Source organism: Parapedobacter luteus (assembly GCF_900168055.1).
GTDB classification, from domain to species: Bacteria; Bacteroidota; Bacteroidia; order Sphingobacteriales; family Sphingobacteriaceae; genus Parapedobacter; species Parapedobacter luteus.
The window spans coordinates 1-115,343 of sequence record NZ_FUYS01000005.1 but is presented as its reverse complement, the minus strand read 5'-3'; the positions used below and the strand labels follow the sequence as shown (position 1 = coordinate 115,343).

Genomic DNA, 115,343 nt, shown 5'->3' with positions numbered 1-115,343 from the left:
AGACCAACACCATCAACTATTCCGACAAGCTGCCGCTGGCACAGGGGATCAAGTTTAATCTGTAGGTATCAATCAGTCTTCGGGGCCGGGACCGGCCGGATGTCGAGATCGTGAAAGTCAAAGCTGACGTCCGTGCGGGCAGACACGGCCGTCATCGTTATTCGGGCCACTTTTCCCTGGTGATCCAGCATAAACGTCACAAACGCATCTGCGCGCAGCTCGGGCGTATCCCATATGGCGACAAACGTATCGTACTGCCAATGTTCAAGCCTGCCTGTCAGCAGCGGCGAGTGTTCGAAGCGGATTCGCAGGCCGCTATCTGTATTTGCGATGGAAATATCTCCATACCAATCGTCACGGTATTTCCCAGTATACTGCCCAAGATCCAGCGATGGAGATGTACCGGTGGCCCTTTTTGTTGCCGTTTCGCTGTCCAGTTCATCCAATCGTTGCAGGCGTTGTTTTTCGGCCCGAAGGTATGCCGAAAGCCAGTCAAAGGGCGGACTATCGATGTAGTCATCCACAATGCGGTTGATTACCGCTTGGTAAGCATTTGTGCATTGCTGGTTTGTGAGCACAGCGATGCCGAGGTCCAGTGAAGGGAAAAAAATCACGTGGGACACAAATCCATCCAGTGCGCCGCCGTGTGACACGGCTTTGATGCCCCGGTAGGTAAATGTGCGGAAACCCAGCGCATAACTGGTGAAATCCTGCTGTGCAGGCGCAAGCCATTCCGGCGCCTGCGGTATAGGCATAGGCGTTACGCCCGTCCAAAGCTCCCGCGCGGTTTTTGGGCTGAACAACCGTTCGCCCCTGGGCGTCTTGCCCGAGTCCAGCTGGGTCGTCAGCCACCGGGCCATATCGGTCGCATTTGAGAGCATACCGCCAGCCGGGTTTGTCAGGTTGGCAATGGATTGGCGCGAAAACGTGTATAATGGTTTCACCGTGCCGTCTATTGGGATATGCGAAGTCGCCACATTTTCCAGGCTATCAAAGGCAGCGATATAAGGGATCGACTCCGTCATGCCGACCACGTTAAGGATGCGCGTCTGTACAAACTGCTCCCATGTCATGCCGGAGACCTCCTCGATCAATTGGCCCGCTGCAAGGTACAACACGTTGTCGTAGGCATAAGTACTCCTGAAACTCGTTGTCAACGGGAGATACCGCAGTTTTTCTACGACTTCCTTCCGGCTGTAGGTCGATGGCGGGAATTGCAGGAGGTCGCCTGCGTAAGGCGCTATACCGCTACGATGTACCAGCAAATCGCGCACGGTGAGCGCCTCTGTAACCCATGGATCGGCCATGCGAAACCACGGCATGTAGCGAATGACAGGTTCATCCCACCGGATTGTCCCCTCTTCGACGAGCAGCGCCAGCGCAGTGGCGGTAAACGCTTTTGTATTGGAGGCTATCGGAAACAAGGTATGGGCATCTACAGCATCTGTGGAGCCCAGCGTCTTGACGCCGTAACCCGTTGACAGGACCGTCCGGCCATCCTTCACCACGGCAATGGCCATGCCGGGTACCTGAAATCCATCGAGCACCTTTGCCACATATTCATCAAACCCCAGCCCGGGTTGTCCTTTTAATTCAAGTCGTGGCAGTGCAAGCAAGCAGCACAGCAGCCACACGGTATAACCTAAATGTCTTCCTTTCATGGTTTTCCAATTATTGTTCATCTATTAAGTGCGATTTACCTGAAAGCACGCGGAGCGTATTTGTTCCAGTAAGCTTGGCCAACATTTCGGCGGTATATCCACGGGCCTTCAGCCGTGCCAGTAGGATCGGGTAAGCCGTTACGTCATGAAGGCCTTTGGGGTAGGCTTCCGCGCCATCGAAATCGCTTCCAATGCCGACATGGTCTATGCCCGCTATCGCCACGATGTGGTCGACGTGGTCAATCAGGCGGTCGAGGTCCGGGAGCAGGTTTTGTGTTTCATTGGGCGGTAGTGCTTCCAGAAAAGCGGTCCGGGCGTCTACATTGCCTTGGCGTAACCGTTCGCTCCCCAGCGAATCGGCGAGGTCTTGATGCGCCTGTATGAGTGCGGCGAACCGCGTATGATAGGCAGTATCCACAAAGCCCGCATAAAAATTGATGCCCACCAGGCCGCTGTTTTCACGCAGTGCTGCCAACTGTTCGTCCTTCAGGTTGCGGTAGTGGGGTGCCAGGCTGTAGGCATTGCTGTGGCTGGCCATTACGGGTTTTCGGGTTGTACGGATCACATCATAGAACGTCTGTTCTCCGGCGTGTGAAAGGTCGGCCACCGCGCCAAGTTCGTTCATCCGTGTCACGATGTCTACGCCCAAGGCACTGAGGCCCTTTTTGTCCCTTGGTATATTACCCATTACCTCATCGCGGGCAGAGGTAGCCCAAGCTGTGCTGTTGTTCCAGGTGAGGGTGAGGTACACCATTCCGCGTTGGCAAAACGTTTCAAGGTTTTCTAAGCTATCGGCTATCATATGACCTCCTTCCACGGCCAGCAGTGCTGCGATTTTTCCTGTGGCGACGATGGCTGGGATCTCCGCTGCGCGGTGAGCCTGTTTGACAAGTTGAGGAGCACGGTCCATCAGTTGGTCGAAGCGGTCCATCATTGCCATCGCATAGGCATGAGCCTGAGCGCCGCGGTAGCGGCCATCGCAAAACATGACGAAGGTCTGCGCCTGTACGCCGCCTTCGCGCAGCCGCACCAAATCGGTCGCTCCACGACTATTCCGCACGCTAAGGTCGGCGTGGCCGTCCATGATTAGCCGTGGTATGGCATCGTTGTGCAGGTCAATCAGCATCATTCAAATTTGCTATACATCAAAACAAATCAACCGTAGGCCAGGGCGTACTGGGGTTGTTTATCGCGGGCCATACCAGGCGCCTGTCCAGATGCGTGCTAAAGTCGGCATGCGTACTCCTTGAATTTAGCAATATTGCCCAGCTATACCCATTGGTAGCGCGGACCATCCAGGTTCGTGTACCGGACAGTGAACCGCCATGGAACCAGTTTTGGGCGCCCGCGCTGATGCGGATGCCGCATGCATAACTAGAGTTTGGTGACGGTGTAGCCATCAGCGTTATCGTTGCCGGGCTCAAAAAGTCGGGCACCGTGCTGAAACCGTCTACATGTACCATCAGCCGCATCAGGTCTATTGCAGAGGCAATCCATCCGCCGGCGGCGTCCAGCCTACTAATCACTCCGTTGGCGTAGCCATAGGGGTTTTGGCCGCTTTGCCCATAGTACGTCACCTCATTGGGCTTTTTCTCGGCCAACTTGGTGCCGCCTATCTGCATATTGGTGATTCCCGCGGGCGTGAGTACGTGGTCCTGTATGTAGTCGACGTAATCCTCTCCGCTTACTTTTTCGATAATACGCCCCAGTATCTGGAAGCCGAGGTTAGAGTAGTCATGCTGGGTACCTGGCTGCGTGATGAGCGGTCTGTTGGCAATCGCCCAAGATATCAGCTGGTCCACGTCGAGCGTGGGCTGGGCAAAGGCGGGGTCGGCGCTAGAATTGCCCCAGCCGCCGCATTCGTGGTGCAAGAGATTTTTTATGGTAATATCCGCTACATAGGCCGGATAGGTGCCGGAGAAAAAATCATTTTCAAGTACACCGCTACTGCCGAAGACCGTATCGTCCATATCCAGCAGTCCATCTTCAATCAGCGTCATGATTCCCACAGCTGTGACGAATTTAGACAAGCTTGCAATGCGAAACAGGCTGCTGGTGTCTACTAACGTTGACGTAGCCTGATCGGCATATCCATAGCCCTTTGCATATACGAGCTTACCATTTTTGGTAATGGCTACGCTAGCCCCGGGGATGTCAAACCGGGTCATAAAGTTGGCCACGCTATCATCGATGGCCGAAAGGGAAGCGGTCGTCATCGACGTTTCCTCGCCACCAATCACGGGAAGCGCTGGCTCCATTTCGTTTTTCTGGCACGAGGTTGCCATGAACCAGCAGATCAGGCAGGTAATCGCCCACCAGTTTATTCGGATAACGCCTTGTTTGAGATGTGTTGTTGTCATATCCATAGTATTTGGCCAATCAAGAATGTCAGTTCCACCCCGGATTCTGTTCCACATTGGGATTTGCGTTGATCTCGCTATACGGTATCGGCATGATAAACCGGTTGTTCGGGTACGTATACTCCGTGGCTGCATCGTGTCCGCGGTGCACGAGTGGCTGTTTCTTGCGGTTCAGATCAAACAAGCGGTTGCCTTCGACAGCTAGTTCTCTACGCCGTTCGTCAAGTATTAGCAATACCAATGCATCGCCCACGGCAGAGACTTCAGAAGCATCGGGATTGGCGCGGTGTATGATGGTCATCAGGTCCTCTTGTGCCCCGGGATTTTTCGAAGCATCGGTTTTACCCATTTCGGCGCGGGCTTCGGCCCGGATCAAGTATATTTCAGAAAGCCGCAAGACCTTGGCATTGTCATCGCGAGTCGTGGCACCGCGCGGGTACTTGCGGATAAAATAGGTGTCAGATTCACCGCCTACACGGTCTCCCGGCTCAAAGAGGGTCTTGCGTACATCGCCCTCGGCATAGCTGTCATAGAGGTCTTTCGTGGCCAGCAATTCGCCATACGCTGCCTGTTCGGTAAGGTAGCCGATGCTGTTTGCTCCATTATTGCTGGTTTCAGTAAATCCGATTTCCAAGATAGACTCACTGCTGAACTTCTCGGCCCAGCTGCCCACGTAAACATCGCGTGTCAGTAGCGAATAGGGGGCCTGCTCGATGACCAATGTCGCATACTTTTCGGCATTCTGCCAATCTTCCATGTAGAGGTACACTTTGGCGAGCAGCGCCTGTGCGGCATACCTGCCGAAATAGCCGTCTTTCACTTGGGGCTGCAGGAGCTGCTCGGCTCGAAGCAAGTCGGCCACAATCTGCTGGTACACTTCAGCTGTGGTGGCCCTTGACGGTGAGATGATATCGCTACTGTGCCCTGTTACCAATGGCACGCCCGGGTGGGCGGCATCGGCGGTGAAGTTATACGGCTGAGCGAAAAAGCGTTGCAGGTCAAAGTAGGCCAATGCCCGGCAAGCGAGCAGCTCGCCCACCAGTTGATTAGCCTCTTGCTGTTGGCCCACAGGCCAGTCGATAGCTTCCGCTGCGGAGAGTGCCAAGTTGGCGTTGGCTACCACGCGGTACATCGCGGTCCATGCGCCCGTGACCGCCCCGTCGCCGTTGGTTACAGCAAACCGGTCGTGATTGAGATACCGCCCGCCGTTCCTGAAGCTAATGAAGGTGTTGTCTCCGATGAGCTCAGGTGTGACGATAAACGTACGGCCATAATAGTTGACCGCGTTGAAATTGCTATATACACCTGTGGTAGCCGCCGTAAGTGACTCAACGTCTTTGATGTGGTCAAATCCCACCGATTGGGGGTTCTGTTCGTCCAGGAAGCTGTCGCCGCAACCAAGCAGCAGGCAGCAGCTCAGCACGAGGGAGTTCCAGAATGGTTTAGGCATGGTCATGTTGGGGTTGTGATGCATGATTATTTTAGTTGAATGGCGCTGCATGATTTAAAATCTTACATTGATGCCGAATACAAATTGCCGCGCTATCGGAAGGTTTTGATCCAGCAATCCGGAAATATCCGTCTCTGGATCGAAGGGCAGCAGATCATCTTTGACGTACGTATACAAGTTGTTACCGCGGACATAGACCGTGGTGCTGCGGAAGGGCAGCCGGAGCTGATCCGCAGGAAGCTGATAGCTCAGCGTGACATCGCGTAGGCGAATGTAGCTTCCATCATAGAGGAAACGTGTAGATTCCTGGCCAGTAAGCCCTGACTGGCTACCGCCGTACACGATTTTGGGATAGGCGGCATCGTCTCCCGGCTGTTGCCACCGGTTTTCGTAAGCTTTTCGCGAAATGGCGCCGGTCTCACTGAGTCTTGCCGACCCATCAGACTGCGTATATTGACCCCAGACGTCGTAGACGGACCCGCCCCAGTTGAAATACACGAGGGCTGAGAGGGACACTCCTTTGTAGGAGAACGTATTGGTGATACCACCGAAAAAGTCTGCGAGGGCACTTTTTCCTTCGAGCTTGTAAGGTGCGGCCTCGTTGTAGGCCGTTGTGGTTGCGTCGCGACTACTGTTGGTATACCACAGGGCTTCTCCGGTTTGGGGGTTTACGCCAGCATATTCTCGGAGGTAAAATTGATAAAAATCGCCACCCACCTCACGCAGAAACCGACCTTCGACCCTTCGGCCGTCTTGATAAGCGGTGACCTTATTGTGCTGCGTCGTGATATTGAAATTGGTAGACCATGCAAACCCTTGCCCGTCCTTGCTGACGATGTTGCGCGAATTCAGCGCAATCTCGACGCCATAGTTTTTCATGCCGCCCACATTGTAGTTGAGGCTGGTCACGCCGTTGGTATGCGATATAGGCATGTCTTGGATCAGGTCTGAAGTCTGCCGACTATACCAATCTACCGCACCATCCAGCCGGTTGTTGAACAAGGCAAACTCCAGGCCGACGTCCAGCGGGCGGTTGCGTTCCCAGCGTAGTGAGCCGCTTTCTATTTGACCGATGGCAAACCCCGGAAGGTTGAGGTAATTTTGGTTGGTCGAGTAATAACCCAGCGCGCCGTAGTAGTCGCCCAGCTGGTTGCCGCTTGTGCCGATGCTCGCGCGCAATTTCAGCTGGTTGATCACGTCGATACCTTGCAGGAAACCCTCCTTGTGCAGATTCCACGCAAGGCCGATCGACCAGAAATTACCGTAGCGGACATCTTGGCCAAACCGGGAGGAGCCGTCCCGCCGCACGGAAGCGTTGAGGTAATATTTTTCGGCATAGTCAAAGTTACCGATCAAGAAATAGCTTGCCAGACTGGCATGCGATTCCGAGCTCCAGGCGATGTAGGGTTCTGATGTGTTGGCTAAGGTGTACAGGTCTTCGGCGACATAGTTATTGGCTTGGGTGCTCACACTTTTTAGGTTACGTCTGCTGGCCTCCTGCCCTAGTGTCACGTTGATGCCCCAGTCGCTGAAGTGCTCATTGAACTTAAGCAGGTTGGTCACCGTCCAGTTGTTCCAGGTACGATCATACTGCATGCCGCGTCCGTTTGAGCCCATGCCGTCGCGCGATAGCGGGCTCCAGTAGCGAAAGTCATCGGAGAAGCTGAAATCGATACCCGCCCGGGATTCTATTGCGAGCGACTTTAACAGCTTATATTCTGCACTCACGTTGCCCACAGCCTGGTAAATATTCGTTTCATAGCGGTTTTCAAGGCGGACTAGTTCGGGATTGTGGGTGATGGACATGTTATACCCACCATTTTCATCGTATGGGGCCAGCCAGGGCACGAGCCGGTTCAGCGAGCGCATGGGGTTTTGGCCGGTGCCGGCGCCGGGGATGGTATTCAACTTTTGTGCAGCGGCCGAAATCCGGCCATTGAACGATAAGCGTTCATTTGCCTGATGCTGGATATTCAGGCGACCGGTTTTCCGCTCAAATCCCTGCCCTTTGGTGACGGCATCCTGCGTATAGTAGTTGCCCGACAGGAAAAACCGGGTTTTTTCTGTACCACCTGACGCCGAGAGGTTATATTGCTGGTATTGACCCGTCTGGACAATCACATCATACCAATCTGTATTAATGTTTGGGTTCAATCCCTGATTCAGCAGGTATTCGTATGCGGCTTCGGGCGTGGTGATGGCGCGCAGCGCGTCATTGATTTCGCTGTTGATTACGCCCTCTACGAGCAGTTCGGTCATTTCGCTGGTACTCAACGGCTTATTGCGCTCGCCGGTGGATATCCGGTTGATACCATAGTTGGCCGAGAAGTTGATGTCCGTACGTCCCGCCTTGCCATTTTTGGTTGTGATCATGATCACGCCATTAGCTGCTTGCGAACCGTAGATTGACGTCGCGGAGGCGTCTTTGAGCACTGTCACCGATTCAATGTCATTGGGGTTAATGCCTGCTCCGGAATTGGATGAGAAAGCCAGCCCCGATACGTTTTGCGTAAGCATCGGCACGCCGTCTACCACATATAGCGGCGCGTTGTTGGCATCGAAAGAGGTAATTCCGCGTAGGCGTACCGTAGGAGCGGCACCTGGCTGGCCTGTTGACTCCATGACCTGGAGGCCAGCCACGTTGCCCTGCAACGATGTTTGGAATGACGTGCGAGGCCTGTCGGCTAGATCTTCCCCTCGCACGGTAGTGGCTGATCCGGTAAACGAACGGCGCGTCTGATTACCGTAGGGTACCGTTATCTGTACTTCGTCGATCAGGTGTTCGCTCTGCTGGAGCCTTACTTGCAGTGACTGCCGGTTTTGCACGGGTACTTCCTGACTGTCATAGCCCAGGTAGGCAAAGACAATCACCGCGCTGCCATCCGGCACCGATATCCGGAAGTAGCCATTGTCGTCAGTGATGCTGTTGGCGATACCCTGCTTGAGGGATACCGTTACACCAGGGAGGGGGGCGCCGTCCACGTTGCTGACCACCGTACCAGTCACGGTCTGCTGCGCGTTTACCGGGTCAGGCAGGAATACACTCCAGGTCATGATTAGGCATAGCAATAGCATGCCAAGGGAGCAGGTCTCCCTGATTCGTTTGCTTATCTTCATCTGTTTTACTTGTTATTTCCGTTATGGCGCTAGCGGTTTTCCGCCATTTGATACGCAAATCTAAAGTTTTCGGCCCTCGGTATACTCACGTATAGTACCCGTTGGCCATATTGGTCTTTACTGAATCGAAAGACGGTCTTCAGCCCCGTTAAAAACCCATAAAAGCCCACTTCGCCACCGTCTTCGTAAGCAGGGTATAGAACGGTGCCGTCATACGGCTTGCGGTAAACCTTAAGTTTACCGGCTTCAACCACAAACTCCAGCGCCAAATCGATATCTAAGCAGGTGTAGGTGCCCGAGAAGTCGGTCAGCCTATTGGAGAGATTGGCGGGGAAGGCACATTTTTTATAGACGATGGTTTCGTCTTGGCCGACCTGCTCAAGGGTCGTGTCATCCCTGATCACAAAGCGCGTTTCGCCAATTAGCAGGGTATCCGCCGTTAGGCTGTAGATCGTGTCGGCACCGAGCTTGAGCACTTCGCCCTGTTGTTTAAGTTCTGCTACGTGAAAGCCTTTTGTATTTCTGTAATGACCGGCCAGCTGTCGGATGAGGCTGGCCGATATCGGTTGTTTGGCCGGTGCAGGGTGGCCTGTTTCTCGGGACTGCAAAACTTTTTCTACACACCCACGTACTTCCGAGAGCGCGAACGTCTTATCGTTGGTCAGGTACGCCACCGAAAGGCCGAGTGCCGGATAATGCGCAATCCACGCGCGGAAGCCGCCTAACAATCCCGAATGCGCCACCTCGGTGTATCCGCTAAGTGATCGTACCCATACGCCGCCGCAGCTATAGGCGATGGTGTCGCCATTGTTCAGCACACCCTGTTGGGTCCTCATTGTGCTAAGCGTGCTGCCAAATCCGTCCACCGCCCAGAAGTCTGCCCATTTTATAAGGTCTTTTGCCGTCACCAGCATGCCTGCTGCGCCGTGGGTTTTCTCCACTACCGGGCTCAATACGTATTTGCCTGCAGCCTTATCATAGGGCTGCGCCTTGTTCGGCACGATGGTGTAGGGGTTGCCGCGCCAATGGGCGTATTCAAATTGCACCGGCCGCAATACATTTTCGGTTGCGTAGTCGATAAAGGTATCATCCGCGAGGCGTGACACGAGGATAGCCAGCAGGTCATAATTGCTATTGGAATAAGAATACTGTTCGCCCGGCAGGAAGTTGAGCCCCTGTTGTTCGCTAATGATCTCCAGCGCCTCGTCTTGGGTATACACGTGTTCGTAGGTTGGCCTTCCCATGAGGTAGGTTATATTGCGCCAGTCGCGAAGGCCGCTGGTCATCGTGAGCAGGTGCCTGATGGTCATCGTTTGACCGTAGTCGGGAAGCTCGGGTATATAAGTCCGGATATCGTCTTCCAGCGTCAAACGGCCCGACTCGATTAATTTCAGCACCGCTGTTGCCGTAAATTGTTTGGAAACGGATGCGGCTTCGAAAACGGCATCGGTAGTGAGTGGTGTGCCCAGTTCGCGGCTGGCCAGCCCCACGGCTTTTTCGTAAAACGGCTTGCCTGCCATGCTGGCAATGATGACTGCACCGGGCGCTTTAACGTCGCGGGAGGCCAGCAATTTGTCAAACGCCTGTCCCAGCGATCGCTCCAATCCGGTCTGTGCATTCACCATGTGAAACCAGAAGAAGCAGAGGGCTACCGCCCAATTTTTTTTCTTCATAATCAGTATTTAGTCGATTAGGAGTGCCCGCAATGCGGTTCTCAAAAAACGATAACACAAAATTAACCAATTGATGAAAGTTCATTTTACCACCATTACTGACCAATAAACCAATATTAACTAGGCCCTACATTGGCGATGCAAAACGGTGAAAAAATGGGGTGGCTGAAGTAAAAAAAAGGTGCTTTTGTCAAAAAAGCACCCGTATTACACTACTTGCATATAGAAAAATGGGTCAATAAAAATCGTGCTCGGAAAAAACCTCGATGATTTTCCCTTTGACCGCGTACTTTTGGATGTATTCACTCGGTGTCATGCCCAATGCGCGCCGAAATACGCGATTAAAGGTAATGGTATTAATAAAACCGCAATCATAAGCGACTGATGCAATGGTCGGGTAGTTTCCGCTTAGTAATTTTTCGCACGCTTTACGTATACGAAGGTCGTTCAAAAACGAAAAATACGTTTTGCGCGTGTATTTTTTAAAATATGAGCAGAATGCATTGGGAGTCATGCAGGCAAGTCTGGCGACATCTTCCAGCGCAATTTGATCCATATAATGCTCCAGCGAATAGCGGTACACGGTATTCAGCCGATCCGATACGGTTGGCGACTCCACATTAAGGACGGCCGACAAGGGCTTCCAATCCACCTTTGCTTTGATTTCAATGAATAATCTGACCAGTTGGAGAAAGGCCATGAACCGGTCAAGTCCAAGTTTGGTATGGCTATGGGTCATCGCTTGGGAAGCGAGTTTTACATAGGCTGCGGGCACTTGGAGCCCTGCATCGGCTTCCTTCAAAAAATTAGACACGACGGACAACTCGGGGAGGTAGCTCGAGATGCCCGAAAATGCCCTCCGGTGGTCGATGTACAAGCAAAGCATATTAATGGACTCCTGGTTGCCGTCGGAGGCCTCAAACAGGTGAGGCTGATTGGATCCGACCAAGTAAATCTCCCCAGGTTTGAAAGGCTGCACATGATTGCCGATTACGGCGTTACCTGTACCACGTTTTACCCAAATAATTTGCATTTCGCGGTGGTTGTGGAGATAAGGCACGGGGTACGTGTCCTGAAAGACAATTGAATGCTCCTCAGGCTCATATGGTGTCATTTGATGTAATACACGCATGTTTCTCTTTCATTAGCTCCCACTTAGTCGCTACAGCTATTAATTGGTTAGCCGCATCCACAGGGTCGGACGAGGCTGCTACAGATACAAAGGTACTTTTTTTTCAATATTACACAAGGGTTTCAGCAGACCCATTGCATCAACATCCCACAGATGTATCCGGCATAGTTTCCTACCGCATAGCCCATTACAGAAAGCAATACAGCTACCGGCACCAGTGCTGGACTGAATCCCGCCGCCACCGCCGATGCGGTAGGTACGCCTCCGACGCTGGCTTCGCTGGCCACGGCAAGAAAAAAGTAGCTGATTTTGAACATTCGGGCCACTAGAAAAATGACGACCGCATGGATGGCAATCCAGATAAAGCCGATGACGATAAGCCCCGGCGTGTCAAAGACGTTGAGGATATTCATCTTCATGCCTATCGATGCAATCAGGATATACAGGAAGACGTTGCCTACTGTAGTAGATCCGATGCGTTCCAAATTTCTCGCCCGGGTAAACGACAGCAGAACACCAAATGTCGTGGTCAGGATGATCAGCCAAAGGAACTCGTTGGTGAGGTTGAACCTGGCTAGTTGGGGTGCAACAGCCTTAATCCAGGGCACGATTTTGCCAATCAATAGATGAGCCAAGCCGGTTGCGCCGAGCCCTACCGCCAAAATCAACATCATCTCAGGCATGGTCGCCATACGCCGCTCAACGGTGTTGGTGTTTTTAAATTGTTGCTCCAGTCCGGCTGTATCCCCGTCGTCAGCGCGCAGCCATTGGTTAATTTTTTTCTTTTTGTGTACCCCGTACAAAAGTGTCGCTAGCCAGATGTTCGATATCAGCACATCCAAGGCAATCATGCCGGAATATAAGCGCGCACTGGGCTTGAATACCTCATACATTGCCGCCATATTTGCGCTTCCGCCAGTCCAGCTTGCCGCCACGGTGCCCAGTCCCCGCCAGGAGGCGTCCTCTCCTTCACCCCCTACAATGACGCCGGGAAGCAGCGCCTTGCCGATGATGACGGCCAGCGGTCCGCCGATGACTATCCCAAGTGCGGCGGCAATAAACATGAGTCCTGCTTTTTTGCGTAGTTTCCAGATCTCTTTAAGGTCTACGCCCATGATGAGCAAGATGAGGCTGGCCGGCAGCAGAAATTGGGACGCTACGGTGTATACGGCCGAATTGTCGCCCGAGATAACACCTGCCGTATTTAATATACCCGGCAAAAAATAACAAAGTAGAATAGGCGGCACGACCTGGTAGAATTTCCTGAAGAACGGAAGCGGGCTATTGGCAGTATACAATACGGCGGCAAGAATGATCAGGAGGAAGGCAAGGACGACAGCATCCTGTTCGAAAATCGCGTTATTCATGTTGCAATAATAAGCAACTCACAGCGCCGTGATATGCAATAGTTACGGGGTACTAAACCAATATTATGCGCCACCACGTAGCGGCCCAGCAGTGGCCATTATTTGCATAAAAAATGTTTACAGGTGGGTAGCCAATGCATAGCGAGAACCTCGAACAGTCCGGTAACTTTGTGCATGGATTTGCAAAAAGAAAAAATAGCTTTATTAACCGGTGGATACACGCCAGAGCGCGGAATATCCTTCAAAAGCGCGCTCAACGTAGCCGAGAAGCTTGATCGCAAGCGCTTCGAGGTATACCTGATTTACATCGTTCCGGAGGGGTGGTATTATGAGAGCGAGGGTGGGGTGCGCCATGCCATAAACCGGCATGACTTTTCGTTGGCACTACCCCAAGGGATCGTTCATTTCGATGTGGCCTTTATTTGTATACACGGTGTGCCGGGCGAAAACGGGTGCATACAGGGATACCTCGAACTAACCGGAATTCCCTATACCTCGTGCAGGCAACAGGCTGCCGCACTTACGATGAATAAGTTCTTTACCAAAGCTGCGGTCTCGCACCTTCCTGGGCTCCATATCGCCAGATCAGTGATTATTAATGCCGGATCGAGCGCCTTGGAGGAGCTCCGCGGCGCAGGACTGCGCTATCCGGTATTTATCAAGCCCAACACCGGTGGCAGCAGCATCGGCACGGCCAAGGCAGCCAACGAGGAGGAGGCTTGGGCGGCACTCGATACCGCATTTGATGTAGACTATTCGGGGCAGATTATAGTCGAGGAATATATCGAAGGCACGGAGTACTCAGTAGGCGCCTTTCTGCGCGATGGCGCGGTAGAGGTACTGCCGCCCAGCGAAGTGATTTCCGAGCGGGAGTTTTTCGATTTCGATGCCAAATATGGGTCTAGTAGTCCCGTAGACATTACGCCGGGCCGGATTGCGGGGCCCGCGCTGGATGAGCTCCGTACACTGGTTTCTGCTGTGTTCCGTGCGCTAGACTGCCATGGAGTCGTACGGATTGATTTCATTCAGGAGCGCGTTTCCGGAAGATTTTTCTTTTTGGAAATCAACACGATACCGGGGCAGACGGACAGTAGCTTTATCCCTAAGCAGCTACGTGCTGCCGGATTTGACGTGTCTGCCTTTTTCAGCCAGCTGATCGATGAGGCCTATCGCCTCGTTCCAAAAATCACCGTTTAAATATTTAATAATCTACTATACGATTTACGGCCATGAACATTACCACGATCACGATCTACCGCTTCAGCATCCGCATGGAACCATTCACCATAGCCACCGGCACGATGAATCATGCGCAAAACCTACTTGTGCGTATCGCTACTGATACGGGGATGGAAGGCTTCGGCGAGTGCTCGGCGTTTCCGGCTATTGTTGGCGAGACGCAGGATACCTGTTTCGTCGTGGCGCAGGCCTTTGCCCGCATTTGGAAGGGCAAGGATGCTCTGGATATTACCGAGCGGCTTGCCGAGCTCGATGCCTATACTGCAAAAAACCCTACGGTGAAAAGCGCATTTGATATGGCGCTGTTCGATTTAGTGGCCAAGCATGCAGGGCTTCCACTCTACCGCTACCTTGGCGGTGAAGCAAGGCAAGTAGTCTCTGACATAACCATCGGGATAGGGCCGCTTGCCACAATGGTGGCTACCGCCAGACGGTATGCTACGCAGGGTGCCACGGCGATCAAGGTCAAGGTTGGTAACGATGTCAACACGGACGTTGCAAAGATTGCCGCCATCCGGCAGGCAGTAGGCCCAAAGATAGCGATCCGGATCGATGCAAACCAAGGCTGGACATTTCGGCAGGCGATTTTCGCCCTCCAAGCAATGGAGGCAATAGAGGTTGAGTTTTGTGAGCAGCCGTTGCATACTTCGGATGACGAATTGTTATACGCCTTGCGCCAGGCGGTATCCATCCCAATCATGGCAGACGAAAGCTGTTATTCAGCCCGCGACGCTAGAAAATTAGCCAGAAACCGAAGCTGCGATTACATCAACATCAAGCTAGCGAAATCGGGCGGCATCCACGAAGCGCTAAAGATACATCAGGTTTGCCAGCAAGAACGAATAGCCTGCATGATCGGTGGCATGCTCGAGAGCCGGCTGGCGGTGACAGCCAATCTGCATCTGGCTTACGCTTGCTCCGGCATACACTTTTTTGATCTCGACAGTGCGCTCCTCGGCTTATTGGAAGATCCGGTTATCGGGGGAGCAACCTATGACCGCTATCTGATGACTTTGCCAGACGCAGCAGGTATTGGTGCTTCGGTGGATGAGCAATACCTGAAGGGTCTGGAACAGGTGATTGTGTAAACACGCAGGAGGAGATTGACCACGTATCATTTGGCAGGCCAACCGAAAAACTGGCGGTCGGTTCCTGCCATTTTTTCGGCACTGTTAGCGTTTCTTCATCGAATTGTTAAAAAACGCCAAAACTTTTGCCTTTGCCAAAACACTGCACCCGTTTTGTCGTTAAAAAGGCATATGAAGAAGCTATTGATGATCCTGACATCCCACGCCGATCTGGCGGACGGAACAAACCAGACCGGCGTATGGCTGAGCACATTTGCCGATGCCTATTACGAATTTATTAAGGCTGGGTTTGAGGTGACGGTTGCTAGTCCCAAAGGGGGTAAGCCGCCGGTAGATCCATTAAGCGAAGAAAGCGACTATACAACGGAGGGTATAACCACCTATCACGACGACTTGATGGCCAAGATGGAGTTTGGAAACACCTGGAGCCTGGACGAAGTCGGTTCGTTGGTTTACGATGCGGTCTATATCGCTGACGGGCACGGAGCCCTATGGGATATGGCAGACGATGCCCGGCTGGGTAAGATCCTGTATAGCTGTCTGCTAAACAATACCCCCGTCGCGATGGTGGGCCACGGGGTGGCCGCGACGTTTGCATTGGCCAAACTTCGCCCGGACGCCTTGAGCGGACTGCGCATCACCGCCTTTACCGATACCGAGGAAGCGCTGTTGAAGCGGCACCGCCACATACCGTTTAGCCTCACGGATCGGCTGAAAGCTTCCGGTGCCCAGTTTACCCACGCGATTATCCCCTTTACGCCGCATGTAGAGGCAGACGGCATTTTCATCACCGGTCAGAATCCGGCATCGGCGGCTATGGCCGCGCAGGAACTGATGGGACGTGTTGAAGTGGAGCAGCTCTTTTGCGGTTAGTGCCTTGCCTGCCCACGGCCGGCGAGGACGGGCCGTCGCAGGCGGTCGCCGCCTGACGTGGGCAGTATAAAACTTCACAATAAGCTAATCTTAGGTCAATGCCGGCTTGATGTTGCTGCTGTATCCTTGCCCGGTGTAATGGAGCGACATACAGACGCCGATTTGCTGGCGTTGATTCGGCAAGACGATCATCAGGCATTCAGCCGGCTGATGGGAAAATACCGCGCAGCGCTGGTAGGTTATATACGCAAGCGGGTGGGGAGCGGCCAGGAGGCCGAAGACCACGTGCAGGACATTTTTCTCTCCTTATGGCAAAACAGGCATCAGGTGGGCCCCGACCCTTCGGGCAGCCTGGCGGGTTACCTTTATACCGCTGCCAAATATACCGTCATTGACTGCTATGCCAAGCGCAGATCTGAAATTCCCTATGGCGATATGCTCGGCGAGATCCTCGATATTGCGGCGCATGAGCAGGTCGATACGGATTACCTGGTCGCCGAGTTGCAGGCTATCATCGGCCATGAAATTGCACAGATGCCCAACCGGCTGCGGCAAGCCTACCAGCTGAGCCGTGAAGAAAACCTTTCCATCAAAGAAATCGCCCGCCAGCTCATGCTTTCCGAGCAGACGATAAAGAACAACATTTCGGCCGCGCTGTACCAGCTGCGCAGCGCCATCCGCCGGTATAAGGAGGGCGTTTTGGCCGCCGTGATCCTCCTCCGGTTTGCTATCCAGTTATTTAACGATTGTTTAACCTTGCTTTAAAGTACTTCCCGCCCGCTTGCGAGATATAGAGGGCGATGGAAGACAACAAACCAAACGACCAGCAGATCCGGGATCTGCTGCGGCGCTACGTAGCCGGCGAGGCCAGCGATGCCGAGCGCCGGGCGGTGGATGCCTGGTACCACCTTTTTGTCGATCAGGCCGCGGCGCAGCAGGCAGAAGAGGCGGAGGGGCCGCGCGCCAAGGGAGGCGGGATGACTACGCTACCTGCGCGGCCGGGTGTTTTCCGGCGCTACCGCTGGTGGGCGGTTGCCGCATCGCTGCTGGTTGCCGTATTGTGGGGTGGCGCGCTGCTGTTGCGGAGTGGCCACGAGCCGCAGGGCAAGCATAGCGCCGCCGTGCGCCTTTTCAGCAGTGCCGAACACCGCAAACGGATCGCGCTGCCGGACGGCACCGTGGTGATGCTCAATGTACACAGCCAGCTCGAAGTGCCCCAAGACTTCAACGCCGGCCATCGGCATGTGGCGCTTACCGGCGAGGCATTCTTCGATGTCGCCAGGATGCCGGAAAGCCCCTTTTCTGTGCGGTCAGGCATGCTTACCACGCGGGTGCTGGGCACGTCCTTCAATGTAGAGGGGTATGCCGAAGATCAAACAGTGAAGGTCGCCGTGGTAAGCGGGCTTGTCGAGGTGTCGAAAGCCACGGCCGGCAAACCCGATTCGCTGTTGTCCGGGGGCATCTCCAAAAACCAGACCCTTACCTTCCGGAAAGACGACGGTTCGGTAGCCATCCGGACCGAAGACAGCCGCCTCATCAGCGCCTGGCAAACGGGCGAGCTCGATATCAACAGGCTCACCCTACCTGAGTTGGGCCACAAGCTGGCCCGGCATTTCAACCGCACGCTCGTCATCGACCCGCGGTTGACCGATGATACACGGTATACGATACATTTCGCCAACGAAGATCTACGGGAAATCATGGACGTGCTTGCCGAGATGACCCATGCAAATTTTGAAGAGAAAGGAGGTAAATTGCTGATACAATCCAACTAAAAAAAACCGGGCGAAGTGCCGCTCGCCCGGAATCTTTCGAAGATGTACTTTAATGAAATTGCGAATCCACTAAAGACAATCAAAAATGCAAAAAACTTTAAGTTATACCAATATTTTATTCAGGATGAAACTTACACTTGCCATGGTGTTGGTGTCCTCCGCGGTGCTGCTGGCCAACCCACTTACGGGGCAGACGCTCAACGAGGTGACCTTGTCCATCCATGTAAAGCAAAAGGCTTTAAACGAAGTCATATCGCTTATCGAACAGAAAACGCCCTTCATCATCGGCTACAGCAGCGACGTGCTGGACGGCGACGAAAAAATCTCCGTGCAGGCAAACAACCTCAGCGTGGCCGACGTGCTGGCGATGATTACCGGGCCGCGCAACGTATCGTTCAGGCAGGTGTCTGCGAGGTATGTGCTTATCGAGCCGGCCGCAGCTGCGGCCGCAGGCCCCGGCGGTGAAGCCCAGCAGCCGGGCCCCGTACGGGGGCAGGTCACCGACAAGCACACCGGGCGCACCCTTCCCGGCATTACGGTGAAAGCCAAGGGCAGCTCCGCGACCGCGCAGACCGATGCCAACGGCGTGTTTTCCATTGCCTTGCCCGCGGGTGAGCGGCAGCCGGTGCTGCTGTTTAGCCATGTGGGGTACCGCAGCCAAGAAGTGCCCGTCGAAGGCGATCGCCAGCAGCCGCTGCACGTACAGCTGGAGGCCGACCTGCTTGGGCTGGAAGAGGTCGTCGTCACCGGGCAGGGACTGAGCGTCTCCAAGCGGCGCCTTTCTACCAATGCCGCCGTGGTCAGCGAACGCCAGATCCGGGATGTGCCCGCCACCCGTATCGACCAGCTGCTGCAAAGCCAGCTGCCCAATGCGATGATCAAGCTGTCGGGCGGCCAGAGCGGCGCTACATCCATCATCCAGACCCGTGGGTTCAACTCGGCATTTGCCAACTCCACGCCCATCATCTACGTGGATGGCGTACGTGTAGACAACCTCAACACCGCCCCCACGCTGGGCATGAACCTCTCTGGCGGTATCTCGCAGGGAGCTTCTACCAGCGCGCTGTCCGACCTGCCGGTGGAAAACATCGAGCGTATCGAATTTATCAACGGCGGTGCCGCCACCACACTGTACGGTTCTGACGCTGCAAACGGCGTACTGCAGATTTTCACCAAGAAAAACGGCACCGGCAGGGCCTCCTTCTCCGTTGGGGCGGATATGGGCGTGGAGACCCCCACGGCCGATTTCCATTATTTCGATCGCACCAAAGACGTACTCTACCAAAACAGCTTCTACAACCGCTATACCCTCGGGCTCAACGGTAGCACGGCGGGCTTCGGATACAGCCTGGCCGGTTCATTCAGCGACGCCAACGGGGTGCTCATCCACGATCAGAACCACCAGCGCAAATTCAACTTCCGCCTGGGCATGAATGCCCAGTTGCTGGAGGGGCTTACCTACGAGAGTTCGTTTTCTTACAGCAACCAGGGGCTGTCGCGCGTGCGCAACGGCAACTCGGGCGGGTACTCGGGGCTTTGGTTTGTAGAAGACGGCGCTTCAAAAATCATCGGACCGGGTTTCAATCCCGTGCTGGACGAGCTGTCCGATGCCGATTTTGCAGTGTATAAGTCATTCGTCGACTCGGCCGAGCGGCTGCAAGACAACCGCTCCATGGTCAATCGTTTCCAGACCTCGCAGTCGGTCAGCTACCGCTCCCCATCGGGCATCGTGCTCAAGGGCACGGCCGGCGTAGACTTCCGCCAGCAGCGCGAGCGATCTGCCGTGACCATGGCCTACAACCGGCACATCCGCTCGAACAACACGGGGTCGCTGTCCAACTTCATGCGCAGCTTCCTGGGGCTCACCTTTGACCTCAATGCCCAGTATGACTGGCAGGTAGGCGACTTTTCGTTGCTCACCACGGTGGGCGGCCAGCTCTTCCGCACCGAAGACCGCCAGGTGGCCTACATCGGCCAGGATATCCGTGATGGCGCCCAGACCATCGGCCAGGCGGCCACCCGTACCAGCAACGAGTTTTATGCCGAGGTGGCCAACTACGGGGTGTTCGTGCAGGAAAACATCGGCTACCGCAACCGCTATTTCATTGATTTCGGTGTGCGGGGCGACGGCAACTCCGCGTTCGGTTCGTCCGTGGGCATCCAGTATTACCCCAAGGTGGGGCTGTCTTACATCCTGAGTGCCGAACCGTTTTTCGCCGCCATGGGCCAACAGGTGCTCAACACGGTGAAGATACGGGCCAACTACGGCGTTTCCGGCAATTTCCCCACGCCCTTTGCGCATGAGCGCACCATCGCCTTCTCCGGTTTCGGCGGCGGCCAGTCGGCCACGTTTGGCCATCCCGGCAATCCCGACCTGCGGCCGGAGAAAACCTACGCCCTGGAGATTGGCCTGGATATGGGCTTCTTGCGCGACCGGCTTTCGCTCTCGGCAAACTATTTCAACAACGAAACGCGCGACGCACTCTTCAACGTACCACCCGCCGCCTCGTCAGGCGTAGGCAGCTCGCTGCGCAACATCGGCCGCATCGAAAACAAGGGGTTTGAAATTGCGGCCAACGCGCAGGTGGTCGACAGCGAAAAGTGGGGGCTCAATGTCCGTGCGTCGGCCAATACGGTAGACAACATCGTCGCCAGCACAGGCGGTGCCCCGGCGTTCAACATCAACGGGCTCACCTCGCGTACGGTGCAGATTGTCGTGCGCGAAGGCTATCCGGTGGGGTACATCTCCGGCAACTACGGGGTGTTTGACGAAAGCGGGTTGATGGTCGAGACCATACCGCTGTCTTTCCTCGGGTCTACGATACCCACCCTCACGGGAAGTTTCGGTTTCAACCTCCGCTACCGGCAGCTTTCGTTGTTTGCCAACGCCGACTACCAGCATGGCGGCTACCTCCACAACTGGGATAAGCAGTTCCGCATCAACTACGGCGCTTCCACCGCAGGCGTTCCGGCGGCCGAAATCGAGCAGAACGGGTCCATGAATTGGCTGAATTACTCGCAGCTCTTCGTGGAGCGCAGCGATTTCATCAAGGTGCGGACCATCGGGCTGGTGTATAACCTCAAGGCCGGAGCACTTCTCCGCCGCATAAACAATGCAAGTATTGGTTTTACGGCCGTAAATCCGCTGAATTTCACCGCATCGGCCTCCGATCCCGAAGCCGTAATGCCCGGCGGGGCGCAGGGGCAGGGCTCAGCAACCACCGGCGGCATCAACTATGCCGCACATTCGGCAGCCCGCCAGTTTCTCCTTTCGCTCAAGTTCAGTTTGTAACCACCTCAAAAAAATACGATGAAAACGACCCTCACATGGATAACACTAGCACTTGCCGCGACGGTTTCGTCGTGCTCGCTGGTGGAATTCGAAAACCCCAATATTACCGACGAGACATTCCTCGGCACGCCCGAGTCGGCCGAAGTATGGTTGAACGGCTTGCAGAAGCAGCTTGCCCAGACGCTCAACCAGACCGTGGTGTTTGCCGAGATGGTGTCTGACAATTATTACAACAACAGCTCGTTGTCCAACCAAGTGTTTGACATCCCCACGTTGCTGCCCGAAGACCTGGATATAGACAACGTGCAGCGCGAGCTTGCCCGGCTGCGCGCCATGGCCGTCTACGGCGTGGAAAGGGTGGTACCCGCCGCCGCGGACGGCACCCGCGAACAGCTGGCCGAGATGTACTTCTATGCGGCCTATGCCAGCCTGCTGAGCGGTGAGCTGTTTGCCTCGCTGCCGGCCGTAGAAGCGGGCCCCGTGTTGCCGGCTACGGCCCACCTTGAAAACGCGGTCGGCTACCTACAGCAGGGCCTGTCGCTGACCGCCGATGCAGGCCGGCGTACGGTCTATACGCTCGCGCTGGCGCGGGCCTACCATGGGCTGGGCGACCGGCAGCGCGCGGCACAGCTGGCACAGGAGGTCATTGCGGCCGATCCGCTGGTGCTGCGCAACGCCGTCTTTGACGGGCTCAACGGCGCATCGAACCTGATGCAGACCTATACCTTCAGCAGCTCCACGAATACGCTGGCGCCCCTGCCGAGGCTTGATTTTCTTGATCCCAAGTACTTTCACGTCGGCAACGCCAGCGCCGACCAGAAGCCGATAGCTTTGCTGAAAGGCGAGGAAGCCTTCCTCATCGCCGCGGAGGCCGCCATCGGCAATGGCGACCTGCCCGGAGCGAAGGCGCTGCTGACCCGGTTAGTCGGCGAGGTCGTGTCGGCGCGGCCGGTGGCGTCTGTCGATGGCCGCCATGCCGAGCGCAAGGGTACGCGCAGCGACTACCCCCTGTCGGCCGCCACCAAGGTGCGGTTTGCGCCGGGCGGCCCGTTGCGGGAAGGCCTCGTGCTGGGCCGGGGCGATGGCAACATTACCGTGCACCGCGTATCGGGCACCTCCGTGACGGAAGCGGAGATTGCCGCTGCCGGTGATGCCGATGCGCTGCTGTACCTGCTGTGTCTGCTCCGGCAGGAGATCTTCATGTCCGAGGGGCGGCGCATGACCGATCTGGGCATCCGGTTTCCGATATCAACCATCGAGCAGCAGAACAATCCCAACGTCAGCGCCCAGGACACGCGGGCCACGATACCGTCCTTTATCCCCGGCCAGTTGGGCATGGACGACTTTGAGCACGACGAGGCTGCGGGCGTTGTGACCATCCTGCACGATATAAACCGGGTGTTGGTAGCAAATAAGGCCAGTGCCGGCATACTGCCGCTGGTAAAATAATCCACCTGAAGAAGACGAAGATGAAACATGCATTCCTATTTTTGCTGGTGATGGCTACCACATTGGCAAATGCCGTGGCAGACGATGGCGCCCGGCTCAAAGCGACTTATTTGGAGATATTAAAGCCTTACGGGGCCGATGAGGCGCTGCTGGATCGGTGCTGGGAGGAAGTGGTGGAGGCCTATACCGGCCCCCGGCGGCATTACCACAACCTGGAGCACCTGGCCAACTTTGAGCGGCATCTGCACAGCTGCAAGGACAGCCTCGAAGATTTCGAAACGGCCTACCTGGCGATGATCTACCACGATGTGGTATACTTCACCACCGACGGCACGAACGAAGACCAAAGCGCGGCCTTTGCCGACCGCCACCTGGCGCTGTTGGGCTATCCCGCAGATAAGGTAGCGCGCTGCCACGCCTTGATTATGGCTACCAAGACCCATGCCGGCAGCACCGATAGCGACACGAATTACTTCGTGGATGCTGATATGGCCATTCTTGGCGCGGATCCCGCCGCATACCAGCGGTACGTAGCCAATATCCGGCAAGAATACGGGGCGTCGCCCCAGTTTGACCGGGGCAGGCAGCGTGTGCTGCAGCACTTCCTTGATATGGACCGGCTCTTTAAGACCGATTTGTTTTTTGATCGGTTTGAAAAGCAAGCCCGCGAAAACATTGCGGCAGAGATTCGGTCGCTGCAAGCGAATTAGTGATCAGAAGCAGCTGCCCATAGGCGGCCAGCTGCCGGATTAGCTTGTTACGGGCCACGGTTGTCCGGCGGTTTACCGCAGGTCGGCCGTGGCCTTTATCCTGTTTGTTTATTATGATAAGCAAAATCTTTGGATATTTGTATATTAACATATACAAATGGGGCAATGCCGACATTGGCAACGTCAGGGAAACCTTTTTTGCCAACCAGCTTTCCTATCGCCATCAGTTGGAGTTTCCCGAGAGGGGCGACTTTTTGATCGACGGCCGGTATGTGTTTGAGATAGGCGGAAAGGATAAAACCGGAGGCCAGCTGAAAGGTGTTGGGGAAGGGTATGTTGCCGCTGATGGCATAGAATACGGCACATCTACAAAGATTCCGCTGTGGCTCTTTGGGTTTTTGTATTAAGGTGATACCGGCCGTTACCGTCCGGACACACCGTTTTATTGTCATCCACGTTAAACCGCCCATTTTTGAACGTAAACGTATCATCCATATGGCAGTCCTGCCAAGCGTAATATTGATGGTTCTGGTAATAGTCGGTATCATTGACGTAGCGAAACTCGCCGGGCGGGTTTGTCGCCGGGTTCTCGTCCGTAAGTGTGGCTCGCCTGCATGCGCCGTCCACTGGCACGCGGCATCCGCGCGGCCGGAAACAACCTGTCCATTGCGGCTGAAGACGTTTCAAACCATGTTCGTTATGTCGCTTAAAACTGTATGTTTGCAGAAAAGGTTAATCCAATTCATGCCAAATAAACGAGATTTATCAGACAAGGGTCTTATTTTGGGAATCAAGGCTGGGGAAGAATGGGCATTTAGGGCCGCTTTTGATCGGTATTACAATCGTTTGCTGCGGTTCGCTGTATCCTATCTCCACGACGCCGACGTGGCAGAAGACATCGCACAGGACACCTTTATTTTACTTTGGGAATACCGGTCAAGCTTGCAGGAAGATACCCCGCACCTGTTTGCCTTTTTAGTACAGGTTGTCAAACTCAAAATGCTGAACAGTATGGAAAAAAAGCGCAGACGTTACCAGATCGAACAGCACCTGTTTTCGCGAAGCTTACGGCAAGTTGAGCTGGATATGCACACGCTCCAGACCCTGAGTATCTCAACCATCTATCTTTCAGAAATCGAGCGATTGGTAGGTGATACCCTCGCCCATGTGCCCGAACAGACCCGCATGATATTTAACCTCAGCCGCGAACAAGGTCTTTCCAATAGAGAGATTGCCGATAAAATCGGGAAGACGGAGAAAACCGTGGAATATCATATCGGCAAAGTGCTTAAACTGTTGCGGCCTAAATTGTCAGACTACCTCAAGGTGATCCTGTTTTTCGGCGGTTTCTAAAAAAATTTCATTTTTTCTTTAGGGGTAACGCCTGCTCGCAAAATATCCATTCATTAACGGACAAAAGCGTTAATCAAATTATAAACCGTATTGCGGGAGATTTTTTTTTTAAAGTTGATTTAGAACCATGTCGGATCAGCAGCTATTGGCATATATCAGGGGAGAACTGTCCCAAGAGGAAACGGACAGCTTTTTGGACTGGATTGAGGCATCTCCCGATCATCGGGCCCGTTATCGCCTGATCCGCAACGCATGGGATTTGGTCATCCTTAGCCATAGCGACGACATGGATTCCGTTTCGGCAGACCAAGCATATCGTATGCTGAAAACGAGAATGGGAAGCCTGCGGGAGGAAGTTGCAGAAGACAAACGCCGGACGTGGAATATCAGCGGTATCGCCAAGATAGCTGCCGCGATATTGCTAGCTGTCACGGCAAGTTGGTATTTTCTCAGGCACCGGAGTGATACCATCGGCTACCACCACATCGAGGTCTCCGTAGGACAGCGGGTGAAACTGGTACTTGCCGACAGTACCATCGTTTGGCTGGCGGCAGGAAGTGAGTTTACCTACCCCGAGCGATTTGATCGGCAAAAAAGATACGTCGTGCTGAACGGTGAAGCCCAGTTCCACGTGGCGACCGACAAGCAAAGGCCTTTTGAGGTTGAAACCGCCACGCATACGGTGAGTGTATTGGGAACTGAATTTAATGTCTATGCGTACGATGAGGCTTCCCATTTTGAGACCACTTTATACGCCGGTTCCGTCTCGATACGGAACCACCGGTCGACAAACCAAAACATCCAACTGCAACCCGGCCAAAAGTTGAGCTATGACAAGGGGCGGGCCAGCACCAGGCTTCAGCACGATATCGACTCGACAGAGATGATTGACCGAATCGAAGGCTACCTGATATTTAACAAAACGCCATTTTCTGATATGGCAGAGCGGCTATCGCGGTACTATCAAAAACCCATCCGTATCAAGGATCCAGGGATCGCATCCTATGAATGTACAGGTAAATTCCATTATCAGGAAAAACTGGAAAAAATTCTCGAAGTGGTAAGGGCAGGCAGGCCTTTCGGTTACAAAATCACGGACCACGAGGTGGAGATATTTGCACAGGATTAAACCAACACGATAAAAAAAGGAGGAGTGCGTATGAAAATAGCGTAAACGATGTAATAAAAAGGTAAGGCGTGATTGCAGCACACCTTACCAAACATAGCTTAAAGTAAATAGATTACAAAACTTTAAACATAGACAAAAGTATGAAGAACAATTCATATGTGACCTGTATTGCCTTACAAAATCCAATTATACGCCTGGTAATATATATGAAACTGACCATTACCTTAATTACAATCTGTTCATTGGTATTAAGTGGCAAGGAGGTATACGCGCAGAAGGAGCGTGTAACCCTGAATGTAACAGCCACGAGCATCAGCGATATCTTGAAAGCGATAGAAAAACAGACGCCCTATCTGTTTTTCTATAACCACAAGGAAATCAGCGCCGAGGAGAAGCGAACGTTATCATTGCGAAACGAACCGCTGAATCAGGCCCTTGCCGAATTATTTGCCGGTACGCAGATTTCCTACAAAGTAGTTGACCACCATATTGTCTTGTCGCCTTTATCGCAGCTAAACTCACTTGGAAAAGTGCTTCAGTCGGCGGTTTCGGGTACGGTACAAGCGGACGGGGTGCCTTTGGCCGGCGTAAACGTAGCCGTAAAAGGAACCAACATCAGCACCGTTACCGACCAAAATGGCCGGTACCAAATCGAAAGCGTACAGCAGGGAGCCACCTTGGTGTTTACCTATGTCGGATATATCGCGCAAGAAGTTGCGGTGGGCGCGACGCCGGTGATTGACATCACGTTGCAAGAAGATGTACAGCTGTTGGATGATGTGGTGGTGATCGGGTACGGTACCGCTAAGAAAAGGGATTTAACGGGAGCCGTTTCCAGTATCAAAGCTGCCGAACTGGCTTCACAGGGACCGCGCAACGTGGAAGATTTGCTGCGGGCAAATGCACCGGGACTAAACGTCGGCGTTGGTACGGACGCGAAAGCCGAGGCCTCCTTGTCGATACGTGGCAACGGCACGTTGACCGCAAGCAACAGCCCGCTAATTGTCCTGGACAACGTCATTTACGAAGGGGTGCTGGCCGATATCAATCCCAATGACATCGCCACGATTGACATCCTTAAAGACGCAAGCGCCGCCGCTGTATATGGTTCCAGATCATCCAATGGCGTGATTGTGGTGACGACCAAACGTGGTAAACAGGGTAAGCCCTTGATCAACCTGGTCAGCAACACCGGTTTTGCCACTTCGGCAAATCAACCGGACATACTGGATCCCGCAGGTTTCCTTAAATTTCGCCAAGATTATAACGAAGGCCGGTTCTCAGACGATTACCTTGCCCAATACCCGCAGATGTTTGTCAATCCGGATGAACTGGTGGGGCTCAACCAACTGGACTGGTATAACTACGATCAAAGCACGCCGGTAGCCAATGTAACCCACGAACAGCTGGTGACCAAATGGCTGTCGCGCTTAAACCTGACTTCGCCAGAAATTGACAATTATTTTTCCAACACGATCACCCGATGGGACGACCTCGTATTCCAACGTGCGCTACAGCAGGACTATAGCCTTAATATTTCGAATGCGTCTGAGTATGTCTCCCAGTACTTTTCTCTGGGTTATACAGACCGTGAAGGGGTAATCACGGGAGACCGGTTTAAAAATATTCGTGCTCGGGCCAATGTCGAATCCAAAATCACCTCATTCCTTACCACCGGGGTCAATGCACAGTTCGCCTCACGAAACGAAGGGTTCCTCAAATCAGATTGGGAGCAGATGACGATGATTTCGCCATACGGCTCAAACAACCTCGACGATCCGAACAGCGCGTTCCAGCGCCGTCCGACCGGGCTGGACCCCATCAATCCATTTTACGACAATCTATATACACACCGTATCGATAGGCGCCAGAATGTCATTGCCACGCTGTTTGCGCGGGTATACCTGCCTTTCGGCATCGAGTATAACCTCAACTTCACGCCGCGTTACGAATGGTCGGAATATTATAACCATTACTCGTCAAAAGGAGACCGTTGGGCCTCAATCGGAGGGTCAGCCAGCCGGCAGCACACCAAAACGTTCAGCTGGCAGTTGGACAACATTCTGCGCTGGAGGAGGGAGTTTGCCGATATCCACAACGTCGAGGTGACCCTCTTGGCCAATGCTGAAAAAGGGCAGTACTGGTCTTCGATCGCGAACGCTCAGGGATTTTCGCCAAACGACCTGTTGGGCTTCCACCGTTTGCAGGCCGGATCCATCAACACGGTGTCCAGTAACGACACTTATAAGACCGGCGATGCCTTGATGGGCCGCCTGTTTTATTCGCTGAAGGGACGTTATATGCTGACCGCATCCATACGGCGCGATGGCTATTCGGCATTCGGCAAGCGCAACCCGAGAGCCATGTTTCCGGCGTTGGCGTTAGGATGGACATTTACTGATGAACCATTTTTCCCCGCGGTGAACTGGCTCAACTATGGCAAGCTGCGCTACTCGTGGGGTGAGAATGGCAACCGGGAGATCGGCCAATATGCAGCCTTGGCACAGATGCTATCGGGTTTGGTACCCTATATCGACCAATCGGGCAATGTCTATACCACCTCGCAGATCTATGTGGAGACCATGGCCAATTATGATCTGAAATGGGAGCGGAGCGCCTCGCACAATATCGGGCTGGACTTTGGCCTGCTGAACAACCGGGTCAGCGGTTCGGTGGAAGGCTACCTGGCTACCACACACGACTTGCTGGTAGATCGTTTGCTGCCTGATGTCACGGGCTACGGAAAAGTCACCAGCAACCTGGGCAGACTGCGCAACAAAGGGTTGGAGGTGTCCCTAACGGCAGGGATTATCCAGCGCGAACAACTGGGCTGGAATGCCACGGCCAATTTTTCATTGAACCGGCGCACGATCAAGTCGCTCTATGGCGACATGATAAACGTCGTGGACGCATCGGGGCAGGTCATTGGCCAGCGCGAATCCAACGACGAAGTAAACGGCTGGTTTATCGGCCAAGATCCGGATCGCATTTGGTCATACGAGCGGGCCGGGGTGTGGCAGCTGGGTGAAGAGGCCGAAGCAGCAAAATACGGGCTACAGCCGGGTGATTTCAAATACATAGACCAGAACGGCGATGGGCTGCTGAATAATGAGGATAAAGTGTTTCAGGGCTATAAAACCCCACGGGCCCGGCTTTCTTTTCGGAATGACTTGAGGCACAAAGGGTTTTCGTTGTCTGTGATGATCTACTCGAATCTAAATTACTACGGCGAATTCCAGCGTGCCGCAAATTCGTACTCCTTTCCGGACCGTACTTCGGACTATGCGTTTCCGCGGTGGACCAGTACCAACCCGATCAACGATTATGCCCGGATAGGATCGAAGAATGTCGGCACAAATTGGGTAAACAAGTCGTTCGTGCGTCTGGAGAGTGTTGTTTTGTCGTACCAGTTTCCGGCACAACTGCTGCTGCCCTATAAAATCCAGGGACTGCAGCTTTCGGCGAGCCTGCAGAATGCGGCGGTATTTTCTCCGCATTGGACCTTCTGGGATCCGGAAAACGGCTCAATTACTCCCCGCAATTTTAATTTTGGTGTGAACATTACCTTATAATTTACCGATTTAGTCAAAGCTCATATGATCACATATAATAAGATAAAGCGATACGCTGTCACGTCGATAGCCGGATTGACATTGTTGACCGGATGCAACAAAGATTGGTTGGATCCCAATCCACTATCTTTCTACACGCCAGAAAACACCTTCGTTGATGCGCAGGGGTTTGAATCCGCACTCGCAGCTTGCGAAAAGGTGATGTTCAGCGAATATAATGGCGATGGCATGGCGGCACTTACCGAAATGATACTTTCGGATATCGCCGTAGAAGGCACTACTGACAAAGCCGGGCCACAAATGGATATCGACATTTCGCTCCTGCCCGATGCCAATTTAAACAATACCGATTTCACGCGCGTGGGCTGGTACTGGACCAACGGCTACAAAGCAATCCAGTATGCGAATATCATTATATCCCGTATCGACCAGGGAGTTTTTGGAAGTGATGCAGAACGCGACCGCATCCTTGGGCAAGCTTATTTCCACCGGGCGTATTGGTATTACAAGCTGGTGCATCAGTTTGGTGACGTACCGTTTATCTCCAATGAAGTCACCGAAGCGCGTACCGATTATTATACCACCGACCGGTGGGATATTCTGGCATTCCTCAAGCAACAGCTTGAATGGGCCTACACGGTAGTCCCCGACGCCGTCGATCGCGGGCGCGTCAGCAAAAGTGCTATCGGCACGCTGTTAATCAAAATAAACATTGCCCTGGGCGAATTTGATCAAGCCATTTCGATCGGCCGGGAGATAGTGGCTTCACATCCGTTGATGACCCAGCGGTTTACGTCCAATGCGACCAAGCCCAACACCAATTTGATGCATGACCTGCATTCGGTGGAGGCCAAGCTTGACGCATCGAATACCGAAGGGCTTATGTATATCGTTTCGTATCCCGGTGTTCAAGGTTCGGTGAGGTCCCAGCTCATGCGTCAACTGCTGCCGCGTATCATAGGGGTGACTACCCCCGACGGTGCTACCGGTATTGTCTACACACCCAACGTAGAGCCCCAGTACGACATCAACACCACCTACGGACGCGGCATAGGGAGAGCCCGCTCTACCAACTATTACCAATATACGCTATGGACGGACAAAGAGCGCGGGGATATGCGCGGGGTGTACAACCGAGACAGCTGGATAAGCCCGGCCGATCTTTGGTACAATGATCCGGCATTGAAGAGCCGCGGCAACCCGTACTATGGGCAGCACCTGATTAAGAATCCGGCGATGTCTGTTGAAGATTCCATCCGGGCTTGGTACCAATGGCCCCATTTTAAGACCTTTGTGCCTGATCCATTGTCCGCGGATTGGTATTGGGGCGGGGAAACGCCGATGTATATTTACCGGTCGGCAGAAGTTTACCTGTTGATCGCCGAAGCTCATTATTGGAAGGGCGAAAACGCATTGGCCGCCGAGGCGCTCAACATTGTCCGGCGGCGTGCCGGCGCGGATGCCTTGACCGCGGGAGACGTTCATATCGGAGCCATTGTGGATGAACGGGCAAGGGAGCTCTATTTCGAAGAAAACAGGCACATCGAGCTGACACGCATTGCATATACCTATGCAAAAACCGGTAAGGTGTGCGAATATTTCGGTCGTACCTATTCCTTGGATCGGCTATCCGGCCCTGGTGGTGCAGGGTCCAATGTCAAGCAGGAGGGATATAATTTCTATTATGACTGGGTGATCTCCAAAAACAATTTTTACAACAAAGGCATCAAGCATCGATGGGCGGAGTATAAACTCAGTGTACACCACATCTTATGGCCGGTTCCCGCGGCGGCAATTAATGCCAATACGAAGGGGGTGATCAATCAAAATATCGGTTATCCGGGTGCCGAGAACAACGTGCCTGCAGCACGGCTGGATTTGGCGCCTTAAAATGTGTAATTTACAAGCCGTGACGTTGTTCACGGCTTCACTTTTGATTTAGATGTATTTACGAATGAAAACGAATGTAATCGCAATGCTTATAAGCATGCTAACTTGCGCTACATTGCAAGCCCAGCAAGACCAAATCAACTACGACGAGTCGAAGGTGCCCGATTACGTGCTCCCCGAACTCCTGGTCACTTCAGCAGGCAAGACCATTACCACTGCGCGCCAATGGGAACAACTGCGGCGGCCAGAATTGCTGGAACTTTTCGCTTCGCAGATGTACGGCCGTACGCCCGATGATTCGGGCGTTGGCGTAAGCTATGAACTGCTGACCGAAAATACAGCGGCATTGGGAGGCAAGGCTACGAGCAAGCAGGTAAAACTGATTTTCAGCAATGGCCAGAAGAAGCTCGAGACGCTGTTGCTGCTGGTGATACCGAACAACGCCACGGCAAAAGTCCCCGTGTTTGTCGGTTATAACTTCAAGGGCAACCATAGCACAATGCTCGATACCACCATTCTGTATTCAGACAACTTCGCCCTGGTGAAGGAGCCGGGGCACCCCGATTGGGAACGCGGCTGCCAGGCAAGCAGGTGGCCTTACGAAGACATCATCGACCGCGGGTATGCGGTGGCTACGATGTGCTATCATGATATTTTTCCTGACAAACCCGGCCTGAAGGACCACAGCGTGGTATCCCTGTTCAAGGGCTACGGCGCGGCGCCCGAAGCACCGGATGAATGGCAGGCTATCGGCGCCTGGGCGTGGGGGTCCAGCCGCATCGTCGATTATCTTGCCGCCGAACCGCGCGTTGATACGGGCAAAATTGCGATCATGGGCCACTCCAGGCAAGGCAAAGCCGCCTTATGGGCAGGTGTGCAGGACACTCGGTTTAAGGTGGTGATTTCCAACGACTCCGGTGAAGGCGGTGCCGCCCTGTCGCGGCGCGAATACGGGGAGAGCATCGCCCGGGTGAGCAGCATCCAACCGGCATGGTTTTGCCCTGCTTTTAATCAATACCGGGGTAAGGAGCAGGAGCGGCCGTTCGATCAGCATCAATTAATCGCATTGGTGGCCCCGCGGGCAGTCTATGTAGCGAGTGCCGTGGAAGACAGGTGGGCAGACCCCAAGGGCGAATACCTGGCCGCTTACCATGCCAGTCCGGTGTACCACCTGTATGGGCTTAAAGGATTGGAATCCAGCGAAATGCCGGGCCTTCATGCGCCGATCATGAAAGACATCGGCTATCACATACGCGCAGGCAAACACGATGTGACCCTGTACGACTGGTTGCGCTTCCTGGATTTTGCCGATAAACACTTCGGCAAGTAGCGGGCCGCTGCTTTATTGCCCTGCCAGGGCCATGGCCAAGCTGCGGTTGACGTGGAATGGCTGTGGCCTTATTGTTTTTAGACCATATGGATTGCAAAGCCACCGCCCGGGACCACCGATGCCTGTGTGGCATAGTCGACGAAGCCTACCAGTCCCTGCAAATGAGAATAAATGTATTGCTTATTTAGACTCGTTTCAATTAACAACAATATTTAGTAGCTTTGCGGCACTATAGAAATGGTTGTTTATGGACAACGACAGGCCGGTTAACGAAGAACAACATCATGTTTCCTTGAGTGAGGCAGACTTCCGGCTGCTTTTCGACTTGTATTGGAAGCGCCTGTTGGCTTTTTGCCAGCACCATACGGACGACGACCAGGCTGCTTTGGACATTGTACAGGATATTTACCTTTCTTTATGGCGGCGCCGCAGCGAGCTGCACATCCATGTTAGCATCGAATATTACCTGTTCCGCGCGGCGCGGATGAAAATCAGCGATTATTTCCGCGAAAAGTATAAGCGGCAGCGCCGCGATGACTGCATCAGCTCGGGATTCTGCGAAGCGGTGAACAATACCGAAGAGACCATCCATTACAACGATCTTGATCATTTTGTAGACGGGCTGGTCAACCGATTGCCCTGCCGGTGCAAGCAGGTCTATACGCTCAGCCGCAATAGCGGCCTTACCAACCGCGAAATCGCGTCACAGCTATCAATCTCCGAAAAGACCGTTGAAGCCCACTTGACGAAGGCACTGGGATACATCAAGGACAACCTTGAACTCCCGCCGCCGAAGAAAAAATAACATTTTTTCATGTGCGGCTAAGGGTATCGGTCTTCATTCCCGACTGGTGGTAAAAAAGGCTCCATGCGGGTTGATCGCCATTTGCTTGAAAAATACTGGTCCGGACATTGCACGCCCGAGGAGCGGGCTGCCGTGGAGGCATGGATGGCCGCGGGTACGCCCGATGAAGCATACCCCTTACGGGCGCCCGATGGCGAGCAAGCGCTACACGGTACCCTTTGGCAACGCATTACCGATGAGGTGGCTGGCCAACCTGACGAGGCATCCGCCCCGCGGCCGGACGAAATCCCGGAGCCATCCACACCCCGCAGACGTTCGGCGAAACGCCGGTTGTGGCTCCGGTTTTCCGTGGCGGCTACCGTGCTGTTTACGGTGTCACTTTTGCTGTATTGGGGGCAGCTGCCCACCCAGCCGCGCCGCACCGCGCTGTCGGCATACGTGCGGCATGACGTGCCCCACGGCCGCAAAACGAAGCTCACACTGCCTGATGGCACCACGGTGCATCTCAATGCGGGGAGTACCCTCCGTTATCCAGCCCGTTTTGACGAAGATCAGCGCCACGTCGTGCTCGCAGGCGAAGGCTATTTTGATGTCATGAACGATGCAGACCGGCCTTTCATTGTCTCGTTTGGAAAAACACAGGTGCAGGTGCTGGGCACGCGCTTCAACGTGCGGGAGCAAGCGGGCTTGGGCATCTGCGTGACGGTCGAAGAAGGCCGGGTGCGTTTTTCCGCCGAAGGAGTGGCAGATACCCTCCTGCTGACGGCCAACATGCAGGGCATATTCACCGGGGATGCTATGGATCACGCCACAGTCAACAGCGCCGATTTCACCGGATGGACACAGGGAACACTCTTTTTCAACGCGGTTCGGCTGGCGGAGGCGATCCCCGAGCTGGAGCGCTGGTATGGCGTCCGGTTTACGCTGAAGGACGGCGGGCTGGCCGGCTACCGTATCAAAGCACGCTTTGACAATGCGCCGCTCTCCACCGTGCTGCACGATCTGGCCTTCGCGCTGGACATCCAATACACGATCAAAGACAAGGAGGTAATTTTGTACAAGTAACCGACACCAAAAAATAACCCGATGAACCCGTCGCCAAACAAAGTCCATCGGGAAGAACTGCAATCGAACAACGCTATTCAATCACATTGTCTCAAAAATATGAACTTTTTACGATTCAACCATTCGTACGTATCAATTACGGCCAAAACGCTAGCAATTCTCTCGGCGGCCCTGCTTTGTGCCGCTGCCAGCTATGCACAGTCAACCATCCTTCAAAAACGTATCAGTATCCAGCGGGCGGAGACCACCCTGGCGCAGGCGCTGGCCTCCTTGGAGGCTGAGGCGGGCTGCACGTTTATCTACAGCCCTGACCTGCTGGATACCGATCGGAAGGTGTCCTTGCGTTACCAGAACCAACCGTTGGAAGCTATCCTTGCAGACCTGCTCGGCGATGCGGTGCGCCAGCTGGAGGTAACAGGCAACCGCATCACCCTGCAGCCGTCACGGGGCAAGGGTACTGTCAGCGGCATGGTCATGACCAACGATGGGCAGCCGGCGGCCTTGGTGACGGTAGCCATCCGTGGGGGTCGGTCGGCGCGGACAGACGAGCAGGGCCGCTACCGATTGGAAAACGTCGAATCCGGCGACCATATCATCGTGGCGAGCTACGTGGGGCTGACGCCGGTGAGGAAGCAGGTATACCTCGCTCCCGGCGGTGCGGCGAAAGCCGATTTTGTGCTCGACGAAAATGCCCAGTCCTTGCAGGAGGTGGTCGTCACCGGTCAGAAGCGCTTCACGTCGTCGGTTACCAAATCTGACGTGCCGCTGGAAAACCTGCCCATGATGGTGCAGATTATTGACCAATCACTTCTGGAGCAGCGCCAGATCACCTCCATCCGCGAAGCGGTCAGCAGCGTCAGCGGCGTCACCTACGCCAGCAGCTTCGCAGGCGGGTACGACACGTTCACCGGCCGGGGTTTCGGCCTGAACATCATGCGCAACGGCGTAGCGGTGACCAACTCGGCAGGCCAACTTTACGGCGATAACATCGAACAGATAGACGTATTAAAAGGGCCTGCCTCCATTCAGTACGGCGACATTGCGCCTGGGTCGGTGATGAACCTCGTCACGAAAAAGCCGCTTGACTACAATTACAAACGTTTTGAGCTCAAGCTGGGCCAATATAATCTCTTCCGCCCCACCGTTGACATTTCCGGGCCGTTGAATGACAGCAAGACCGTGCTCTTCCGGCTCAACTCGTCATTGGAAAAATCGGAGAGTTTCCGCGATGAAATCAACAACAGGAGCTTTTTGTTTGCGCCTACCATCACCTGGAAAATCACACCCAAGCTCATCTGGAACGTCGAGGGCGTTTACTACAACGATGCCCGCACGACCGACCCGGGCATCATATCACCAGACGGCACCTATGACGGGCTGTCCAGGCTGCGTTTTGCTACTTTCCTCGGCGAGCCGGCCAACGTTTACCGGAATACAGACGAAAACCTGTTTTCAACGCTGGAGTACCAGCTGAACGACCGATGGAAATTCCGCAACGTCACCTATTACACCAACGCCACGCGCGAATACGGGTGGATGTCATTCACGCTTGCCAGCCTGACGGAGTCTGGCGATATTGACCGCACGTATTCTTCCGAAACCGGCCAATACGGCGGCAGGGGCAGTACGGTTGATGTCCTTGGGCGCATCACCCTGGGCAGTACGGACCACCACCTGCTGGTAGGCGGCGAGTACCTGTATGACGATCGGGATCGGTCGTTATCCGGTTGGGGTACGCTGGATAAGCCGATCAACCTCTATCACCCCGTGTACGGGCAGTCCACACTGATTCTGGACAACCAGGGCACCCCCGGCGACCCCTCCACGCAGCGCAAGCGGCTTGGCGTCTACGTGCAGGATCAGATCGCCCTGCTTGACGAGAAGCTCCAGTTTCTGCTGGGTGTACGGCTAAACCGCGTAGAGCGCGCCTCCACGTGGTCCACGGGCGTAGTGCCGGACCAATACCTGCCCGATAAGCAGACGATTTTCAACCCCCGGTTTGGCATTCTGGTGAAGCCCGTACCTTGGCTGTCTGCCTTTGCATCATACACCAACTCGTTTGAAATGAATGGCCAAAACCGCTTCACGGGCGAACTCTTAGACCCGTCTGACGCCCACCAGTATGAAGCGGGGCTCAAGAGCAGCCTACTCAATGACCACCTGGGTATCACGCTGGCGGCCTTCCATATCGACAAGAAAAATATCAGCGGGTACGTCAGCGGCCTGACGGAGCCGCCCACCTTTGCGCACACCTACTACAGCCCCGAGAGCGGCACAGCGTCCTACATCGGCGCGAACCACCGCAGCAAGGGGCTTGAGCTCGACATCAACGGCCGTATCCTGCCCCAGGTTTACATCAACGGAGCCTTCTCCTATATCGATGCCACCATCGTAGCCGATCCGGCTTTTCCGGCAGGCAACCAGCTTCCCGGATCGCCCAAGTTCATCGCCAATGTATGGGCCGGCTACGAGTTCCTTAGCGGTTCGTTGGCCGGGCTCAACCTGTCGACCGGCTATTCCTTCCGCAGTTCGAACTACGCCACCGGGTACAACCTCCCCACGCAGGAGGCCCCGAGCTATACCACTGTGGATGTATCCATTGGTTACCGGCTCCAGCCGTTCTTTGCGCGGCTGAATGTAACCAACCTGTTTGACGCAAAAAGTTATACATACGGCATGTACGGAGGTTATTATCCGCTGTGGTCGCGCCGTGCGGTACTCAGCATAGGCATCAAATTGTAGTACAGTGTCCATCAAAAAAAGACTACTCCAGCTCAATGCATTTTTACACCGCTGGCTCGGATTGTTATCCGGGCTGGTGGTGTTTATCCTGGGCGTTACGGGTTGTATCCTCACGTTCCAGACGGAGCTGGAAGACCTCGTGGCGCCCTATCGGTTGGTGCAAGACCCCGTGGCGTACCACCGGTGCCCGAGCAGCGTTGTTGGCCCGCTGCTGGATTCGGTTGGCTCCGTGCAGTTGAAGACACTGAAATATCCCGGGCCGGGCCGGAGCATTACCGTAGGCTATGCGGACGGTGCAGGACAGGGCCATACCGCATACCTCCATCCCCGGGATGGGTCCATACTCCGGATCAACCGGGATGCCGTCGGTTTTTTCCCCGTGATGCTGCACCTCCATATCCGGCTGCTGTTGCCCGGCAAGCTTGGCCATGCCATCATCTCGTACGCCACGGTGATTTATATCCTGCTCCTTTTGGGCGGGCTTATCCTCTGGTGGCCCAAGAAGTGGCGCCGGAAGATCCTGCGCGATAGTTTGACCATCAGGTGGGGTGGAAGTGCCAAGCGGGTCAATTACGATCTGCACAACGTATTGGGTTTCTACACCTTTCTGCCCTCCATCATCCTGGCCGTCACGGGCATCTTCATCAGCCTGAGCTGGTTTACCAAGGGCGTCTACTGGCTGTCCAGCGGCGGCACACCGCTGCCCGAGCGGCGGCTTCCGCAGAGCGAAGTGATGGATGTGCCGGAGATACCGGCGCTGGCCGCCGTCGATTCGGTGTGGCACCTTTTGGGCCATGCAAAACACCGGACGGCGCATTCCTTGCAATTTGTGTTTCCGGAGCGGCCCACCGATGTGGTCACGGTGACGGATAACCCCTACCCGCGCACGGCCCACCTCGCCGTCATCCGGCATTTTGACCGCTACACATTCAAGCCCATACCGATGCCTCATTACTGGCAGAAAGACTACGAGCAGGCCAACCTCGGCGACAAGATAGGCCGCTACAACTTCGACGTGCACGTAGGCCGTATCGGCGGGATGCCGGGGAAAATCCTTGCCTTTGCCGTTTCGCTGGTTTGCGCTTCACTGCCCATTACGGGCTTTTTGATTTGGTACAAGCGCAATTTTGCGAAAAGAAAGAAGCGGCGGCTGTAGTATTTTACGATCAGTCGTCAAACCCCATCAGGATACCATCATACGCCGGCTTGCGCGTGTAAGCACTGTCAAAAGGCAAAGGCTGGGCATCCTGCTATCGTATCACTGCCCACCATGGCGGATTAACGTAAGGGCGATCGGCAGTACGTTTACATCAATAGAGCATCCCGAACAGCCAAAGCGGTATTTTATGGCCATTGCCCACCTCAATGTCGTCCGCAGCCACATATGCATTTGGCACGTCGGCGATTTGGCTGAAATTTTTCTTCGCACCACCTACCTCAAACACATACTGGCTGTCTACGATGAAGTCGCCCTTTTTGGCGAGGTCTACCCGTTGGCCAGCGTTGCGGAGCTGGTTTACAAAAAAGCTTTCGCGGATACTGCCTGCGTTTTTGGGCTGGGTAGAAAGCGCATAAAATAGATTGGGGTTGTCCAGCAGTAGCTTGCCGGGCTTTTCCAGCGGGCCAAGGCCCTTGCCTTCGAGATAAACCAGCTGGATCAATTTGGCCTTTTCCAGATAGTGCAGGTATTGGATCAGTGTTGTCCGACTCATTCCGATAGTCTTGGCGAGCTCCGAGATGTTGGGCTTAAAGGGTACTTGGGTAGCCAGGCTAGCCAATAGCTGGTTAATTTTGCGGGTCTGTTGCTTATCGATATCTTCGATGAAGGCCAGGTCATAAGCGATGGTCAGGTTTACCACATTGGCCAGTTGGAGGGGGTAGCCTGCCAAATCCTCTTTATAATAGGGATAGTATCCGTAGGCAAGGTACTGGCCGAATACTTTGACGGGCTTCAGGTCATTCAGTTCAACGGCCAGCGCTACGTGGTTTTCCAGCACGTCTTGCAAGGAGACCGCAGGCTGTTCAACCCCGTGTTCAAAGGAAAGAAACTCGCGGAACGAAAAGCCCGCAAGGTGATGGATGTGGGCACGTCTGCTCAGGTCGACCTCTAAGGAAAGCATCTCGATGATTGAAGATCCCGTGAACACCAGGTGGATATCCCGGTAAAAGTCGTACAGATTTTTAAGTTCACGGGCCCAGCCATCGTATTTATGTACCTCATCAACAAACAGGTACCTGCCGCCGGACTTGCGGAATGCTTCTGCCGTTTCCACGAGCGTATGATTGGTAAAATAGAGATCGTCCAAGCTGATGTACAGCTTTTCATCGTCAGCTACGTCGAGCATTTTCATGCGCTGAAGCATCAACGTCGTTTTGCCGGCACCCCGAGCCCCCAAAATACCGATCAGCCTGTTCTGCCAGTTGATGCGTTGGAGGAGCGACCGCTGGAAGCCCAGTTCGGTTTGTCGCAACAAAATAGCGGATTTTTCCTTGAGGATATCCATTTGTAAATTGTCTTTTAAGAAAGACAAAATTACCAAAAAATGTTTTCATATGAAGACATTTTGTTTAGTGTTGCCCTTTCCGGTAACGCCAGCCGCGGAAACCCCGGCATTTATGTCCGTGCACGGCTCATTCATTCGCTGTATGCGTCCCGGCCGCATACAGCTTTTCTTGAAGCACTCACGGTGGGAGGCCAAAAGATCAGTCGTCAAACCCTGCCAGGATACCGTCATACGCTGGTTTGCGTGCGTAAGCGCCGTCAAAAGGCAATGGCCAGTCCGGTCTGTTGTACGTGCCGGGTATCCAGCTGTCCGCATCGGTTACGTTCCATGTGGTGATACCGAAACGCTGCGCTTCGGGTAGGCCCGTAAACGTTGAGACAATGTGGTGATACGCCTGTTTCTGGCGTTCTGCGAGGTCGGCCGTAAAGGTGAGTTGCGGGTCATTGCCCGGGTTCATGGCGATGTCCAGCTCGGCAATGTGCACCAGCAGCCCTGTCGCTGCCGCGGTAGACTCGATGGCCGCGGTGTGGAAGTGATCTTCGCGGTTATACCGGGTGTGCATCTGCATCCCCACGCCATGGATAGGCACCCCGGCCGCTTTCAGGCCGTTTACCAGGTCAATGATGGCGTTGCGCTTGGTCGGGCCGTACTCGTTGCCATAGTCGTTGTAAAACAAGAGCGCATCGGGGTCAGCCTCATGGGCATACTCAAATGCGCGGCCGATGTATCCCGGCCCGAGTTTTTCAAGCCATATCGATTCGCGAAGGCCATGGCCATCGTTGTCCAGCGCTTCATTGACCACATCCCACGATCCCACGCGCCCCTTATAGCGGCCCACTACGGTCTGGATGTGCGTTTTAAACACCGCTTCCCAAGCTGCCGAGTCGCCTTCGAAATCGGCCAGCCAGTCCGGTATATTTTTGTACCAGATCAGCGTATGGCCATGCACCCGCATGCCATGCTCCTCTGCAAAGTCGACCAGGTAGTCGGCATCCGCCCAGTCAAACGCGCTGCTTTCGCGGCGCAGGAAGTGCAGTTTCATGGCATTTTCGGGCGTAAGGCTGTTGAACTCGCGGATCACCAGATCGCGGTAATTGGGGTTGTTTTTCAGCAAGCCTATGTTTACCGCCGCACCGAAGGGGTAGGGTGATAGCGATCTCAGCGCCGTATCAATGTTCGTTTCTACCGTATCCGTGTCGTTATCGTTGCTGCCCGGCATTACATGGATGTCTTTGGCACAGGCAAAAATCAGGAGTGACAGCCCCAGGAGGCCGTGCAGATAGCGTTCCATCATTGTTAAGTTAAATCGTTAAAAAAAATTGCTAGTTAGTATGCAGCTTCCATTTCATCGTAGAACGATTTGAGAATGAAAAATGCCTTTTTCTTATGCCCGGTGGGCGCGTATAATCCTTTTCGGTTCCAGAAGTCCTGGTAGACGGGGTGCTGGCGGCGCGGCGAGCGGAAGTCTACCAACACCCAGGGCGTCATGCCACGCAGGGTGGGAATGGCCCTGAGCATCTTCAGCTGGTTGATGTACAACGATTCCTGGTACTCCTCCGACCAGCGTGTATGACTATCACCGTGGAATCCAGCCAAAGCGCCGCCACCGAACTCACTGATGACGACCGGTTTGTCAAAGGCGATGTCAAAGGTGTAGTCGGCAATCCCATCGGGGGTACCACCCCAATACCAGCCGGCATACTCATTGAAGCTCACCAGGTCAATCAGCTCGCCCAGGGAGTCGTTGAGGATCACTGTTTTCCCTTCGCGGTGCACCTCCAGTGCGGCGGCCACCAAGCGGCTGTCATCGTGTGCACGCGCTTCGGCCACCAGGCGGCTCATAAAGGTGTAGCGGGCATCGCTCAGGGGTGTCTCATTGCCCACGGACCATACGATTACGCTTGCCCGGTTTTTGTCGCGCCGGATGAGGTCGGCCAGCTGCTGTGCCGCATTGGCGTAGGTATGCGGGTTTTCCCACGAGATGGTCCAGTACACCGGGATTTCGGCCCATACCAAAAGTCCCATTTCATCGGCCAGGCGCACCATTTTCTCGTTGTGCGGGTAGTGTGCCAGCCGCACATAGTTGCAGTTCAGGTCTTTTGCCCACTGCAGGAGCATGCGCATATCGCCTTCCGAGCGCAGCCTTCCGGGCAGCATGGGGTTTTCGTCATGCATGGATATCCCACGGAGGAAGATCGGTTTGCCGTTGAGCAGTATCTCATGGCCGCGGGTTTCGATGGTGCGAAACCCAATGCGGTCGGCCACCGTATCCTCGGCGGTAAGTATGCGCACGTCATACAGTTTGGGCGACTCCGGTTGCCACAGCTCCAGCTTGCGGGGTTTCCATCGAAACGCAGCGCGCCCGTCCGCATCGGTCTCCAGCACTTCCCGGATGCCCGCTTCGGCGATATCTACCGTCACCTGCACACCCGCCGCCGAGTCGCCCAGCTGTACGTAGCCCGCTATGGTTGCAGGGTCATTCCGGTCCAGCTGGATGCGGTAGTCGGCCACATACCGTTGTGCCACTTCGATGAGTGAGACATCCCGCGTGATCCCGCCGTAGTTCCACCAGTCGGTATTGACCGTCGGAATTTCGTCTTGCCTGCGGGAGTTGTCTACTTTGACCACCACCGTATTTTCGCCATCTTTCAGGCGGTCGGTCACGTCAAACTGGAAGGGCGTGAACCCACCTTTGTGCATCCCCACTTTCCGGCCATTGAGGTATACATGCGCTTCGTAGTTGACGGCGCCGAAATACAGGATGTACCGCTTATCGCCTGCCCGGTTGAGCGTAAACTTGCGCCGGTACCAGGTATTGCCTTCGTACAGCGCCAGCTCGGGCGCCTGCGAATTCCAATCGCCGGGCACCTGCAATGTGGGGGCGTGGTCAAACTCGTATTCCACCAGCTCTGTTTTGTCTTTCGGCAGCCGGTCGTCATAAAACCCGCCCCTGCCGGACGGCGAGTTTTCGAACGGCTCGCGGCGGTAATCGTAGTACCCCATTTCGTACGGGTCGATGATGTAATTCCAGTTGCCGTTGAGGCTGACTAGGTGGCGCCCCAGCGGATGCTGGATGATGTCGGACACCGCGGGCTGCCCGAGCGCTTTTAGCAAAGACAACAGTGAACAGAAAAGTAAGCAGCAGCAACGGAGATAACGCATGGGTGATTTTAATTTATTCGGTGTTAGCTATTTCGGTAATCAATATCCGGGGTTTTGATCCATCCGGCGTCCGGTATTGGCGTCTATCACGTAGCGCGGTATCGGCAGCAGCGTGTGGAAGTCCTGGATGTTGCTCGCAATGGGATTATACCGCCGGGTACGTTCCACCAGCGTGCCGGTGCGCACGAGCGTTTCGCGGCGGTGTTCTTCGGTGATCAGCTCGCGCGAGCGCTCATCGAGGATAAAGTCCAACGTCACCTCCCCTGCGCCGATGGGCGAGGCATTGGAGCGCTGGCGTACCCGGTTGATCCAGGTGGCGGCGTCCGCCGTCTTGCCGAGCGCCAGCTGTGCCTCTGCCAGCAGCAGGTAGGTCTCCGCCAGGCGCAGGTAAGGCTGGTCGTTGAATGAGTGCGTCGCATTCCACAGGTCGGGGTCGGTATAGGTCCAGTCCCACTTGCGCGTACTTGCCCACCGGTTGTTGTTGATGGCCATATCTTCCGGCGCCATGGTGGTTTCGATGGTTTCGCCGTCGTAGCCGGTGTACGCTTTGCGCACCGCAAATTCGCTGAAGCGGTCGTCCTGCGGCTCATAGATGGAAAATGCCCAGGCGGTGATGGCGAGGCGGCCGATGCCCCGTCCGCCGTTTTCGGGCGTATAAGGCGCATAGGCGCTGTAGTTTGGCGTCCAGGACCGCCGCATGGAGTTGGCGCGGGCACCGAGGTAGTCGATTACATCCGAGTTGGGAAACACCCAGAGCGCCTCGGTATTCCCTTGGCTGGGCAGCACATTGCCCTGATGGAACTGATCCATAAACGGCACGCCCGGCTCCTGCCGCCGCACGCCATAGCGCTCGGTGATGAGGGCATAGTTGGGGTTTTGGGCCACGCGCAGCGCCGCTTCCTCGGCCAGCGCCGGATTGCCCATCCAGAGGTGCAGCTCGGCCAGGTAATGCTGCGCCACTGCGCGCGGCAGCACCAGCACGTCGGTGGAGTGCTCCGGCAGGTGGGCTTCGGCAAACGTGAGGTCTTCCAGGATCTGCGCCTGGATTTCTTCCACGGAGTTGCGTTGCCAGTCGTTGCGGTAGGTGAGCCCATTGATCTCTTCCGTATTCAGCGGCACGGCGCCGAAGGTGAGGGCCAGGTGGCGGTAAGCCCAGGCGCGGATGAGCCGGGCATGCGCCACGATCACATTTTTGTTGGCCTCGGCTTGCTGCGGCGAAGCCCCCTGCCAGTCCACCGCCGCGTTTTCAGCCCGGGAGATGATCGTATTGGCCGAGCTGATGGCACGGTAGAGGATGAGGAAGAGGCCGTCGCGGCCTTCGGTATCGCGGTTGATGAGCTGCATTTCGGGGTTGAGGTCTACCGAATAGCGGCTCAGCCCGCGCGTCCAGGAGAGCTCGGTATTTGCCCATCCGTTATCCACGCCGATCTTCCATACGGTGCCCAGTTCGGCCGATTGGATCATGTCTGCCCGTTCCTGCCGGGGAAAATCCAGCAAGGCATTCACAGCCATCCGGAAGCCCGTGTAATCTACAAACAGATTTTCCGCATAAATGGCATCTTTGGGGTTTTCCCGCAGGAACTCCGCTTCGTTGCACCCGCCCAGCAGGGCTATGGAAGCCATCGCGGCGATCGAAAATTTTTTCATTTGCTTGAATATCATAAGGTTCAACTAATCAGTCATCATTTAAAATCCAAACCGCAGCCCAAGCAGGTACGTGCGCATCTGCGGCATTCCCCGCTGTCCGCTCAGCTCCGGATCCAACCCCTCCCAGTCGGTGATCGTCAGGAGGTTTTTCCCGTTGACGAACACTTCGAGGTTGTCCATCCCCCAGCGGTCGATTACCGTGGCCGGCAGGCGGTAGCGCAGGGTCACGTCATTCAGCCGGATAAAGCTGGCATCGTTTTGTTTGCCGAAGTAATTCACGCCAAACGGGTTGGCATCATCGCGGTTTGCCGGGAAGGTATTGATGGGGTTTTCGGGTGTCCAGAATTCGCGTTGCATCGTGCGGGTACGGCCATCGAAAAAGGTATTCATCATTTCGTTGAAGCGCGTCACGCCCTGCACCGTGCGGATGAAAAAACTCAGCGTAAAATTTTTATACTGGAAGGTATTGGTCAATCCTGCGATATACGAAGGCACGGTAGACCCGATGATGGTACGGTCATCGGCGTTGATGGTTCCGTCGCCATTGACATCCCGTATGCGCACATCGCCGGGCTTCGCATCCGGCTGCGCCGAATTGGCGAAGTCATCACCTTCCTGCCAGATGCCGTCAAACACATAGCTGAAGTTGACGCTGACGGGCTGGCCGATGAACCAGCGGTTGCCCACGTCATCGATGGCGTTGCCGGCAGCATCGTAGAGGCCTACATCCACGATTTTGTTTTTGTAGTGCGAGAGGTTCAAATCCACCGACCAGTTGAAGTCGCCGCGGGCTATGGGCGTGGCCGATAGCATGAGGTCGATGCCATTGTTGCTCGTGCTGCCGATATTCTGCGTAAGGCCGCGCGTGCCGTTTACCGGCGATATCAAGCGGTTGAGCAAGAGGTCGGAGGTTTTGGCCCGGTAGTAGTCGATGCTACCGGTCAGGCGGTTGTTCAGCACGCCGAAGTCCAGCCCGAAGTTTGCCTGCCGTGTGGTTTCCCAGCCGAGGGTCGGGTCGCCCAGCCGGGAGGGGTAGAAGCCTACGGCCGTCTGCTTATCCGTGGTGAGGTAGTGCTGGGGCTGCAGCTGCGGCAAGGTGGCATAGGGGCTGATCGCCTGGTTGCCATTTACGCCGTACGACACGCGCAGTTTAAGGCTGTTTATCCACGCCAGCGGGTCCAGGAAACGTTCTTGGTCGAGGTTCCAGCCGAGGGCCACCGAGGGGAACACGCCAAACTTGGCTTCCTCGCCGAAGGCCGAGTACCCATCGCGCCGGGCGGTGAGCGTGAGCAAGTAACGGCCCTGGTAGGCATAGTTCAGCCTGGCCATCTGCGATAGGTATTGCTGGGCATTGTATTGGTCGCTGGGCAGCCATACGGTAGCCAGCGCGTTCTGGTAGTAGCTCATGATATCGCTGGGGAATCCGTTGGCATTCAGGTCGTGGTTTTTATTCACCCGTTTCTGTGCCGAGTACAGCCCCGTGAACGACAGGTTATGGTCTCCGAAGGTGCGGTTGTAGTTGACAATATTTTCTACGATCCAATCTTCATTGGCCCAGTTGTCAATTTCGGACACCCCGCCCTGCTGGAGGCCACTGCGGGTATTGCGGCCATAGTAAGTTTCCACGCCGCGGTAGCGATACGTATAGCCCGTGTTGAGGCGGTATGACAGGCCCGGCACAAAGGGCACATCCACTTCCAGGAAATTGTTGGACAGGACCGAGCGCGTGCCATCTTCCTTCAGCACGTTGAATCCTTCCAGCGGATTGCTGAAAAACTCATCCTCCACCCAGGGGAATATCCGCAGGGAGGTGCCATCCTCCTGGTAGGGCAGCGTCAGCGGGTTCATGTCAAAAGCCCCGGAGAAGCTTGCCGGCATGTTGTTGCGGCTTATATGGCCGAGCTGCGTATTGGTGCCGATCTTGAGCCAGGGGGTGATGTCGGCATCGAGGTTTACCCGCACATTTACGCGCCTGAAGTCGTCGTTGATGGCGATGCCCTTCACTTGGTTGAACCCGCCGGACACGTAGTAGCGTACATTTTCCGCACCACCCGAAACGGACACGGCGTGCTGCTGGCGCGTACCCGTACGGGTGGCCAGCTCAATCCAGTCGGTATCCACGCCCTGGGCATAGGCATCTATCTCGGTGCGGGTGAGCGCCCCTTCGCCGTACCGGCCCACTTTGGTGCGGTAGAAGCTTTCGGCATCCATCATGTCCGGCAGGTGCGCAATATCGTCGAGCCCGAAATAGCCATCATAGCTAATCCGCGGCTTGCCGGTAGTCCCTTTCTTGGTGGTCACGAGGATGACCCCGTTGGCCGCGCGGGCGCCGTAGATTGCGGCGGCCGACGCATCCTTCAGCACATCGATGGACGCAATGTCGTTGGGGTTGATCTCCGAAAGCTGGTCGGTATAGGGGATGCCATCCACCACGATCAGGGGGGCGTTGCCCGCCGTGATGGAATTGCGGCCCCGTATCTGGATGTTGTTGCCGTTGCCCTCGGCGTTGGACGAGGTGGTGGAGATGTTCATGCCCGGTATGCGGCCCTGCAAGGACTGCGTGATGGTGGTCTGGGGCATGCTCTGCAGCTGCAGCCGCTCGGCGTTGAACGACACCACGGCCCCTGTGACGTCACTTTTCTTCTGCGTGCCGTAGCCGACGACGACCACTTCGTCCAGGCTGGTATTATCCGGAGCCATAGACACGTTTACGGTGGTCCTTCCGGCCAGGTCCACCTCCTGGCTGAGGTATCCGACATAGGAGAAGATAAGCACGGCATCTGCGGAGGGCACTTCTACGCGGTAGAGGCCCGCATCGTCCGTACTGGTACGTGCGCCGCCGCCCTTTACGGCCACGCTCACGCCGGCCAGCGCCTCACCGGACACGTCGTTTACCCGCCCGGTGACGGCAATTGCCTGCCCGAAGCCGAGGGCCGGCAGGCTCAGCAGCCCCACCAAAAACAAGCCGGCGAGGCGCACCTGCGCGGTCCGCGCAGCGCGATGAAATACATAAGAATACAAGTATGGTATCATACACATCATAATTGGTTAATGGATAACGTGGAGACAAAAGTAAACCGCCACCGCGGCATACCGGGGTGAAAAACCTCCTGAAATGGGGGTAAAAATGTATGGGGGGCCTTATCTCACGGGTTTTCAGCCAGGTCGGCGATAAAGTCAGAAGGCGAGACGCCGAATTGCTTGCGGAATTCCCTGCTGAAGTATTTGCGGTCGCTGAAGCCCACGGCAAAGGCCGTTTCGGCAATGTTGTGGTGTCCGTTGCGGAATCGTTCGGCCGCCTGCTGCAGGCGCACCGTTTTGATGAAGTTGGCGATGGACAGGCTGGTGACGGCGCGCATCTTGTCGTAGAGCACACTTTTGCTCATGCCCACTTCGCTGGCCAATTCGGGCACGCCGAAGGCGGGGTCGTCGAGGTGGGCATTAATGATGTCCAGCAGCCTGCGTATAAACTTTTCTTCGCTGGTAGCGGCGGTTACGCCCAGTGGGTCCAGCGTCAGCTGGGCGCTGTATTTGCGGCGCTGCGCGTCCTTTGCAGCGAGGAGGTTGCGGACCTGCAGCTCCAGCAGATCCGGGTTAAACGGCTTGGTGAGGTAGCCGTCGGCCCCGCTTTGCCAGCCTTCCAGCTGGTGTGCGTCCATCGTCCGCGCGGTCAGTAGGACCACCGGGATGTGGTCGGTTCGCGCATCCGTTTTGACCCGGTCGCAGAAGGCCAGCCCGTCCGTGCGGGGCATCATCACGTCGGTGACGATCAGGTCCGGCATATGGCCCATCACGGCCTCCCATCCCGCCTCGCCGTCCGGCGCGCATACCACACGGTACTGGCCGGACAGGATGCTGTGCAGAAACGCCCGCATGTCGGCATGGTCATCCACCACCAGTACGGTCTTACCGTGGCCGGCGGGAAGCTGCCCGGCAGGTTCGCCGGCATCGGGGCGGTCGTTGAGGTGGCTTTTTGCCGCTTCCACCAGCCCATCCGGCAGGCGGTTGGCATCCGTCACGAGGTGGCCGTTGACGGGCAGGCGCACGATGCATTCGGTGAAGCCGCCCCGCTGCTGTACGTCAATGGCGCCGTGGTGCAGCTCTACGATTTTCTTTGATAGTGCCAGTCCGATGCCCGTTCCCACCGCATGCCGTTCATTTTTCGGCGATTGCCAGAAGGGCTCAAACCACAGCTTGCGCTCGCCGTCGGTCACCGGCCGCCCCTGGTTTGCCACGGTCACTTCCACCCAATCCTTGCCCCGCACCCGCCTGCGGCCTACGCGTACGGCTATCTTACCGCCCGGGTTTACAAACTTGATGGCATTGTCCATCAGGTTGGAAAACACCTTTTCGAGCTGGTCGGCATCCGCCCAGCAGGCCAGCCCCGGGCAAGCATCCACCCATTCCACGGCTACCTGCTTGCTCTCGCAGAGCCCCACAAAAGCGCCGTACACCTCGCGCAGCAGGGCACTTACCGTTACCTCCGAATAGTACAGCTTCAACTTGCCGTTTTCGATCTTCCGGAAGTCCAGCAGTTCATTCACCAGCTTTTTGAGGCGGTGGGCATTGGTGCTCATCAGCTGCAGCTGCCCATCGACCTCCGGATTGCCCGCGCCGCGAGCGACCATGCGCTCCAGCGGAGCGGTGATCAGCGTCAGGGGCGTGCGTATTTCGTGCGATATGTAGGTAAAAAACTCCAGCTTCCGGTGTTCGTGGTGCAGGTCGCGCCTGAGCAGCTCCTTACTGCGGATATACCACAGCGTGGAGGAGGCTATGACAAGGAATCCGGTGCCGTAGAGCAGGTAAGCCCACCAGGTTTTCCAGAGCGGAGGCAGCACGGTGATGCCGATGCTGGCCGGCGCACTCCACACCCCGTCACTGTTTGCCGCCCTTACACGGAAGACATACGCGCCCGGCGCGAGGTTGGTATAGCTGGCCATCCGTTCCTGCCCCACCTCATGCCATACGGACGGTTCGTCCAGCCCCTCCAGCTGATAGGCGTAGGTGTTGTTTTCCGGATTGAGGTAGTTGATTCCCGCGTATTGGATGGCCATGTAATTCTGCTGGTGCGTAAGCGTGATGTGGTCTATCTCGGCGATGCTCTTTGTCAGGGGGCCTCCACCCTGTGGGTCTACCATGACGGGCTTATTTCGCACCAGCAGGTTGGTAAACACCAGCCGCGGGGGGTTGCTGTTGCGGTAAATGCGGTCTGGCGCGAAGTGCGTGAGCCCGTTTATTCCACCGAAATACAATTCGCCGTCGGCCGCCACAAACCCCGCATTGGGCAGGTACATGTCTCCCGCCAGCCCCTGCTGCGACGTATAGTGAGTCACCGAGAGATCTCCGGGAGCGAAGGGCGGGTCGAAGCGGTTGATCCGCACCTGAAAAAGGCCATCATCCGTGCTCACCCATAAGTGGCCGTCTCGGTCTTCAAGTATGGTGTGCACCACATCATCGGTAAGGCCGAGCGAATGGTCCAATGGATAAAAAGTACCCTGCCTGTGGTCAAAAAAGTACATGCCGCCACCCTCGGTGCCCACCCACAGGCGGCCATGCCTATCGCGGGTGATTGCATGGAAGTTGTTATTCTTCAGTGTGTTGCCTGCCTGCTTGTAAAAGCGCCTGCCCACGGTGCCACTGGAGCGATGGATATGATCCAGCCCGTTTTGCGTAGCCACCCACAGTCCGCCCTTGCCGTCTGCCAGCAGGGCATTCACAAAATTGTCCGACAGGCCGGAGCCGTCGGCGTGCCGCTGGAAGTGCCTGATGGCTTTTCCGTCATGGGGGATGAAGTACAAGCCATCGCCGTTGGCCCCCACCCACACGCCCTCGGGCAGGGGCAGGATGCAGTTGATGAGCCGTGCGCTGAGCTTTCCCTGGGAGATCTGCAGGGGAAACCATTCAAAACCGCCGGACTTTGGGTCGAAGGTAAACAAGCCATTCAACGTGCCCAGCCACAGCCGTCCGACATCGTCTTTTGCCAGGCTTTTGATGTGCTGGTTTGCCAGTCCGCGGCCGTCCCACGGCAGCTCATAGTGCCGTATTCTGCCCGTCCGGCGGTCCAGGTGGTGCAGGCCGCCGCCAAACGTAGCTACCCATAGGCCATCAGGCCCGTCGGGCACCATCGCATGCACGGTGCGGTGATGGAAACCCGCGTTGCTCCCTTCGCGCCCGCCGATGTGCTGGAAGTTTGCATTATTGGGCGTGAGGTAGCTGATTCCACCCGAAAACGTGCCCACCCAGAGGTTACCGTCGCGATCGCGCATCAGGCTCCATACGCTATTGTCGTAGAGCGAATGCGCATTTTCGGGGTCGTGGGTATAATTTGAAAACGCGCCCGTTTTGGGGTCAAGCACACTGATGCCGCCACGGGTACCCACCCATAGCCGGCCTGCGCCGTCAAAGAGCATATCGCGGATCATGTTGGATGTCAGGGCGCTGTTGTGTTCGTTGTAATCAACCACCACGTCATTTTGCGGCTGGAAATGCATGAGGCCATCCTCCTCCGTGCCTATCCACACGGTGCCATCGGCAGCTTCCCTGATCAGCAGCACCTTGGCATGCCGGAGCGCAGGGTGGTGCCGGAGTGCGGGCGGCAGCGGCAGCTCGCGCCGGCTTGCCGGGTCAAAGAGGCGCACACCGTGTGTGGTACCCACCCACAGGCGATGTTTCCGATCCACGATCAGGCCGTACGCTGTGCCTTCAAACAGGGGTTTTCCGCGCAGGCGGTAGGCCACGTCGTCCACGGCAAAGACCCCCGCGAAGGTAGACGCCCAGAAGTTTCCCGCGGCGTCTTCGACGATTCCGGAGATAAAGTTTTTGCCACCTTTCAGGTGGGTCTCACCGATGTAGGCAAACGATTCAGTCGTGGGATGATACACATTGAGTCCATTGGCCGTGGCCACCCACAGCCTGCCCTGGCGGTCTTCGTGCAGCGCGGTCACCCGCCCGCGGCTGATGGTGCTGTCGGGTCCTTCGCCATTGCGGAAGTTCTTGAACGTATAGCCATCGTACCGCGTGAGGCCCTTCCAGTTGCCGATCCAGATAAACCCTTTGCGGTCCTGCAGCATGGCGGAGACGGGGCTTTGCACCAATCCGTCGGTGAAAGACAGGTGCCTGAACACCGGCGGGTCGGGCAGTCCGCCAACGGCCGCGGTTGTACCAGCCTGCAGGCCTGCCGCACACAGGAAGCACCAACACAGCAACAATAATCGGGCAGTCATCATAATCAAGGCCTCTCCTTTAGCCAGGGGGTAACATGGCTTTATCGTACAAAGGTAGCTATTGGGTCGCTTCCGGCCAAGCGCGGGCGTTGTAATAGTTTTGTAACACGCACATCACGAGGTCTCGACTCAACAACGCATTTTGCTGTTTTAAGTTACGATTTATTTGTTATTTTGCTGTTTGAAAACAGCATTTCAGCGGATGTCGCGGATACCTTTTGGCAGCTTGGTGGAAAAGTATTGTACATTGATGAGGTGCATAAGTATCCGGAGTGGGCGAGGGAAATAAAAAACATTTACGATTTCAACCGGGATATCCGGTTGATATTCACGGGTTCGTCCGTGACGGATTTGCTCAGGCAGACGGGCGACCTGAGCCGCAGGGCCGCCTTGTACGAACTTCCCGGCTTGTCCTACCGCGAATATCTTTATTTTGCCGGCATTGCGCAGTTAGCACCCGTTACATTAGAAGACATCCTTGCCAAACACCTATCCATAGCGGGAGACATCACGGCCACCTTGCGTCCGTTAAAGGCATTTGCGGATTACCTCAACCATGGCTATTATCCCTTTTTTAAGGAAGGGTTGCGACAATTTCCGTTCAAGCTGGAAAACGTGGTCAAGATGATTATCGAAACCGACCTCCAGCATATCGAAGGGTTTGATCCACACAATGTGCGAAAGATGTACCAATTGCTGTATATCTTGGCCACCAATGTTCCGTTTAAACCCAATATCAGTAAACTTAGCGAAAAAACAGGTATCCATCGGAATACCCTTATCCAGTACCTGCAGCACTTGGAGCGGGCTCGGCTTATTCACGCGTTATATGCCGCCGGCCGGAGTATCAGCACGTTGCAGAAGCCCGAAAAAATCTACCTGGAAAACGCCAACCTCCATTTTGCGTTGGCTCCGCAGCATGTGGATAAAGGGAGCCTTCGCGAAGCCTTTTTCGTAAACCAGCTGCGGCATGCACGCCACCGTGTGTCACTTCCCGCCAAAGGAGATTTTCTTGTGGACGAACGATGGACTTTTGAAGTAGGCGGCAAGAACAAAACCATGGATCAGCTTGCTGGTGTGCAGGATGCTTATATAGCTGCGGATGATATGGAGAGCGGGGTACTGCGCAAGATTCCGCTATGGCTTTTCGGGTTTTTGTACTGACTGCCAGCTGACAGCTGCAGCTTAAGCCAGCCGGTTCAATACAGCAGCGTTGGTAGCCGTATCCGGATAGTCAAGGCATAATGCCGGCATTAACGCCCACCGTCAAACCAGGTTTACGGTTTTCAATTGCTATTTTTGCAGTCTCCCCTTTGCCTATCCCGGCGGTCTCCCTGCATGCGTCTCTCCCGACACGTTGCCGACGGTTTCCCGTTGTGGTGCCGTCTTTCGGTGTTTTTGCCGGGGCAGGGTGGGGTATCGCCGGGATATCACCGGGATGACACACGGGTGTGGGGTAAGGGGAGGTGGGATCGCGCACGGACCGGCGGAGGATGCCGGGTAGCCCTGCCCGCGCCGGTTGCCCACAGCGGCCCGGCAAAAACGTCGTTTCACGCCAAAAGCGGCATCCCGCGACATTTGCGTCATTACGCGCCATCCGCGACAGCGGCCGGTGTGCCCCTCCCGATCTTTGTGCTGTTGTTCAAATGATCGTATCATGGCACAACAGGAAAGTATCATTAAATTAAAAGGAAGGATCGGGGATCTGACCTTTTACGAAACCAAAGACGGGTACCAGGCACGGCAAGTCAAGGGGGTGAGCCCCCAGCGTATTGCCACGGACCCCAACTATCAGCGTACACGGGAAAACAACGCTGAATTTGCCACGGGTGCGGCGGCCGCCAAACGGCTGCGCGACACGTTGCGGCCGATGATCCTGCTCACCTATGATCCCAAGATGCCGGCGCGGCTTTTCAGCCGGGTGATGCGGGTGGTCAAGGCCGATTCGGTGAGCGACCGCGGTGAGCGGCAGGTGCTGCCGGGCAACCTGGGGTTGCTCAGCCAGTTCGGGTTCAACGTGGGCGCATCGCTGACCAGTACGCTCTTCGTGGTGCCCGAGTGCACGGTAGACCGGGAGGCGGGCAGCGTGACGCTCAACATCCCGTCGTTGGTTCCGTCGCTTACCATCGGGGCACCCAAAGGAGCCACGCACTTCCAGTTCAATTTCGGTGCGGCCGTCATTGATTTCGACACGGAAGGCGAAGGCAACGGATCGGCCATCGCCATGGCCGAAAGCGGGACCGGCCTGCTGAACGTCGAGACCTTTGCACCTACGACGCTCACGGCGGCAATCCCGGCGGCGAGCGAGCTGCCGCTGTTTGTCCTGTTCGGCATTTCCTTTTATCAGGAGGTAAACGGCAAGCTGTATCCGCTCAACAATGGGGCGTACAATCCCGTTGACATCATCCGGATCGACGTGGTATGATGGAGCTGCATCTCAAGCGCCGCTACTACCCGGAGGGTACCAACGGCGAGATCAGCTATCAACACCGCGCAGTATGCGCCTGCATCGAGCTGCCCTGGCGCGGCAACCGCCGGTTTATCAGCTGCATCCCGGAGGGCCGCTACCGCCTGGTGAAGCGCATGCACAGCCGTTGGGGCGAGCAGTTGGCCGTGGCCAACGTGCCGGGGCGTGAGGGCATCCTTATCCACCCGGCCAACGATGCGCTTACCCAACTGCAGGGGTGCATTGCGCCGGTTACCAAGTGTACCGCGCCGGGCGCGGGCCAGTACAGCCGGGTGGCACTGGACCGGCTGAAGGACCTCGTCTATCCGGTACTGGATGCCGGCGAGGAAGTGTGGCTGGTGATCGTGGCAGCGTCGGTGGTAGGAGGACAGGTGACCGGTAATCCGTGAATCGTGATGAAAAACAACGAAAAGGCATCCGCCCCTCGGGGAGCGGCGGATGCCACGCCCGTCCGGGCGACAGCCGGACAACCGGCCGTACCGTGGTGGGTATCGCTTCGGCAGGGGCTGCAGCTGGCCAGTCAGCTGGTTGTCGCCTCGCCGGTGCGGCTACCGTCCAAGGTAGTGACCGCGGCCAAGTACGTGAGCCTGGCGTTGGGTCTTTGGGAAAGCTTCGACCTGCAGCCCGATGCGCCACCTGGTGTGGCGGCCAAGGAAGACGGCGAAGCGGAGGCTCCCGATGCGCCATGACCTCAGGCTGGGCACGGCCGCAGGCACGCTGCTGAGCGCCCTGCCCCACATCGGCACCGATGAGCTGCTGAAGACCGCCATCCTTGCCGCCGTGGGCGCCACGGCCAGCTTCGTGATGAGCCTCGTGCTCCATCGGCTGCGCCGATCGCGCCGCCGGTAAACCAAGCCGCTCCCAATTCGCCGGGGGCGGCTTTTATCATTGGCCTGCATCATGTTTATAATTTAAGGAAATGATAGGAAAAGTTATAATTGTGATTATAACTTTTGTATATTTGTTAAGCATTTAAAACATATTTACATATGAATGTTCCGGCCAATATCATTTCCAGAGATCATTACCTTCAGCAAATACTGCCATTTGCGCGAAAAAACCTGATCAAGGTTTTAAGCGGCCAGCGCCGGGTAGGTAAGAGCTACCTGCTCTTTCAATTGATGCAGCATATTCAACAAGAAGAGCCATCCGCATCCATTATTTACATCAATAAGGAAGACCTACGATTTGATGCTATTCGCAATGCGAATGACTTAAATGAATTTGTGACTGCGCGTTTGCGTGAAGGGCAGCGCAATTACATTTTCATAGATGAAATACAGGATATAGAAGATTTTGAAAAAGCATTGCGTTCGCTTTTGCTTAATCCAGCGAACGACCTTTACATCACGGGTAGCAATGCGACCATGCTGTCCGGAGAACTCGCTACCTATTTAAGTGGCCGCTATATTGAGTTTACGATATATAGCTTATCCTATGTGGAGTTTCTGCATTTTCATGGGTTGCCGGATGACGATGTGAATTTCGAACTGTACTTACGCTACGGCGGGTTGCCCTACCTGGTGAACCTTCCACTGGCAGAGCACGCATTCGAATATATTAAAGGAGTTTATTCCACTATTGTGTATCGTGATGTGGTAAGCCGTTTCAATGTCCGCAATACCCAATTTCTGGAGAAGCTAATCCAGTTTCTTGCTGATCAGACCGGCAGCCTGTTTTCTGCCAAACGTATCAGTGATTTTCTCAAATCACAACGGGTTAACCTGGCACCTAATCAAATACAGCAATATGTTTCCTACCTGGTCAGTGCATTTGTCATCCATGAAGTGGGGCGGTATGACCTGATTGGCAAGCGCATTTTTGAGATAGGCCATAAGTACTATTTTGAAAATACGGGCATACGCAATGTAATAAGTGGCTATACTGCCGCGGATCGGGGCAAGCTGCTGGAAAATGTGGTTTACAATCACCTGGCGTTTTGTGGCTATTCAGTAAAGGTAGGAGTCCTACAAGCTTTGGAGATAGATTTTATAGGCGAGCGCCGTGGCGAAAAAGTTTACGTCCAGGTGGCGTTAAACCTCCATGAGCCGGATACGATAACGCGTGAATTTGGCAACTTGCTCAAAATAGAAGACAACTATCCTAAATACGTTGTATCCACCGAGTCTTTTTCGGGAAACACGTACCAAGGAATTATCCATCTTACGGTCAGGGAGTTTTTAACCGGCTTCCATTGAGCTGGCCGCTAATCCACCACCCGCATCACCTCTTCCACATCCAAGCCCATGTAATCCGCAAATTCCTGTATGGATATCGGCTGGTGCGGCAGTTTGCCCAGCACGAAATGAATGTCTTTGAGCAGCCGCTGCGATGCGCGGATGCTCTTGCCCGTGATGATGCTCACATCGTGGGGCAGGATGATGAGCCGTTTTTTCTTCATAATAGATAGGTCATAGTTCGATCGGTTTGGTGCCGCGGGCGATAATTTCGTATCTTAGCGACGAGTTAGGTTAGTTTTTCAGGTATACATTTAAAAACGAACGGTTTGATCAGATAAGTATTGAATTGACATATCATTAACTATAGCGACAGCTATTTTTTCCGCAACCAAATACTACCAAATTGCGAACAACACGGAAGAAAATCTGCTGGACGCCCGGTTATGCGGGCGCCGGACTTTCTGTGTTGGCCGTTGGTAGCGGTCGGTTGCGGGAGTTTGGTTGCCCGCAGCTGTTTTATAACCATGGCCGAATCCCTTTCCCTTACCGACATTCTTCATCTCCCCATTGCCGGCATGCCCGGCTGGAGCAACACATTCCGTGCACGTTGCCGGGCGTGCCGTTTCACCACGCTGCAGGACATCGTTTCACTGGGTGCAGCCGAGGTTTCCCGAATCAAATACCTCGGGCCTGACTGTTTCCGTGAATTGGTGGATTTCCTGGATGAACGGGAGCTGTTGCTACTACTGCCGCGCTGACGGCTTATAACCGCTTGCTCTGTTTTATTCCGACCATCCGCATTTTCAGTTGTGCTTTGTATGTGCGGCCGATGGGGAGCACCTCTTTGACGTGATGCAGTTTCACCTCGCGGGCGGTAAAGGCTGCAATGAGGTGCAAAGGTACGACGTAGCTTTTGTGTATCTGCAGGAAACGCAGCTGCGGCAGTTGCTTTACCACTTCCTGCAGCGGTTTACGGAGCAGCAGGATATCTTCTCCCAGCAGGTGTACGTGCGTGTAGTTTCTTGCCGATTCGAGGTAGCGTATATCGCTGTAGTACACCTTTACGCCCCCGCCATGTTGTTCGAAAACGGCGTAGTCGTCCAGTTGGTCATTGTTCAGGCTGCTGCCATTCAGCCTGCGCCAGGTTTTCCGGACCGCTTCTTTGAACAGCCCGTAGGAGAGCGGCTTGGTGAGGTAGTCTACCACGTCCAGCCGGTAGCCTTTTGTGGCATAGCTTGCCGAGTTGTGGGCCGTGACGAGGATTACAAGCGGTTGCCGTGGCAGGGATTCGATCATATCGAGGCTATCCATGTCGGGCAGCTTAATGTCTGTGATGAGCAGGTGCGCATCATGGTTCAGCAAGAAGTGCTGCGTATCCAGCGCTCTATCAAATGTCGCTACACATTCTGCGTTTTCGGTTTCGTCTACATACTTACCGAGCAGGCCTGCGGCGGTGGGGTCATCCTCCAGGATGACACAACGGATAGAATTAATCATAGGTGGTGTAGTTTATGGTTAAACGGATGGTGTATTGCTGTTCGTTTTCATCACGTTCCAGCGTGTGGTGGCAGCCGTCCAGCAGCAGCAGACTCTGCCGGACCAACTGCAGCCCCCGGCCGGTGGTGGGTTTGTCTGTAGCATGCGGCCGTTTCCAGTTGGTACAGGTAAAGACCAGCCTGCCGGGCGTGAAGGCGATGTCGGCAAGAATGGGGTGGGCGGCGTCTACCCAACCGTGCGTATCGGCATTTTCCAGCAACGTGCTCAGCACCAGCGGGGCGATGATGTGCTCACGGGGTTCGCCTGATTTCCGGAGCTGAATAACGGGGCGATCGTTGTAGCGGCGTTTTATCGATTGGGCCATCTCTTCCAGCTGTTTCAGTGCACGGCTTGCATGGACCAGGGGAATGGGTTTATCCATCGCTTCCGCGATGAAGTCCCACGTCCGGGCAATGTAATTGATCTGTTCAGGTATATACGCATCGTTTAATTTCTCGGCGCGGCCTAATATATCGTGCAGCAGATGCCGGATGAAGTGAGACTGCGCGCTGTGCAGTACCTGATTCGCTTTCACGGTCGCGATTGCCTTTTCATGCAGGGCTGCGGCGCGTTCCATTTCGTGGGTTCTCCGGCTTTTCAGCAGCAGCATGTAGAAAAACGAATAGATGAGCGTACCCATAAAAACCGTGGTGTAGGCCGAGATGGTCTTTCCCAGGAACTCGTCCCAGCGGAAGGGTACATGCGGTTTGTGAAGCCGGAGGCCCACGGCAGGGAGCACGAGGTAGACCGCGGCAAGGCCTAGGAGCGGAAAACCTGCGGTGAGCGCGATGGCCCAAACCACCCCTTTGCGGCGCGATTCGGGGTGTATGCACCACCGGGCGACCTGTGCGAAGAGCAGGCATGCCCCGCAGATGGATGCATTGATGGCCAGCCATGCCCAACCACCCCCCTTGCCAAAGCGTGCCCAGTTGGTGAGGTGTCCGGCCAGGCAGTAGGCCATTGCCGCGGTGATGAGCATCCACACGGGGATATCCATCACCCGTTTGCTGAGCATGGTTTTCCAGTTCATCGTTGACGCTATTTAGGAGGTATGAATATCGGAAAAAAAGTGAATATTGTAGCTCCCCCAATATTGGCGGTACAGTTTCCAGGGCACGGGGTAGGTACAATACGAGGGAAGGTGCAGCAGGCAGGCGCGGTTTCCGGCCCGGTAGGTGGCCCACAGGTGCAGGTCGTCCAGATCAGGTGCCGGGTGCGGTTCGGGATCGAGGATAAGCTGGTTGTGTATGTTGAGCCAGCCTTCCCATTGCTCCGGTTGCCGGGCTACAAACGTGGCCAGCTGTGCGTAGAGGGTACGCGTGGCGCGGTCGGCAAAGTCGTGTTGCGCCTCGTTGGGCAGTGGCAGTAGGGACGGCAGGTGATGATAGGCGATGGAATGGCCGTACCGGAAGTGTTTATCGGGGGTACGCTCGCACAGTACGGGATGGATGGGTAGGCCGAGGCGGTGAGCCAGGGCCGCCATTCCCTTTCGCACGGCCATGCGTTGCAGGCCGAAGTCTACTTGGAGCAGGTTGCGGCAGGCCTCGCCGGCCACGGTGGTGCCGGTATTGCCATCTATGTACACCAATAGGCTGCGGCCCTGTTTTGTCGCGCGGGCCATCCGGATGAGTGCTTGGGGCTGCTCTGCATCAATGAGCTCCATGTCTAAGGTTATGCCCGCCTGTTGGGCCAGCGCGGCGTAGAGCGCCTGCATGGCCCGCTGCTCCTGCCGGTAGGCCCCGTTTGCCACGAGCAGGCTGAACGGTACACCCGCCCTCGCCAGGAGGTAGTTGATGAGGCGGTATGAACCGGTGTGGTAGGTACAGACGATGGCGGGGCAATGCCGCAGCCGGGCAGCCCACAGGTTGTCCCAGCCGCTGATGGTTAGTATATGCTCATACGGCGCATGTTCTACATCGATGAAGCTGAGCCGCCTGTTGGCATGCAGCTTGCGGAAGATTTCCGGATAGGCTTTTTTGGGTAGGAGGGGTACGATGTTGTGCAGGTTTGCGCTGAAGAACGCAAACTGGCGTTCGATGCGCTGCGAAGCCCTGCGGATGTCGAAGGTTTGGTACGATTGGATAATGTGCCGGCGCTGGGCCAGGATGGAATCTAATGTTTTCATCGGTGTTTTTTTGAGTAAGGTGTAAGGTGTTTCCAGCCGGGGGCTGAAAAAGGCGGGGCCCCTTCCACAGCGCCCCGCTTCCATCGGTCTAGAGCGGCTCGAAGTCGCACTTCGGCTCGCGTGGCTTGTCATCCCCGCTCAGCCAGCCGTAGATGGCGTGCAGGGGGATGGGATTTTCCAGGATGGCGCCACCCATGTGGCGCCGCCCATTGGCAAACGGTGTGTCCATGCCTCTTTTTGATTTAAGATAAAACCATCGCCCGCTTTCCGTTTTAACGGGGCATCGGGCACCTTCCCCGTACCGCAATAATGGGGCATAGCGGGCGGCAAAAAAAATGGGTGGGACAAACGGCCGGCAGGGCGTGTATCAACAACCAGAAACAGGGACAAGCTGCACAGGCGGCCGTTCGTCCCTGAAAACGGTCGTTCGTCCCTGCGGGTTTGGTTTGTTGGCGTGCCGGTGGTTAGTTTCGGGGTGTGCGGTTATCCCTACACATCGATTGCCCTGAAGCCCGCGTGCATGGCGGCGATGCCATCCAAACGGCCGTGGCAAGTAGCACGTATCCGCTGCCGGGCGCGGAGGTGCGTTATTGGGTGGGGCGGGGTTGGCGCGTGCTGGAGCAGGGATATGACCTGCCCGACGTGTATGTGTGCAGCATCGAGGTAGCGGCCACGGGCGACGTGACCATTCCCATCCGCTGCCCGCGGCATGACCTGTATGGATTTTATGTGCTGGCGGGGAGGGTGAGGCTCACCGGAGCCGGGGCGCCCACCGCCGTATTGGACACCGCTGCCGGCCATTACCGGCTCAGCTACCTTCCTGCGGCGGCCTATACCTGTCATTTTGGAGCCGGCAAGCATCACATTTTCTATTTCGTACCCAAGGATACCCTGCTTTTCCGGGAGCCCAGCCCCGAGCTGGGAGCGGGCATTGCGCCAGTGGAGGCGCTGCGGGCACGGCTCGGTACCCCTAAGGTGAGCGCCAGCCTATCAATGGCCGGTATGGCGGGGGATGCCATCCGCCGGTTCCTGCGCCATCCGGGAGCTACCTACCTGCGGCGCTACCTCGCCATCCAGGTATTGGCCATGACGTTGCTGCTGGAAGCCTGCGAAGCCCTGCGTGTGCAGGAGGGTGCCGGCAAGGTGGGCGCATTGCTTGCCCAGCGCATGCGCACCTATATTGATGAACGGGTAGCCGACGGCGGGGACGTTGACACGGCATCCGTGGCCCGCCGCTTCGCGGTATCCTACGTCTATGCTAAGATGATTTTCCGTAAACACATAGGCCAGCCCATCGGCGGATATATCCGCGGGTGCAAGCTGGAGCAGGCCCGTCGCATGCTCGAAGCCGGCGACAGCCCCACGCAGGCAGCGCGGTATGTCTGCTGGACACCCGCTTATTTTAGCCGGGCTTTCCGGGCCAAGTATGGGTACCCACCGGGGCAGCATGGAAATGCTATTTCTTCTTAAACAGAAAGACGATATATTTAAAACCACCGGCCGTGGGCACGGTGACGCCGATTTTCAGCCGGGTGTCATTCAGCTCATATACCTGCAAGGCCACACTGTCGTCCCCGGCGCCTATGGTCATTTTCTTGGATGCTTCATCGTAGGCATAAGGCTGGTTTGCCAGCGCGTGCCCGCCAGCACATCGGCAGGATCGTCTTTGCTCCCATTATCGTTTTTTTCACATGAAATAGCAGCGCAGCCGCAAAGCACCAACAACAAAAAACGTATTGATCTCATCATATTTACCAGCCTATCGTATGAAAATTTGATTGTGCTACAGTAATCAATTTACAGCTTTCGCAATACTATCAAATAAATCAATAAATCCTGTATCAGATAAGTCAATACCTGCCTCTAAGGCTGCCCTACATTTGCTGGTATGAAGGAAGCGAAAGACGTAAGTTTTATTATTCTTGGGGGTATTGCCGTAGCAGCCATCTGGTCGGTAACAGCCATTTATTTCGAATACGCAGCGCACTCCTACATCGAAACCATTCTCTCCGAGCCGGACACCGGTTGGTACTATGTTGATACACCGGTGGATTGCCCGCCGTGTAAAGCAAGGCATACGCGCTATTCGGCAAGATTGAATAGGATCACTCCATATGAATACACCTGAACATATACCATGAATACGAAGACATTATATCCCGACATTGCGATCCGCGTACTTTTCGTGGCCCTTTATACGTATACGGCAGCGATGAAGCTACTCGACTTTCCCGTGTACCGCATCAAGATGCGGCGCCAGCATTTTTTCGAGCCGCTGAAGGAATGGCTGGTGTGGGGTGTGCCCCTTGCCGAACTATTGGTAGCCACCGGTTTAATACTTCCGTTTCTGGTGGCGGCACCAAGGCTGGGGCGGGCCGGGTTGGTGGGCAACCTTATGCTTATCAGCGCTTTCACACTGTATACGGGCCTGGCAGCGTCCGGCATTTTTGGTTATGTGCCCTGCTCTTGCGGGGGATTCTTGGAAGGCATGGGCTGGTGGGTACATTTCCTATTCAACCTGGTATTTACGGCACTTGCAGCCGTTGGCGTCTGGCTGCAACGGGATATGATAAGAGGCGCCGATGTTTCACCATCGGTCTGTGGGCGGTTTTCGGGCTGATGTGGCTTGGCCGGCTGCGCGATAGCAAGACAACAAAGGGGCGATATCAGGGCCCAAACTCACAACGGTTATTTGCTTGCTTACTCGCGCCAGCGCAGCCAACATCACACGGAGACGGCACAGATTGATAAAACTTTAAAGCCTATGGTTTTTAAAAAAGTAGTTGGTTTATTTATGGTGGCAGTGATGATGTTTTCGGTATGCTTTGCCGTAGCAAAGCACAAAGCCGAAAAAAACAAGCCCGCCAACGCATTGCAGATGCAATGGGAGTTTAACCCCCAGGGGGAAGATCAGAGTACTACAAACCCTGAAAACTACCAGCCGGGTAGTCTGGGTAGTTGTGAGGGAGATGATGAGGTCTGTGGGATCATAGCGCCGGAAGGCGAACCGGGTCACCCGCTCATTGTCGAAAATAGCGATCTGTACAACCGGATACTCACGCTTGACGGGAGCGCGGGAGATGTTTTCCTGAGAGCTAACTAAACCTGTTGTGGGTCTAACAGGAACAGCGAATGGACAAAAATCCATTCGCTGTAATTATTTAGGGGTTCTGCTCGATGCTTCCCAACCGGATTACATCATATGGAATTTTAAAGGTATATCGGGGAGAATTGGGTTCCAAAGTATACACTTGACTGCCGATCCGGCGATAAAGTGCCTTTGCGAACCGAGGATCCAAATTCAACCGTCTCAGGTCCGCCCAACGTATCCCTGCGCGAAACGCCAGCTCTTTCTCGCGTTCCTGGAGTATGATTGCCAAGAGTTCCTCTCCATCTTGAAAGGTTTGTTTTTCGTAAGTTGCACGTTTATAGCGCATTGACAGTAAGGTGCTCAGGTCATCATTAGCAGCCGACGTATTGCCCATTCGGGCGTAGCACTCGGCCCGGGTTAAATACATTTCATCCGTTGCTAATCCGAAAAAAAGTGAAGACGACGTACTTCCGTCATAGTTGCCATAAAAACCTAATACACCCTGCGTGTTTACCCGATAAAAGAGCGATTTACGTAAATCGTCATCGTAGTAGCGTCCATATAGGGTGGTATCCACCCCTGCCCTGCTGTTGCTGAGTATCGCGGAAAAATTACCGCATGTTGCGTGAAAGATAACTTCTTCGTTTAACGCGGGAAATTGCGGCTGGGCAGACATGGTATCCAGATCGTTGTAATCAATAAGTGCCGGTTGCAGCCTCAGGGAAGAATCGGCATATGCCCCAGCTTCTGCGTAGTGTTGCATTGTTAAGTAAACGCGACTCAACGCTGCATATGCAGCGGCTTTGGAAGGCAAGGTTTTCACGGCAGGCAGGTCGGGCAGCAATGGGACCGCAGCCTTCAAATCGGCGATGATCCTTGCATAGGTTTCGTCGAGGGTGGCACGATAGGAACGCTCATTGATGTCCGGCGACAGCCGGAGCGGGATGCCGAGCAGGCCGTCGTTATTGCCCTGTTGGTAAGGCGGAGCGAATAACTGGGCTAAGTGATAGAAATTGTAGGCGCGCAAGAAATATGCAGATCCTTTGATGCTGTTTCGGTTTTCCTCATGCATGTTCCCCAAGGCTGCTTCATCGATCGAAGCCAATATGACATTGGTGTCATAGACGCGGCCATAAGCCTGATACCAGTTATTCTGATGAGCGGGCTCGCCCCCCCACGTGTAATTGTTCCTGCCCGTTTCATCGCGTGATAAAAAATCTGCCTCACTCAGGTAATAGTAGTCGGAGGCATAGTCCCCCGCAAAAGGGTAACTTCCATTGAGCCTCGTTTCGTTGTTGAGGATAGCTTGGTAATGAGCCAAATTGGTCAGCAATGCCAAGGAACTTTGGGGCTTTACGCCCAAGAAGTCCGAGCATCCAAAGAAAGCCGGAGTGCCGAGCAGCACAGCCAGATATTTTATGATGGGTAGTGTATCGTTTTTCATGTTGTTGACAGCTAAAATTTAAGATTCAGACCGAGTGCAAATGTGTTGGATGGGGGCGTGCTATTGCCATATATGGGGTTTAAGCCCGATTTCCCCGCTTTCCAAAGAAAGATATCCAAGTTGTTGGCATATCCGGTTATGGTGATTTCTTTCAGGGTTCGGATATTTGTCTGCACGGAATAACTGATATTGACATCCTTAATCCGCACGTGGTCTCCTTTTTCAATGTTGGCTTCGGATAGCCGGTAAAACGTATTCCTGTTGCTGTTTATCGGATATTCCATTGCCGGTACAGAGGTATGCTGTTCATCACCGGGTTTTTGCCACCTGCTGTAGTAGTCGCCATGCCAGGCCGATTCAGGTGTAGCGCCATACAACACGGAGTTTCTGCGGAAAACAAAGCCAAACTGCCCGGTAATGTTTGCAGAAAGGGCAAAGCTTTTGTATTGAAACGTATTGAGCAATCCGGAGAAGTAGGTGGGAAGGGAAGTCCCTTCAAAGACCAGGTCATCCACACCGAGGGTAGCCGCATTCGTCAGGGCGACGTAGTTTTCACTTATTTCGCCATCCAGAAGCCCCCGTGGAGCACCGGTTTCAGGATTCAGCCCCATAAAACGGTAGGAGAAAACGCTGTTCAGCGGATATTCAGTACTGTATGGGATGAATGGCTCACCGGCGTTAACCAGTGTGGCATGTCGCATAATTTCCAATGCCCGGCTTTTATTGTGAGAAAGATACCAATCGGTGGTCCAATTGACGGATTTGTTCAGGTTTATGCTCCGGATGCTCAGATCCCAACCCGTATTGCGTATTGTAGCGCTGTTGCGGTCGTAGTTTTGCAGGCCCACCGTGGGATCCATCGACACGGCGGCAATGATGTCATTCCCCTTTTTCCTATAGTATTCCAGGGTGGCAGATAATCGGCTGTTCCGCGTAGTGAGGTCGATTCCCAGATTCAGCTGGCTGACGTTTTCCCAGCGCAGTTCCGCGTTTGGAGCATTCCGGAGGAAGGCATAATTCGTCCGAGCCAGATTACTAAGGAAAGGGGCATATTCAATGGTGACCACGGCAGGCACGGTATTATTTACATTGCCGCTATACCCATACGTGGCCCTCAGGCTGAGGCTGGAGAGCGCGGAGACATCGAAGAAGGGTTCCTTAGCCACGTCCCATTTCAGGCCAGCAGACCATAGTGGTTTCCACTTGTTATTGGTGGCCACGCCAAATAAGTTGGAAGCATCCCGCCGTGCGGATGCAGAGACTGTATACCTATCCAGGTAGGTGTATGCCCCATTGGCATAGACCGACACAAACCTGTCTGTAGAGAGGCTTGCGGAATTGTTGTAGGGGATTGGCTGGGCTGAGCCCAGCGCTGCATACACCGGAAAGCGCGTAATGTAGTCTACCTGTGCGCTGGTGCGCGTGTCATCATTATACCCATACCACCGGTTTGTAGCGGCGTCGATGCTTGCGTCTCTCAATTCGGCCCCTGCCAGCAGCGTCAGTTGATGAGGTGCGCCAAAACGGCGGGAATAGTTTAGCTGCCCCCGGATATTATGGGAGGTCAGCCTGTCCAAACCTTGATCCAATATGCCTCCCGGAGCAAGGTTATGGGAGGCTTGCCCATCTTCGATGACCGTAAAGCGGTTGATCAGATCCCGCGTGTAGAACAGCTCATCGCTTTGCAGGTTTCTTCGCGATGTGTTTTGCCGTTCAAATTGGTACAGTACGTTGGCTTTTAAGCCCGGCAGCAGTTCGTATTGGATGGACGTGTTGAACAGGATATTCTCGGTTGTCGTCGAGTTGTCGTTCTGATAGATTTCACGCAGCGGGTAGTAGCGCCAGTCTTGCAGCAATCCCTGGCCTGCCGTATCGATAAATGATTGCCGGTAGCCATGTTCCAGTGCCAATGGATCGCCGGCCTCGTTTGCCAGCCTTGCGTAGGGATAGATGATGTCCGAATTGGGCCTTGTCCCGATACGCCCGTTGTTATTCAACGTGTTCGTCGTGTTGGCGTAAGTGATCCCCAACTGGATTTGTAGGTTTTTCGCCGGCCTGAAATTGTTGATTGAGCGGAGCGTGTACCTGTCGTAGCGGTTGTTGCGGAGGTTGTTCAGGTTATTGTCCCACCCCACGGATACACGGTAGTTTGCACGGTCGCCACCGCCGGACATATTCAATGCGTATTGCTGGTTTACAGCAGTCCGGTACACATGGCGGTTCATGTCGCGGCGCACATCGTGTTCACGTAACCCATCGATGATTGCCGTGGCCTCCGCATCGCTCATTTCCCCATTTTTTACGGCGTTCAACAACTCTACAACGGGCGTGACCACCGGTCGCGTGGTGGTGTTGCCCAATATGGAAGCATAAGCCCCCTGGTTGAACAAGTACATTTCCATATCAATGAAGTCAGACGAGGACATTTGCGGGGCATACCAAAGGTCGGGCTTTTCGCCCACGGTGGTGTTGGCGGTAAATGCGATGTTGAAAGGCTCTCCGTACTGTCCTTTTTTCGTGGTGATGACCACTACGCCATTGCCTGCCCTGGCTCCCCAGATGGAAGCGGCCGCTGCGTCCTTCAGGAAGGTTATCTTCTCCACGTCAAGCGGGTTGATGTTGTTGATATCGCCCTCATAGGGGAAATTGTCAACGATGATGAGGGGTTTTGCGATTTCCGTTGTAAGGGTGCTTATGCCCCTGATGCTGAAGTCCTGTTCGGCGGACAGCCGCCTGTCGAAAAGCACACCCGGAACCAGGCCATCCAGCCGGGTGACGATGTCTGTGGCAATCTGCCGGTTCAGCATTTTATTGTCCACTACGTCAAACGAGCCTGTGGCGCGTTCCAGCGGGATGTCTTCATAGCCGGTGGAGACCACCACTTCATCCAGTTGCTGGGCAATGGGTGTCAGGCTTATAAGGAAAAGACCATCGTTTGGAAGTGAAAGATTTACGGTCTGCGTTTCATAGCCCAGAGAGGTTATTTTCAGTACCACGTCTGTGCCTGCAAACCTCATGCTGAAAAAGCCTTCGCTGTCCGTCTTGGCGGCGCTGGTGCCGTTTACTTGCAGGATGCTTACACCTCCCAATGGAATGCTGTCGGCAGCGCTTATAATCTTTCCGTTCAGCAGATGCGTCTGGCCGTAAGTTGAGAGCCATAGGCACAGGTTGAATAGGATAATGATATATGGTTTCATTTCGGGGTTTAAAAGTGTAAAGGATTAGGCCTACCGTTATATTTCGGATAGTATAAAGTAGGTCTCGTTGTTTCTTATTTCCGTCCTTCCATGGAGGTTCAGATGCGCGTCTAAGTCCGCCAGCATCTGTTTCCGGATGGTCTCCAACGAAGCACCGAGGGGAAACGTGCGCTCATAACATAGCGCGTGCCGCCGGGCCCATTGGCTTCGCGTGATTGCCGTTAGGTCGGCTTTCCATTCCGCGTATCGCGCGGGATCGCTTACTTCCCAGATGATGCGCGTTGGCGGAAATTCACGCCCGATGGCGATATAATACAGGTCAAGTATGGACCTATTGCGGTACGATACGCGCCGGATGCCCATCAGGCTGTCCGCTTCGGTAGCCACATAAGGTCCAATCCCTTCGGTATATCCCGTGATGACGGTATAGTACAGCGGACGGTTTGTATTATGCGGCAGGGCGTTTGCCTCGGCGTTGAGGGTGACGAGGGGTGCGTTGAAAAACGGGGTGTTTTCCGTTTTTACGGGCCAATCAAGGGCCTTGCCGCTTTGAAACTCGCTCACGGTGCTGGCCGTCACGTGATTCGTGCCGGTAGTGGCGCGTACCACCCCCTGTGCATCTATCCACACCACATGCGAGATGTACAGATGGGGGAAATATTGCTTGAGCAGCCTGTCTTCTACTACAAACGGCAGCCGTGTACCCTTTACATAGCTATTGGCAGGGATGAATGACGCAACGCGATCCCGTTTTTCGGGGGTGACGGGCAAAATAGACACACTATCGCCAAATTCCAACCCGATGGCTTCCAGCTTGGGGATGGCCTTGATGCAGCCGCTGCACCCGGTGGATAGAAAGTCAAGGAGAATCGTTTTGCCCCGGTACGCCTCCAGCGTAATCGTCTCCTTCCCTTCCGGATGGTTTGCCACCTGTAGCGGCGTGTTCCACAGTTCCTCAGGTATGGCATCGCCTATTTGCAGGGGCTTGATGCCTGCCTGCCGGCCAGACAGGCCTTCGCTTGGAATTGCTTGGCGGGTAAGCGGGCGGGCCTGAATGGACATGCTTACCGCCAGCAGGAGCAGTGCCAGTACCCCATTTGCGCGGCCCCGCCCGGGGTGGGCGAGGGCCTGCGCATGGGTCTGCACACATAGTAAAGTCTTCTGGCCGTGGCCTTGTGGATTAGACGAAAAAAGTGCGCCATTTGTTACAGCGTTTTCCTGTTGCACGGCAAAACCCGCTTTGGCACGGCTTATTGCCCGCTGAATGGCTATGTGGAGTGGCCTTTGGCCGAATTGTATTTGTATCTTGGAAAGGGCAAAGCACTTCCCATAGCGTAAAATTCGCTTCATGTTTTCGTTGGTTATTAGCGGTTTATGAAATTTTTGTTTAAAAAACCGACCGCTGGGCCAATGAAAAATTCAGCGAAAATTTGGAGGTAAAGAAGTAAGACACTACCTTTAGGGTGAACAAAACCAATAAGCAGACATCTACTCCGTGACCTAGACAAACAAAACGCGGTTTTCTTGGCTTGGGGTCGGTGTCACCGGGAAGTGGCCATTGGCATTTTTTGCTTTTGGCAACGGAGGCATTGCGCCCTCTTTGTTTACACGCCCAGCGTTTATTGGCTCCTGCCCTATTCGGGTGGGCAGATAAGGTTTTTTGAGAAGAGTTTAAAGGAGATTTTGTACCACCGTGAGGTAAGGTAAATTCGGTTGAATCCGGCAACGAGATTGCTGAAAAACGCGGTTAGTGGGTTTGGTGTTTTCGTTTTCATAGTTTGATGATTTATGAAAACGATGCACTACTCGCGAAGGCTTAAGGGGTCGGTTTTTTATAACCAAGGGGTGAACCTTAAAGCTTCCGACCTGGTATCGCCAAACACCAACCTAACCAAAGTTAGGGTTCCCCGAAAGACTGACATAAGGTTCACCCTCTGGTAATATGTACAAATATACAGATTACACAGAGATACGGCGAACCTAAGGCCATCTCGTGGGAATTTGGCGATTTCGGTACGAGAGTGACATCGTTATGAAAGAGGTAGTGCCTCTGTCTTAATTGTCGCTTATCTAATTGATAACAAAGGTAAACACACAAATCGAATTATGCAAATTTTATAATTCGATTTTTTAAATCGTGGTTTGCATGGGTGAAAACAAAGGGATAGAGAAACTATTTAAAGAGTATAGATTACATTTCGGGTTGACGCAAAATGCGGTTGAGCAACTAGCTAAACTTAAGAAAAATCAGTATTCAAGGTTTGAATCGGGGAGACAAAAGCCTCGGCCTCATGAGACTAAGGCAGTCGCTAGTATTTACGGTCTTGAAGATTATCAGTTAATGAATCCTAATCAACGCAAACCATCCCTTAAAAGTTTACCTATAAAGACACAACATGCAATATTGAACATTAGAAAATCTGGAACGCAACCTAGGGAAAAACATGAGAAGATAGATTTAGGGAAGGAGATAGACAAACTTATAGCCACTGGAAAATTAAGTAGGCCTATTACCGCAAAGCGCCTATTAGAATTACTGCCTATTGCTGTAAGAGAGGAAATTAATAATGAGTCTAGACGTATAACCGATTTGTTGAAACGTCCGCCGCGTTGCAATAAAGTTAAAGTTGTTGAGAAACCTGAGGGTGAGACGGGTGCGGGTAATTGGTATCAGATAAAGGAATGAAGAGATTCTTTCAATGAAGGTGTCTAGCAACCTAATTTACGAACCTAATGAGAAATCCGAAGTGGCATAGGGATGAATTGATACTTGCACTTGACCTTTATTTCAAGTTGGAACCTGGGCAGATTCACGCTCGGAATCCAACTATTGTTGAGCTCTCTCAGACCCTAAACGCTTTGCCTTTTTCCGATGCTAAAACAGATGCTGAATTATATCGTAACCCCAATGGGGTTGGGCTTAAGTTAAGCAACTTTTTGGCTATAGATCCAAATTATAAAGGAAAGGGCATGCAGTCTTACAGTAAGTTGGACGAGCAGGTGTTCAAGGAGTTCGTTAATAACCAAATCTTACTTCGAAAACTAGCCAGCAATATTAAAGCTACACTTTTGCAAGAAAAGTTAGTCAAGGAGTTGAAAGCTCCTTTAGTAGAAGACGAGGAGGGGGACGAATATTCCGCGCCTGAAGGGAAGTTGCTTTATAAGCTTCATCGTTACCGTGAGCGCAACCGAACACTCGTGGAAAAAAAGAAAAAGGAATATCTGAAAAAGCATGGTTCCCTTGCTTGCGAGCTTTGCTCTTTTGATTTCGAAAAAGTATATGGCGCTACAGGCAAAGGGTTCATCGAATGTCATCACCGCACCCCGCTATCGGAATTAACACCGGATACAAAAACAACATTAAATGACCTTATGCTCATCTGCTCGAATTGCCATCGGATGGTGCATAGGGGGTGGGATAACAAAACTGTAAAAAATCTCAAAAAGGGAAGAGTATTAAAAGACTTGAACGGATAAGCTTATGAAATGATTTATGATTAAAGCACTTTTGACATTACTCTCAAAAAGTAAAACTTGGGAAAACACTATGCATTTTTTAATAACGGTTGTCTTCCTGAGTTCTCTGGGTGTTTGGCTACCTTTTGCAATCGATAAAGCAAAGGTGGATTCCATCGCCTACGAAACGTGGATTGACTTACCAACAAATTTAATCACTTACGGTGTAGCTATAATGATGGTGAGTTACGTTGATAGATTGTTATTCCTTATCAATAACACAACAAAATACAAAAGAAACGGAATCGAGTTTCTTATCCTTCTAATTATAATAATCGCTACAGGTTTTCTGATTTTTATAGCCTATGTTGACTTGAAATTCGGAAGAATTTTAAGTGCTATTAAAGCAACTTCACTTTTCACACTCATTGCTTTAGCAACGTGGATATATGTAAAGGCTAAAAACCCACGTGCCGGAAACTTTTCGTCGATAGGAGGGCCAATGTCATGAGATATTTAGAGTTATACGCAATTAGAGTTTCCCAACCATTGAGTGACTTCTACCTTGCCTCAATAAAGGCTAGAGATCTCTTGAAACTCACTTTTTCGGAGAAACTTGAATATATGGATGAGAATGGAAAATTGAAAGGGAATCAACGGAAAATTGATGAAAGAAGGCTGAAAGAAATTGGAAAATATATAGACTCCGTTGAGATGTCTTTTCCGAATTCAATCATTTTAGCAGCGAATTACTCCGAAGAGGGAGAGTTGGTCGATGATGAAAAGTACAGGTGGGATATTGACTCTGTAGAAGAGAATTTATATAAAATTATCATTCCGTCGGATAAAAAATTAGCCGCTGTTATCGACGGTCAACATCGATTGATGGGTTTTGGTGAGAAATATTTACCTGACCAATCTAAACTTGACGTCGAGTTACCTTGTGCTATATTTTTCGATCTACCAATTTCGTATCAAGCTTTTCTTTTTGCTACTATTAATGGCAATCAGAAAAGAGTAGATAAAAGCTTGGCTCTTGAACAATTTGGATTTAATGTTGAAGACGAACCTCAACACACTTGGACACCCGAAAAACTGGCAGTATTTTTTACACGTCGTCTAAACTTTAAAGATAGTCCAATTAAGGGGCATATCAAAATAGCTCCGAAAATCTCCAGCGCACTGGAAAAACAAGTGTTTGCAACCCAAAAAGAATGGTCTATTTCCACGGCCACTATAGTCGAGGGCATCCTTAATCTGATAACATCAAATGCAAAACGTGACAGAGTAGAAATGGCTCGAGAAAATATATGGGGTAATCGTACCAGAAAGATGGTAGACTCGTTCAAAAATGATAAATCACCGTTAAGACAAGAATACCTTGACAAAAATGATGAATACATATTTAAAGTAATCTTCAATTTTTTATCTGCCGCTAAGAATACGATATGGAAAGATTACGATCCTAAGTCATACATTTTTAAAACAGTTGGAGTACAAGCGCTATTCGATATACTGAAAAGAATTTTACAACACGAAAGGTTAACCGAAGAATATGAATTCGAAACATATTTGGAAACCGCAATGAAATATGATTTTAGCAGTTCTTCGGTTCAAGCTTCCGGCATAGGAAGAAGAGATATTAGAAATGCTATTTTATATTCAACAGGGCTTGTCGACGAGAAACCTTTAAAACCTGAGGACTTGAAGAAAATTAAGGATTTTGAAAGATAATGTCGCAGCTTTTAATATGGAATTGGGGGTGCGCAATATCAAATAAAAAATCGTTAGTCAAAACACTCACACTAACAATGTTAATAATCAAACACTTATGAGTAAGAAAATAATTAAAAAAATTGACAAACAAGACTTTTCACAACCATATAACTGCATTCATTCTGTGCAAAAGTTAAATTCCATATTCGATACAAATGTTTTTGCTGCCAATATTCCACTTAAACAATTATTCAAAAATCGAGATATCTTATTAGTCGACGACCTAAAAGGTGATGCACGTTGGGGCATGAATAAAATTATTCAAAGAAATATTTCAGACAAACGTGTTGAGGAAATAAAAAACGAATACTTGCAGGCTAGCAATAGGTCTATCAAATTTTTTCCCGCGATAACTATAGTGCTTCTACCTAAGACTAAGGGCGAGCCAAGACAATCGTTTGAAAACACTAAATATGGTTTTGACAATATCAAAGGTGTGGAAATCGAAAAAGGTTACGAAAGTGACGAATTCGAGTATGATATGCCTGTGGAATTAAAATGGGATAAGAATCAAATATCAGCTTTAGTAATAGACGGTCAACACCGTGTTAGTGCTATTAGAAAGTTCTATGATGGAAAGAACGAAAGTTCATTTGACAACATAAGCATTCCTGCTACTTTCGTTTTGTTTAAAAATAACAATGCAATAGATCTCATCCAAGCAACCCGTTCACTTTTTATAGATGTCAATAATACACCGAGGTTAGTTTCTGAAGAAAGACTAATTTTTATTGACGATAGAAATATTCAAAGAAGAATATCGGCCAAAATATTTGGATCAAATGCTCCCGGAGAAGAAACTGAAGATGTTTATCAAATTATGCTACAATCAGAAGATTTCCTATTAGCTGATGATTCCTTTGTCAATCGTTATCTCATAGAAGAATCAGGAAAAGACGATGAAGAGGCCAGAGGTTTCCTCTCCAATCATAGCACGCTATTTCCTTGGGAAATATCTAACGTTATGAGTATACATAAAAATATTCTAGGCAACATTTTACTGCGTTATAAAGAAGTAGATAAAACCCGAGATATAAGAAGCATATGTTTTCAGTTACACCGAGCTTTACTTGAAGAAATTGAAAATTACAATTCAATAGAGCAATTATCTGATGACAATACATCAAAAATAGTTGAACGGCTTAAGACTTCTGGTCTTTCCGAAAGCGAAATAGAGATATTTACAAACTTGATAGCAATTAAGAAAAGGAACCTTGAGGAGGTGCAACAGGCAGAAGGAGAATTTCTTGTTGGAACCTCTGCCGACGCAAATGAAGAAAGAGAACGAGAAGAGTTCATTGAAATATTAAAAAACGTATATAATCAAGATTGCACAAAAGACAGTGCTTTTGAACTTTCGTCTTCAAAAGTGACTGAGCTATTCGAAGGAAAAACGTCCCATTTTATTTCGATTATAGTTAAAACTTTCAATTCGTTATGGTTTACAAAGAAAATAAAAGAATCAATCTTGTCTTATAATGGTGACGAAAGAGAGTTAATATTCAACTTCATTGTTTATACCCATGAGACACTTAAAATACATGGAACTACGAGAAGAAAATCCGACAAAGTTGGCAAACAAATCAAAGAGTTCGCAAGAGAAAACGAAATCTCAGCTGAGAAAACGAAGGTCCTTCGCGATTGGAATGAGAAAATAGAAGAAAGTCAAGCTGAAAACTTACTCAGAACGTTGGTAGGCCAAGAAATGCTATTTACCTATATTTTATCAGAGAACGAGAAGATCAATGACATTCAATTAGATGATGTTATAGATTTCATCAATACCTTAGGGAAAGTAGGACTATTTAATAGTGTTAAAGTATTAAAAGTCAATTTTTTCAATATTCCTGATTTTACAATTGAAAACTTTAATCCTTGGTCCGAGATACTAATGAAAGGAGATACAATGAAGCCAGGGATCGTCAATGCAAATAAAGGGGCTGATTTCCTATATCTTCTAAGAAACAAGATGACCGATAGGACAAATGCACAATCCCAAATTAGAAAATTAGAAAGAATACAAAAATCGTATGCATTAGAAATCCTTAATAAACTAGAGCGGGACGATTCCCAAAAAAGACTTAAAATGTACCTAGCATTACAAAAGTTCCCTGACAAACAATTATATCTATCACCTAGCGAAATCTCGGCCATTGAGGAAAAGTTTGATAGCGGAGACCTATTAACTCCCAAGCACAGGAACATTATTGGAAAAGCTTTTGGAGCGATAGCATTAACTCAAGTCATAGACTATTATAACCAGTTGATAGAAAATTAACATGACGCTATACAAGTATAGATATTATCATGATGAACTGTCCAGATCAAGGACAAAAGACATACTTTTAAACAAAAGGCTATATTTCTCAGGCATTGAAGCCTTTAATGACCCATTTGATGGCCAGGTTTATTTGGATCTTGAGGGTACACTACATCAAGTTAGGTCTGCGCAAGCCAGAGTCCAATATGCTATGCGATTGACAAATGGAGGGTTATATGAAGGGATTTCAATGCAACAAGCAATTGATTTAGTAAACAAGAACTTCACAATTGAACATATTGAGAAAAATAGGATAGGAAAGCATAAGTTGAAAAGAGTTCAAGACTTGCATAATAAAAAAGGTGTCCTAGCACTGTCGTCCAAACATGATAACATACTCATGTGGTCCCACTATTCGTTTAACCATATAGGATTATGCCTTGGTTTCGATTTCAGTAAAGAAGATAGCATTTTGAACAAATGTAAAAAGGTACGATACCAAACTCATTATGAAGACATATGGTCTTGGCTTCACACAGATGAAGAAATTGTGGAAAAGATACTTTTTACAAAATCGATAGAATGGCAATATGAAGATGAGTATAGAATTGTAAAGGATGAAGTCGGTTTTGAGTATTTTAAATCCGAGTCACTACAAGAAGTGGTATTTGGTTGTCGTATGAATGAATCTGATAAAAAAGAAATTGTTGATATATGTTTATCAAACGGATTAAATCCGAAGTTTAGACAAACCGAAATAGATTTAAAAAGATACAAACTAAACACAGTTGATTATAAGTGAATTTCCACATATAAAAATATAACTAAAGGCGAGCGAATAGATTAAGTGGCATTGTATACAATTAATTTTAAATACTAATTTTGTGTATGGATGCTTTTGTTTACCTTGATAACAATTCAACCACCCGTGTTGACCCTCGTGTTTTTGACATAATCAAACCATATTTCACCAATTTATATGGCAATGCTGCCAGCAATCACACTTTTGGTGTTGAAGTCAATCAAGGTGTTAAAGAGGCTCGGGCTACATTGGCCAATGGTATTGGTGCAGAAAACAACGAACTCATCTTTACTTCCGGAGCAACTGAGGCTATTAATTTGGCATTACGTGGCACGATGAAGCTGAGTGGAAAAAAAGGCAAACATCTAATTACCGTAACTAATGAACATCCGGCGGTATTGGACACATGCCGGTATTTGGAAACAGAGGGATACGAAGTAACTTACTTGCCTGTAAGTGCTGATGGATTGGTAGATTTGGAGGTATTAAAGATTGCTATTCGCCAAGACACAGTATTGGTAAGCGTGATGCTGGTAAACAACGAAACGGGTGTGATACAGCCTATCAAAGAAATTGCCGAAATCGCACATCAATACGGAGCTTTCTTTATGACGGATGCTACCCAAGCGTTTGGCAAGATGCATATTAATGTAGATGAAATTGGTATAGACCTAATGGCTTTCTCTGCCCATAAATTCTATGGGCCGAAAGGTGTGGGCGGGTTGTTTGTGCGTAATAGGCGCCCCCATAAGGTGAAGCTGGAGGCGCTTATCCATGGTGGCGGGCATGAAAAGGGTTATCGCAGTGGTACACTGAACGTCCCAGGCATCGTGGGGATGGGTAAAGCAGCAGAAATCGCATGGCAGGAAATGGATAGTGATCGGGCTCGCATCGGTGCCTTGCGTGATAAATTAGAAAGTCAATTGCTGGCTATTGAGGGTAGTTTTCTGAATGGCAATCCTGACCATCGGCTATATAATACAATAAGTATAGGATTCAAAGGCGCCGATGCTAACGCGGTGATGATTGGACTGAAAGATGTGATTGTGTCTAATGGTTCTGCTTGCTCGTCTACCAAAATCGAACCGTCACACGTACTTATTGCAATGGGACGAAGTGAACAAGAGGCTTATAGTACATTGCGTATTAGCCTTGGCCGTTTCACTACCGACGAGGATGTTCATATTGCGGCAGAGCGGATTAAAGAAGAGGTAGAAAAGCTACGTAAAAGTATGCCTGTTTTTTAGTTTAATGTGGACTATCTTCCAAAATTAAGCTTAACAAATCTTCTGCTAAAAGGGATTTACCTTTGCTACTGTACGGGTAGACTGTCTCATTATTTTCATTTAATAAAGAGATTTTTTGTGCTTTTGAAAGTTTAGATTTAAAGAAATCTACGCTTAACTTCTTCTCTGACACACCTATATGAAACAATTCTATTAGAACGTCTATAAGCGCCAAAAAACCAATTGTTCTTTGCAGTGGATTATCCGGTGTTTCACCAATTCTCCAAAAAGAATTCCCTTGCTGATCAACAAACGTTTCCTCTACAGCAACAAAGAAATTTTCAAGAGTTTTATAGATATGATTGTCTCTATTCTCGGCGTAAAATTGTCTAAATATCGTTTTAAACGTGCCTCCGACAACAAAATCTGTTCTTTTTTTAAATCTTTCGATTTCAGAAGCTCTAATCGAAGGGCATATTAATGTTATTATCGTCTTGATGAAAATTTGCTGCGAGATATAAGAACTAGCGCCTTTATCTTTTTTTCCTAATAATTTTATTCTACCCGCAAAAGGGCTCAATTTTCCATTGTTATCTTTTTTTATACTATTCAATTCTAAACAGATAGCCAATGCAGTTTTTTGTGGGCTATCTTTTTCAACTAAACCAAATAAATCATAAACGATATCATAAGGCACCTTAACTGGTGTCCTATTAATTGTGGAGAAAAGCATAGCTTGAAAATCGAGTTCGGCGTCTATAAAGATTGATACTACAAATTCAAACTTCAAAAGCTTATTTAATAAATCGGTAACACCAAGTTTAGATAATTCCTCCACAGCAGCCTTCATACCTGCAAATCGATGTTGGCCGTCAATGATCTGTATATAGACAGGGTTTTCTTTGTCATCTAAGTTTATCTTTTCTTCATTAATATATATTATAGGGGGCCCTTCATCTTCTATCTCCTCTAGCATTAAAGCAGAAGGAAGGGAAAGTATTATAGAATTGGGGAATGTTGCTTCTTGGTCGCTTAATATATAGTTTTTAATATCGTTTGCCCTTTGTGTACTAACCTTTCGTTGGAAACTGTCATTGTATACTGGAAGCCCGTCATCGTCAAATGTAGAAATGATTCTGTGATTGATTCCCGCGACTTTGGCAAGTTTTTCAAAACATAGTTTCCCAATAAAAAACTCGACGTTGTTTTGAATGACTTTTTGACAAACTATTTTCATTCTCTCCTTAAAAAAGTAAATTAGAATTCTATTTCATCAGCCTTGTTTATCTTCCCTTCCTCTCGGATATTTTCTCGAATATTATTAAATGATTTGAAATAGCTTTTCACAACCCGCTTTTTCAAGAGAATCATCGTTTTAGTGGTGTTCCAGACATTTACTCCTATTAATATTGTGAATACCAATATAAAAATTTGCCCACAAAGATGAAGCTGTTGTCCTAATGCGGTGAGGAAAGTATATAATGAAGCATTCAAAAACAATAACAGTATACTTAAGCCAAGTATTTTCTTCCTTAAATTTAGATATTTCGGGTTCGTTTTATCTAGTAGAAACATAAACACAGATATACTGATACTGTAAAGGACTAAAGGCAATGAACCATTGTTCAAAAGTCTTAAAATGTACAAAATATCGATTCTCCTACTATTTTCTAATAGAATTGACATCCCAATAGCTATGAAAATAGGTAGAATACTTCCCCAAAAGCTATAAATTTTGAAAAGCGAAATTTCTTCCTTGCCTTTCTCAATAACCCTGGACTCGTTTAAGTATTCATTATCAGAATTGGATAAAAACCAAGATTGAATATTCAGAGGAGACATTTTGGTGTTTTTAGGTTATGTTACGTTTGTTTTTAAATAAATATCTAACATCGCTAGACCAAGTGCTGTCTTTTGTGTTTGATTGTCCTCAATGGAACTACACATACAGACTTGTTAAGATCCTGAGAGCCCTTTCAATCCAGCATCTACCTTATTGACCACAAACTCAAATCCTGTCACATTCGGATTACTAATAAATTCTTCATTCAATAGCTGCAAGCCGTGGTCTATGTGAAGCTTTACATACTTAGCAATATCTTTGTCAGTCTTATAGATTTGGTAATGTGTGCAAATCAATGCAATGTAGTAAGGTGCATTTTGACCGAACAATACCGTGGCGCTGTATTCTTTTCCCTTGGCATCTTGGATATCAGCTAAGGAGAGCTTGACGTCTGAGGCCAAAGAATAGGAGAATGCCATACGGGCGATAACATTTTCTGGGCCAAGGCCTAGCCTACGTGTCAGCTCGGTGACGATTTCCTTATTGGCCGCAGATGTTTTGATGCTTTTAAACATGGCTTACCCCCGCTGTATAATATTCAAATAACTTGCTTGGTTGCACTGGTTCAAATGTGGAATGGTCGTCATCGATGTTTTTGATGAGGTGCGCGCTGTTTACCCGAGGCAAAAGCAATTTATACTCATCTTCGGTAAGTTCCTTTTGCAATAGCGGAAATAAGACCACTTGCTCGGATACTTTGGGATAAAAAGACTCAATGATATTGGCTGAGTGGTGTTTGTCAAACTTCTGGAGCGGGCTATCGATAAAGATGGGGAATTTGATGTTGGACTCATCAACCAATGCTTTCAGCAAGGCGGTGGCGTATAGCTGCTGTTCGCCTTTGGATAGCGTATCCTTATTGACTTGCTGGCCGCGCTTGTCGTATAAGTGGATGTCGATTAAGTCATGGTCAACTTCAACTTCAACCTTATCAACGAAGTCTGCCTTGTGCATCAATAGATTAAGCTCGCGTTTTAAACTCTTCTCCAAAAGCGATTTTTTCTCGGTCTTGAAATTCTTAATGAAAACGTTGAGCTCGGCGATTAGGCGTTCGGCAACTTCATCTTTTGCGGCATCTGTGTCTTCTACCTTGATTTTCTTGGCCAGCTCAGCGACGATTTTGTTTTTTACGCCGACGTCGCGCTGAAGTGAGCCGATTTCTTGGCTGATCTGCAGTAGCTGTTTGTCTATGTCAACGATACGTTCATCAAGGGCGTTTTTTTGCCTGCGGATTTCCTTGATGAGCAAATCATTTTCCTTTGATTCCGCATCGGACAGCTGACGTATAACTTTATTAAATGCAATACGATTTTCTTTTTGCTGCGCCACCAACTCTTTAAAACGTTCGCTATAGGTATATTTTAGATTTGAGAAAATAGCTTCGAACTCGTTTTTTTCCGCTTCAGAAAAAGCAAAAAGCACCTTAAAGTCTGCGTCTGCCTTTTTAGAGGGGCTGAAGCTTTGAATGATGGTCTCCTGCACAATCTTTTGCAGTGATGCTAACGCTTGCCCCTTGATTTTCATAAGTGGGAAGGTGTCCGTCGAAAGTTGGTCTGATACGGCCTTGGCTTTCTCGGCTAACAAAACAGGGTTCAGGTTGCTTTGCTCCATTTCAATTTCTGCGAGTAGCTGTAGGCGTGCTTGCTTCAATTTATGGCCAGCAATGGCAAAGGGAGCAAGCTCCATTAGATCTTTCATGCGGGCTTTGATAGCTTCATAATCTGTAGCCAATTCCCGCTGACGTTGCCGTAGGTGGTTTATAGCTTCAACCGATAATGAGCTGCCTTCCCGAATCAGCTTTTCTTGGTATTGGTCTGCTGCAACTTTCTTAGATAGCTTTTCTTCTTGTAATGCGTCCCGCTGTTCTTCAAACTCGGTTATCAATCGTTTTGACGCTTCGACCTCCTTCTGTAGCTCATCAAACTTCTTCCTGTCTGCTTCCGAAGCCGAATTGCGGCGCATCCGAATGCGGATGTTTTCAAGGTGGTTTTTTAGGTCTTCATATTTTTTGATGCCTAAGACCTCTGCATAGGCCTTGCTCAGACTTTGCTTTTCTTCGATGGATTTCATTTCTGCGAGAGAAACGATTTTTTCCGCATCAAAGAAGAAAAACTTAGCGATTTCCTTCGGTAAGATAAAGTCATGGATGAAGATATCCGGGCCAACGGTTTTTGTCAGCTCGTTTTGCTGTCCATCAATAAGAATAGTGAGCGTATCCTCCTCCCGCAATGTATTGAATGTTCGTTTAACGGTTACTTCATCGCATACTACAGAAGGTAAAGACATATCCGAAAACGTTATTTGAACGCTATAGGACGCTAACCGTTGTTCGTATGCCACGAGGTGGGAATACTTTTCGGGGTGGGTCGCCTTCAAGTTTAACCGATATTCTTCATCATGCTCAAGTTGAAACTGATCAAGGATCGCTTTCGTTTTTCGGTTGAGATTTTTCGCCGCATATTTCTTATACCCCCCTGCTTCATATATTTCGCGACGGTATTTTTCGTCTACATCGACCATCACTTTGCCATAAAGGCACCAAATCAGCGAGGTAAGGAAAGTTGTTTTGCCAAACCCGTTGTTACCTGAAATGATAAACACGTTGCGAAAGGGGGCGTTGAAAAATGTTAATTCATTCTCCCCATGGTATATACGATAGTCATTAAGCTTTACGCTTTTAATAAACATAAGAGAGCTTTTTTAAAGAACTAAGCTTCTACAAATTGCTTAAGTCTGTTTTCCAAATCGGTTTGAAGCCCGCGGCTATTCATCAGTATGGTACGGGTTTTCTGAAGGGCTAACAGTTCATTGATTAACTCAAAGTCCTTTGGGTTCATGACGCATGCTTGTTTGAGCAACTCTTTCTCCTTAATGATTCGCTCATCAGCGGCGTCCAGCTTGATGTCAGTGCCATATACTTTGTTGTATATGTCGGCTACTTTATAATTGAAAATGTTATCTCGATACCAAAGTACCTGAATGGCAACCAGCTCTTGATAATTAATCAAATTAATTTCTGGTTGTTCTTCTTGGATTTCCTTTTGGGCTTTTAATAGGCCTTCCAAAAATTCTGCGCGGAATGATGGAATATAGGGCCCCAAAATACCTTCAGTGATCGTGCCATCTCTGCGGCGCTTTTCCCTTAGATTTTCGTCATCTCGTGAACGTGCTAATATGTCACGGAGTTCCATTAACGGCTCCATCCAGTCTTCGCCGTTCTCAATAAGCGCCTCCATGGATTTGTCTCGGTTGACCACGGTACAGACCCAACAACCGAATCTCGAATTGCCGCATGAAGGGGTAGTTTTATCTATCACTAAAGGACAATCACCGCCATTAGCGTTTTGGTACAATGTAACCAACTCTTTGTTTTCGGAACCCCAAGGTGACGGAACTTGATTGAGGTATCGCCAAAGTTCAGCGGTTTCGACGTCTTTAATAACGGCATAGACATAAGCGTTAGGAATGATGTGTTTCCGTAATCGCTCGCCTTTTATTTCATACTTTTTAATACTACGCGCGCGACGAGAACTCTCCGCACTCCGTGTACCCAAAAGTATGATCGCCTCGCCAACTTGGTGAGTGACTTCAAGAATGAATTGCGTAGTGGGGTTGATTTTCAGACGTTCGGTACACCAGCGGAAAATATTGTTGGGAGCCGGGTATCCTTTGCCAATCAAGTTTACCCAAAAAGTTTCTTCAAGCTTTGGTGTGGTACGTTGTACGTACATTGGCATCGACTGATTAGCAGCCGCTTCTTGTATTTTATGTAATACCCGCTCGGTATATTCAATAATCTTTGGATTTTCTACTAACGTGTTATTACAAACCACATATACCTTGCGCGTACGAAGTTCTTCTGGAAGCTGCCGGATGGCATACCATACCAATTGAAGTAACATGGTCGAGTCTTTGCCGCCACTGAAGCCAACAATCCATGGCCGATTGTTGTCATCGGCCAAATATTGCTCAACTATTTCTTCTTGAAGATGTTGCGAATTGAAACTCATAGCCGTTGTGCATTAATTAAACTTAACCAAACTAAAGTAGCCTATATGTTGAAAAAAAAATAACGGATTTTTTCCACAAAAATAGTTATTGACGTTCGCATCGAGAATTTGCGGTTGTCAAAAGAAAGACATAAATAGGTTATTTGTAATGGGTTGATCTTTCTTTTGCTTGAATTTGAAGCAGAAAGTCCGAGTTGATCGGAAGGAGGCTAAATGTGAGTAAGTTTAATAAGGATTTTAGGTTCGTGAGTCGTCGAATTGTCTATAATAACGACGCTCTCATAATACAGGAAAACCGATGCCTTTCAAATATTCATACGTACCGTCATAATACTCTTCGCTCCGTGTATGATCTTCGGGGTCACCTTTTGGTACCACGATGACCATGCCTTGGCGTGCGCGAGTAAGCAGCACGCGATACGCATTTTTGAGGTATTGCTTGCGTTCGGCTTTGAGCACACGCTCCCAACGGCTACCCTTGAAAGCGAAGGTCTGCCACCCATCGGCGTGATGCCTAAAATCCGCATCCCATGTAACGCAAGCCCAATCCAGCTCCAAGCCCTGCACCTGAAATTCGGTAGCGACATCTTCTAAATAATACGACGAACGGACGTCATCCTTATCATCCAGGAACCAATGGACGGGATCTATGGGTACGCGCACATCGATTGCGTAAGGTCTTAGTCTGTAGGCTTGAGATGATACCACGATACCGTACCGTTCATTGCCTCGCGCTCGTTGCTTGAGCCATTGCTTGGCCTTTTGCGCATCGCGCGTGAGCACAATGGGGTAATTGTCTTTGATATGCCGCCAAGTAGCTTGGGCAGTTTCAGGTTGCAGGTCCAACAGCTGCTTGACCATGAGCGACAGATACTCCGCCCGATAAGACCGCATAGACACCGATAGGTGTAGCTCCGGCTTGTAGTGTACCTTTGCCTCATGTTGGGCAAGCAAATGCAAAGCATCACCCGCGGCATACTCGCTATCGGTCAATTGGTCGGACACGTATACTTCCCAATGGGGGAATGATCGATTGAGTGACGTAATCCACTCACTCATACCTGCCTCGCCGGTATTAATCTCTTGGCCGCCGCCTACCAAGCAGACGATGACAGCCCAGTCAGGATGCCGGTCTAAACACGAAATGAGAAATGCTGACTCGGAATGGGCAAAGTTGGGCTGGTTCTTTTTGCGGGCCATGAAGCTGGCGGTCTGCCGATGGTCCCAAGCGCGCTGCGCTTCATCGAATATGGCCACATGATCATGCGGTGGGTTGGGGTCGGCTAAGCAATCGTCTCGGAAGTGATGCACATTTTGAATAAAAAGCTTTACCTCACGACCTGCTTTTGATTTGCTTATTTTGTGGCCTGCCTCGCGTTCTCGCCGTACTTTATCGCGTGTGAGCGCCTCGCGCAAAACGGCAACCAACGGGCCATTGCCCGAAAGGAATACGCTGGAGGTGCTGCTTTCGCTATCGAGATGTTGCGTAGCGATATTGAGCCCCACCAAGGTTTTGCCCGCGCCTGGCACGCCGGTGACAAAGCAAATGGCCTTTTTGCCCAGCTGTTTGGCTTGGCTGATAACCGCGCTAACAGCCATGCTCGTCTGATTAAGATTTTCTTCTTCAGCACTATGCCGGGTGATGTCTGCAACAGTATGGTTGGCATACAGCGCGGCTGCGGCTTCGATAATGGTAGGGGTAGGGGAGTAAGGCCCGCTGGCCCAGGCTTGCGGATCGATGTAGGCCCCTTCGGCAAAAAACAACGCTTGCTCGATGGCTTGTGGCAGCTGCACTTCATTGCTGCATATGGGAGTTAAAATGTTGTCATTGTGCAGGGTTGTGCTAATGGCGATCAGCGTATTCGGTGCCGCAGTGGCTACCAAGATAGGCGCAATGAAAACGCTGTGGCTGGGCCCGTGGAAGTTTTTGAGATCAAGGGCATAGTCCCACACTTGATCAATGGCGTGCCGATGAAAAGCAGTATCACCTACTTTAAACTCAACGATGAATAGCGCGTTGGCGATAATAATCACCGCATCAATACGCCGCCCCATACGGGGGATATCATATTCGAGGAATAAATGGCCGGTAGGATAGGCGGCCAACACAGTTTTGAGGATGCGGATTTGCTGCTGCCATGCACCGCGCTGGGTAAGCTCTACATTAAACGTAGTTTGCCGGATCAGATGGCCAAGTATGGCTTCATCTGATGTCTGCAGAAAACCAGCGATCGTGTCGGAATAGTATGCGCGAGTCATGGACGGTTTTAATGTGATGATTGCTCCGGTTGTCTTCGGGGTTTGAAAATCGGCATGGCTTTAGGAAAAATCAGTGGTATTAAAAAAGTCCTTTAATGAAATACCCAGTGTGAGGGTAAGCTTTTCAAGGTTTACTATTGAAATATTGCGCCTCCCGTTTTCTACCTCACTGATGTATGACTTATCGATGTCGGAGTCGAAAGAAACCTTTTCTTGCGTTAGCTTTTTTGCTAATCGGACGTCTCGCAATCTTGCTCCTACTTTGGTCTTTATATCCATCCCTTAAAGTTCTCAACAATTCGACTATAGTCTATTAGACTTTAAGTGAATTTTTTAAATTTGCCGTGCATTACTAATGAAACCTTTTATACCGTGATGACCAAACTTTTTGACCGAATGCCAAACCGCTATGTGAGCACGCATTTACTTGACTTTGACAAGGATAATCAGCGTTTCGCTTCTTGGAAAAGTGAGCGTACGACAGAGCCGTTTGACCCGTTTACCGTGTTATGCGAGGCGCATGGTATAAGAAGCCTGATAGCGGCCATTGTCTCGGGGGCCTATTTCGAAGCGGAGCCGCTGCTGGTCGTCCCCGTAGGTTCGCGTTATACCGTGCTTGATGGGAACCGCCGATTAGCTGCGGTGCGCGTGATTTTAGACTATGAGCGATATGTACGCTATTATCCAGCTTGGCTGCATGAACCTACTCCGGAATTGCTGGAAAGTTTAACGCAGATTCCGGTCACCATCGTAGCTGACCGGTATTCGGTGTGGCCGCTTTTGGCGCAGCGGCATAGCATGGGCACGGAGAATTGGGATCGTTATACTAGGGCTTCATTTTTTCACCGGGTGACGGACAGTTACTTCGTGTCAGATTACCAAGTGGCAAATTACTTGGGGATAGGGAGGGGGGAACTCAATAGATTTATGACTCCTTACAGGCTGATTGCCGCAGCTGAAAAAGCGGGGATATGGAACCGGCAGCAGATGGAACGGAAAACAATCTATTATTCGTTGTTGGCGAAAACGTTGCAAGATGAACGCATCCAGCGCTTTGTCGGCTTGGTGAGCTTGGACGGTTTTCCTACTGCGTCGCTGAATCTGGCAAATGTTGGCCGCCTGCTTAATTGGCTGCATGGCAATAAGGGAAAAGGTTTGCGTCCGGCGCTGTCTTATGTAAACTCAGATATCCGGAAACTCGGCAGGGTAGTGGAGTGCGATGACGCCATGCGCTACCTTGATGAACACGGTTGGCTGGAACGGGCTTATCAGATAGCCGTGCAGCAAAAGTTCCCAATAAACAGCGACTTGCATAAGGTGCATAATAAGCTCGGGGATATGCTGGCCACGGTGCCCGACTATGAGGGGCCTTACGAAGCGGAGGGGCTGGCGAAACAGGTGAAACGTGCGGCGGATAATCTGTATGAACAGGTATTGAAGAAACGCTAAAAACGGTGGATGATGAAAAGGGTTACTTCAATAGCGGAATTGAAAATGCTTTCCTACCGTGAAACAGGGGAATATGTGGATTTTTGTATGATGTTGGCCGGAGGCTTGGCAAAAAGTTACAAACGTATTGGGTATGACCCCGAAACGGATACGTTTGGCGTCTATAATATGTGTGATGATACTGAGCAGGAAGATTTGGACGATGAGGCTTTAGCTAGGGATACCCTGATAGTGACCGCTGTGGAAAGAGGGGCGCTGTTCTATTGTGAGTTGTAGTTGGGATCAATAATCCTCCGGATAAGGCACTCTGCCTTCTCCGGCTGTTTCGATATAGAGCTCTATTTGATTGACGCACTTCTGCAGGTTCTTCCTTACATCCTCGCCCCAAAACCGGAATACGGTATAGCCTATTGCTGTCAATGCGGCATTGTTTTCTTTATCCCGCTGGATATTGCGCTCTATCTTGGTTATCCAGAAATTACGGTTGCTCTTGATGATGGCCTTGGTCTTTCCCCACTCATGCCCATGCCAAAACTCGCCATCTACAAAAATGGCCAATCGGTATTTCCGGATGACGATATCCGGCTTGCCGGGAAGGTCTTTTGTATGCGTGCGGTAGCGGATGCCCTTTGCCCAAAGCGCCTTGCGCAGCAACAACTCCGGCTTTGTATCCCTGGAGCGGATACGGCTCATGTTGTATGAGCGCTGCGGCGTAGTGGGGATGCGGGGCATAGAAACAAAGGTAACCAACTTTGCTTAGTGTTGGAATACCGACAGATATTGGTTGTAAAGCTGGCTTGGAAAATAAACGATAAGACCTACATTCATCACTTCACCAAGTATTTGAGAATAGCGGTATTGCAATAGCGCGTGGTGGTAAGTTCCCGTGTTCATACCTTTCGCCTATTTTAGAACGCTACATAATAACTTTTCCGAGCCGGTGGAGCCAAACCCACGAAAAGTCACCGATGATATATCAACGTCAGTGGGATAGTTGTTAATTATAAAGTGTTTCAAATCCCGAACGGTGACTATACCGGATTCTTTAAGGACATTGGCGCGATGCTCGGTAATGTCGAACTCTGATATTTTTTTAGCAAGTTTATCGTCATCCATTTCCAGCAAACGGATGACAAAGTCGAACTTCGCTACCTTTTTCCTGCATTCAATCAGGTAATGGTATTTCCTTAGGTTTATGGTTATTAATTCATCTCCATCAAATTGTTCCATATTCAAGCTGTTATGTAGTTAGCGGTTTTATGATTTATTTCTGTTGTAATGGTTGGATTGGTAGAGGCTGCAATTTACAAACTTGCTTAAAATTTTCCAAAATCAGCTGAAATACGACGATGCGGTAATTTGGCCGTGTAGTGCCGCTGGGAACATAGACGGACTTCGCTGTATTCGCCAAGCGGATGCTGGAAGACTATTTTTACATAGGAACCAATTTGAAGGAAGGGATTTCAAAAGATAAATTCTATGCTGTGATTAATCCGCTGGTGACCATTGCGGCAAACAACGGATTTGAATTTTTGCCTTGATAGCATGTACATAAAAAATTTTACTGCCATATCTGAAGCGAGAGTGCTCGCCGGGCCATTTGCTTATCATTTCATATGTGTTGCGGCGAGACTATTTTTGATTTGACTGGTGAGGAAAAGCAGCGGTTGCCCGAACTTATTGCCACGGCCCGAAAGTTGATCTTACGGGAGTACCAACCCGAGGGGTTCAACATCGGCATGAATTGCGGCGAGGCCGCGGGCTTTTTAGTCTTTTTTATACACGGAAGCTCACCCACAGTCAATACCGAGTTTGCTATACAAACTGTCTTATATCATGTCTTATATCAGGAAATGACACGAAGTCGCTCCACGGCAGCACTTACTTGCTCAATCGTATAGTCAATTTCTTCCTCGGTGTTAAACCTACCCAAACTAAACCGGATGGACGAATTGGCTTCTTCGTTGGTGAGCCCCATGGCCAGCAGTACGTGCGAAGGCTCCATCGTAAAGGAGTGGCAGGCCGAACCGTTGGACACGCAGATGTTTTTGAGATTGAGGATAAGCGCGTCGCTGTCAACGCCCTGAAAGGTGATGTTGGTAACGTTACACGCACGAAACCCGTCATGACCATTTCGTTTGGTGCCATCAATTTTCAACAAAGCGTCTTCCAATTTCTTACGCAGACCAAATAACCGATGAATTTCTTCATGGAGACTTTCCTGAACCAAACTGGCGGCCTTTCCCATGCCAACAATGCCTGCCGTGTTTAGCGTACCGCTCCGAAGTCCGTTTTGATGCCCCCCGCCGAAAAGCAGCGGTGAAATGTTTAACCCTGGGCGAACATACAAAGCGCCTACGCCTTTTGGCCCGTAAAACTTGTGGGCAGACATGGCTAAAATGTCGACTTCTTTCTCAATAACGTCCATTTTATACCGGCCGATAAATTGTGTGGCATCGCACATGAGCAGGACTCCACGCTCGTGGGCACTACTTGCCATTCTACCGAAAGGCTGCAAAACACCGGTTTCGTTATTGATGCCCATAGCACATACCAATACGGTATTGTCTTGGTAGCTGGCTTCCAAAGTGTTTAAGGAAAGATTGATTACTCCATCATCGTCAACGGGCAGATAGGTAACTTCTACGCCTCTTGACTCTAAATATTGACAAGTGTCCAATACCGCCGGATGCTCGGTGCTGATGGTAATGATATGTGGATTATCAATGCCACATTGGGCAATGACTCCTCGGATGGCCATATTGATTGCCTCAGTAGCACCGGAGGTAAAAATGATGTTTTCCGGATTGGCATTGATGAGCTCGCCGACCTGTTCGCGGGCTTTGTCAACTGCCTGTTTGATGCGTTTACCCATCAGATGGCTGCTGGATGCGTTACCATACAAATCTGTCATGTACGGCATCATCGCCTCCAACACCCGAGGGTCAAGCGGCGTGGTAGCGTTGTTGTTCAGGTAAATGTATTTGTTGGTCATGGTAATTGCTCCCTTTGCAATAGGAATCAAATAATTGATATATCAATATTTTTTATTGATATATCAGTATTTAAATATTCAATACAAATGTACATAACATTGGGATACTTGCTGCCGGATGGAGCCAGATATTTGCTAACAAATGATATTGTTTCAACAGATAGGAAGGCCAGGAGGCAAGTTTGGTTATTCGGTTAGTGGAACCGATGCATAGAATACGTAGCTGGGCAAAAGTGGGAGAGTCATCCCAAGAATAAGCGGGTTTGTCCCACCAATGTGGGGAGCTAACACAAAAACGGTTAAAAAAAGCGGGTTTGCATAGGGTTGGTGGGAGCAGGGGCATTGGTGAGCACAAGAGTGGCTACAGTTCGTTGGGTTTCTGTAAGCGAAAGCATCCGCTTAATCACTAATGCAGCAGCCAATCAACTTGAAGCAACCTTTTGAAATAGCAATTTGAATGTCTTATTTTGTAAGCATAGTAGCTGTAATATGAATGACAAAGATTTTGAGGCATTAATGGAGCTTGCTGCCAGAAAGCTGGAAGAAGCTAAGGCGATGTCTAAAAAAGAGGCGATACAATCGCTTAATAGCGCAGGTATACTTTTATAAATTGCAAAATAGTTGAGAAGTTATGCGAATGACGTGTGAATTGAAACTCGTAAACATATTGCCTATTACGCTGGACACCCGTGAAGCTGCCAATCGGCTTGCTGATGTAGTGAGAGAACGTAATGAATGCAAGCAGATAGTATTGGACTTTTGGGGTATTGAATTTATATCGCGTTCATTTGCTGACCAACTGTACAAGGAATTGTACCTTCATGATAAGGAATCATTTGACATTGTCATCAAAAATGCTGATGCCACCATCACTCGCATGCTGGATGCGGTATCTAAGACGCAGGCCAAGCGGAGAGTCGTAAAAAGAACTCACTTGGTAACGTCATATGACGATTTGCAACAGATGGAAAGTTTTGTGATGAGCTGGTGATGCGGATGGATGAAATCAGAAAGGCGGGAAATCTTAAATTGACGGCCAAGGGTAATCTGCCTGTTTCCATGTGTGCCTCCCTCGCGGAGCGGGGCCTAATCAGGTAGAAGTATATGGACCACGTCAAAAAATATACGGAAGACAACGTGCAGATTTTTCGGCAATTGTCATCGGCAGGTTCTCGTGTTTATACTTATCGCCTACGACACCACACAACGTCTTGCAATACCTTTTTCGATGCGCTGGGGCCAAGACCAGGAAGGAGCTGTTCGATTTCAAGCATGTAATTTGTGATATCCCAATCGGTGGGCTTTTTCGAAATAGCTATTAAATTGAAAATCGGAAAATTGACGGAGTTTAGCGTATCCTTGTTTTTTGGGTAGCTCGGTTTTGGTGTAGGGCTCGAACTCATCGATTGGTCATTTCCCCAATATTGATTACCTTCGCCCGACTAACAGGTGTAATCTTGGACAAAAGCAATGAAAAGGCCCTGATGGCTCGCCTAAAACGGGGAGATGAAGATGCTTTTAGTCAACTTTACCTGCTTCATGTCAAAAAACTGACCTATTATATCCGCGGTGCGGTACGTTCCGCTGTGTTTACCGAGGATTTGGTGCATGATACCTTTATAAAGGTGTGGGAAAACCGAGGAACCCTCGACCCCGACCTTCCCTTTGCGCCCTACTTGTTTACCATCGGCAGGCGTCTCTTGCTGAATTTCCTTAAACGTGCGCAGCACGAAAACCAAATTGTCGCCGAAATCGCTCGGCAGGCCCACAGGGAGGAAAACCAGACCGAACAGCGGTTAATCAATAAAGACAACCAGCACCTATTTCACAAAGCTGTCGAGTCGCTTTCGCCCGCCGTAAAGGCGGTATTTGTGCGCTGCCACATCGAAGGGAAAAGCCATCAGGAGACTGCAAATGAACTTCGGTTATCACAAAGTACTGTCAACAAGCACATGATCAAGGCCACACGACTCATCCGCGAATACATCGAGGTGCATAGTAGATTAACCCTGCTGCTGATAAGTATCTCCGCATTGCAACTAGAGCAGACCTTACATTGCGCTTAGCCGCGTTCATTAACAGCATTTTTTTCACGCCGATGGATGTTGGCCGATTGCCAATTGTACTATTCATATAAATGCCAAAGAAATGGAACAGGCGGTCATTGCAAAAATCCTGAAATACCTGCAAAGGGAGGAAAGCCCCGAAGAACTGGAAGAGGTTCTTCGGTACCTGCGCGATGGCGGGCGCGAATTGGAAGCGGCGTTGGAACAATATGCCAAGACCGTTATCGATGAAGGCTACGAGGCTGTCATGACCGATGATGAAATCGACAGGTTACAGGCGAGGATTCGCCAGCAGATCACTACCCCTACGAAGGACGTACCTACCATGCGACCGGAACGGAAAATCCGCCGATGGTTGCCGTATGTCGCTGCTGCTATCCTCGCGCTAGTGGCCGGGGGCTGGTTTTTCTTCGGCGATGCCGCGTTGGATCGCGAACCTGGCATAGTGCAGGTGCCAGACATCACCCCCGGGGGGAATCATGCACGCATCACCCTTGCCGATGGCCGGGTAATCGATCTGGATACCGTGGCTGTGGGATTGCTGGCCTTGGAGCAGGGCATGGCAATCAAGAAAGATGAAAACGGGCTGATTACCTATGAAACGCAGGGCGATGTGCCGGATGCTGGTGCGCTGGCATCCAACACCATCACCACGCCGCGGGGCGGTCAATACCGGGTAGTCTTGCCAGATGGCAGTCAGGTATGGCTTAATGCGGCTTCGACGCTGAAGTATCCATTGCGCTTTGAAGGGGAAGCCCGTGTTGTCGAGTTGGAAGGTGAGGGGTACTTTGATGTCAGCAAATTAAAACATCCCTTCATCGTCAAGACAATTGGACAAGATGTGGAGGTTTTGGGTACCCAGTTTAATATCTCGGCCTATCCGGACAATCCGGCAATAAAAACCACGCTGGTAGAAGGCAGCGTGCGGGTGGTGACAGTCGCGGATCGCCAGCGACGGATTTTCCTGAAGCCAGGCCAGCAATCTACGCTTCGTGGTGAAGCGATCGATGTTCAGGCGGTCGATGTAGAACCATATGTTGCGTGGAAGGAGGGGGTGTTTGTTTTTTATAACCTAACGATCGACGAGATGATTCGTCAAATTGAGCGGTGGTATGATGTGCATTTTGACACCACCAATATACCAGTGGACAATAGCCGTTTTTCCGGCGAAATCCGGCGCGATGTGCCGCTGTCAAAGCTACTGGATTTCATGAGCCATCTGGCTACGCCGCGATATAGAATAGAGGGAAGGAGGGTTATCGTGTACAAATAACTTCCTTTCATGTGTTTGCACGGCAATAAAAAAACCGTCCCGATGGCCGTCGGGACGGTAGTTGCCGGGCATTTCAAATCACTTTGTTCGCAGTAATATATTATTCACCCAACACGCAAACTTAGCAAGAATAGGCCAGTATGCCAATTCTTGGGAGCCTTTCATTGGCTCCGCTAAGCAGCGTGTCATTCAACGGATGACATGACAATACACTATTTTCCATTAAAACTATTACTTGCCATGAAACTGGCTGTATTTCTGGTAGCCTTATTTTCCCTTTCAGCAGTGGCGGCAGTACATGCCCAGAAAGTGACACTCCACAGCGAAAAAGTCGCTATCCAACAGATCCTACGGGAGCTACGAAAGCAGACCGATTATTCCTTTATCTACCGGGAGCAAGACATTGCCAAATCAATGCCCATCACCATCCATGTGGAGGCTGAAGAAATACTGGATGTGCTACCACGGATCGTCGCCGGCCAACCGTTTACGTATACGGTGGCCAATGGGGTCATCACCCTGCAGCCCAAACCTACGGCCATCGTCAAACGGGTGGGTGAAGCAAATGGATTGATATTAGCCTACCCCGAGGTGCGAGGCAGGGTGGTGGACAGTTTGGGCGATCCGTTGGAAGGCGCATCCGTCCGGGTACTCAACATCGAAGGGAAGCGAACGACGTTGCAAACATTGACCGGTGGTGATGGGTATTTTCTGCTCCGGAATGTGCCGGAAGGTGCAGTGTTGGAGGTAACATTTGTAGGGTATGTGGCACAGCAAGTAAGTGCAATCTCTAATGTAGGCACCATTGTTCTGAAAGCGGTGCCCAATGAACTGGAGGAAGTAGAGGTGATGGTCAGCACTGGATATCAGCAGCTGCCAAGGGAAAGAGCTACTGGGAGCTTTGTGCAGATTGATAATGAGCTGTTCGATCGAAGTGTAAGTACGGATGTTATCAGCCGGTTAAAAGGGATTACACCATCCTTGATTTTTGATGAAAGGGCCGGAGCTGAACCTAAATTGAGTATACGCGGCAGGAGCACTATCTTCGCTAATGATCAACCACTGATTGTACTGGATAATTTCCCTTACGAAGGCGATATCAACAGCATTAATCCCAATGATATTGAAAATATCAGTATTCTGCGAGATGCTGCTGCGGCTTCTATTTGGGGCGTTCGCGCAGCCAACGGTGTTATTGTGATTACAACAAAGAAGGGTTCGGGAGAAACGCCGGTATCTATCGGGTTTAATACGAACCTGACCGTAGGCAATAAACCTGATTTATATTATCAACCGAGAATGAGTTCGGGCGACTTTATTGAGGTGGAACGCATGTTGTTCGATAATGGTTATTTTAACAACGATATCAATAATGTAACCAGCTACCCGCCCATAAGCCCGGTGATTGAGCTGCTGAGTGCCGCGCGGAATGGAACAGTGGACGCGACTGAATCAGAAGCGGCAATACAGCAGCTTAAACAATATGATATAAGAGATGATTTAAATAAGTATTTCTACCGCAGATCGGTAAAGCAGCAGTACGCACTTAACTTTAGAGGCGGTGAAAAGAGCTATAATTATTATTATAGTGCTGGCTTTGATCACAATAAGGATAATCTAATAGGAAACGGACTTCGGAGGATTAGCCTCAGCACACGCCAAAATATACAGCCTACACAAGATCTCGAGCTTTCTTTCGGCCTCGATTATACCTTGAGCAATAACGCAGCTAACTCAGCGCTGGGCACGATTACTTTGGGATCCCGCAATATTTATCCATATGCCCGCTTAAGCGGAGACAACGGAGAAGCTTTACCGATCAGCAATAAATATCGAGCAGATTTTATACAGGAAAGTAGTTCGCTCGGCCTGTTAGATTGGACCTATCGCCCCTTAGACGAGAGGATGTATACCGAACGAACTAGCGAGGCAAATAATATGAGGTTTCAAACGGGAATACGCTATAGAATATGGAGGCGCTTAAATGCCGAAGTGCGCTATCAATATCAACAGCAAAGGGGAACAGGAGAAAATCTTTATCATCAGGATGCTTTCTATACACGTGATCTGATCAATCGGTATACAACTTTTGAGAACGGAGCGCTTACTAGAAACATACCCGAAGGGAGTATACTTAATACCACAAACAACAAGTTGGACGCCCATAACGGGCGGATGCAACTGAATTATAGTCATACATGGAAAGATCATGACTTGGCGGCGATCGCCGGATTTGAGGTAAGGGAGATAAAGACGGGAGGCAAGACCGTCGGTTTTTATGGTTATGATGAAGCAAACGGCTCCTCGCGGCCGGTCAATTACAATACCTATTATCGTCTTTACCCTTCGGGCTATGCCCTCATCCCCGATCAGAGAAATATATCGGGCACGATTGATCGGTTCCGGTCTTATTATTCCAACGTGTCGTATAGCTACAAGAGCCGTTATACTTTATCTGCCAGCGGGCGAATCGATCAGTCGAATCTCTTCGGCGTAGCGGCAAATTTGAAAGCCGTGCCGCTATGGAGCATCGGAGGCAAATGGGTGTTGAGTGACGAGCCATTTTATAAGTGGGGGGCTCTGCCCGTAGTCGCATTGAAAGCTACCTACGGATATAACGGTAATTTGGACAATTCGGTCACGGCTTTTACCACAGCCAGATTGGCGAATGCCAGCTTTACGGGAAAGCCTGCTGCCTTTATCATTTCGCCGCCCAACCCAAATTTGAAATGGGAACGCGTTTCCATGTTGAACTTAGGGGTAGAATTCGCCAGTAAAAATGACCGTATTTCGGGTAGTTTCGAATATTTTACAAAGCATGCGTCGGATCTGATAGGGGAGGGGCCACTGGGCGCTACTACAGGATTAACAAGCTTTCGCGGAAATGTTGCAGATATGGTGGGTAAAGGCTTTGATCTTATGCTTAGCACGGATAATATCCGCAAAAAATTAATCTGGCGAAGTACTTTGCTGTTCAGCTATGCAATTGATGAAATCACTGATTACAAACGTACCGCGAGTAGTTTGAGTGCTTATTTCCCCGATAATAGTATCAATCGCGAAAGTCTATTTTATACGCCGGTAGAAGGCAGGCCGCTTTTCAGTATTTACAGTTACAAGTGGGCGGGGCTCGATGGTGAAAATGGAAATCCCTTAGGTTATCTGAATGGAATGCCAAGCGATAATTATACGGCGATCAGCTCGATGAGCAATACACCGGTAGATAGCCTGATCTATCATGGCCGGGCAATGGCTCCTTTCTTTGGATCGTTACGGAATGACTTTATCTATAAGCAATGGAGTTTGTCAGTTAATATCTCCTACAGTTTCGGCCATTATTTTAGAAAGCCGACTATCAGCTACGGCGATCTATACAGAACCTACAGTTCACTTCATGCCGATTTTAATAAGCGATGGCAAAAGCCGGGCGATGAATCGTTTACAACGGTGCCATCCATGGTATTTCCAGATATAAACGGGCGCGACGCTTTTTATGTGAATAGTGAAGTAAATGTAAAACGGGCGGATTTGGTTCGTCTGCAGGACATACGTTTAGCCTATAATTTCGCTTTCAAACAACACAACGGTCTGATGAAGGCATTACAGGTTTATGCTTTTGCCAATAACATAGGCTTATTGTGGACAGCAAACGGCGAGGGGATTGATCCTGACTTTCCGGCAACGCCGCTGCCTTTCACCTTAAGTTTCGGTGCACAGCTCACACTTTAAAATTGATTAAAATGATAAACAGAAATACATTTTCCCTGCTTCTCATGATGTCTGTTTTGACGTCAGGATGTAAAAAAGATTGGTTAGAAGAAAAAAGGGATCTTGCGGTTGTGGTACCTACTTCGATCGGAGATATGCGCAGGTTAATGAACGAGACTAACACGTTTAGAAACGACTATCGAATGCTAGCAGTCTTTGCAGGCGATGAATATTATGTTACCGATAATACATGGAATACCATGACCTGGCCGATTTCGCGACTTAGCTATATCTGGCAGGGTGACATTTACGGTGGTGAAACCAATATTGCCCTTTGGGACGGCTCCTATACCCAGATCTTCTATACGAATATTGTGCTGGAAGGCCTGGATAAGATTACTGCGAAACATAATGAGTTGGAAGAGTATAATGATGTAAAGGGCAGCGCGCTGTTTTTTAGATCACGTGCTTTTTACGCCTTAGCAACTCAGTTTGCTTTGCCTTATATCAATGGAGAAAACGGCGATGCGATCGGTATCCCGCTCAAGCTGAAGTCGGATATAAACGAGCCTATTTATAGAAGCAGTTTGGCCGATACCTATGCCCAGATTACAAATGATCTGAAAGCGTCGGTTGGACTACTGCGTGTCACACCGGAGATAAAAACTGATGCCTCAAAACCGGCTGCTATGGGGTTACTGGCTAGGGTGTATTTGGCGATGGCGGATTATGAAGCGGCTTATCACTACGCCGATTCTTGTTTGTCACTTTATAATAGTGTCCTTGATTTCAACCAGCTCGACCTCAGTCCCAGATATCCCTTTGCACTCTATAACGAAGAAGTGATTTTTGAGTCTGCTTTACAAACGTATTCTTCTTTTGTAGGGGCGCCGAACGGTCGTGTAGATAGCAGTCTTTTTGCCGAGTACGACACCAATGATTTGCGTCGAGATGCGTTTTTTGTGGAAAACAGTGATGGGACTCATAGTTTCAGGGGCGTTTACAATGGAGCTACGGGCTTATTCGGTGGTATCAGTATCAACGAAATCCTGCTGATCAGAGCGGAAGCGGCGGCGCGTTCGGGTAGGACGGAGGTAGCAGTCGCGGATCTAAATAGCTTGCTTGAAAAGAGGTTTCGGACAGGTTTCTACCGTCCGGTACAGCAGAACGATCGGGAATCTCTAATCGATCTTATTCTACTGGAAAGGCGAAAGGAACTTCTTTTTAGAGGCTTACGATGGGAGGATTTAAGGCGGTTGAACAGAGAGCCGGGGAGAGAAATGACATTGATGCGGACAGTAAATGGTCAGACTTATGTATTGGAACCCGGAGATAAAAGATACGTGTTCAAAATCCCTGAATATGTCTTGATCGAAACCGGTATTGAACAAAACGATTGATCTAAATTTTACGACGATGTACTTATACAGATGGAGATATATCTTTCTATTAGTGGGGCTTCTTTTACAAGTGGAACCTTCGCGGCGGCTTTTTGCCCAACAAAGATTGATTGGCGACAGCGCGCCTGAACACAGCTTAAATAATGTCGTTAACTATGATGGCAACTCATTGCAATTATCCGATTTTCGGGGAAAGGTTGTGTTGTTGGATTTCTGGTCGATTGGCTGCCCGAGTTGTATCGCTGCTTTTCCGAAGCTGGATTCACTGCAACGCAGATTTGATAAAGAGCTACAGATCGTCTTAGTGACATCTAACAAACTGGACGCGGTGAAGGCCTATATGAAGGCCAGCAAATATAAATTGCCGAACTTACCTTTGGTTACCGGCGATAAAATCCTGAAGGAGGCATTTCCCTATAAAATGGTTCCTATGCAGGTGTGGATTGATGAGAAGGGTAAAATACGTGCCATCACCAACCCTTGGTATGCTACAGAGGTGGTAATAGAACAAATGTTGGCGGGGAATTGGCCAGACATGGAAGTGCGCAGAGACAATCTGCAGTATGATAAAAGTAAGCTGTTGGGTGAACAAAGCCTGCTCGATCTTGCAGATTACGCGTCTTCTTTTTCGCGCTTTGTTCCGGAAATCCCGGCTCATATGATTCTGGAAAAGGATTCCGTGAGGAAAGTAAGCAAAAAGGCATTTTATAATAAGTCAATATTGAGTCTTCTTCAAACCGCTTATAGTAAAAGAACATTTCCCAATCCCAGTCAGTATCGGAATATTGAACGCATACGGTTCGAAGGAGTTGATACAGCGGATTGGTTTGATCGGAAAGCGGATGAACATTATGAAGAATGGCGAAGACGGAATCTTTTTTCTTATGAACTTAAAATTCCATTGGAAAAGGATAGTTTGTGGTTTGACTTTATGCAGGCGGATCTGAATCGATTTCTTGCCTTGGAGTACGGTGTTACCGCTAAATTGGAAGAAGAGGAGGTAATAGGAATGATATTGGTAAAGCTAAAAGAGGATATAGAAAAAAATAATTTTGACTATGCCGTTCGACGAAGACGTGAGGTGAAAGGTCAACCGTTTAGAACTTATCTCAATCCCGAAGAGTTGACATTTTTTTTAGAACAGAATGCGGGTAAAAATGTTTTCTTTCTCAATGATACGGGCATCAGGAAATACTTTCCTATTGTATTAAAAAATGATGTTTCGGATTTGAAGCATATCAATGAAGCATTGGCGCCTTACGGTCTACATTTGAAAAAAGGAAAATTTAAATTAGAGCGGTTGGTTATATCTAAAGTGGTAGATCATTGAAAATTGGATTACTTTTTTAACTATTGAAACTATTAAGGAGCGCAAGACTAACCGAATTCGTTGAGCGAAGGTCGATGACGCAAGCAGGGCTACATACATCGAAGGATTTTTATACGGCTTATATTTTACGCGAATGGTGGGGATATTCGAGACCGGTACCTTTGACGATATCCGTAATGGATGCCCCAAGGCTGCCTCCCCCCTTTTGTAAAACGGGTCTCGCTCTTCTTTGAAAAATGATGTTGCTTTCAACATGGCTTTCTCCTATTAATGGGGTAACCCGAGCAAGAAATTGGCAGAATCATGGCGAAACTTACGTAATTGTGCGATGTTTATATCTCATCCATAAAAACTACGGCCGATCTGGATAAAACGTAGATGCCGCCCCTTAGCGGGCATACGTATGATCCTTACAGATCCGGACAGTACAACGGCCAAATATTTTCACTAAAAAATGGCAATAACTTATGGGTTGCTTATCTTTACCTCCTGTAATGCCGACACTACCCCAAGCTCCGGACCGTTAGCAGAAATTTCACAAAACAGAACATTACAAACGTAAAAATATGAAACCTGAAGGTTTATCTGAATATACTAATGAAGAACTCCAACAAAAGTTTAAAGAAATAAAAACAGGGAAAATAACCAATGCATTTATATTTGGGGCCACTTTTGGAATATTTTTTTATAGTGCCATAAACAATGGTTTCGGGCTCGCTACGTTCTTTCCTTTAGCAATAGCGTATCCGATAATTAAAAATTCTAAAAATGATAAAATCATTGAGAAAGAAGTGCAAAAAAAAACTAACATCAAGAAACCTAAAATAGGAATGGAAGGATCCGGTAATCTTCATCTACCCTAAGCAATCCGCGGTCAAACGGGCGGTGCAAGGTGGAAAACTTACCTACCCCCCTGCCACCACCTGTGATTATTGCTTTTTTCCTTTTAATGCTATCATCTTTTTCTGTCAATATTTTGGCTATGCCATGGTCATCCCGCCATCGATAACCAGTTTTGTGCCGGTAATGAACTTACTATCATCGGAGGCTAAGAACAACACGCCCTTTGCGATATCCTCATTGGTGGCGTACCGCTTTAGTGGGATAGCCTCTTCAAAGCTCTTCTTTGCAGCTTCGCCTGCGCCGGGTACAAATCCGTCTTCCAGGGAACGCATCATCCGGTTGTCTACAGGAGACGGATGGACGGAGTTTACGCGGATGCCGCGGGGAGCTGCTTCAAGCGCGATGGTACGTGTCAGCCCAATGACGGCATGCTTGCTTGTGATGTAGGCGGTCATATTGGCGGTTCCCTCCAGGCCGGCAACGGAGGAGGTGTTGATGATGCTCCCGCCGTCATTCATTACCGGCAAGACATATTTAAGCCCCAGCCAAACCCCTTTCACATTGACACTGATCACCTTGTCAAAAACATCTTCGGGATATTCAGTAATGGGTTTTACAACCCCTTCAATGCCGGCATTGTTAAAAAAGATGTCGACTTTGCCGAATGTGTCGACCGCATACTGTGCATACTTTTGCACGTCACCCGCCTTGGTCACATCGGCAGTCACAAATTTTACGTCCGGGCTGTTTAAATCCGACGTCACCTTTTTCAACGCATCTTCGTTGAGGTCTACCAGAATCACTTTTGCGCCTTCTTCCAGAAACAGCTTTGCCGTAGCGGAACCAATGGCGCCGGAGCCGCCAGTGATGACGGCTACTTTATTTGCTAACTTAGACATAATAAAACGATTTAAATTATACTTTGATTCAGCAATGGGTGAACGCACGATCCATCCTTGCTGTATTAATGTAAGTCTAAACAAAGGTAGCCAACCCGTAGGTATTGCAGTAATCTTATAGTCAGTATTTTGTCATGATTCTTTTGTTGTGAGACATAAAGAAAAGACCCGCGTTTGAAATTGAAATTGGGCAATTTGGCGATTTTTACAGCTTTACAAAACAGCGTCTACATAACAAAGAATTTTACGAGAAATGGTCTATATTTTACGTGAATTGTGGGAGTGGCAACAAAAGAAAAACCCGCATTGAGCGGGCCATTCAAGTATCTTATGAAGAAGATAAAAAGACTATAGCTTCTCTACCTCCTCAATGGAGAGACCGGTGCCTTTGGCTATATCCGCAACGGATACCCCAAGGTTTTTAAACTCCAACGCTATTTTGCGCTTCTCGGCCAATTTCTCGGCTTCGGCTTTCGCGCGTTCTTTCTGTGCTCCCATTTTGTAAAATGGATCCCTTTCTTTCTTGAAAAATGTCGCTGCTTTTGACATAGCTATCTGAAATTGTGATTTAAACCGAGCAAGAAATTGGCAGAATCAACTGCCAATTTGTGCGAGCTCTCGCCTACCTTTGAAAATCTGTAATTCAGGCGAAATTTACGTAATTGAACCAATATTCGCAACTGATTGATTCTTTTTTGCTTTTCGCTGACCGGCGCTTTCTCCCGGTCTATGGCCCGTACGATGCTCTCCGTGACCTCATACGAGTCGGCGTTGCCCAGGTTGCCGAGTATGGCCAGCATCTTAATTTCGGTCTGCTCCGCGTTGATGAACAGGCCATAGGGCAGATCGGAAAAGGACATCAGCGTATACCGGAAACTGAAATTGGGCAAGTCCAGCCTGTCCGGCATATTCATGCGCTCCGGCCCGATATACAGGACGTATTGCCGGATGGGCAGTTTGTACAGCTGATGCAGCAGTATCCAGTAATCGGCCATCTGTATGGCCATATTGGATTCGTTTTTCCGCTGGATTTCAAGGTGCAGGATAAATGTATCACCGTTCCTGTCGGTCACTTTGCGGAGCGTATCGGTTTCCTTCTGCCGCGTCATCTGCAATTTATCCTTCAGCTCCGTGTACTCGACGATATCCAGGCCCAATACCTTCTCGACAAACACGGTGAGGAAGATAGGCGATATTTCACGGAATAGCTTATCATAGCGCGCGGTTTCGGCGATCTTGTTCTTTTCATTAGGCATGTGGCAAATATAAGGAATAGAACGCAAAAACTAAATTATTTAGCCTTTGCGGAGGTGATTTTTACCCGCATTATATGCAACCATTTTGCCGCTTGCAATATGAAGCACTGCAATTCCATTTCGCCAAAGGCAGTGATAGCTTAGAAGATTATTGGAGGTTGTTGGGCATTGATCCTAAAAACATGCGCTCACTGGCATACGAAGGATTTGCAAACAAATTGGAAGCGGAGATACGTACCCATCTGCGCACCGCGCAAAACCTTGGATTTGTAAGTGGATTTGTATATCGTGGCGGATAATTGAATCAAACAAAGCAAGCGATACACCCATCGCCGTCATTTTGTAAGATATCCATTGGTATACTACACTTCCCCAAGTAAAAAAGCCGCCTCAAATAAATGAAGCGGCCAATATCTTATAAACCACCAGCTACGACCCATTCGGATTTCCACTGGTTCACGGGAATACCCCATCACTTTGCATGCCTTTGATACATTGCCGAGGTGCTGTGCAAGCTCCAATACTCCCAACTTGTTCTTGATGATTTTTTGTTGTGTTGTCACATTACTTAATCTGTTTAAAGTTACTTTTCTAATCATAACTGTCAGATTAAGTCGTGGCTAATTCAAATATATCTTGGGTAACTCAAATACTCTCAAATGGCTTTTACATTAACTATTTTGACTTGGTTATCTTGTATACTTGTGCATTATGGCCGGTATCTCTATTGTGCCTTTCCCTTTCTCGGTAAGCACGGTCCTCATTACCGTAACTATCCAATACTCCCTCTTTGCAACGCAAGACATATACCTCTTTAGCCAATGCGATTGCGAACGACATAACTCTTTTAGTTTGCTGATGGAAGTTGTACGTAGATAACATCCTGTAACCGAGCTTGCGGAGCGTACTCCTATATTTCTCCGGATTATCCATAGGAGAAATGCTGCTGTGTTTTATCCTTTTCATGTTCTATAGTTGGTTTGGTAATTTATATTTTCAATTGAAAAGGGACGCCTATTTTAACGCCAATCTCGTCGCCTTTCCTAAATTGCTCACCACTATCTGCCCTATCTAAGTTATTAAAGATATCTCCTATGCGATAATAAAGCTCAGTGTTAATTGCAGGCGAGTCTTTCTTCCTATTTGTAAAAGAAACGACGTAACCTAGGCTGAGGTTGGCATAAGTTGGTAGCTTGTGCCTGATAGCTAATATCGGTTTTATATGAAAACCACTCGTTTTCTCACCAAAAAGGTAGTAAAAATCAGGGCTTAACTCCCATTGAACGCCGTCAATGACCTCGTCAGTAAAGGCATTGTATTTTTTGCTGATTTTTCGCGTTGTGTCACCGGTTGCGTTTTTGGTAACCACATCTTGAATGATTTCTGTTGTGCTAAGCAATGCAGTATTATTGTCCTTAACCATAAACCCTCCAATGTTTAGATACCAATAACGTTTGTCCAAATCATCAATATGAAAAATATTATAACTAATGCCAAACCGATAGGTAAGTAATTTCTCTTCGGCAATTTGGGCAGCATAGATCTCTCCTGAATTATAGGTGTGATATTTTTTGACCCCAAAAGCTGCATTAAGCGATAGCCATTTCATTTTCAGGCCGGCAAGCTGCATTCCTTCTAATAATTCCTTCTTTTTTTTCTCCATGGTCAGCTTAGCTTCGTTTTCAAGACCGGCTTTAATCTGGAGTCTATTTTTTGCCAATAAATTCAGCGAATCCAATTTAAACTTCAGCAGATTTCGTTCTCTGATGACAGTGTCTAGCTTCTTGTACTCCCGTTGGATTTTGTCTAACAATACGTGGTCTTTGTGTAGCTCCTTAGGCAACCGGTTCTGCGCGTCGGTTATCTGAATCTTGATAGTCTTTATGGATTCTTGGAGTCTGTTTACCTCTGTTTGGTTGTTGGTATCTTTATTATCCTGTAAGAGGTCTTCTTTTTCCTGTAATTCATATGTGAGGTCACGTATCCTTGCGATCCATTCGGAGTTCTTGAGTAGGTCGCTCGGTATTTGCGACCATAATGTTTCTATATTTTTTTGTAATAAGTGAGATTGGATTTCTGTTCTTTTTAAAATCAGCGCCGCCAAGTCGAATTCCTGTTTCGCCTTTTCGGACTGCTCATAAAATGTCGAGGTCTGGCTGGTAGCTCTTTCTTTATTGAGCCGCAATCTGTAATTGAGCAGGCTCATATCACTATTCTCAGAGATGGTCTCAGCGCCACCCACCCGAATATTATATTGTACCTGTGCTCCGACATTTGTATTGAGTTTGTAATCAGAGAAAAGTGCTGTATAGCTATTAGAACGTAAATCTCCGTTTATAGATAATCCAAGATAACTAAATTTTTCAGAATCAGGTTTGCCGAGAGGAATGGTACCTTTTAGCACGAATGCTCCGTTTGTTGGATCGAAGGAAGCGTAGTTACCCAAAATCTCGGCCCCTTCGTCCGTGCCAGCTTGTTTGGCAAGATATTTATTAATCAACAGATTGTGCTGCTCTAACGTCAAGCCAAGTGATTTGTCTTCGTCCTGAGCATATATGCTCATAGGGATGAATAACAACAATAAAATAAATCTGGTGTTCATTGTTCAGGTTATTTGACGTTTTAGCCCATTAAAGTTGTCAATAAAAATAATTATTACCGATCGATGAAGCAATACCTATTATTAGGTATTTATAATGATTAGAGATTTTAGTTGCCGATAAGGTTAAAAGTTGGGTTATGGATTATAATACCGCGTAAGTCGCCGTAGGTGCGTGAGCGCGTGGAGATAAGTATGGAGGGCAGCGGTATCCATTTCGTAAAGATAGGGATTTGTGTCGTTTCCTGTAGTTAGCCCACAAGTGGGCGAAAGTGGGTAGGCAATCCCAAGAATAAGCGAGTTCGTCACACCAATGTGGAGAAGCAGCACAAAAACGGGCGAAAAAGCGGGTTTATATGTGGCTGGTGGGAGCCGGGGCATTGGTGAGCAATCAACTTGAAGCAACCTTTTGAAATAGCAATTTGAATGTCTTATTTTGTAAGCATAGTAGCTGTAATATGAATGACAAGGATTTTGAGGCATTAATGGAGCTTGCTGCCAGAAAGCTGGAAGAAGCTAAGGCGATGTCTAAAAAAGAGGCTATACAATCGCTTAATAGCGCAGGTATACTTTTATAAATTGCAAAATAATTGAGAAGTTATGCGAATGACGCTGCCTGCTCTTCGACCATCGCATGTTTTTTTAATCTCTTATTTTTGTCAAAATTTATGAAGATATTGACCTATCCTGTCTAACAGAACATCAAAGTCCGGCTGGCCTTTATAATATAACGAAGCGGCCTCGCGATACCGTTGCCGGAACCGGTCTCGTTGGGCCGACGAGCGGAGTAAAAAGGCTTCGTTTTCTTGAATAGGAATTTCGAGGTCCGCTTGAGGAAATCGGATGGATTTGTGTGCGTGGTAGGCGTCTGTACCTAAAAATTCTTGTACCTCGGGCTGCTCCAATAAACAATATACATCGTAATACTGTCGCATGAGGTTCGGGCGTTCCTGACCAGACTGCTGCTCCTGCCGGAATTTAGTAGCAATGGTTTGCAGCTTTTCAACGAACGTATAACCCGGATCGTAACAGGCAATCGCTATGGCCCTGTTGTCGGCAAACTTGATATCGGTGTTTTGCTGTGCCCTGTCAAATGCCCATGAACTGATGTTGAGCAAGTGGTTGGGGGCAACATTGTCAAAGCCTACTTCCAGCAATATGCCTTCTTTTACGCCTGCTACATGCTCCATTTTGCTCTCATAATGCAAGCGTATGCCGCCACTACGATAATAACGCTCGTCGTCAAATGCGGTATCCCGCTCAACGGAAATAATTCCATCGATAGAAATGTGCTTGGCCAACCAGTCGTAAAAGTCTTTTCTTGATTGAATATGCGAAGACTTGATCTTATGAGGATTTTCTTGCACTTGTAAATCGGCCGGAGGGTGGATGTGGATATCGATGTCTTCTGAAAAGCGATGGATAATTTGGTAACCCTTGGATAATGATGTCCCGCCTTTAAGTTCGAAATTTAGACCTCGGGATTTTAAGCCATGCAACACGTGCATAATCCAATAATCTTTTTCAATCAATTGGGCAATAATACCCATTTCTTGTTCGAGAATACGTAATAAATCGGGAAAGTCTTTTCGGTGGTGTAGGTAATTATTGGGCATGGCGGGTCTTTTTCATTTCCGCTAGTACGGGGCGGAATAGCTTTTTGGTTTTGCTGTGACCATACTCGTCAACGGCATGTTCCAATTTAGCCAGGTTCATTGTCTTGGCCTTTGCCAAGATATTCTTCAATATCTGCTCGCGTTCTTCAGCAAGACTATCCAAGTTGTTGACTAAGTCTACCAACAAGAACTCCGGAGTAGCTTTTTTGGGGAAGTAAGGCGTTTTATGGAAAAAGAAGGTTTTGCCATTCAGCGTAACTTCTTCATGGCGTTTCAGGTTGTACACGACCCGTTTGTTATAAAGCTGTGTGGTGCCCACACCCAAGGTATTATAGCTATTTGGAGAGGTCAATAAGAACCGCTTATCTTTAAGAAAACTACGTACCAGCGTTTCATCATTTGGTGGCGGCGTGCCAAAGGCGGTCTTTTTTGGGAAATAATAGAGGCCTTGCGCTAATTTTTGGAGTGTGCCGTCTCGTACCAGCTGGGCAAGATGACGATCTACGGCATTGGAATAGGGAGTCAAATCCTCCCTACGATAGACCTGACCGGGTTTTAGTTGCCGCTTTAATTCGTTTACCCTTGCCATAACGATTGCTTGTTAACCGCAAAGATACACGTATTTTAGATGATATGCAAGTATTATAGTTCAGATTTTATGCAAAAATGTGACTCAATTATCTGATAGACAGATGTAATGTGCTTATATAAATAAGTTATGCCGTTTGTGAGCAAATTAGATAAGTCGAGTGGCGTGGTAGCGTTGTTGTCCAGGTAAATGTATTCGTTGGTCATGGTAATTGCTCCCTTGCAATAGGAATCAAATAATTGATATATCAATATTTTGTCATCAAAAATGCTGATGCCACCATCACTCGCATGCTGGATGCGGTATCTAAGACGCAGGCCAAGCGGAGAGTCGTAAAAAGAACTCACTTGGTAACGTCATATGACGATTTGCAACAGATGGAGAGTTTTGTGATGAGCTGGTATGTCTACACCGATGTAAAGTGACCCACCATTCTTAAGTTATTTGACCCGCCTAAACTTCAGGGTGAAAAGTACCGAAATCACCGGCATTCCGTATTAATTAAAAAGCAAATAACGTATATCGGATATGGCTGTTGCCGGGACGGCGTCTCCTTCACTGACATTCCGGCGTAAAGTGACCCACCCGTTATTCTTAAGTAAAGTGACCCACCCATGCGGGCTCCCCAGCCGGGGGCTCCGGTAGGTTAGGGTACCTTATTCTTATGTAATGTGACCCACCCCCGGGGATATCATCGATGGTTTTGGCAGACGATCCCTTATTTAGCCGTTTCATTAAACGCGATAAACAAAGGATTGTACGCCGATGAGCAGGAAACCATTAGCAATGAGCAGAATCAGACAGGTACTCGGGCTGTACCAGAACAACAGGACGATCCGGGAGATTGCGCGTATCACGGGCATCAGCCGCAATTCGGTCCGCAAATACATCCGTGAATACGGTGACGGTGCGGATATCACGGGCATTGACGATACGGCGCTGGGCAGCATCGTCCATCCCGCCGAGACGGGGTCATTCAACAGTGAACGCCATGTGGCGCTGGTGGAGCACTTCGGGAAAGAGAAAAGCCACCTGGTGAAACGGCGGGGGAACAAACAGGTGATCTGGGAGGAATACCGGCAGGCGCATCCTGACGGTTACAGCTACAGCCAGTACTGCCTGCTGTGGCGGCAGTACCTGAAAGGAATGGACATCTCCCTTCCGCAGCATTACGGTCCCGCAGAGGTGGCCGAGATCGACTTTGCCGGCAGCAAACTGGGATATGTGGATGCGGAAACCGGCGAGGTGGTGGACTGCGATATCTTCCTCGGGGTGATGGTCTTCTCCGGGCTTGTGTTCTGCCGGGCGGTGCATACCCAGCAGTTCCCTGATGTCGCCGCGTGCATCGGACGGATGCTGGCCGCGTTCGGCGGCGTACCCACGGGCTACATCATCTGCGACAACATGGCCACGCTGGTCAAAAAGGCCGGACGGGAGGAGCCCGTGCTGACGGATGCCTGCGAGCAGATGGCCGAACATTACGGCACGTGCTTTTCCCCCGCACGCCCGTACGAACCGACCGACAAGCCGTATATCGAGCGCAGCGTATCGATTGCCTACGACCGCATCTACACGCCGCTGCGCCACCGGACCTTCCACAGCCTTGCCGAACTCAATACCGCCATCACCGCACAGGTGGAGAAGCTTAACGCCCGGCCGTTCCGCAAGTCGCCCCTGAGCCGCATGCAGCTGTTCGCCGAACACGAACGGCCATTGCTCAGACCGTTGCCCGCCACCCTGTTCACCCCGCGCCTGCTGCGCATGGGAACGGTGGAAAAGAACAACCACGTGTACATCATCCATGAGACAAGCAAGGTGATGTACCATTACAGCGTGCCCTGGCAGTACATCGGCCAGCGCGTGCGGATCTATTACGACCGGGATACCGTTGAGGTCTATCTGGACGACGTGACGCGCCAGCGCATCGCCGTGCACCGCAGGGAGGGCACGGCCATCTACACCACCCTTGAGGAACACGTCCCCCCGTCACATCGGGCCATCGTGGCCCGGCGGGGATGGACCAACGACTATTTCTACCGGATAGCCGATGCCATCGGCCCGTGCACACGGCTGGTCATCGAGCGTATCATCGCCCGGTACCCCAACCGCACGCAGGCCTACCGCACCTGCATCGCCCTGGTCAAGCTCAACCAGAAGGATGGTTTCTCGGGCCGGCTGGAAGCGGCGTGCAGGCGGCTGGAATACGTGGAAAAGCCATCGCTGAACATGGTGAAGAACATACTGGCCAAAGGACTGGACAGGGCTCCGGCCGACCTGTTTTCAGAGCAGTGTGATAAACCCGTGCAACCACCGCACGGCAACATCAGGGGGAAGGATGCTTACCGGTGATCACAACGAAAAGAACAAACATGCCTCCGGCGGGCGCTCGCCGCGCGGGCAGGTTATGGTTGATGGCCCGGGATGGCGGCATTTTATTGATAAATGCACCGATGAATAATCAATGGATTACATGTTAAACAATAAACAGCAATGCAATGAACAATGAAGCAACTTTACAGCAGCTTAAAGAGCTGAAACTGCGCGGCATGGCCGCCGCCTACGCCGGGCAGCTTGAACTGCCCGTGGACAGGCAATTGGAAGCCCATGAACTGATGGCACACCTCACCCAGAGCGAGGCACTCAACCGCAAAAGCGAACGGGCGGCCACTTACCTCAGGATGGCCGGGCTTCGCCTGCCCGCACAGCCCGAAAGCGTGATCTGCTCGCAGGAACGCAACCTCAGCAAACAGCAGCTGGCGACACTGCTGGAGGGGACCTACATCCGCCAAGCCCAGCCCGTTCTGATCAGCGGACCGGCCGGGGCAGGAAAATCGCACCTGGCCTGCGCTTTGGGTTACCAGGCCTGTTCACAGGGTTATAAAACCCTTTACATGAACATGAACAAACTCATCGAAAAGATCACCATGGCTAAACTGGAAGGTACCTACCTCAACCTGCTGGCCAAAATGGAACGCATACCGCTGATCATACTGGACGACTTCGGCCTGCAGGTAATGCCGACCGAAGTTAAGCTCGCCCTGCTGCAGATCATGGAAGACCGGTATGAGCGAAAATCCATCATCGTGGCCAGCCAGATGCCCGTGGGAAGCTATCACGATTACCTCAACGATCCCGCCGTGGCCGATGCATTCCTTGACAGATTGACAGCAAATGCACACCGCATCGAGCTGAAAGGCGATTCACTCAGAGGAAAAAAATTATAGTTGGCACTATCCGGATATTAATGTTATTATTGATAATAGAAACCGTTCTTTGATGTCTTCCGGGGGTGGGTCAAATTATAAGAACGGTGGGTCAAATAAATCGGAATAGACACTGGTAGGCTCTTCCTTGCTGATTTGGTTCGGCATCATTGGATCGATAAGCGTAATTAATAAACAGTCTTGAAGTCGCAATTTGCGACTTCAAAGGCAGGTAGAGGCAAAAGCTATTTAACCAACCAGCAAGAAACCAGCGATGGATCATTTGATGTCAGGAAGATGATAATGGTGCTTGGAGTAATGGAATGCGAAGACTTGATATTCCGATTTGGAATATCATACAGCGCATTGAAAAACCATGTGGTTGAAGAATATTGGAGGTCAAAGGTGAAAGAAGAAGAACTAAACCAAGGAATATATTATATTTGGTGCTTTAGACCGGAAACCGTTAACTATGGAATTGGCAAATATAAAAGTGTATCGCATGACGCATATCAGTAATATTCCTCATGTGCTGCGATATGGGATAACACACTTTTAAATCGCCTAATGCCAATCCGAATTTTATTACCATTGGAGACATCGCGTTGATTGACGCAAGAAATACAAGGCGAGTGTTTATAAATAACGGCGATTACTCATTGACCTATGATTAGATACCTAACAGGTAATATTTTAGAGAGCGATGCACAGGCATTGGTAAATACCGTAAACACCGTAGGTGTGATGGGCAAAGGTATCGCCTTGCAATTCAAAAGGGCGTTTCCAAATAATTTCAAAGCTTATGCAGATGCGTCTAAAAAAGGAGAGGTTGAGATTGGTAGGCTTTTGGTGACGCATGACAACAACCTTGATGCTGGCGAAAAGTTGATTATCAACTTCCCCACGAAAAAGGATTGGCGAAAGCCTTCGGAATATTCGTTTATCGAAGGAGGATTGGATGACTTAATCCGGGTAATTGATGAATACAAAATCAACAGTATTGCGATACCTCCTCTCGGTGCAGGCAATGGTGGGCTTGAATGGGAAAAAGTGAAAAGAATTATAGGACATAAACTCGGTCATTTGGATATAGACGTGTTAGTATACGAACCTACGACGCAGATAAAGGAACACTTAAAAAAGAACGTGCTAAATTGACGGATGCGAGAGCATTGCTGCTCTATGTTCTTTATGACCTCGTAAAAAATGGCGAGTATGTGTCGGAATTTTCTTGTGAGAAGGTTTGCTACTTTTTACAGCGCTTTGGGGCAAAGAAGTATTTTAAACTGGATTTCCAGCCCAACTTTTACGACCCTTATTCAGGAAAGGTACGTCATGTGTTATATGCATTGAACGGCAGCTACATCATGGGATATAGCGATATGGACAAAAAACCCTTTGAGCCGCTTACCTTGGTGGCCGATGGTTATGAGACTGTCAAATCGTACGTGGAAAGCAGACCGGAGCTTTTGGAAATTGCCCAGCGGACGATGCGTTTTCTGGAAGGGTTTTACTCGGACTTTGCGTTGGAACTTCTATCTTCAATTGATTATATAGTAAACAAAGAAAGGACTTACGAGAAGCAAGTTGTTAAGACTTATCTTGATAGTTGGAGCGAACGTAAAAGAACGATGTTTTCCAACGAACGGTATTTTGATGTCTCACTAAATCACCTACAGACTGCTTCGTTTGCGTGATTGGCTTGTAGACTACGCTTTAAAATTATATTCACGGTTGCTAATCGTTGCCAATTGTATCATACGGGTACGGTAGAGAGATGCCTTTACCCATGTTTTCACGCCTAGCAGCCCGAATTTAGGTATGAAATAGAGGCTCGCCATGCCGAATTTAAAATAGACTTCTGTGATGACCCTTCAATTGGAGCTCGATGCCGTTTTTGTATCCACAACAGCTTGTAAGGCGTTTTTCTTGCTAAGATTATAGGTTAAACCGAACACGGGTCTGACACTGAATCGCTCTAGTGTGGGAATGGTGAAATCATCATTATTGGCTTTTACTCGATAAATGCTATTGCTTTTCACTATTGTCATTTGATGCTGGGAGAGGTCTATAGATCGTATAGATCCCATTGCGATACCGCCATGAAGGATAATGCGCTCGGTTTTCCCGATATTCAGTGAGCCAGCCACGAGGAATTGCAATTTTTGGTTGGTTGAATAGACAGCACCAAAGCTAATCCCTGGTGTTAGCCAATTTGTACCAAGCCTAGGGGCAACATTAATCATCCCACCGAAGGCAAAGTTATAATCTCCGGTTAGCTGTCTATTAATTTGAAGACTATCTGTGGCCTCGCCGTCATTATAATAAATGTGTTTTTGGTAGTCGTTATCAGTTAAGCCGGAAGCAAATAAACCCGCACTAAAGTCAATCTTTATCCCCCCTCTTATCCAAAAATCATATACATAGGATTGATCGCTTCCTTTGAGCCTGTCTTTTCGTTCGATTTTGTAGCGCACCAAGTCGATATTTTTTAGGTTGGTAGACGATGGTAGGGTAAATTCAATAGTATTATTTTTCTTGACGAACGCTAAGATCTTGAGATACCCTAATAGATTACGATAATTACTATTTATTTGATCAGCTATTTGCGAATAGATTCTGTTGTCAATATCTAAATAGCTAACCAGTATTTGAAATTCTGCGCTAACTCTTTGCACAAATTCGAACGTTTCATTCAACTCGCGTTCTTGTTTTGTCACGCTATCAAGGGTTGATTTAGAAATATAACCAGTTTGATAAAGGGAGTTATTCAGCTGAGAAAGTTCTTTGAATTGATTTTGTAATAACAAGCCTATTTTAGTTGCTGTTTCGAATATAAACTCTTCAAAAACTTGGTATCTCTTGTTGATTAGAAATTCTTTAATATTTGTTGAATGGCTTTTCATGGATAGACCATAAGTGTATAAAGCACTTTGGGTGTTTTCGGTATACGGGATAAATGGATTCCCTGTCAGTGTATAATTGTATTTGCTTAAAAGTGAAATAAGTTGGTCTATTTGTTGCCTATACTCTTCCCGCTCGTTACCAAAAGTAATGGAATTACGGCGAACGGTCGCTTCCGACCTTGGTGGATGCGACAGTATTGAGTCGATTTCCCTGAAATCTTTCGCCAACGAGTTATAATATTGAGTAAAAACCCTAATGCGTATTTCGATGTCTTTAATACTTTGGTGTTCTGATAGTGAGTAATCATTAGACAGGTAGTCACGGAGAAAGGATGGAGCAGACCCGTGAATAGGAAGCGACACAATATGTCTTTCGTACTCTTCGAATTTGACATTTAACTTTTGAGCAAACGATGAGATCTTAGTATCGTAAGGAGATCTCTTCATCATAAATTCATTAATTACGTCGCTAGGAATTTGAAATTGGTTTCCATTTTCGTCATAATGAGGATATTTGGATTCATAGTCGGCCCATAACTCTTGGGTTTTTATTTCGTACTTTGAGATGGAGTCCTTATAATCTTTAATCTGCTGCTCAATAATTATTAGCTGGTCTCGTTTATCGCTTTTCTTAATCTCAGCTTTAAATATTTGCGGCACGTTGATTTCAGAAGGGCTAAGAAAACCGTCTCCGATCAAATTGGTTAACACAGTAGTTTGTGCCGTTACATCCATGAAATATGAAATAGACTCATTGTTGATATAGTATTGATAGCGAAGTGGATTAATCCCTTGAATCTTAAACGCGCTGGGCCTTTTATAGTGCAGTTCCATTTTTCGGGGAAGAATTTTGTTATTCAGTATGTCTGTGTTATCTCCTATCCGTGCGAGGGACAGCTGTGAGGGTTGCCCTGTATTGAGAATAAAGACTTCGGTTAGTATTCCTCGAACCTTAGGAAGGCGTTTAGAAGGATTGGATTGATTATTAACATCATTTTGTCCCAACAGATTAGTTGCGTAGCATGATATAAGAAAGAATAACACGCAATGTCTAAAATAAATTTTGGTTCTCATAACGGTTGATTTTAAAAATTTTTCGTAGATTATTCCTAGCTATATAATATCAGTTGTATTAACTGATTTGATTAATTATTGCAATTTAGTTTTATATGTGGAGGCTTGAAATACCTATTTATAGGTATTTTATGAGGGAAGAACTAACTCTTGGCTACAAGGGGCGGCTGGCAGGCTTGCGGATCGACGCTGCGGCCTTCTGCAAAAAATAACGCTTGCCGATGGCTTGTGGCAGCTGCGCTTCATTGCACCAAATTGGGGTCAAGACATTATCATTATGAAGGATGGTATTGATTGCAAGAAGCCCCAACTCATTAATTGACATGCAGGTTCTTACATCCTCACCCCAGAAGCGGAATACGGTATAACCCATCGCGATAAGTGTGGCGTTGTTTTCCTTGTCCCGCTGGATATTGCGCTCTATTTTGGGTATCCAGAAATCGCGGTTGCTCTTGATGATGGCTTTGGTCTTTCCCCATTGATAGCCATGCCAAAACTGTATCCGCCCGACCAAGTACATCTTTATTGATTAATTGATCCGCTGTAGTTTTACGGGCTAAATATTATTGATATGAAAGAGCGTAGAGACTACATGTTTACCCTTGTCCGTCAGTGGCGTGAGAGTGGTTTGACCCGGCAGGAGTTCTGCCTTCAGCATGGCATCACCGTGGGTAAGTTCGGTTATTGGATCAGTCGCTGGAAAGAGGATCAATCCGGCGGGGATAATGGCTTTATTCCGATGGGTTCACCCAAGAGGGCAGGCCATTGTGTCTTATCGGTTATTTATCCCAACGGTGTGCGGCTGGAGGTACCTTCGGCCGATCTGGGGCTGTTGTCCAGTCTGATTGCCCTTGCCT

Annotated in this window: 100 protein-coding genes (1 of these 100 running past the window's edge); 54 read left to right on the top strand and 46 right to left on the bottom strand. The window is 50.3% G+C overall.

Features of this window, described 5'->3' with window-relative positions:
* On the top strand, nucleotides 1–65 hold the end of the coding sequence (gene amaB / locus B5X72_RS11615; RefSeq protein ID WP_079717075.1) for an L-piperidine-6-carboxylate dehydrogenase. It extends 1,483 nt beyond the left edge of the window; the window shows 65 of its 1,548 coding nt (coding positions 1,484–1,548); its start codon lies off the left edge, out of view; it ends in the stop codon at nucleotides 63–65.
* A 3-nt stretch (nucleotides 66–68) separates the two neighbouring features.
* Here amaB and B5X72_RS11610 read toward each other — a convergent pair whose 3' ends face one another.
* From B5X72_RS11610 to B5X72_RS11575, 8 genes are all read right to left on the bottom strand, one after another.
* Nucleotides 69–1,661 carry a serine hydrolase gene (locus tag B5X72_RS11610; protein ID WP_176146184.1) on the bottom strand — a complete coding sequence of 531 codons (1,593 nt, stop codon included), beginning with the start codon at nucleotides 1,659–1,661 and terminating at the stop codon, nucleotides 69–71.
* Between the two features lie 10 nt (nucleotides 1,662–1,671).
* Entirely contained in the window at nucleotides 1,672–2,790 is a 1,119-nt protein-coding gene (locus tag B5X72_RS11605) for a dipeptidase (RefSeq protein ID WP_079717073.1), read from the bottom strand.
* Nucleotides 2,791–2,806: 16 nt separating this feature from the next.
* Nucleotides 2,807–4,021 carry a serine hydrolase domain-containing protein gene (locus B5X72_RS11600; protein ID WP_176146183.1) on the bottom strand — a complete coding sequence of 405 codons (1,215 nt, stop codon included), beginning with the start codon at nucleotides 4,019–4,021 and terminating at the stop codon, nucleotides 2,807–2,809.
* 28 nt (nucleotides 4,022–4,049) lie between these two features.
* Nucleotides 4,050–5,495, bottom strand: coding sequence for a RagB/SusD family nutrient uptake outer membrane protein (locus B5X72_RS11595; protein WP_176146182.1), 1,446 nt, complete (start codon nucleotides 5,493–5,495; stop codon nucleotides 4,050–4,052).
* A gap of 30 nt (nucleotides 5,496–5,525) precedes the next feature.
* Nucleotides 5,526–8,588 (bottom strand): SusC/RagA family TonB-linked outer membrane protein, encoded by a 3,063-nt coding sequence (locus B5X72_RS11590; RefSeq protein ID WP_079717070.1) that lies wholly within the window; start codon nucleotides 8,586–8,588, stop codon nucleotides 5,526–5,528.
* Nucleotides 8,589–8,617: 29 nt separating this feature from the next.
* Nucleotides 8,618–10,261, bottom strand: a complete 1,644-nt coding sequence (locus B5X72_RS11585) for a serine hydrolase domain-containing protein (RefSeq protein ID WP_079717069.1) — start codon at nucleotides 10,259–10,261, stop codon at nucleotides 8,618–8,620.
* 235 nt (nucleotides 10,262–10,496) lie between these two features.
* Nucleotides 10,497–11,393 carry a helix-turn-helix transcriptional regulator gene (locus tag B5X72_RS11580; protein ID WP_079717068.1) on the bottom strand — a complete coding sequence of 299 codons (897 nt, stop codon included), beginning with the start codon at nucleotides 11,391–11,393 and terminating at the stop codon, nucleotides 10,497–10,499.
* A gap of 122 nt (nucleotides 11,394–11,515) precedes the next feature.
* Nucleotides 11,516–12,760: a DUF819 family protein gene (locus tag B5X72_RS11575; protein ID WP_079717067.1), complete on the bottom strand. Its 1,245-nt coding sequence runs from the start codon at nucleotides 12,758–12,760 to the stop codon at nucleotides 11,516–11,518.
* Nucleotides 12,761–12,934: 174 nt separating this feature from the next.
* Between B5X72_RS11575 and B5X72_RS11570 the strand changes: the two genes are divergently transcribed.
* From B5X72_RS11570 to B5X72_RS11530, 9 genes are all read left to right on the top strand, one after another.
* Nucleotides 12,935–13,957 carry a D-alanine--D-alanine ligase family protein gene (locus B5X72_RS11570; RefSeq protein ID WP_079717066.1) on the top strand — a complete coding sequence of 341 codons (1,023 nt, stop codon included), beginning with the start codon at nucleotides 12,935–12,937 and terminating at the stop codon, nucleotides 13,955–13,957.
* Between the two features lie 32 nt (nucleotides 13,958–13,989).
* Nucleotides 13,990–15,087, top strand: a complete 1,098-nt coding sequence (locus B5X72_RS11565) for a mandelate racemase/muconate lactonizing enzyme family protein (protein WP_079717065.1) — start codon at nucleotides 13,990–13,992, stop codon at nucleotides 15,085–15,087.
* A 171-nt stretch (nucleotides 15,088–15,258) separates the two neighbouring features.
* Complete coding sequence (locus tag B5X72_RS11560; RefSeq protein WP_079717064.1) at nucleotides 15,259–15,960, top strand: type 1 glutamine amidotransferase domain-containing protein; 702 nt, start codon at nucleotides 15,259–15,261, stop codon at nucleotides 15,958–15,960.
* A 138-nt stretch (nucleotides 15,961–16,098) separates the two neighbouring features.
* Nucleotides 16,099–16,725 (top strand): RNA polymerase sigma factor, encoded by a 627-nt coding sequence (locus B5X72_RS11555; protein WP_079717063.1) that lies wholly within the window; start codon nucleotides 16,099–16,101, stop codon nucleotides 16,723–16,725.
* Nucleotides 16,726–16,760: 35 nt separating this feature from the next.
* Nucleotides 16,761–17,735: a FecR family protein gene (locus B5X72_RS11550; RefSeq protein ID WP_079717062.1), complete on the top strand. Its 975-nt coding sequence runs from the start codon at nucleotides 16,761–16,763 to the stop codon at nucleotides 17,733–17,735.
* A 124-nt stretch (nucleotides 17,736–17,859) separates the two neighbouring features.
* Nucleotides 17,860–21,027, top strand: a complete 3,168-nt coding sequence (locus B5X72_RS11545) for a TonB-dependent receptor domain-containing protein (RefSeq protein WP_079717253.1) — start codon at nucleotides 17,860–17,862, stop codon at nucleotides 21,025–21,027.
* A gap of 18 nt (nucleotides 21,028–21,045) precedes the next feature.
* Nucleotides 21,046–22,476 carry a hypothetical protein gene (locus B5X72_RS11540; RefSeq protein WP_079717061.1) on the top strand — a complete coding sequence of 477 codons (1,431 nt, stop codon included), beginning with the start codon at nucleotides 21,046–21,048 and terminating at the stop codon, nucleotides 22,474–22,476.
* Nucleotides 22,477–22,496: 20 nt separating this feature from the next.
* Nucleotides 22,497–23,186, top strand: a complete 690-nt coding sequence (locus B5X72_RS11535; protein ID WP_139378666.1) for an HD domain-containing protein — start codon at nucleotides 22,497–22,499, stop codon at nucleotides 23,184–23,186.
* Nucleotides 23,187–23,323: 137 nt separating this feature from the next.
* A complete protein-coding gene (locus B5X72_RS11530) occupies nucleotides 23,324–23,593 on the top strand; it encodes a hypothetical protein (RefSeq protein ID WP_139378665.1) in 270 nt (89 codons plus the stop codon).
* Here B5X72_RS11530 and B5X72_RS20820 read toward each other — a convergent pair.
* Nucleotides 23,553–23,873, bottom strand: a complete 321-nt coding sequence (locus tag B5X72_RS20820) for a hypothetical protein (protein WP_176146181.1) — start codon at nucleotides 23,871–23,873, stop codon at nucleotides 23,553–23,555. The two genes, B5X72_RS11530 and B5X72_RS20820, sit on opposite strands and share 41 nt — an antisense overlap.
* Before the next feature lie 57 nt (nucleotides 23,874–23,930).
* Between B5X72_RS20820 and B5X72_RS11525 the strand changes: the two genes are divergently transcribed.
* The 9 genes from B5X72_RS11525 to B5X72_RS11485 all read left to right on the top strand — a co-directional run bounded on the left by B5X72_RS11525 (nucleotide 23,931) and on the right by B5X72_RS11485 (nucleotide 38,228).
* Nucleotides 23,931–24,539 (top strand): RNA polymerase sigma-70 factor, encoded by a 609-nt coding sequence (locus B5X72_RS11525; protein ID WP_176146180.1) that lies wholly within the window; start codon nucleotides 23,931–23,933, stop codon nucleotides 24,537–24,539.
* A 127-nt stretch (nucleotides 24,540–24,666) separates the two neighbouring features.
* Nucleotides 24,667–25,668, top strand: coding sequence for a FecR family protein (locus B5X72_RS11520; protein WP_079717057.1), 1,002 nt, complete (start codon nucleotides 24,667–24,669; stop codon nucleotides 25,666–25,668).
* Between the two features lie 140 nt (nucleotides 25,669–25,808).
* Nucleotides 25,809–29,240, top strand: coding sequence for a SusC/RagA family TonB-linked outer membrane protein (locus tag B5X72_RS11515; RefSeq protein ID WP_079717056.1), 3,432 nt, complete (start codon nucleotides 25,809–25,811; stop codon nucleotides 29,238–29,240).
* Nucleotides 29,241–29,264: 24 nt separating this feature from the next.
* A complete protein-coding gene (locus B5X72_RS11510; protein ID WP_079717055.1) occupies nucleotides 29,265–31,130 on the top strand; it encodes a RagB/SusD family nutrient uptake outer membrane protein in 1,866 nt (621 codons plus the stop codon).
* A 97-nt stretch (nucleotides 31,131–31,227) separates the two neighbouring features.
* A complete protein-coding gene (locus tag B5X72_RS11505; RefSeq protein WP_217698135.1) occupies nucleotides 31,228–32,460 on the top strand; it encodes a glucuronyl esterase domain-containing protein in 1,233 nt (410 codons plus the stop codon).
* Nucleotides 32,461–32,707: 247 nt separating this feature from the next.
* On the top strand, nucleotides 32,708–33,265 hold the full coding sequence (locus tag B5X72_RS11500; RefSeq protein WP_079717053.1) for an RNA polymerase sigma-70 factor: 558 nt from the start codon (nucleotides 32,708–32,710) through the stop codon (nucleotides 33,263–33,265).
* 63 nt (nucleotides 33,266–33,328) lie between these two features.
* Complete coding sequence (locus tag B5X72_RS11495; RefSeq protein WP_079717052.1) at nucleotides 33,329–34,330, top strand: FecR domain-containing protein; 1,002 nt, start codon at nucleotides 33,329–33,331, stop codon at nucleotides 34,328–34,330.
* 99 nt (nucleotides 34,331–34,429) lie between these two features.
* Entirely contained in the window at nucleotides 34,430–37,072 is a 2,643-nt protein-coding gene (locus B5X72_RS11490) for a TonB-dependent siderophore receptor (RefSeq protein WP_176146179.1), read from the top strand.
* 4 nt (nucleotides 37,073–37,076) lie between these two features.
* The gene (locus B5X72_RS11485; protein WP_079717050.1) at nucleotides 37,077–38,228 is read left to right on the top strand and encodes a PepSY-associated TM helix domain-containing protein; all 1,152 of its coding nucleotides are present in this window, start codon (nucleotides 37,077–37,079) and stop codon (nucleotides 38,226–38,228) included.
* A 154-nt stretch (nucleotides 38,229–38,382) separates the two neighbouring features.
* On the opposite strand, the gene B5X72_RS11480 is transcribed toward B5X72_RS11485, so the two are convergent.
* From B5X72_RS11480 to B5X72_RS11455, 6 genes are all read right to left on the bottom strand, one after another.
* Complete coding sequence (locus B5X72_RS11480) at nucleotides 38,383–39,576, bottom strand: ATP-binding protein (protein WP_079717049.1); 1,194 nt, start codon at nucleotides 39,574–39,576, stop codon at nucleotides 38,383–38,385.
* Nucleotides 39,577–39,775: 199 nt separating this feature from the next.
* Nucleotides 39,776–40,870 (bottom strand): endo-1,4-beta-xylanase, encoded by a 1,095-nt coding sequence (locus B5X72_RS11475; RefSeq protein ID WP_139378663.1) that lies wholly within the window; start codon nucleotides 40,868–40,870, stop codon nucleotides 39,776–39,778.
* 32 nt (nucleotides 40,871–40,902) lie between these two features.
* Complete coding sequence (locus tag B5X72_RS11470; protein WP_079717048.1) at nucleotides 40,903–42,738, bottom strand: glycoside hydrolase family 2 protein; 1,836 nt, start codon at nucleotides 42,736–42,738, stop codon at nucleotides 40,903–40,905.
* Nucleotides 42,739–42,777: 39 nt separating this feature from the next.
* Nucleotides 42,778–44,400, bottom strand: a complete 1,623-nt coding sequence (locus tag B5X72_RS11465) for a RagB/SusD family nutrient uptake outer membrane protein (RefSeq protein ID WP_245826926.1) — start codon at nucleotides 44,398–44,400, stop codon at nucleotides 42,778–42,780.
* A gap of 24 nt (nucleotides 44,401–44,424) precedes the next feature.
* The gene (locus B5X72_RS11460) at nucleotides 44,425–47,418 is read right to left on the bottom strand and encodes a SusC/RagA family TonB-linked outer membrane protein (RefSeq protein WP_176146178.1); all 2,994 of its coding nucleotides are present in this window, start codon (nucleotides 47,416–47,418) and stop codon (nucleotides 44,425–44,427) included.
* A 113-nt stretch (nucleotides 47,419–47,531) separates the two neighbouring features.
* Complete coding sequence (locus B5X72_RS11455) at nucleotides 47,532–51,611, bottom strand: hybrid sensor histidine kinase/response regulator transcription factor (protein ID WP_079717046.1); 4,080 nt, start codon at nucleotides 51,609–51,611, stop codon at nucleotides 47,532–47,534.
* 171 nt (nucleotides 51,612–51,782) lie between these two features.
* On the opposite strand from B5X72_RS11455, the gene B5X72_RS11450 reads away from it, so the two are divergent.
* Nucleotides 51,783–52,772 (top strand): ATP-binding protein, encoded by a 990-nt coding sequence (locus tag B5X72_RS11450; RefSeq protein ID WP_176146177.1) that lies wholly within the window; start codon nucleotides 51,783–51,785, stop codon nucleotides 52,770–52,772.
* Between the two features lie 70 nt (nucleotides 52,773–52,842).
* Here the strand turns inward: B5X72_RS11450 and B5X72_RS20590 are convergent, their stop codons facing one another.
* Complete coding sequence (locus B5X72_RS20590; RefSeq protein ID WP_139378662.1) at nucleotides 52,843–53,205, bottom strand: hypothetical protein; 363 nt, start codon at nucleotides 53,203–53,205, stop codon at nucleotides 52,843–52,845.
* 60 nt (nucleotides 53,206–53,265) lie between these two features.
* On the opposite strand from B5X72_RS20590, the gene B5X72_RS11440 reads away from it, so the two are divergent.
* The 5 genes from B5X72_RS11440 (at nucleotide 53,266) to B5X72_RS11425 (ending at nucleotide 56,273) form a co-directional block, all read left to right on the top strand.
* Nucleotides 53,266–54,033 (top strand): hypothetical protein, encoded by a 768-nt coding sequence (locus B5X72_RS11440; RefSeq protein ID WP_079717043.1) that lies wholly within the window; start codon nucleotides 53,266–53,268, stop codon nucleotides 54,031–54,033.
* The gene (locus B5X72_RS11435; protein ID WP_245826925.1) at nucleotides 54,030–54,464 is read left to right on the top strand and encodes a DUF5675 family protein; all 435 of its coding nucleotides are present in this window, start codon (nucleotides 54,030–54,032) and stop codon (nucleotides 54,462–54,464) included. Before B5X72_RS11440 ends, B5X72_RS11435 begins: the two co-directional genes overlap by 4 nt.
* 153 nt (nucleotides 54,465–54,617) lie before the next feature.
* Complete coding sequence (locus tag B5X72_RS20815; RefSeq protein WP_176146176.1) at nucleotides 54,618–54,764, top strand: hypothetical protein; 147 nt, start codon at nucleotides 54,618–54,620, stop codon at nucleotides 54,762–54,764.
* Nucleotides 54,754–54,924 (top strand): hypothetical protein, encoded by a 171-nt coding sequence (locus B5X72_RS20810; protein WP_176146175.1) that lies wholly within the window; start codon nucleotides 54,754–54,756, stop codon nucleotides 54,922–54,924. The genes B5X72_RS20815 and B5X72_RS20810 overlap by 11 nt, the downstream gene beginning before the upstream one ends.
* Before the next feature lie 140 nt (nucleotides 54,925–55,064).
* Entirely contained in the window at nucleotides 55,065–56,273 is a 1,209-nt protein-coding gene (locus tag B5X72_RS11425) for an ATP-binding protein (protein ID WP_079717041.1), read from the top strand.
* A gap of 8 nt (nucleotides 56,274–56,281) precedes the next feature.
* Here B5X72_RS11425 and B5X72_RS11420 read toward each other — a convergent pair whose 3' ends face one another.
* Entirely contained in the window at nucleotides 56,282–56,476 is a 195-nt protein-coding gene (locus B5X72_RS11420) for a hypothetical protein (protein WP_079717040.1), read from the bottom strand.
* 303 nt (nucleotides 56,477–56,779) lie between these two features.
* On the opposite strand from B5X72_RS11420, the gene B5X72_RS11415 reads away from it, so the two are divergent.
* Nucleotides 56,780–57,013, top strand: a complete 234-nt coding sequence (locus tag B5X72_RS11415; RefSeq protein WP_079717039.1) for a hypothetical protein — start codon at nucleotides 56,780–56,782, stop codon at nucleotides 57,011–57,013.
* 4 nt (nucleotides 57,014–57,017) lie between these two features.
* Here B5X72_RS11415 and B5X72_RS11410 read toward each other — a convergent pair whose 3' ends face one another.
* The 4 genes from B5X72_RS11410 to B5X72_RS11395 form a co-directional block, all read right to left on the bottom strand.
* Nucleotides 57,018–57,752: a LytR/AlgR family response regulator transcription factor gene (locus B5X72_RS11410; RefSeq protein ID WP_079717038.1), complete on the bottom strand. Its 735-nt coding sequence runs from the start codon at nucleotides 57,750–57,752 to the stop codon at nucleotides 57,018–57,020.
* Entirely contained in the window at nucleotides 57,745–58,821 is a 1,077-nt protein-coding gene (locus B5X72_RS11405) for a sensor histidine kinase (RefSeq protein ID WP_079717037.1), read from the bottom strand. The genes B5X72_RS11410 and B5X72_RS11405 overlap by 8 nt, the downstream gene beginning before the upstream one ends.
* 12 nt (nucleotides 58,822–58,833) lie before the next feature.
* Entirely contained in the window at nucleotides 58,834–59,916 is a 1,083-nt protein-coding gene (locus tag B5X72_RS11400) for a lysophospholipid acyltransferase family protein (protein WP_139378661.1), read from the bottom strand.
* Between the two features lie 88 nt (nucleotides 59,917–60,004).
* Nucleotides 60,005–60,223, bottom strand: a complete 219-nt coding sequence (locus tag B5X72_RS11395) for a hypothetical protein (protein ID WP_079717035.1) — start codon at nucleotides 60,221–60,223, stop codon at nucleotides 60,005–60,007.
* A 170-nt stretch (nucleotides 60,224–60,393) separates the two neighbouring features.
* Here B5X72_RS11395 and B5X72_RS11390 point away from each other — a divergent pair, with 170 nt between their 5' ends.
* Nucleotides 60,394–61,386 (top strand): helix-turn-helix transcriptional regulator, encoded by a 993-nt coding sequence (locus B5X72_RS11390; RefSeq protein WP_079717034.1) that lies wholly within the window; start codon nucleotides 60,394–60,396, stop codon nucleotides 61,384–61,386.
* Here the strand turns inward: B5X72_RS11390 and B5X72_RS21125 are convergent.
* Complete coding sequence (locus B5X72_RS21125; RefSeq protein WP_262497472.1) at nucleotides 61,373–61,507, bottom strand: hypothetical protein; 135 nt, start codon at nucleotides 61,505–61,507, stop codon at nucleotides 61,373–61,375. The two genes, B5X72_RS11390 and B5X72_RS21125, sit on opposite strands and share 14 nt — an antisense overlap.
* 297 nt (nucleotides 61,508–61,804) lie before the next feature.
* Here B5X72_RS21125 and B5X72_RS11380 point away from each other — a divergent pair, with 297 nt between their 5' ends.
* The 3 genes from B5X72_RS11380 (at nucleotide 61,805) to B5X72_RS11370 (ending at nucleotide 63,019) form a co-directional block, all read left to right on the top strand.
* Nucleotides 61,805–62,044, top strand: a complete 240-nt coding sequence (locus B5X72_RS11380; RefSeq protein WP_079717032.1) for a hypothetical protein — start codon at nucleotides 61,805–61,807, stop codon at nucleotides 62,042–62,044.
* Between the two features lie 9 nt (nucleotides 62,045–62,053).
* Nucleotides 62,054–62,536 carry a MauE/DoxX family redox-associated membrane protein gene (locus tag B5X72_RS11375; protein WP_079717031.1) on the top strand — a complete coding sequence of 161 codons (483 nt, stop codon included), beginning with the start codon at nucleotides 62,054–62,056 and terminating at the stop codon, nucleotides 62,534–62,536.
* Between the two features lie 144 nt (nucleotides 62,537–62,680).
* Nucleotides 62,681–63,019 carry a hypothetical protein gene (locus B5X72_RS11370; protein ID WP_139378660.1) on the top strand — a complete coding sequence of 113 codons (339 nt, stop codon included), beginning with the start codon at nucleotides 62,681–62,683 and terminating at the stop codon, nucleotides 63,017–63,019.
* A gap of 58 nt (nucleotides 63,020–63,077) precedes the next feature.
* On the opposite strand, the gene B5X72_RS11365 is transcribed toward B5X72_RS11370, so the two are convergent.
* From B5X72_RS11365 to B5X72_RS11355, 3 genes are read right to left on the bottom strand one after another with little or no spacing between them, the layout of a single operon-like run.
* A complete protein-coding gene (locus B5X72_RS11365; RefSeq protein WP_079717029.1) occupies nucleotides 63,078–64,451 on the bottom strand; it encodes a RagB/SusD family nutrient uptake outer membrane protein in 1,374 nt (457 codons plus the stop codon).
* A gap of 11 nt (nucleotides 64,452–64,462) precedes the next feature.
* On the bottom strand, nucleotides 64,463–67,648 hold the full coding sequence (locus B5X72_RS11360; protein WP_079717028.1) for a SusC/RagA family TonB-linked outer membrane protein: 3,186 nt from the start codon (nucleotides 67,646–67,648) through the stop codon (nucleotides 64,463–64,465).
* Nucleotides 67,649–67,684: 36 nt separating this feature from the next.
* Entirely contained in the window at nucleotides 67,685–68,998 is a 1,314-nt protein-coding gene (locus B5X72_RS11355) for a peroxiredoxin family protein (protein WP_079717027.1), read from the bottom strand.
* Between the two features lie 796 nt (nucleotides 68,999–69,794).
* Here B5X72_RS11355 and B5X72_RS11350 point away from each other — a divergent pair.
* From B5X72_RS11350 to B5X72_RS11320, 7 genes are all read left to right on the top strand, one after another.
* Complete coding sequence (locus B5X72_RS11350; protein WP_079717026.1) at nucleotides 69,795–70,334, top strand: helix-turn-helix domain-containing protein; 540 nt, start codon at nucleotides 69,795–69,797, stop codon at nucleotides 70,332–70,334.
* Between the two features lie 47 nt (nucleotides 70,335–70,381).
* A complete protein-coding gene (locus B5X72_RS11345; RefSeq protein WP_079717025.1) occupies nucleotides 70,382–71,125 on the top strand; it encodes an HNH endonuclease in 744 nt (247 codons plus the stop codon).
* A 16-nt stretch (nucleotides 71,126–71,141) separates the two neighbouring features.
* On the top strand, nucleotides 71,142–71,615 hold the full coding sequence (locus B5X72_RS11340) for a hypothetical protein (RefSeq protein WP_139378659.1): 474 nt from the start codon (nucleotides 71,142–71,144) through the stop codon (nucleotides 71,613–71,615).
* On the top strand, nucleotides 71,612–72,838 hold the full coding sequence (locus B5X72_RS11335) for a DNA phosphorothioation-associated DGQHR protein 1 (protein ID WP_079717023.1): 1,227 nt from the start codon (nucleotides 71,612–71,614) through the stop codon (nucleotides 72,836–72,838). The genes B5X72_RS11340 and B5X72_RS11335 overlap by 4 nt, the downstream gene beginning before the upstream one ends.
* A gap of 97 nt (nucleotides 72,839–72,935) precedes the next feature.
* Nucleotides 72,936–75,158, top strand: a complete 2,223-nt coding sequence (locus tag B5X72_RS11330) for a DNA sulfur modification protein DndB (protein ID WP_079717022.1) — start codon at nucleotides 72,936–72,938, stop codon at nucleotides 75,156–75,158.
* 1 nt (nucleotide 75,159) lies between these two features.
* Nucleotides 75,160–75,942 (top strand): DUF2971 domain-containing protein, encoded by a 783-nt coding sequence (locus B5X72_RS11325; RefSeq protein ID WP_079717021.1) that lies wholly within the window; start codon nucleotides 75,160–75,162, stop codon nucleotides 75,940–75,942.
* Between the two features lie 86 nt (nucleotides 75,943–76,028).
* Nucleotides 76,029–77,189, top strand: a complete 1,161-nt coding sequence (locus B5X72_RS11320; protein ID WP_079717020.1) for a cysteine desulfurase family protein — start codon at nucleotides 76,029–76,031, stop codon at nucleotides 77,187–77,189.
* Between the two features lies 1 nt (nucleotide 77,190).
* Here B5X72_RS11320 and B5X72_RS11315 read toward each other — a convergent pair whose 3' ends face one another.
* From B5X72_RS11315 to B5X72_RS11285, 7 genes are all read right to left on the bottom strand, one after another.
* Nucleotides 77,191–78,405 (bottom strand): DGQHR domain-containing protein, encoded by a 1,215-nt coding sequence (locus tag B5X72_RS11315; RefSeq protein ID WP_079717019.1) that lies wholly within the window; start codon nucleotides 78,403–78,405, stop codon nucleotides 77,191–77,193.
* Between the two features lie 20 nt (nucleotides 78,406–78,425).
* On the bottom strand, nucleotides 78,426–79,010 hold the full coding sequence (locus B5X72_RS11310) for a hypothetical protein (RefSeq protein WP_079717018.1): 585 nt from the start codon (nucleotides 79,008–79,010) through the stop codon (nucleotides 78,426–78,428).
* A 114-nt stretch (nucleotides 79,011–79,124) separates the two neighbouring features.
* The gene (locus tag B5X72_RS11305) at nucleotides 79,125–79,526 is read right to left on the bottom strand and encodes a DndE family protein (protein ID WP_079717017.1); all 402 of its coding nucleotides are present in this window, start codon (nucleotides 79,524–79,526) and stop codon (nucleotides 79,125–79,127) included.
* Entirely contained in the window at nucleotides 79,519–81,699 is a 2,181-nt protein-coding gene (locus B5X72_RS11300) for an AAA family ATPase (protein ID WP_079717016.1), read from the bottom strand. The genes B5X72_RS11305 and B5X72_RS11300 overlap by 8 nt, the downstream gene beginning before the upstream one ends.
* A 20-nt stretch (nucleotides 81,700–81,719) precedes the next feature.
* A complete protein-coding gene (gene dndC, locus B5X72_RS11295; protein WP_079717015.1) occupies nucleotides 81,720–83,021 on the bottom strand; it encodes a DNA phosphorothioation system sulfurtransferase DndC in 1,302 nt (433 codons plus the stop codon).
* 279 nt (nucleotides 83,022–83,300) lie between these two features.
* A complete protein-coding gene (locus tag B5X72_RS11290) occupies nucleotides 83,301–85,280 on the bottom strand; it encodes a DUF2075 domain-containing protein (RefSeq protein ID WP_079717014.1) in 1,980 nt (659 codons plus the stop codon).
* 60 nt (nucleotides 85,281–85,340) lie between these two features.
* Nucleotides 85,341–85,559 (bottom strand): helix-turn-helix domain-containing protein, encoded by a 219-nt coding sequence (locus tag B5X72_RS11285; RefSeq protein WP_079717013.1) that lies wholly within the window; start codon nucleotides 85,557–85,559, stop codon nucleotides 85,341–85,343.
* A gap of 96 nt (nucleotides 85,560–85,655) precedes the next feature.
* Between B5X72_RS11285 and B5X72_RS11280 the strand changes: the two genes are divergently transcribed.
* Both B5X72_RS11280 and B5X72_RS11275 read left to right on the top strand, forming a co-directional pair.
* Nucleotides 85,656–86,729, top strand: coding sequence for a hypothetical protein (locus B5X72_RS11280; protein ID WP_079717012.1), 1,074 nt, complete (start codon nucleotides 85,656–85,658; stop codon nucleotides 86,727–86,729).
* Between the two features lie 9 nt (nucleotides 86,730–86,738).
* Nucleotides 86,739–87,005, top strand: coding sequence for a hypothetical protein (locus B5X72_RS11275; RefSeq protein ID WP_139378657.1), 267 nt, complete (start codon nucleotides 86,739–86,741; stop codon nucleotides 87,003–87,005).
* Between the two features lie 6 nt (nucleotides 87,006–87,011).
* Here the strand turns inward: B5X72_RS11275 and B5X72_RS11270 are convergent, their stop codons facing one another.
* From B5X72_RS11270 to B5X72_RS11260, 4 genes are all read right to left on the bottom strand, one after another.
* Nucleotides 87,012–87,461 (bottom strand): very short patch repair endonuclease, encoded by a 450-nt coding sequence (locus B5X72_RS11270; protein WP_079717010.1) that lies wholly within the window; start codon nucleotides 87,459–87,461, stop codon nucleotides 87,012–87,014.
* 24 nt (nucleotides 87,462–87,485) lie between these two features.
* Entirely contained in the window at nucleotides 87,486–87,623 is a 138-nt protein-coding gene (locus B5X72_RS20805) for a hypothetical protein (RefSeq protein WP_176146174.1), read from the bottom strand.
* A gap of 9 nt (nucleotides 87,624–87,632) precedes the next feature.
* Complete coding sequence (locus B5X72_RS11265) at nucleotides 87,633–87,959, bottom strand: hypothetical protein (RefSeq protein WP_079717009.1); 327 nt, start codon at nucleotides 87,957–87,959, stop codon at nucleotides 87,633–87,635.
* Nucleotides 87,960–88,575: 616 nt separating this feature from the next.
* On the bottom strand, nucleotides 88,576–89,724 hold the full coding sequence (locus B5X72_RS11260; RefSeq protein WP_079717008.1) for a cysteine desulfurase family protein: 1,149 nt from the start codon (nucleotides 89,722–89,724) through the stop codon (nucleotides 88,576–88,578).
* A gap of 631 nt (nucleotides 89,725–90,355) precedes the next feature.
* Between B5X72_RS11260 and B5X72_RS11255 the strand changes: the two genes are divergently transcribed.
* The 7 genes from B5X72_RS11255 (at nucleotide 90,356) to B5X72_RS11225 (ending at nucleotide 100,364) form a co-directional block, all read left to right on the top strand.
* Nucleotides 90,356–90,715 carry a hypothetical protein gene (locus B5X72_RS11255; protein WP_139378656.1) on the top strand — a complete coding sequence of 120 codons (360 nt, stop codon included), beginning with the start codon at nucleotides 90,356–90,358 and terminating at the stop codon, nucleotides 90,713–90,715.
* 466 nt (nucleotides 90,716–91,181) lie between these two features.
* Entirely contained in the window at nucleotides 91,182–91,790 is a 609-nt protein-coding gene (locus B5X72_RS11250) for an RNA polymerase sigma factor (protein WP_079717006.1), read from the top strand.
* Nucleotides 91,791–91,872: 82 nt separating this feature from the next.
* Entirely contained in the window at nucleotides 91,873–93,063 is a 1,191-nt protein-coding gene (locus B5X72_RS11245) for a FecR family protein (RefSeq protein WP_079717005.1), read from the top strand.
* Nucleotides 93,064–93,303: 240 nt separating this feature from the next.
* Nucleotides 93,304–96,792: a SusC/RagA family TonB-linked outer membrane protein gene (locus B5X72_RS11240; protein WP_176146173.1), complete on the top strand. Its 3,489-nt coding sequence runs from the start codon at nucleotides 93,304–93,306 to the stop codon at nucleotides 96,790–96,792.
* Between the two features lie 11 nt (nucleotides 96,793–96,803).
* Nucleotides 96,804–98,171: a RagB/SusD family nutrient uptake outer membrane protein gene (locus B5X72_RS11235; protein WP_139378655.1), complete on the top strand. Its 1,368-nt coding sequence runs from the start codon at nucleotides 96,804–96,806 to the stop codon at nucleotides 98,169–98,171.
* 16 nt (nucleotides 98,172–98,187) lie between these two features.
* The gene (locus B5X72_RS11230; RefSeq protein WP_079717002.1) at nucleotides 98,188–99,501 is read left to right on the top strand and encodes a TlpA family protein disulfide reductase; all 1,314 of its coding nucleotides are present in this window, start codon (nucleotides 98,188–98,190) and stop codon (nucleotides 99,499–99,501) included.
* 566 nt (nucleotides 99,502–100,067) lie between these two features.
* Nucleotides 100,068–100,364 (top strand): hypothetical protein, encoded by a 297-nt coding sequence (locus B5X72_RS11225; protein ID WP_079717001.1) that lies wholly within the window; start codon nucleotides 100,068–100,070, stop codon nucleotides 100,362–100,364.
* A 117-nt stretch (nucleotides 100,365–100,481) separates the two neighbouring features.
* Here B5X72_RS11225 and B5X72_RS11220 read toward each other — a convergent pair whose 3' ends face one another.
* From B5X72_RS11220 to B5X72_RS11210, 3 genes are all read right to left on the bottom strand, one after another.
* A complete protein-coding gene (locus B5X72_RS11220; protein ID WP_079717000.1) occupies nucleotides 100,482–101,243 on the bottom strand; it encodes an SDR family NAD(P)-dependent oxidoreductase in 762 nt (253 codons plus the stop codon).
* Nucleotides 101,244–101,591: 348 nt separating this feature from the next.
* Complete coding sequence (locus B5X72_RS11215; RefSeq protein ID WP_079716999.1) at nucleotides 101,592–101,792, bottom strand: hypothetical protein; 201 nt, start codon at nucleotides 101,790–101,792, stop codon at nucleotides 101,592–101,594.
* A 2-nt stretch (nucleotides 101,793–101,794) separates the two neighbouring features.
* Nucleotides 101,795–102,499 (bottom strand): RpnC/YadD family protein, encoded by a 705-nt coding sequence (locus tag B5X72_RS11210; RefSeq protein WP_079716998.1) that lies wholly within the window; start codon nucleotides 102,497–102,499, stop codon nucleotides 101,795–101,797.
* Between the two features lie 74 nt (nucleotides 102,500–102,573).
* Here B5X72_RS11210 and B5X72_RS11205 point away from each other — a divergent pair, with 74 nt between their 5' ends.
* Nucleotides 102,574–102,798 carry a hypothetical protein gene (locus tag B5X72_RS11205; protein ID WP_079716997.1) on the top strand — a complete coding sequence of 75 codons (225 nt, stop codon included), beginning with the start codon at nucleotides 102,574–102,576 and terminating at the stop codon, nucleotides 102,796–102,798.
* Nucleotides 102,799–102,861: 63 nt separating this feature from the next.
* On the opposite strand, the gene B5X72_RS21195 is transcribed toward B5X72_RS11205, so the two are convergent.
* The 5 genes from B5X72_RS21195 to B5X72_RS11180 form a co-directional block, all read right to left on the bottom strand.
* Nucleotides 102,862–103,098 carry a hypothetical protein gene (locus B5X72_RS21195; RefSeq protein ID WP_079716996.1) on the bottom strand — a complete coding sequence of 79 codons (237 nt, stop codon included), beginning with the start codon at nucleotides 103,096–103,098 and terminating at the stop codon, nucleotides 102,862–102,864.
* 76 nt (nucleotides 103,099–103,174) lie between these two features.
* The gene (locus tag B5X72_RS11195) at nucleotides 103,175–103,465 is read right to left on the bottom strand and encodes a hypothetical protein (protein ID WP_079716995.1); all 291 of its coding nucleotides are present in this window, start codon (nucleotides 103,463–103,465) and stop codon (nucleotides 103,175–103,177) included.
* 22 nt (nucleotides 103,466–103,487) lie between these two features.
* The gene (locus tag B5X72_RS11190; protein WP_139378654.1) at nucleotides 103,488–105,101 is read right to left on the bottom strand and encodes a coiled-coil domain-containing protein; all 1,614 of its coding nucleotides are present in this window, start codon (nucleotides 105,099–105,101) and stop codon (nucleotides 103,488–103,490) included.
* 656 nt (nucleotides 105,102–105,757) lie between these two features.
* Nucleotides 105,758–106,714, bottom strand: coding sequence for a nucleotidyl transferase AbiEii/AbiGii toxin family protein (locus B5X72_RS11185; RefSeq protein ID WP_079716993.1), 957 nt, complete (start codon nucleotides 106,712–106,714; stop codon nucleotides 105,758–105,760).
* Nucleotides 106,704–107,303, bottom strand: coding sequence for a DUF6088 family protein (locus B5X72_RS11180; RefSeq protein ID WP_079716992.1), 600 nt, complete (start codon nucleotides 107,301–107,303; stop codon nucleotides 106,704–106,706). The genes B5X72_RS11185 and B5X72_RS11180 overlap by 11 nt, the downstream gene beginning before the upstream one ends.
* A gap of 239 nt (nucleotides 107,304–107,542) precedes the next feature.
* Here B5X72_RS11180 and B5X72_RS20580 point away from each other — a divergent pair, with 239 nt between their 5' ends.
* The 6 genes from B5X72_RS20580 to B5X72_RS20940 all read left to right on the top strand — a co-directional run bounded on the left by B5X72_RS20580 (nucleotide 107,543) and on the right by B5X72_RS20940 (nucleotide 112,203).
* Nucleotides 107,543–107,728, top strand: coding sequence for a hypothetical protein (locus B5X72_RS20580; protein ID WP_139378653.1), 186 nt, complete (start codon nucleotides 107,543–107,545; stop codon nucleotides 107,726–107,728).
* A gap of 361 nt (nucleotides 107,729–108,089) precedes the next feature.
* Nucleotides 108,090–109,652, top strand: coding sequence for an IS21 family transposase (gene istA, locus B5X72_RS11175; protein WP_176146172.1), 1,563 nt, complete (start codon nucleotides 108,090–108,092; stop codon nucleotides 109,650–109,652).
* Between the two features lie 146 nt (nucleotides 109,653–109,798).
* Entirely contained in the window at nucleotides 109,799–110,527 is a 729-nt protein-coding gene (istB, locus tag B5X72_RS11170) for an IS21-like element helper ATPase IstB (RefSeq protein WP_079716990.1), read from the top strand.
* A 180-nt stretch (nucleotides 110,528–110,707) separates the two neighbouring features.
* On the top strand, nucleotides 110,708–111,025 hold the full coding sequence (locus B5X72_RS20795; protein ID WP_079716989.1) for a hypothetical protein: 318 nt from the start codon (nucleotides 110,708–110,710) through the stop codon (nucleotides 111,023–111,025).
* Between the two features lie 147 nt (nucleotides 111,026–111,172).
* Nucleotides 111,173–111,664, top strand: a complete 492-nt coding sequence (gene darG, locus B5X72_RS20945; protein ID WP_217698134.1) for a type II toxin-antitoxin system antitoxin DNA ADP-ribosyl glycohydrolase DarG — start codon at nucleotides 111,173–111,175, stop codon at nucleotides 111,662–111,664.
* Nucleotides 111,661–112,203 (top strand): hypothetical protein, encoded by a 543-nt coding sequence (locus B5X72_RS20940; RefSeq protein WP_217698133.1) that lies wholly within the window; start codon nucleotides 111,661–111,663, stop codon nucleotides 112,201–112,203. Before darG ends, B5X72_RS20940 begins: the two co-directional genes overlap by 4 nt.
* A 177-nt stretch (nucleotides 112,204–112,380) precedes the next feature.
* On the opposite strand, the gene B5X72_RS11155 is transcribed toward B5X72_RS20940, so the two are convergent.
* Both B5X72_RS11155 and B5X72_RS11150 read right to left on the bottom strand, forming a co-directional pair.
* Entirely contained in the window at nucleotides 112,381–114,486 is a 2,106-nt protein-coding gene (locus tag B5X72_RS11155; RefSeq protein ID WP_079716988.1) for a hypothetical protein, read from the bottom strand.
* Between the two features lie 154 nt (nucleotides 114,487–114,640).
* Entirely contained in the window at nucleotides 114,641–115,006 is a 366-nt protein-coding gene (locus B5X72_RS11150; RefSeq protein WP_079716987.1) for a PDDEXK family nuclease, read from the bottom strand.
* 51 nt (nucleotides 115,007–115,057) lie between these two features.
* Here B5X72_RS11150 and tnpA point away from each other — a divergent pair.
* A partial coding sequence (gene tnpA / locus B5X72_RS11145) for an IS66 family insertion sequence element accessory protein TnpA (RefSeq protein ID WP_079716986.1) occupies nucleotides 115,058–115,343 on the top strand: 286 nt, incomplete at its 3' end.

What these genes read in the sequence shown, in the direction of transcription:
- B5X72_RS11490 (WP_176146179.1), top strand. Translation starts at nt 34,430, where the DNA reads ATGAACTTTTTACGATTCAACCATTCGTACGTATCAATTACGGCCAAA.
- B5X72_RS11375 (WP_079717031.1), top strand. Translation starts at nt 62,054, where the DNA reads ATGAATACGAAGACATTATATCCCGACATTGCGATCCGCGTACTTTTC.
- B5X72_RS21195 (WP_079716996.1), bottom strand. Translation starts at nt 103,098, where the DNA reads ATGATTAGAAAAGTAACTTTAAACAGATTAAGTAATGTGACAACACAA.
- B5X72_RS11275 (WP_139378657.1), top strand. Translation starts at nt 86,739, where the DNA reads ATGATGAAAAGGGTTACTTCAATAGCGGAATTGAAAATGCTTTCCTAC.
- B5X72_RS11400 (WP_139378661.1), bottom strand. Translation starts at nt 59,916, where the DNA reads ATGAAAACATTAGATTCCATCCTGGCCCAGCGCCGGCACATTATCCAA.
- B5X72_RS11330 (WP_079717022.1), top strand. Translation starts at nt 72,936, where the DNA reads ATGAGTAAGAAAATAATTAAAAAAATTGACAAACAAGACTTTTCACAA.
- B5X72_RS11240 (WP_176146173.1), top strand. Translation starts at nt 93,304, where the DNA reads ATGAAACTGGCTGTATTTCTGGTAGCCTTATTTTCCCTTTCAGCAGTG.
- istA (WP_176146172.1), top strand. Translation starts at nt 108,090, where the DNA reads ATGAGCAGAATCAGACAGGTACTCGGGCTGTACCAGAACAACAGGACG.
- B5X72_RS11475 (WP_139378663.1), bottom strand. Translation starts at nt 40,870, where the DNA reads ATGATGGAACGCTATCTGCACGGCCTCCTGGGGCTGTCACTCCTGATT.
- B5X72_RS11515 (WP_079717056.1), top strand. Translation starts at nt 25,809, where the DNA reads ATGAAGAACAATTCATATGTGACCTGTATTGCCTTACAAAATCCAATT.
- B5X72_RS11465 (WP_245826926.1), bottom strand. Translation starts at nt 44,400, where the DNA reads ATGATATTCAAGCAAATGAAAAAATTTTCGATCGCCGCGATGGCTTCC.
- B5X72_RS11305 (WP_079717017.1), bottom strand. Translation starts at nt 79,526, where the DNA reads ATGTTTAAAAGCATCAAAACATCTGCGGCCAATAAGGAAATCGTCACC.
- B5X72_RS11195 (WP_079716995.1), bottom strand. Translation starts at nt 103,465, where the DNA reads ATGAAAAGGATAAAACACAGCAGCATTTCTCCTATGGATAATCCGGAG.
- B5X72_RS11255 (WP_139378656.1), top strand. Translation starts at nt 90,356, where the DNA reads ATGCGAATGACGTGTGAATTGAAACTCGTAAACATATTGCCTATTACG.
- B5X72_RS11380 (WP_079717032.1), top strand. Translation starts at nt 61,805, where the DNA reads ATGAAGGAAGCGAAAGACGTAAGTTTTATTATTCTTGGGGGTATTGCC.
- B5X72_RS11420 (WP_079717040.1), bottom strand. Translation starts at nt 56,476, where the DNA reads ATGAAGAAAAAACGGCTCATCATCCTGCCCCACGATGTGAGCATCATC.
- B5X72_RS11320 (WP_079717020.1), top strand. Translation starts at nt 76,029, where the DNA reads ATGGATGCTTTTGTTTACCTTGATAACAATTCAACCACCCGTGTTGAC.
- B5X72_RS11525 (WP_176146180.1), top strand. Translation starts at nt 23,931, where the DNA reads ATGCCAAATAAACGAGATTTATCAGACAAGGGTCTTATTTTGGGAATC.
- B5X72_RS11440 (WP_079717043.1), top strand. Translation starts at nt 53,266, where the DNA reads ATGGCACAACAGGAAAGTATCATTAAATTAAAAGGAAGGATCGGGGAT.
- B5X72_RS11480 (WP_079717049.1), bottom strand. Translation starts at nt 39,576, where the DNA reads ATGGATATCCTCAAGGAAAAATCCGCTATTTTGTTGCGACAAACCGAA.
- B5X72_RS11460 (WP_176146178.1), bottom strand. Translation starts at nt 47,418, where the DNA reads ATGATACCATACTTGTATTCTTATGTATTTCATCGCGCTGCGCGGACC.
- B5X72_RS11600 (WP_176146183.1), bottom strand. Translation starts at nt 4,021, where the DNA reads ATGACAACAACACATCTCAAACAAGGCGTTATCCGAATAAACTGGTGG.
- B5X72_RS11520 (WP_079717057.1), top strand. Translation starts at nt 24,667, where the DNA reads ATGTCGGATCAGCAGCTATTGGCATATATCAGGGGAGAACTGTCCCAA.
- B5X72_RS20590 (WP_139378662.1), bottom strand. Translation starts at nt 53,205, where the DNA reads ATGGCGCGTAATGACGCAAATGTCGCGGGATGCCGCTTTTGGCGTGAA.
- B5X72_RS11205 (WP_079716997.1), top strand. Translation starts at nt 102,574, where the DNA reads ATGCAACCATTTTGCCGCTTGCAATATGAAGCACTGCAATTCCATTTC.
- B5X72_RS11470 (WP_079717048.1), bottom strand. Translation starts at nt 42,738, where the DNA reads ATGCGTTATCTCCGTTGCTGCTGCTTACTTTTCTGTTCACTGTTGTCT.
- B5X72_RS20805 (WP_176146174.1), bottom strand. Translation starts at nt 87,623, where the DNA reads ATGAACACGGGAACTTACCACCACGCGCTATTGCAATACCGCTATTCT.
- B5X72_RS11180 (WP_079716992.1), bottom strand. Translation starts at nt 107,303, where the DNA reads ATGGCAAGGGTAAACGAATTAAAGCGGCAACTAAAACCCGGTCAGGTC.
- B5X72_RS11410 (WP_079717038.1), bottom strand. Translation starts at nt 57,752, where the DNA reads ATGATTAATTCTATCCGTTGTGTCATCCTGGAGGATGACCCCACCGCC.
- B5X72_RS11210 (WP_079716998.1), bottom strand. Translation starts at nt 102,499, where the DNA reads ATGCCTAATGAAAAGAACAAGATCGCCGAAACCGCGCGCTATGATAAG.
- B5X72_RS11555 (WP_079717063.1), top strand. Translation starts at nt 16,099, where the DNA reads ATGGAGCGACATACAGACGCCGATTTGCTGGCGTTGATTCGGCAAGAC.
- B5X72_RS11270 (WP_079717010.1), bottom strand. Translation starts at nt 87,461, where the DNA reads ATGCCCCGCATCCCCACTACGCCGCAGCGCTCATACAACATGAGCCGT.
- istB (WP_079716990.1), top strand. Translation starts at nt 109,799, where the DNA reads ATGAACAATGAAGCAACTTTACAGCAGCTTAAAGAGCTGAAACTGCGC.
- B5X72_RS11585 (WP_079717069.1), bottom strand. Translation starts at nt 10,261, where the DNA reads ATGAAGAAAAAAAATTGGGCGGTAGCCCTCTGCTTCTTCTGGTTTCAC.
- B5X72_RS11565 (WP_079717065.1), top strand. Translation starts at nt 13,990, where the DNA reads ATGAACATTACCACGATCACGATCTACCGCTTCAGCATCCGCATGGAA.
- B5X72_RS11285 (WP_079717013.1), bottom strand. Translation starts at nt 85,559, where the DNA reads ATGGATATAAAGACCAAAGTAGGAGCAAGATTGCGAGACGTCCGATTA.
- B5X72_RS11350 (WP_079717026.1), top strand. Translation starts at nt 69,795, where the DNA reads ATGGGTGAAAACAAAGGGATAGAGAAACTATTTAAAGAGTATAGATTA.
- B5X72_RS11415 (WP_079717039.1), top strand. Translation starts at nt 56,780, where the DNA reads ATGGCCGAATCCCTTTCCCTTACCGACATTCTTCATCTCCCCATTGCC.
- B5X72_RS11545 (WP_079717253.1), top strand. Translation starts at nt 17,860, where the DNA reads ATGAAACTTACACTTGCCATGGTGTTGGTGTCCTCCGCGGTGCTGCTG.
- B5X72_RS11335 (WP_079717023.1), top strand. Translation starts at nt 71,612, where the DNA reads ATGAGATATTTAGAGTTATACGCAATTAGAGTTTCCCAACCATTGAGT.
- B5X72_RS11325 (WP_079717021.1), top strand. Translation starts at nt 75,160, where the DNA reads ATGACGCTATACAAGTATAGATATTATCATGATGAACTGTCCAGATCA.
- B5X72_RS11425 (WP_079717041.1), top strand. Translation starts at nt 55,065, where the DNA reads ATGAATGTTCCGGCCAATATCATTTCCAGAGATCATTACCTTCAGCAA.
- B5X72_RS11435 (WP_245826925.1), top strand. Translation starts at nt 54,030, where the DNA reads ATGATGGAGCTGCATCTCAAGCGCCGCTACTACCCGGAGGGTACCAAC.
- B5X72_RS20810 (WP_176146175.1), top strand. Translation starts at nt 54,754, where the DNA reads ATGCGCCATGACCTCAGGCTGGGCACGGCCGCAGGCACGCTGCTGAGC.
- B5X72_RS21125 (WP_262497472.1), bottom strand. Translation starts at nt 61,507, where the DNA reads ATGACCATAGGCGCCGGGGACGACAGTGTGGCCTTGCAGGTATATGAG.
- B5X72_RS11340 (WP_139378659.1), top strand. Translation starts at nt 71,142, where the DNA reads ATGATTAAAGCACTTTTGACATTACTCTCAAAAAGTAAAACTTGGGAA.
- B5X72_RS11550 (WP_079717062.1), top strand. Translation starts at nt 16,761, where the DNA reads ATGGAAGACAACAAACCAAACGACCAGCAGATCCGGGATCTGCTGCGG.
- B5X72_RS11570 (WP_079717066.1), top strand. Translation starts at nt 12,935, where the DNA reads ATGGATTTGCAAAAAGAAAAAATAGCTTTATTAACCGGTGGATACACG.
- B5X72_RS11185 (WP_079716993.1), bottom strand. Translation starts at nt 106,714, where the DNA reads ATGCCCAATAATTACCTACACCACCGAAAAGACTTTCCCGATTTATTA.
- B5X72_RS11595 (WP_176146182.1), bottom strand. Translation starts at nt 5,495, where the DNA reads ATGCATCACAACCCCAACATGACCATGCCTAAACCATTCTGGAACTCC.
- darG (WP_217698134.1), top strand. Translation starts at nt 111,173, where the DNA reads ATGATTAGATACCTAACAGGTAATATTTTAGAGAGCGATGCACAGGCA.
- B5X72_RS11245 (WP_079717005.1), top strand. Translation starts at nt 91,873, where the DNA reads ATGGAACAGGCGGTCATTGCAAAAATCCTGAAATACCTGCAAAGGGAG.
- B5X72_RS11495 (WP_079717052.1), top strand. Translation starts at nt 33,329, where the DNA reads ATGCGGGTTGATCGCCATTTGCTTGAAAAATACTGGTCCGGACATTGC.
- B5X72_RS11575 (WP_079717067.1), bottom strand. Translation starts at nt 12,760, where the DNA reads ATGAATAACGCGATTTTCGAACAGGATGCTGTCGTCCTTGCCTTCCTC.
- B5X72_RS11315 (WP_079717019.1), bottom strand. Translation starts at nt 78,405, where the DNA reads ATGAAAATAGTTTGTCAAAAAGTCATTCAAAACAACGTCGAGTTTTTT.
- B5X72_RS11190 (WP_139378654.1), bottom strand. Translation starts at nt 105,101, where the DNA reads ATGAACACCAGATTTATTTTATTGTTGTTATTCATCCCTATGAGCATA.
- B5X72_RS11540 (WP_079717061.1), top strand. Translation starts at nt 21,046, where the DNA reads ATGAAAACGACCCTCACATGGATAACACTAGCACTTGCCGCGACGGTT.
- B5X72_RS11405 (WP_079717037.1), bottom strand. Translation starts at nt 58,821, where the DNA reads ATGAACTGGAAAACCATGCTCAGCAAACGGGTGATGGATATCCCCGTG.
- B5X72_RS11580 (WP_079717068.1), bottom strand. Translation starts at nt 11,393, where the DNA reads ATGCGTGTATTACATCAAATGACACCATATGAGCCTGAGGAGCATTCA.
- B5X72_RS11355 (WP_079717027.1), bottom strand. Translation starts at nt 68,998, where the DNA reads ATGAAGCGAATTTTACGCTATGGGAAGTGCTTTGCCCTTTCCAAGATA.
- B5X72_RS11235 (WP_139378655.1), top strand. Translation starts at nt 96,804, where the DNA reads ATGATAAACAGAAATACATTTTCCCTGCTTCTCATGATGTCTGTTTTG.
- B5X72_RS11220 (WP_079717000.1), bottom strand. Translation starts at nt 101,243, where the DNA reads ATGTCTAAGTTAGCAAATAAAGTAGCCGTCATCACTGGCGGCTCCGGC.
- B5X72_RS11590 (WP_079717070.1), bottom strand. Translation starts at nt 8,588, where the DNA reads ATGAAGATAAGCAAACGAATCAGGGAGACCTGCTCCCTTGGCATGCTA.
- B5X72_RS11365 (WP_079717029.1), bottom strand. Translation starts at nt 64,451, where the DNA reads ATGAAAAACGATACACTACCCATCATAAAATATCTGGCTGTGCTGCTC.
- B5X72_RS11605 (WP_079717073.1), bottom strand. Translation starts at nt 2,790, where the DNA reads ATGATGCTGATTGACCTGCACAACGATGCCATACCACGGCTAATCATG.
- B5X72_RS11150 (WP_079716987.1), bottom strand. Translation starts at nt 115,006, where the DNA reads ATGTACTTGGTCGGGCGGATACAGTTTTGGCATGGCTATCAATGGGGA.
- B5X72_RS11280 (WP_079717012.1), top strand. Translation starts at nt 85,656, where the DNA reads ATGACCAAACTTTTTGACCGAATGCCAAACCGCTATGTGAGCACGCAT.
- B5X72_RS11265 (WP_079717009.1), bottom strand. Translation starts at nt 87,959, where the DNA reads ATGGAACAATTTGATGGAGATGAATTAATAACCATAAACCTAAGGAAA.
- dndC (WP_079717015.1), bottom strand. Translation starts at nt 83,021, where the DNA reads ATGAGTTTCAATTCGCAACATCTTCAAGAAGAAATAGTTGAGCAATAT.
- B5X72_RS11455 (WP_079717046.1), bottom strand. Translation starts at nt 51,611, where the DNA reads ATGATGACTGCCCGATTATTGTTGCTGTGTTGGTGCTTCCTGTGTGCG.
- B5X72_RS11310 (WP_079717018.1), bottom strand. Translation starts at nt 79,010, where the DNA reads ATGTCTCCTCTGAATATTCAATCTTGGTTTTTATCCAATTCTGATAAT.
- B5X72_RS11225 (WP_079717001.1), top strand. Translation starts at nt 100,068, where the DNA reads ATGAAACCTGAAGGTTTATCTGAATATACTAATGAAGAACTCCAACAA.
- B5X72_RS11370 (WP_139378660.1), top strand. Translation starts at nt 62,681, where the DNA reads ATGGTTTTTAAAAAAGTAGTTGGTTTATTTATGGTGGCAGTGATGATG.
- B5X72_RS11300 (WP_079717016.1), bottom strand. Translation starts at nt 81,699, where the DNA reads ATGTTTATTAAAAGCGTAAAGCTTAATGACTATCGTATATACCATGGG.
- B5X72_RS11215 (WP_079716999.1), bottom strand. Translation starts at nt 101,792, where the DNA reads ATGTCAAAAGCAGCGACATTTTTCAAGAAAGAAAGGGATCCATTTTAC.
- B5X72_RS11360 (WP_079717028.1), bottom strand. Translation starts at nt 67,648, where the DNA reads ATGAAACCATATATCATTATCCTATTCAACCTGTGCCTATGGCTCTCA.
- B5X72_RS11290 (WP_079717014.1), bottom strand. Translation starts at nt 85,280, where the DNA reads ATGACTCGCGCATACTATTCCGACACGATCGCTGGTTTTCTGCAGACA.
- B5X72_RS11535 (WP_139378666.1), top strand. Translation starts at nt 22,497, where the DNA reads ATGAAACATGCATTCCTATTTTTGCTGGTGATGGCTACCACATTGGCA.
- B5X72_RS11155 (WP_079716988.1), bottom strand. Translation starts at nt 114,486, where the DNA reads ATGAGAACCAAAATTTATTTTAGACATTGCGTGTTATTCTTTCTTATA.
- B5X72_RS11510 (WP_079717055.1), top strand. Translation starts at nt 29,265, where the DNA reads ATGATCACATATAATAAGATAAAGCGATACGCTGTCACGTCGATAGCC.
- B5X72_RS11500 (WP_079717053.1), top strand. Translation starts at nt 32,708, where the DNA reads ATGGACAACGACAGGCCGGTTAACGAAGAACAACATCATGTTTCCTTG.
- B5X72_RS11230 (WP_079717002.1), top strand. Translation starts at nt 98,188, where the DNA reads ATGTACTTATACAGATGGAGATATATCTTTCTATTAGTGGGGCTTCTT.
- B5X72_RS11345 (WP_079717025.1), top strand. Translation starts at nt 70,382, where the DNA reads ATGAGAAATCCGAAGTGGCATAGGGATGAATTGATACTTGCACTTGAC.
- B5X72_RS11505 (WP_217698135.1), top strand. Translation starts at nt 31,228, where the DNA reads ATGCTAACTTGCGCTACATTGCAAGCCCAGCAAGACCAAATCAACTAC.
- B5X72_RS11610 (WP_176146184.1), bottom strand. Translation starts at nt 1,661, where the DNA reads ATGAAAGGAAGACATTTAGGTTATACCGTGTGGCTGCTGTGCTGCTTG.
- B5X72_RS11560 (WP_079717064.1), top strand. Translation starts at nt 15,259, where the DNA reads ATGAAGAAGCTATTGATGATCCTGACATCCCACGCCGATCTGGCGGAC.
- B5X72_RS11260 (WP_079717008.1), bottom strand. Translation starts at nt 89,724, where the DNA reads ATGACCAACAAATACATTTACCTGAACAACAACGCTACCACGCCGCTT.